A 113,636-nucleotide genomic window follows, 5' to 3' on the forward strand; every position below is an offset into this window, starting at 1 on the left:
ACGGTGAACACGGTGCCGTCGACGGCCCCGAGACCGGTGCGTGCGGCCGCGAGGAGCGCGTCGTCACCGGTGGCGCCCGACGCGGTCGAGGGCGCCGATGACGAGGGGGCGGACGAGGGCGCGGAGGACGGGGCGGACGAGGGAGCGGAGGACGGGCTCGTCGCGGCGGACGAGTCCGAGGTCGAGGCCGCCGGGGCGGCCCCGTCGTCGTCGGAGTCACCACCGCAGGCCACGAGGGCCAGGGCCAGCGGGGCGGTGACGAGGGCGAGCAGGGCGGGGCGGGGGTTCATCGGGGTCTCCGTGACGCTCGTGGGTGTCTCAGTACGCCGTCAGCGTGCGACCACGCCCCTCATGCCCGCGCCAAGCAATGGTCAAGGCGACGCTAAGGCCGCACGGGTCCGACCCGGATCTGATTGGTCCCCGAGCATCCGGTGCCCGTAGCCTGGGGGCCACAGGCGTCCGAGCCGTCATCAGCGGCGAGCCTTCCGGAAGAACGGGTACCGCACGCCGGCGGTGGCCTCACTAGAACCGGAGCCCCAACGAAGCGGTCCGTCGTGAGACGGGCAACCGAGGTGGTACCGCGGTCCCCGACGAGGGGGTCGTCCTCGTGAGACACGAGCTGACGACGTACCGACCGCAGGAGCCCCGATGACCTACCCCCGCAACGATCCCGACCGGCGCGTCCCGTCCAACCCGCGGTTCCCCGACATCGAGAAGCGGGTGCTCGAGTTCTGGCAGCAGGACGGCACCTTCCAGGCCAGCGTCGAGGCCCGCGAGGCCGGCGTCGACGGCAGCAACGAGTTCGTCTTCTACGACGGCCCGCCGTTCGCCAACGGCCTGCCCCACTACGGCCACCTGCTCACCGGCTACGTCAAGGACGTCGTCCCGCGCTACCAGACCATGCGCGGGCGCCGGGTCGAGCGCCGCTTCGGCTGGGACACCCACGGCCTGCCCGCCGAGCTCGAGGCGATGCGCCTGGCCGGCATCAAGACCACCGACGAGATCCTCGAGCTCGGCATCGAGCGGTTCAACGAGCTCTGTCGCGAGTCGGTGATGAAGTACACCGGCGAGTGGCGTGACTACGTCACCCGCCAGGCCCGCTGGGTCGACTTCGACAACGACTACCGCACCATGAACTCCGACTACATGGAGTCGGTCATCTGGGCGTTCAAGCAGCTGCACGACAAGGGCCTGATCTACGAGGGCTTCCGGGTGCTGCCCTACTGCTGGAACGACGAGACGCCGCTGTCCAACCACGAGCTGCGCATGGACGACGACGTCTACCAGAACCGGCAGGACCCCGCCGTCACCGTGGGGCTGCGGCTGACCAGCGGCCCGGCCGAGGGCGCGCTGGCGCTGGTGTGGACCACGACCCCGTGGACCCTGCCGTCCAACCTGGCGATCATGGTCGGCTCCGAGATCGACTACGTGGTCGTCGAGGCGCCGGTCCCCGGAACCGAGAGCACTGCTCGCTACCTGATCGCGGAGGCGCGCCTGGCGTCGTACGCGCGCGAGCTGGGGGTCTCGACAGGCTCGACCACCGACTTCTCGGTCGTGGCCCGCCACACCGGTGCCGACCTGGTCGGCAGCACCTACGTGCCGCCGTTCACCTACTACGCCGACCACGCCAACGCCTTCCGGGTCGTCGCGGCCGACGACGCGGTGACGACCACCGACGGTGTCGGCCTGGTGCACACCGCCGGCGCGTTCGGTGAGGTCGACAAGGAGGTCACCGACCGCGAGGGCATCGAGCCGGTGATGCCGGTGGGCAAGGACGGCAAGTTCACCCACCCCGTCGACGACTACGCCGGCCTGCTCGTCTTCGACGCCAACCTGCAGATCATCGACGATCTCAAGGCCGCGACCCGCGGTGAGGCCGCGGCCGCGGTCAGCCCCGGCACGGTGCTGCTGCGCCGCGAGACCTACGACCACTCCTACCCGCACTGCTGGCGCTGCCGCGAGCCCTTGATCTACAAGGGCGTCTCGTCGTGGTTCGTCGAGGTGACGGCGTTCAAGGACCGGATGGTCGAGCTCAACCAGCAGATCAACTGGGTCCCCGACCACATCCAGGACGGCCAGTTCGGCAAGTGGCTCGAGAACGCCCGCGACTGGTCGATCACCCGCAACCGCTTCTGGGGCAGTCCTGTGCCGGTCTGGGTGAGCGACGACGCGGCGTACCCCCGGGTCGACGTCTACGGCAGCTTCGCCGAGATCGAGCGCGACTTCGGGAGGGTGCCGACCAACCGCGACGGCGAGCCCGACCTGCACCGCCCCTACGTCGACGACCTGACCCGGCCCAACCCCGACGACCCGCGTCCTGAGGGGGAGCGCTCGACGATGCGCCGCGTCGCCGACGTGCTCGACGTGTGGTTCGACTCCGGGTCGATGCCCTACGCCCAGGTGCACTACCCGTTCGAGAACCAGGAGTGGTTCGACGGTGCGGACGGCGACGGGCACTTCCCCGCCGACTTCATCGTCGAGTACATCGGGCAGACCCGCGGCTGGTTCTACACGCTGCACATCCTGTCCTCGGGCATCTTCGACAAGCCGGCCTTCCAGAACTGCATCAGCCACGGCATCGTGCTCGGCTCCGACGGTCTGAAGATGTCGAAGTCGCTGCGCAACTACCCCGACGTCAGCGAGGTCTTCGACCGCGACGGCGCCGACGCGATGCGCTGGTTCCTGATGTCGAGCCCGATCCTGCGCGGCGGCAACCTCGTCGTGACCGAGCAGGGCATCCGCGACTCGGTGCGCCAGGTGATGATCCCGCTCTGGAACAGCTGGTACTTCCTGCAGCTCTACGCCAACGCCGCCGACGGCGGCCGAGGCGTCGAGGTGGCCGGGTCGAGCGACTCGTCGCACCCGCTCGACCGCTACGTGCTCGCCAAGGCCCGCCAGTACGTCGAGCAGGTCACCGTCGCCTTCGACGACTACGCCGTCGCCGAGGCCTGCGACGCCACCCGGTCGTTCCTCGACGTGCTGACCAACTGGTACATCCGGCGTTCGCGCGGTCGCTTCTTCGACGAGGACGCCGACGCCTTCGCCACCCTGCACACGGTGCTCGAGGTCGTCTGCCGCGTCACCGCGCCCCTGCTGCCGCTGACGACCGAGGAGGTCTGGCAGGGCCTGACCGGTGGCCGGTCCGTGCACCTGACCGACTGGCCGACCCTCGACGAGCTGCCCGCCGACGACGACCTGGTCGCCTCGATGGACCTCGTGCGCGAGGTCTGCTCGGCGGCGTCCGCGCTGCGCAAGGCGTCGTCGCTGCGCAACCGGCTGCCGCTGTCGACCCTGACGGTCGTCATCGCCGATCCCGAGTCCCTGCAGGGGTTCGGGTCCCTGGTCGACCTGGTGGCCGACGAGGTCAACGTCAAGGCGGTGCGCCTGCTCGCCGCCGACAGCGACGAGGCGGCGGCGTACGGCGTCGAGCAGAAGCTCACCGTCAACGCGCGGGCCGCGGGGCCGCGGCTGGGTCGTGAGGTCCAGGTCGCCATCAAGGGCTCCAAGTCCGGCAACTGGTCGGTGGCCGACGACGGCACCGTGACCGCGGGCGGGCTGGCGCTGGTCGAGGGGGAGTACGCGCTCGAGACCGTCGCGGGGTCGAGCGACCTCGACGCGGCCGTCGGCGTGCTGCCCGGCGGCGGGTTCGTGGTCCTCGACACCGCGGTCACCCCGGAGCTCGCCGCCGAGGGCCTGGCCCGCGACCTGGTGCGTGCGGTCCAGCAGGCCCGTCGCGACGCCGGTCTCGACGTGTCCGACCGGATCGCTCTGGTCGTGGGCGGCTCCGCGGCCGTGCTGGCCGCCGCCCGGGCCCACCAGGACCTGATCGCCGCCGAGACCCTGGCGACGTCGTACGCCGTGGGCGAGGACGGCCCTGCCAGCCTCGACGGCGCCGCCGCCGTCGACCTGGCCGACGGCGAGACCGCCACGATCGCCGTCACCAAGGCCTGACACCACGCTGACCCGTCGCCCATGGGCGACGGGTCAGCGTCGGATCCGCGGCCACCCGTCGCCCACGGGCGACGGGTCGGCGTCAGGCCGGTGCGGACCGAGGTGAGGTCGGCGGTCTCGAGCTGCAGGCTCTCGCCGGGCATCTCGGTGCAGCGCAGCGAGACGGGCTGGGCGGCGTCCGGGACGGTGATGACCTGCTGCAGCGTGAACTGGGCGTTCTCGCCGCTGGCACCGTTGCCGGCGAGGGTGAAGCGCGCCTCGGCCAGGACGACGCCGCCCTGCACCAGGCCGCAGCGGTTGGTGATCGAGGGCGCCGCGGCGACGAGGTTGTCGATCGTGCCGCTCGCGGTGACGAGCTGCGAGCCGGGCACCACGTTGACCGTGCGGACGGCGGGGCAGTCGGCCAGTCCCGTGTCGGAGCACGACGCGAGGGTGACGCCGCTGTCGGCGGAGGCCGCGACGACCGAGGTGCGCGACTGCGTGCGGACGTCGGCGAGGGTCAGGCTGCCGTTCTTGATGTCGATGCTGGTGATCGTGCTGTCCTTGATCTGGCTGCCGGTGATCAGCGGCGCGGCGGTGGCCGAGCCGACCACCGACAGCAGGACGACGGCCGCGGCCAGGACGAGGGCGGGGAGGAGGCGGACACTGCGGTTCATGACGTTCCTTCGGGGGAGGGGCTGCTCCGGTGCGGCCCGGTGTCTCCAGCGTCGGACCGGGTGGGGGGCCGGGGCATGAGGGATCGACCCCCAGATCGCAGGACAATCGCAGGACAGGGGGCCCTGGATACCCGGCTCACCACCCGAAGTCGTCCGCAACTCCTGCTTCACTGGCGCGATGAGCCTCGTGACCTGGCAGGACCTGTGCCTCGACGCCCTCGACGTGGACGCCCAGGCACGGTTCTGGTCGGCGGCGAGCGGGCTGAGCGTCGCCGACCCGGCTCCGCCGGCGCGCCTGGCCGGACCGACGCCGGGCCACACGTTGTGGGTCAACCCGGTCGACCGCCCCCACGTGGTCAAGAACCGCACCCACCTCGACATCGACTGCGGCTCGGTCGAGGAGCTCGTCGCGCTGGGCGCGCGGGTGCTCGCGCCGGCCGCGGAGACCGGGCTCGGCTGGACGGTGATGGCCGACCCGGAGGACAACGAGTTCTGCGCGTTCGTGCGCACTCCCGAGGCCCTGCCCGCCTACCGCCTGCACGGCATCGGGGTCGACTGCGTCGACCCCGCCGCCCAGGCCCGCTGGTGGGGCGACCTCTTCGGCGTCGACCCGGTCCACGAGGTCGACGGGGGTGACTGGTGGACCCTCGCCGGGGTCGCGGCCGACGACCGGATGACCCTCGACTTCAACACGGTGCCCGAGCCGCGGACCCAGCCCAACCGGCTGCACTGGGACGTCGTCGGACGCGTCGACGAGCTGCTCGCGCGCGGGGCGTCGTACGTCGGGGACCAGCCGGACTGGACCGTGCTCGCCGATCCCGAGGGCAACGAGTTCTGCGTGTTCCCGCCCGAGTGACGCGGTCGGCTCAGTCGTCGACGTCGACGACCTGCCACGTGGCCAGCGGCGCGAAACCCGCCGCGCGGGCCAGGGCCACGGACGGCGCGTTGTCGAGCTGGCAGCGGTACTGCGGCTCGTGGCCGGCGGCGAGGGCGCGGCCGCTCAGGGCCCGGACTGTCCGCCGGGCGAGCCCGCGGCCCTGGTGGTCGGGCAGGGTGAGCACGCCGACATCGGCCAGGGTCGTGCCGGCCCACGGGTAGGCGCTGGCGACCGAGACGAGCCGGTCGTCGACGAACGTGCCGACGACCAGCCAGTGGTCGAGCTCGACGAACGCCTCGTCGAGGTCGGCCGGCGGGGCCGCGGCGGTGAAGCCGGCGAACGCCGCCCCGTCGCCCTCGTCGCCCGCGTCGAGCTGGCGCGTGCCGGAGGGAGGACTCTCGTCGAGCAGCACCGCCTGCTCCTCGAGCGGGAGGTAGAGGAGGTGGTCGGGATCGTGCAGCGCGACCCCGGCCGCGCCGAGCGCCCGGCGTACGTCGTCGGGGTCGACGAGCGCACCGGCCACCAGGCCGGACTGCGTCGCGCGCTGGGGGGTCAGGCTCAGGCAGCCGCCACCGGTGACGAGCTCGAGCAGCATCACCGACCGGTTGTCGGGGAGCGTGTCGTCGACGACCACGCGCAGCCGGTCGTCGTGAGGGTCGCCGTGGACGTCGGCGGTGGCGGGGACCCAGTGGGTGAGGACGGCGGGGGAGAACACCCGCTGATCCTTGGTACGGAGCCGACCTCCACGCAACACGGTTTCGGGCGGGGGCTGCATGGGGGCGGCCCAATCCCTGGGGCACCGGACGACGAGGGTGCTGGTTGACTAGCCGACGTGGAACTCGACCTCACCGCCGACGCCGTCACCCTCACCCGACAGCTGGTCGACATCGAGTCGGTCAGCCAGGACGAGCAGGCGATCGCCGATGCCGTCGAGGCCGCGCTGCGCCCGCTCACCCACCTCACCGTCGTACGACGGGGCAACACCGTCGTGGCCCGCACCGACCTCGGGAGGGCCGAGCGCGTGGTCATCGCCGGCCACCTCGACACCGTGCCCCTCAACGACAACCTGCCGAGTCGCCTCGACACCGACACCGGGCTGCTGCACGGCCTCGGCACCTGCGACATGAAGGGCGGCGACGCGGTCATCCTGCGCCTCGCGGCGACGGTGCCCGCGCCCGATCGCGACGTGACCTACGTGCTCTACGAGTCCGAGGAGATCGACTCGGAGTTCAACGGTCTCAACAAGCTCTCGCAGAGCGACCCGGACCTGCTGGCCGCCGACTTCGCCATCCTCATGGAGCCCTCCGACGCGGTCGTCGAGGCCGGCTGCCAGGGCACGCTGCGGGTGGAGGTCCGCACCACCGGCGAGCGCGCCCACTCGGCCCGCTCGTGGAAGGGCGTCAATGCCATCCACGGCGCGGCCGAGGTGCTCGCCCGGCTCAACGCCTACGAGGCGCGGCGCCCGGTCATCGACGGTCTCGAGTATCACGAGGGGCTCAACGCCGTGGCCATCCACGGCGGGGTGGCCGGCAACGTGATCCCCGACGAGTGCGTCGTCGAGGTCAACTTCCGCTTCGCCCCCGACCGCAGCGAGGCCGACGCCGAGGCCTTCGTCCGCGACTTCTTCGCCGGCTACGACGTGCGCCTGACCGACACCGCCCCCGGCGCGCTCCCCGGGTTGGACCGCCCCGCGGCGAGGCAGTTCGTCGAGGCGGTCGGCGGCGAGGTCAACCCCAAGTTCGGCTGGACCGACGTCGCCCGCTTCACCGTGCTCGGCGTGCCGGCGGTCAACTTCGGGCCGGGTGACCCGATGCTGGCCCACAAGCAGGAGGAGTTCGTGCCGATCGCCCAGATCGAGCACTGCGAGCGCGTGCTCCGCACCTGGTTGGGAGGCGAGGCATGAGGTCGAAGAACAAGGGGCCGGTGGTCCAGCGGCGCGAGCAGGTCGACGGCACCACCACCGACCAGCGGCTGCTCGACAGCCGCGGCCCGACCGACTGGGTGCACGCCGATCCATGGCGCGTGTTGCGGATCCAGGCCGAGTTCGTCGAGGGGTTCGGCTCGTTGGCCGACCTCGGACCCGCCGTGTGCGTCTTCGGCTCGGCCCGCACCCCGGCCGACCACCCGTCGTACGCGCAGGGCGAGGAGCTCGGCCGCAAGCTCGTCGACGCCGGCTTCGCGGTGATGACCGGCGGTGGACCGGGGGCGATGGAGGCCGCCAACAAGGGCGCCTGCGAGGCCGGGGGGCTGAGCGTCGGGCTCGGCATCGAGCTGCCCTTCGAGTCCGGGCTCAACGAGTGGTGCGACGTCGGCATCAACTTCCGCTACTTCTTCGTGCGCAAGACGATGTTCGTCAAGTACAGCCAGGGATTCGTCGTCCTCCCCGGCGGGCTCGGGACCCTCGACGAGCTGTTCGAGGCGCTGACCCTGGTGCAGACGCAGAAGGTCACCGCGTTCCCCGTCGTCCTCATCGGTACGGCGTACTGGTCCGGCCTGCTCGGCTGGCTGCGCGACACCGTCCTGGCCGACGGCAAGATCTCGGCCGCCGACCTCGACCGGCTCGTCGTCACCGACGACGTCGACGAGGCGGTCGCGCTGATGACGGCCGCGCAGGCGGAGGGGTCATGATCTGGTTCTTCGCGATCGTCGTGGTCCTGGCCATGGGCGGCATCGCCCTGGTCGCCTCCGGGCGCGGCGCCCCGATGGCCGACGCCTACGACGACCGCCCCGACGCCCTGGTCCCCGCCGACGGCGACCTCGGTCCGCAGGACCTGCGTCGCGTGCGCTTCTCGCTCGGGTTCCGCGGCTACCGGATGACCGAGGTCGACGCGCTGCTGTCGCGGCTGGCCGCGCAGCTCGAGGCGGACCAGGCCTGGCGGCCCCCCGCCGCGGACCCGGTCGCGGACCCGGTCGTCGAGCGTCCGGTCACCCTCGCCAAGCATCCTGAGCCGGCACCGGCCGACGCCGACCCGGAGCGCCACGGGGGCGTCGTACCTCCCGGGTGAGACACTGCCGCTCGTGTCCCCGGTCATCGTCTACGTGCTCACCGCGCTGGCGGCCGTCGTCGTGGTGCTGACCCGGCTGCGGCTGCGGCGGGACCGGGACGGCGCGGGGCGGGTCGAGATCGCGCGGGTGCCGGTCGGCGTCCACAGCGTCGCCGGCGTGCTGGCGCTGGTCGTCTGGATCGGCTTCCTGGTCTCCAGCGACCAGGTCTCCGAGTCCACCTCCACGCTGCTCGGCCTGGCCGGTCTCGTGCTGTGGTGGATCGTGGCCCTCGCCGGTCTGCTGATCCTCGCCCGCTGGCTGCCGGCCCGCGGGCGGCACGCCTCGGCCGCGGTCGAGGACTCGTGGTCGTCCGGTCCGGGTCTGTCCGTGCTGGGCCACGTCGGCATGCTCGTCGGCGTGGTCGTGTTCACCTATGCCTACCTCGTCAAGGCGGTCTGATGCACTCCCTCTCGGTACGGTTCCTGGCCCTTCTCCTGCTCGTCGTCGCCCTCGTCGTACCCCCGGGCGCGCCGGCGTCCGCCGCCGGTGACCCGGCCGCCTTCGAGAAGCGCATCCTGGGCCGATCGGTCGGCGGGCGGCCGATCGTCGCCTACCACCTCGGCCAGCCCGACCGGCCCGGGGTGAAGAAGGTCGTGCTCTTCTCCACGATGCACGGCAACGAGCGCGACACCCGTCTCGCCCTCGCCGGCCTGGTCAAGGGCCCGACGGTCGCGGGCCTCGACCTGTGGGTCGTGCCGGTCTACAACCCCGACGGGTACGCCGCCGGCAGCCGGCGCAACGCCCGCGGCGTCGACCTCAACCGCAACTTCTCCTACGGCTGGAAGGACCTCGACGGCAACTACGAGTCCGGCAGCGGCCCGGCCTCCGAGCCCGAGACCAAGGCCGCGATGACGTTCCTGCGTCGGGTCGACCCCGACTACGTGCTGAGCTTCCACCAGCCGCTCTACGGCGTCGACATCGACACCAAGACCCCGTCCTTCGCCCGCAAGGTGGCCTCCACCCTCCGCCTGCCCACCCAGAACCTCGACTGCGGCGGCGTCTGTCACGGCACCATGACCGGCTGGTTCAACCGCTACTTCGACGGCACCGCGCTGACCGTCGAGTACGGCACCTACCCCTCGCGCAGCGACATGGAGAAGAACGTCCCCGACCGGATCCTGCGCATCTTCGGCGCGATCCGTGGCGACGTCTCGTTCGGGCCGGTCACGCCCTGACGTCGCACCCACGTCGGCCGAGCCTCGAGACCCCGCCCGCACGTCGGTCGAGGTGTGAGGCGCGCTAGCGCCGAGCCTCGAGACCCCCGCAGCCTCCTGCAATCTCTAGTGACGTCCTCTCCCCGTAGCTCTCTTGTCGTCCTGGTCGAGCGGTGGCGCGGGTAGCAGTCCGCGTCTCGCGCGGTCTGCTCCGGCGCCCACGACCCTGGGGGGCGGTGAGTTGGCGACCGTGTGGTGTCGGGGTTGGGTCGCTAGGTCACCGCGGGCGGGGGAGGGTGGTGAGACAGCGACCTTCTCGTGCCGGCGTTCGGTCGCCATGCCACCGCTCGTGGGACAGCCCGATCCCGAGGGACCTCCGCCTGTGAAGGCGCTGATCCGACGGAATCTCGCTGGAGCCGGCACGTCGCCTGCGGGGGTCTCGAGGCTCAGGCCTGGCGGCCTTCGCACCTCGACCGGCGTGGGGCCTCGAGGCTCAGGCCTGGCGGCCTTCGCACCTCGACCGGCGTGGGGTCTCGAGGCTCAGGCCTGGCGGCCTTCGCACCTCGACCGACGTACGGCGTACGGCTCAACGCCCCTCGAACACCGGCTTTTCCTTGGCCACGAACGCGGCGACGGCGGCGGCGTGGTCGGCGGTGGCGCCGGTCTTGGTCATCATCGCGCTCTCCAGCTCGAGGGCCTCGGCGAGGGTGACACCGGCGGCGTAGGAGACCGAGCGGCGGATGGCGCCCAGGGCGACGGTGGGGCCGGCGGCCAGGCGGGTGGCCAGGGAGGTGACCTCGGCGGCGAACGCGTCGGCGGGGACGACGGTCGTGGCGAGGCCGAGCTCGAGGGCCTCGTCGGCCTTGACGGTGCGGGGGAAGTAGAGGAGCTCCATCGCCTTGGAGCGTCCGACGAGGAGGGGCAGGTGATAGGAGGCGCCGGTGTCGCAGGAGAGCGCGACGTTGGCGAAGGCCAGGTTGAAGCCGGCGGTGTCGGCGAGGATCCGCAGGTCGCAGGCAAAGGCGAGGGACGCGCCGGCGCCGGCCGCCACGCCGTTGACGGCGGCGATCACGGGCTTCTCCATGCCCGCCAGCGCCGTCACGAGCGGGTTGTAGTGCTGGTCGACGGTGGTGAAGAGCTGGTCGCTGCCGCCGTTGTGGAGCAGCTGGACGTGCTCCTTGAGGTCCTGGCCGGTGCAGAACGCGCGCCCGGTGCCGGTCAGTACGACGCACCGCGCGGCCGGGTCCTCGGCGACCCGGACGACCGTCTCGAGCAGCAGCTCCTTGGTCGCGATGTCGAGGCTGTTCATCGCGTCCGGCCGGTTGAGGGTGATCGTGGCGACCCCGTCGGTGAGGTCGAGGAGCACGGGCGCATCGGTCGGGACAGCAGTCATGTCAGCGGAGTCTGCCACCCGGTGCGGGCCTGCCCGACCGACGTACGGCGGCCGGTCGGGAACGCGGTTCGGGAAGGTAGTGATGCGGAGGCCCACCTCGATAGGGGATACTGGTGCACACATAGAGGGGCGACGTCGGTCGCCAGCTCCGAGCACGACATGGAAGAGGTGCCGCATGGCGGCGATGAAGCCGCGGACCGGCGACGGTCCGCTCGAGGTCACCAAGGAAGGCCGCGGCATCGTGATGCGCGTGCCGCTCGAGGGTGGTGGCCGTCTGGTCGTCGAGCTCAACGCCGAGGAGGCCGGCGCCCTGGGCGACGCCCTCAAGAACGTCGTCGGGTGAGCCGGGGCACTGCCTCCTCCACCGTCGGGCCGACCCTGCCGAGCCAGGTCTCGCCGCCTGACGTCGCGCTGACGCGCCAGCCCTTGCACGCCCTCACCGGCGTCGACGTGATCGCCCTGCCCGTGCACCCCGGCGATCTCGAGGACGACGGTGCGCTCGGCGCACCCGTCCTGGGCCCGGGCGCGGCAGAGCTGGCCGACGACCTCGACCTCGACCTGGTCGCGATCGCCGAGGCGGCGCGCGCCACCGGCGCGGTCGGCGACGTCGTCACCGTGCCCGTGCCGCTCGGCGGACCCGACAACGCCGACCTGCGCCTGGTGCTGCTGGTCGGTGTCGGTCAGGCCCGGCCGATCGACCTGCGCCGCGCGGGCGCCGTCGTGGCCCGCGCCACCCGCGACCGTACGGCGGTCGCCACGACCATCGCCGCGCTCGACCCCGAGCACGGCATCGAGTCGTTCGTGGTCGGCGTGATGCTCGGCTCCTTCGGGTTCTCCTGGCGCTCGTCGCCGCCCGAGCACGTGCCCGTCGCCCGGGTCGTGCTCGCCGGGCTGCCCGACTCCGCCGACGTCGTCGACCGCGCTGCGCTCGACCGGGCCGTCGCCCTCGGCGGCGCCGGCTGGCGGGCGCGCCAGCTCGCCACCGTGCCCTCCAACCTCAAGACCCCCGCCTGGCTGGCCGAGCAGGCCGAGCTGCTGGCCGCCGAGGCCGGGCTTACCTGTCGCGTGTGGGACGACGTCCAGCTGCGTGACGAGGGCTTCGGCGGCATCATCGGCGTCGGCCAGGGCTCGGCGTCCCCGCCGCGACTGATCCGACTCGACTACACCCCGGCCAAGGCCCGGCGCGGCACCCCGACCGTGGTGCTCGTCGGCAAGGGCATCACCTTCGACACCGGCGGCATCTCCATCAAGCCCGCCCAGGGCATGGTCGCGATGAAGCGCGACATGACCGGTGGCGCCGTCGTCCTCGCCACCATGGCCGCGCTGGCCGCCGTCGGCTGCCCGGTCAAGGTCGTCGGGCTCGTCCCGGCCGCCGAGAACGCCGTCTCCGGCAGCGCCACCCGCCCCGGCGACGTGCTGCGCCACTACGGCGGCCGCACCAGCGAGGTCACCAACACCGACGCCGAGGGCCGGCTGGTGCTCGCCGACGCCCTCGCGTACGCCGTCGCCGAGCTCCGCCCCGCCGCGATCGTCGACGTCGCCACCCTGACCGGCGGCGTCAAGGTCGCGCTCGGTCAGCAGGTCGGCGGCCTGTTCGCCACCGACGACGTCCTCGCCGAGGCGCTGCTCGAGTCGGGTGAGACCGCGGGCGAGCCGCTGTGGCGCTTCCCGCTCTTCGCCGGCTACGAGGACAAGCTGGCCTCCAAGGTCGCCGACGCCGACAACGGCCCGTCCGGTCCTGCGGCGATCATGGCGGCGCTGTTCCTGCAGCACTTCGTCGCCGACGTCCCGTGGGCCCACCTCGACATCGCGTCGGTCGGCGACGCCCCCGACGACTCCTACGAGTGGACCGCCGGGCCGACCGGCTTCGGCGCGCGGGCCCTGCTCACCTGGCTCGGCTCGCCCGACCCGCTGGCCGGGGTCGGCGCGACCTCGTGAGGTCCCTGACCATCCGCTGGTCGCTCCTCGACGCCCCCGACGGCGTCGAGGAGGAGCTGGCCTCCTACGTCGAGACCACCTCGCACGCACGATTCACCGGCATGGCCGGGCTGCGCTACAAGACGTGGCGGGTCCGACCGGGCGAGTGGTTCGAGGGGCACTACGTGTTCGTCTCCGACCAGGCGCGCGCCGACTTCCAGCGCACCTTCACCGAGGGTGCCGCCGAGGCGCCCGGCACCAAGATCATCGGCAGCGAGCCGATCCTGATCGAGGCCTCCGAGGTCGTCGCCGTCGCCCAGGGCTGGGACGGCTTCGAGCCGGCCGCCCGCGCCTGACCTCGTCTCGACAGGCCGGGGGGTCGGCGCGAGCCGTCGGTCAGCGCGCGGTCTGCAGCTGCGCCATCAGCAGCCCGTCGCCGACGGGCAGCAGCAGCGGCACCAGGTCGTCGTGCTCGAGGACCGCGCGGGTCAGGTCGCGGACCGCGACCGTCTGCTCGTCGCGCTGGGCCGGGTCGGCGACCTTGTCGTGCCACAGGGCGTTGTCGAAGACCACGACGCCGCCGGGACGCAGCAGGCGCAGGGCCTCGGCGAGGTAGGCGGAGTACTCGGTCTTGTCGCCGTCGGCGAAGACGATGTCGTAATGGGCGTCGGTCAGCCGGGGGAGCACGTCGAGCGCCGCGCCGGAGATGGTGCGCACGCGCTGCGCCGGGATCTCGGCCTCGGTGAACGTACGACGCGCCAGACGCTGGTGCTCGGCCTCGAGGTCCACCGTGGTCAGCACGCCGTCGGGACGCATGCCGCGCAGCAGCCACAGACCCGAGACACCGGTGCCGGTGCCGATCTCGACGACCGCCCGGGCGTCGAGCACCGAGGCGAGGAATCGCAGCGCCGCCCCACCTCCGCTGCCGATCGCGGTGACCCCGACCTCGGCGGCGCGCTCGCGCGCGGCGGTCAACAGGTGGTCCTCGGCGACGTACGTCTCGGCGAAGGCCCAGCTCGTCGGGGCGATCGGAGGGGTCGGCGTGCTCGGCGTGCTCGGCATGGATCGCACGCTATCGCTCGCCGCACCCCCGGTCCGGGAACACGGGCCGGGGGTCGCTCGTTGTCCGCACTGGGAGTCGCCGCTCAGGCAACCCTCAGTCGGCGCCTCTACGGTTCGAGGACCCGATGCCGACCCAGCACCGAGAGACCCGAAGGACCACCGTGAGCGATCAGCAGGTGCCACAGCTCGGTGTTCCGTCGTGGGACGAGATCGTCGAGCGCCACTCCGACCGCGTCTACCGCCTGGCCTACCGGCTGACCGGCAACCGTCCCGACGCCGAGGACCTCACCCAGGAGGTCTTCGTCCGGGTGTTCCGGTCGCTGTCGTCCTACACGCCCGGCACCTTCGAGGGCTGGCTGCACCGCATCACCACCAACCTGTTCCTCGACCAGGCGCGCCGCAAGCAGCGGATCCGCTTCGACGCCCTGTCCGACGAGCGCGCCGACCGGCTGTCGAGCCCGTCACCGGCTCCCGAGGCGGCGTACGCCGACCGCACCTTCGACGACGACGTCGAGCGGGCCCTGGCCACCCTGCCGCCCGACTTCCGCGTGGCCGTGGTGCTCTGCGACGTCGAGGGGCTGACCTACGAGGAGATCGCCGGCATCCTCGGCGCCAAGCTCGGCACCGTCCGCTCCCGCATCCACCGTGGGCGCGCGATGCTGCGCACCGCGCTGGCCCACCGCGCCCCGACCGAGGGTCGCGCTCGCTACTCCGGTCCCACGCCCACCCCCGAGACCGTCGGGGAGGGCCGCACCCCGTGAGCATGGTCAACGGTGGCCACCTCGGCCGACGCGTCAGCGACCTCCTCGACGGTCAGCTCCCGACCGCGGAGGCCGACGCGGCCTGGGCGCACGTCCACGTCTGCCACGCCTGTCGCGACGACGTCGAGCGAGAGGGGTGGGTCAAGACGCGGCTGTCCACGCTGTCGTTCGACGACGGTCCGTCGGCGTGCGCGCCCGACCGGCTCAAGGGCGCCCTGCTCGGCATGCCGCCCGGTGGCTGCTTCTCCACCCACGACCTGTCCGACGACCTGACCAACCGGTCGCGCCCGCGGCGCGGTGCCGTCGGCTTCGCCGCCCTCGGCGGCGGGGCGGTCGGCGCGGCCGTGATGGGGGTGCTGGCGCTGGGGGCGGCCCCGCCCGCCGACGTCCCGGTGCCCGAACGCCGTCAACAGCCGGTCTCGCAGGTCACCCCGCTGCAGCCCGCGGGCCCGCGCGCGCCGACCCCGGTGCGCTTCTCGACCACGCCCGACCCCTGACCTCCGGCGGCTCCCGCCTCCGGGGTGACGTCGTCCGCCCGGCGACGAGAGATGATGGTGCCGTGACCGACCACGAGCCCGACCGTGACCACCTGTCGGGACCGATCGACCATCCCCTGGATCAGCCGCCGTCGCAGCCCACCGCTGACCCCACAGCCGGCCCCATCGCCGCCCCCACCCCGGTCCCGCCGACCCGGCCGGTCTGGGCACCCCCGTCGGCAGCGATCCCGCCGACGCCGCTCCACACCTGGTCCGACTACGCCCGGCGTACGACGTGGGACGCGGGACCGACCGCGGTGTTCCCCGGCAGTCCGGCCGGCCCCGTCGGCCCGGCCGGACCCGGCGGACACACCGGCTCGGGCGGTTCCACCAGGTCCGGCCGCCCGGGGGCCTGGGTCTGGCCCGCGGTCGCGCTGCTGGCCCTGGTCGTGGGGCTGCTGGGCGGCGTCGCGGGGAGCGTCGCCTACGACGACGCGTCGAACGACGGTGCCGCCACGCCCTACAGGGGACTCGAGGACGACAAGATCGTCGAGCTCCCGCCGGTCGAGGCCGGCGGTGTCTCGGCGGTGGCCGAGGCGCTGCTGCCGAGCACCGTGCAGATCATCGCCTCCTACGAGGGGCAGGCCGACGGCGCCACCGGGTCCGGCTTCGTGCTCGACACCGACGGTCACGTCATCACCAACAACCACGTGGTCGCCTCGGCGGCGGCCAGCAAGGGCGCGGTGCGCGTCGTCGACCAGGACGGCAACTCCTACGACGCCGAGATCGTCGGGCGCAGCCCCGTCTACGACATCGCCGTGCTGCAGCTGCCCGACGACGCCGACCTCCCCCCGGCCGCGCTGGGTGCCTCCCGCCGGCTGCGCGTCGGCGACGGCGTCGTGGCGATCGGCTCGCCGCTGGGGCTGAGCGCGACGGTCACCTCCGGCATCGTGAGTGCCCTCAACCGGCCGGTCTCGACCGGTCGCACGAGTGACGACACGTCGTACATCAACGCGGTGCAGACCGACGCCGCCATCAACCCGGGCAACTCCGGAGGTCCGCTGGTCAACCTGCGGGGCCAGGTCGTGGGGGTCAACTCGGCGATCGCGACCAACGGCGGGGCGACCAACGACGACGCCGGCAACATCGGCGTGGGCTTCGCGATCCCGGTCGAGCAGGTCCGCATCACCGCCGACCAGATCCTCAAGACCGGCGAGGCCCGCTACCCGGTGATCGGTGCCAAGGTCGGTGGCACCGAGTCCCGGGGGGTCGTCGGAGCCGAGCTGAGCGAGGTCCTCGACGGCACCCCCGCCCAGGACGCCGGCCTCCAGAACGGCGACGTGGTCACCGAGGTCGACGGCCAGCGCGTGGTCGACGGCATCTCGCTGATCGTCAGCATCCGCACCCACCAGCCCAACGAGCGGGTGGAGTTCACCTATGTGCGCGACGGCAAGGAGCGCACCGCCACCCTGCAGCTGGACTCCGAGGTGGGCTGAGCGAGCTTGCTCGCGCAGACCACCTGATGGTGGTCGACCGTCCGGGTCGCCGACCGAGCTTGCGAGGTCGCGAACCGGCGTCGAGACCTGAGGTCATGACTTTCCGGGACCTCGACACCGTCAGTCTGCCTCGACGACGTCGTCGGCGAACGGGTGGTCGTCGACGAACTCCTTGGTCGACTTGTAGGCCTGGGCGATGTAGTCCTCGAGCTTGGTGGCCTCGACCCGCCACTGGCCGCGCCCGCCGATCTTGATCGCCTCGAGCTCGCCGCGGCGCACCATCGCGTAGACCTGGGCGCTGGAGGTGTTGAGCACCTCGGCCACGTCGGCGAGCGTGAGGAAGCGCGGGGTACCGGCCATGGGGCCATCGTCGCACCTCGCCGGTCCCACGCGGCACCGCCGTCCCGTGGCCTGTGGATGGACGGTTTCCTGATCGGCGCCGGGCGTCCATGATGTGCGCGTGGCCAGGAATCTCGGGACTCCCGGCGGCCAGGTGCCGCCCGCGGTCCGTACGTCGTCCCCCGGTTGGCGCGACCCCCGACTGTGGGTGGGCATGGCGATCGTCGCCGGATCGGTGCTCGTGGGGACCCGTGTCCTGGCGGCCGCCGACGACACGGTGCAGGTATGGGCCGTCTCCGCCGACGTGGCGCCCGGCGAGACGCTGAGCGAGGGCGACCTCGAGGCGCGGCGGCTACGGTTCGCCGACGGCGCCGAGCTCGAGCGCTACGTCGAGGTCGGCGCCGACCTGCCCGACGACCTGACGCTCTCGCGGGCGCTGGGCGCCGGCGAGCTGCTGCCCCGCTCGGCGATCGGTAAGACCGACGACGACGAGACGGTGACCGTGTCGCTGGCGGTCAGTCCGCTCCAGGTGCCCAGCGGCGTGCGGGCGGGGTCGGTCGTCGACGTCTACGTCACCGGCGACCGCGACCTCGGCGCCGACCGCGCCGCCGCGGTGGCCCTCGCGCCCGGCGTACCCGTGCTGGAGGACGTGCGGGTCGTCGCCGCCCCGTCCGGTGACGACCTGGGTCCCGGCGGGGACCGCAAGGTCGAGCTGGCCGTCGCCGACTCCGACGTCACGGCGCTCTACGCGCTGCTGGGCAGCCTGACCACGCCGGTGGTCTCCCTGGCCCAGGTGAGCTGATGATCGTCGTCCTCGTGGTCGCCTCCGGCGCCGCCTGGGAGTCCCAGGCCCTGGCGGTGCTCGCCGAGCACCCCGGCACCGTCGTGCTCAAGCGCTGCGTCGACGTCGACGACCTGCTCGCGGCGGCCTCCGCCGGGCAGGCCCAGGCGGCGGTGCTCGGGCTCGAGTCGCGTGGCCTCGACGCCGACGCGGTGGCCCGTCTGGCCGCCCACGGCGTCCGCCCGGTCGCGGTGGTCGCCGACGAGCAGGCCGAGAGCGGGCTCGCCCGTGCCGGCCGGATCGGCATCGCCTCGGTCCTGCCCGTCTCGGCGCTGGTGGGGCTGGCCGACGCGGTCCTGGCGGCCGGCCTCGGCCCGCGCCCCGCGACCCCGCCGCCCGGCCAGGGCGTCGCGGCCGACGACTCCTCGCCCGGCGCGGGGGCGGCCGAGGGCCGGGTGATCGCCGTCTGGGGCCCCGCGGGGGCTCCCGGGCGCAGCACCGTCGCCTCGGCCGTGGCCGCCGAGCTGGGTCGGCGCGGCCGCACCATCCTCGTCGACGCCGACCCCTACGGCGGGTCGATCGGCCAGCAGCTCGGGGTCATGGACGAGGTGTCGGGCCTGCTGTCGGCGGCCCGGCTGGCGACCGCCGGTCAGCTCGAGGAGCGCTTCTCGACCGTGCAGCGCGGCCTCGACCACCGACTGTCGGTCGTCACGGGCCTGCCGCGCCCCGACCGGTGGACGGAGGTCCGCGGCGGCACCATCGAGCACCTCCTCGAGCTGGGTCGGACCCACGGCGACGTCGTGGTCGACACCGGCTTCAGCCTCGAGGGCGATCCCGCGGGCGATCTCGGCGGCCGCCCCGGCCGCAACCAGCTGACCCTCGGCGCCCTCGAGGTCGCCGACGACGTGGTCGTCGTCGGGGCCGCCGACCCGGTCGGCCTGTCCCGGCTCGCGCGCGGCCTGGTCGACCTGCGCGAGGTGCTCGGTGACCGACCGGTCCACGTCGTGGTCAACCGGATGCGTCCCACGCTGGGGTGGTCCGAGAAGGAGGTCGCCGGCATGGTCGCCGGCTTCGCCCGGCTGGCCGGCCTCTCCTTCCTGCCCGACGACCGGACCACGGTCGATCGCGCGCTCGTCGCCGGCCGGACCCTCGTGGAGTCGGGCGAGTCCGCGCTGACCAAGGCGGTCGCGTCCTTGGTGGTCGCGCTGAGGGTCGGGGTGCCGGCCTGACGAGGTGTGTCGCTCACTCTGGACGGCGCTGCTAGGACGTCGAGCGGGTCGACGCCTGGTCCACCGGCGCGCCGCGTGGCTCTGCTCCACAACCGCCTCGGGCGTGCAACACATTGTCGATGGCTCGGCGCGCGGTGACCGCCTTCGAGGCGGCCCTAGAGCTGCCGCTCGAACCTCTGGGCCGTGGTGACCAGAGTGTTGTAGGAGTAGGGCACGGGCGGACCGGCCGGTTGGTAGCCGAGCGACTCCCACCAAGCCTCCACCGCCGTGTTGGTCGCCACGACCGCGAGACGCACGCGGCGCACCTCCGGCCAACCTCGCACCCAGGCAAGGAGCGCCTCGTGAGCAGAGCGCCCGATGCCCTGCCCTTGCAGGTCCCCTCGAACCAACAGCAGCCCCACGTACGCCACCTCGGCCTCGGGGTAGCCGCGCACCAGGTCGACCAGCCCGACGAGCTCGGCCTCTCGCCGGATGCCCAGCACCACCTTGTGCTCCTCGGGCACGTCGGGCGGTCGCATCATCAGCAGGCTCTGCGCGTCCGCAGGGCCAGGTGGCAACCCGGTCACCCGCTCGGCGTAGGCCGCGTCGGACTCGATCACTGCCTGCACGTCAGCGACGTCGCTGGGCAGCACAGGCGAGAGCGAGACACCCATGAGCCGATGCTAAAGCGGGTCGACGGCGTCGAGCAGCTCGACCTCGCGACTGACAGGTCGACGCCGGCTCCCGAACGAGTCGACCATCCTGAGGCGGATGAATTCGGCTACGGAAGACGGGGATATCCAGCGTGCCTGGCCAGAGGGCTAGACAAAGGGAATGCGGAAATGGTCAGAATGATGGCCCGCAATTCGCTACTACAGGAGGTCTAGACCATGAACAAGTCTCGGGTTGTCACCACCATTCTCGGCGCCACGCTCACCGCCGCCACATTCGCTGTCGTGCCCGCGGCGCCGAGCTCGGCGGCGTCCTGGCAGTACTCCTACACGGTCGAGACAGGCAAGACTGCGTCCGACTGCCGAGCAGACCGGGCAGCGTGGACGCCCATCTCCTCGAGCTATCGCCGCGACCCGGCCGGATGCTACGAGATCGACCTCGGCAAGTGGGGTTTCAACGTCCAACGCTTCCACTGAGGCGCCCTCACGGAATGTCTCCCGATCCCGGCGGTGCCAGGCACCGCCCGGGCCGGACGACGCTGGCACCCACCTCTGATCGGGAGACGACGCCCTAGCTGGAGAACAACAGGAACAGGCCACCGCTGGTGAAGCCCACCATGGCGGCGAGCAGGGGCAGCTGCCCGGTGAGCTGGTGGCGCGCGGGGAGGAGCCGCAGGGCGCGGTCGTGGGCGACGATCGCGGCCACGACGTGACCGAGCACCACCGCGCCGACCTTGATGACCGCCAGCAGCGTCGGGTGGTAGGACAGCCAGGTGAAGTCCGCCAGGTCGGCGGTGCCGAGGTAGTCGGACCCGTCGCTGAAGGGGTCGCTGGCCAGTGCCAGGGTGCGCGAGCCGACCTCGAGCAGGAAGCTCAGGTAGTGCGCGGCGACGTAGCCGATCACGATCGGGATGATCGAGTGGGCGAAGGCGTTGGGCAGGTCGCGCCGCCGCTGCTCGGGGCCGGTGCCGGTCAGGACGCAGCCCAGGGCGAAGACGCCCATCGCGCCGAGGCAGAACGTGACCAGGGCCAGGTTGTTGAGCAGGTAGCCGCTGACCTGGGTGCCCTGGAGGAACTTGACCCACGGGGGCGACTCGCCGAAGGAGTCGAAGCCGGTGCTGCCGAACAGCACGCCGGCGACACCGAGCAACCCCGCCACGGGTTGGATGCTGGCGAGGTTGGCCAGCGGCGAGCGGACCAGGAGCACGCCGTCGCGCACGGCCCAGACCGAGGCATGGCCGACGAGGGTCGAGTAGACCTCGAACGGGTCGGCCCGCTCGTAGAAGTGGTTGCCGAACAGGGCGCCGCCCACCAGCATCACCGCGACGTAGACGGCGAACCAGAGTCGCACCGGGCTGAGCTCGGTCGAGTAGGGATAGACGAGCTCGAGCCACACGAAGGCGAGCAGCCCGAACGCGGCCGGCCAGTAGCCGAGCCGCTCCGGGTAGCGGTAGAGACCCTCGCCCGGGTCGCTTCCGGCGACCTTGGCGAAGAGCAGGTTGATCGTGCGGACCGGGCTGATGGCCTTCCAGAACGGGCCGAACAGCAGCGACATCGGCACGATGCCGACCCACAGCCAGACGTAGATGATGCCGAAGAACGGGTTGATGACCTTGTCGACCCCGAAGACCGCGACCATCACGGTGTAGAGGAACAGCACCATGCCGAAGACGCGTGGCACCGCGGTGAAGACCGGGTTGGCCACGAGCCGCGCGAGGAACCGCGGCGCCGGGCGGCCGCTGGTGGCCGCGTCGTACCGCGGCTTGCGCCAGGCGACGGCCAGCACGGTGAACGACACCACGAGGGCGGCGACCGCGCCGGCGACGGCGAGACCGAGAGAGATCGGTAGGTCCTGCTGACCGCCGATGCCGTGGGCGGTGAGGTCTCCCGACGAGCCGACCGCGGCGGCGTACGGCGGGATCACTGCACCAGGAGCTCGACGATGGGGGCGTCGATCGGCTCGTGGAACTCGATCTCGACCTTGCCGGGCCGGTCGAACTGGAGCTTGATCGGGTCGTTGTCGCCGGCCTTGAAGTCGAAGTACTGCCCCGGCGACGAGTGCACGTGGATCTGGCCCGCGCGGTCGGCGGTGATGTCGATGTCGACCGGCTGGTTGACGTCGACGTCGACGCGGTCGCCGGTCGGGGTGGCCTTGTCGCCCTCGAGGTTCACCGTGATCGTCTTGACCTCGGTGCTGCCGCCCCCGTCGTCGCCGCTGCACGCGGTGACGGAGGTCAGGACGGTGAGGAGGACGGTGGCGGCGGCCAGGCGTCGGCGCATGTCGGGCGGCCCTTTCGCAGGTGGGTTCGCGGGTGGGTTCGCAGCTGGGTTCGCTGGAAGTCGACACTCCGGACGGGTGCCGGGCCGGCTCCCGTCCTCTGCGAGAATCCCACGACGGGCCAAGGCGGCCGACGGCGACCTGCCGCAGCCACCCCGGCCCCACCGATCCCACCGTGGGGCGGGCCGGCGTACGGAGGCGAACGGCATGACCGAGCGGCTGCGGGCGCGTGACCTGGCCATCCTGGCGGCCGAGACCGCCACGTCGCCGCGGCACAACGCGACCATCGAGATCTTCGAGCCCGGTCCGTCGGGCTTCGACCACCACCGTCTGCTCGCCCTGGTCTCCGACCGCATCTCCTTCGTGCCCCGCTACCGCCAGCGCCTCGCCGAGGTGCCCGGCGGACTGGCCAACCCCGTCTGGGTCGACGACGACCACTTCGACCTCGACTACCACGTACGCCGTTCCGCGCTGCCGCGGCCGGGCACCGACGACCAGCTCCGCGAGCTGGTGTCGCGCATCGTGTCGCGGCGCCTCGACCGCAGTCGGCCGCTGTGGGAGATCTACGTCGTCGAGGGCCTCGAGGGCGACCGCGTGGCCCTGCTCTACAAGAGCCACCAGGCGCTGGTCGACGGCGTGCACACCGTCGACCTCGGCCAGCTCCTGCTCGACCTGAGCCCCGAGCCCAAGACCCTCGACCCCGACGACGCCTGGGTGCCGCACCCGGCCCCGTCGTCGGCCGGCCTGGTCGCCGGCGCGGTGATCGACTCGGTCACCGCGCCCAGCACCGTCGTCGACACCGTCAGCGTGGCCGCCGGCACCGCGCTGCGGACCGCCGACCGCGTGGGTGGGCGGGTCCGCTCCGTCGCCCAGGCCCTCACCGGGCGCCACCCGAGGCGTCCCGGGCCCGTGGTGGGTCCGCTGTCGCAGCAGCGCCGCGTCGTGACGGTCGAGACCAGCCTCGCCGACCACCGCCGCATCCGCGAGGCCCACGGTGGCACGGTCAACGACGTCATCCTGGCCACCGTCACCGGAGCCCTGCGCGCCTGGTTGATGACCCGCTCGGCGTCGTTCGGCGGGCTGCGCCAGCTGCGTGCCGTCGTCCCCGTCTCGGTCATCGACGACGAGCTCGAGGCCACCTCGCTCGGCAGCCAGATCACCGCCCACTTCGTCGACCTGCCGATCGGCGAGGCCAGCCCGCTCGTGCGTCTGCACCAGGTGAGCTACTCGTTCCAGGCCCACGCCGACACCGGCCGCAGCGTCGCCGCCAACCGCCTGGCCGGCATCGCCGGGTTCGCCCCGACGACCTTCCACGCCATCGGGTCGCGGGTCGCGGCCGACGAGCTGCGCCGCGGCTACCACCTCAGTGTCACCAACGTGCCCGGGCCGCAGTCGCCGCTCTACGCCGCCGGCGCCAGGATGGTCGCGACCTACCCAGTCCCGCCGCTGCTCGAGGGGCACCCGCTCGCGATCGGCGTGACGTCCTACGACGGGCGGGTCTTCTACGGCCTGACCGCCGACCGCGACGCCTTCCCCGACGCCGACCTGCTCGGTACCTGCCTCACCGAGGCGCTCGACGAGCTCCTCGCGACCACGACCGCCACCCGTGCGCCGCGCGGGCGCCGCCGTACGGTCAAGAAGGCCACGAAGGGCGACACATGACCCGGCTCTACCTGCCGACCACCCTCGACCGGCTGCGTGTCGCCTGGGCGGCGGGCTCCTTCGCGCCGCAGGGCGACGTCGTGGTCGCCGAGGGCGACGACGAGGACAGCGAGTACGCCGCCCTGATGACCGCGGCCGACGCCTCGGCCGACCTCCTCGCCGGCGCGGGGCGGCGCGTCGTGGTGGTGGCCGAGGTCGCCGACCTCGAGGGCGCGGGTCGGCCGGTCCCGCTCAAGCGGGTCGTCGCGCTGCACGCCGACCCCGACGACCGCCCCGCGGGGGCCGACCCCGACGACGACCTCGCCTGGTACGCCACCCAGGAGATCCCGGACCTCCTCGGCTGACCCGAGCAGACCGCGAGTCGGCATGGGGGGTAGGCCTCTCGTAGAGTCGCGCGAATGGACGCGATCACCACCCCGCCGGCTCCCGTCAACGAGACGAACCTGACCTACGCGCCGGGCAGCCCCGAACGGGCCGCCCTGGTCGTGGAGATCGACAAACTCGAGCGCCGCCAGCACACCTTCCGGGCCCACATCAACGGCCGCAAGCGCAACGGGGGCGGTGAGGAGATCGCGGTCGTGCAGCCGCACGACCATGCCCACGTGCTCGGCACCCTGAAGAACTCCACGACGAAGGACGCCGAGGCGGCGGTCAAGGCGAGCCTGGACGCGGCCCACGACTGGCGGTCGATGCCGTTCGACGAGCGGTGCGCGATCATCCTGAAGGCTGCCGACCTGCTGGCCGGGCCGTGGCGCCAGCGCCTCAACGCCGCGACGATGCTGGGGCAGTCGAAGACGGCGTTCCAGGCCGAGATCGACGCGGCCTGCGAGCTCATCGACTTCTGGCGCTTCAACGTCCACTACGCCAAGCAGATCCTGCACGACCAGCCGATCGCCAACAGCCCGGGCATCTGGAACCGCACCGACCACCGTCCGCTCGAGGGCTTCGTCTACGCGATCACGCCGTTCAACTTCACCGCGATCGCCGGCAACCTGCCGACCGCCCCGGCGCTGATGGGCAACACCGTCATCTGGAAGCCCAGCCCCACCCAGCAGCTGGCCGCGTCGCTGACGATGGAGCTGCTCGAGGAGGCCGGGATGCCGCCGGGCGTCATCAACATGCTGCCCGGCGACGGCCTCGACGTCTCGAAGGTCGCGCTCACCCACCCCGACCTGGCCGGCATCCACTTCACCGGCTCGACGCCGACGTTCCAGCACCTGTGGGCCACCATCGGCACCAACATCTCGGGCTACCGGTCCTACCCGCGCATTGTCGGCGAGACCGGCGGCAAGGACTTCATCGTCGCCCACCCCTCGGCCGACCCCGACGTGCTCCGGGTCGCGATGATCCGCGGCGCGTTCGAGTACCAGGGCCAGAAGTGCTCGGCCGCCTCGCGCGCCTACGTGCCCAAGAGCCTGTGGACCAAGATCAAGGACCAGCTCGTCGCCGACACCGAGAACCTCTCGATGGGCGACGTCACCGACCTGTCGCACTTCATGGGTGCGGTGATCGACGACCGTGCGTTCGCCAAGCACGAGGCGGCCATCGCCCGCGCCAAGGCCACCCGCGGGCTCGAGATCGTCGCCGGCGGGCAGACCGACGACTCGGTCGGCTACTTCGTGCGCCCCACGATCATCACCGCGACCAACCCGGCCGACGAGATCTTCACGACCGAGTACTTCGGGCCGATCCTCGCCGTCCACGTCTACGACGACGAGCGCTGGGAGCAGGTCGTCCACCAGCTCGAGGGCGTCTCGTCCTACGCGCTCACCGGCGCGGTCATCAGCCAGGACCGCGCTGCGATCGCGTGGGCGCGCAAGACGCTGCGCTTCGCGGCCGGCAACTTCTACATCAACGACAAGCCCACCGGGGCCGTCGTCGGTCAGCAGCCCTTCGGCGGCGGACGCGCCTCGGGCACCAACGACAAGGCCGGCGCCGCGGTCAACCTGCTGCGCTGGACCTCGCCGCGCTCCATCAAGGAGACGTTCGTGCCGCCGACCCAGCACCTCCACCCGCACCAAGGCTGACGGCACGCCCCCGAGGAACGAGGGGGCGCGCCGTGTCAGCCGCAGGTCGAGCGAGCACGGAGCACTCCGAGGAACGAGGAGTGGTCCGAGCACAGCCGAGACCCCCGCAGCGGCACTCCGACCTGACCACGTGGTCGGGTCGGGTGGACGGCTGCGGGGGTCTCGAGGCTCGTCGCTAGCGCTCCTCGCACCTCGACCGACGTGGGGTCGGTCAGTCGTCGAGGGCCGGGTAGTCGGTGTAGCCCTTGGCACCCGGCGTGTAGAACGTGTCGGAGTCGGGCTCGTTGAGCTCGGCGCCGATCTGCCAGCGCTTGGGCAGGTCGGGGTTGGCGATGAACTGGCGACCGACGGCCACCGCGTCGCCGAGGTCGTCGTCGAGGAGCGCCTGGGCGCTCTCGCGGGTGGTCACGTCGCCGAACCCGGTGTTGATGACGAACGCGCCACCGAAGTCCTTGCGGATCCGCGTGACGGCGTCGCTGCGCGGGTCGGCCGCGAGCACGCTCACGTAGGCCAGGCCGAGCGGGGCGATGGCGTCGACCAGGGCGGCGTACGTCGCCTCGACGTCGGCCGGGTCGTCCTCGGTGCAGCCCTGGATGTTGTGGGCGGGGGAGACCCGGATGCCGACGCGGTCGGCGCCGATGGCCTCGACCACCGCGCGGGTCACCTCGATGCCGAAGCGGGCCCGGTTGGCCGGCGAGCCGCCGTACTCGTCGGTGCGCTGGTTGGAGCCGGGCGCGAGGAACTGGTGGATGAGGTAGCCGTTGGCGGCGTGGACCTCGACGCCGTCGAGACCGGCCTCGATCGCGTTGCGCGCGGCCTGCGCGTACTCCTCGACGACGCCGGGGATCTCGTCGAGCTCGAGGGCCCGCGGCACCGGGTGCGGCTGCATGCCGCCCGTCTTGGTGAACATCTCGCCCGGCGCGGCCAGGGCGCTGGGGGCGACGGCGTGCAGGCCGTCCTTGTTGTCGGGGTGCGAGACGCGCCCGGCGTGCATCAGCTGGGCCACGATGCGCCCGCTGCGGGCGTGGACGGCGTCGGCGATCCGGCGCCAGCCCTCGACCTGCTCGGCCGAGTGCAGGCCGGGGGTGTTGCTGTAGCCCTTGCCCACGGCGCTGGGCTGGGTGCCCTCGGTGATGATCAGGCCGGCGCTGGCGCGCTGGGCGTAGTAGTCGACCGCGAGGTCGCCGTGGACGCCGTCGTCGTCGGCGCGGCTGCGGGTGAGGGGAGCCAGGACGATGCGGTTCGGCAGCGTCCACGCTCCGACGGTCAGCTCGTCGTACAGATCGGGCACGGGGATTCCTTCGGTCGGGACGATGGGGGAACCCGAGGTGAACCAGCCCGGGGGTGGGCGATGTTCCGTGAGTGATCTCACCGAGGCACAATCTGAAGGGTGGTCCCGATGCACATGGGTGCGATGCACCCCTACGAACAGCTGCTGACGCTCGTGCTCGCGGTCGGCCCGTTCGTCGTGCTCGGCCTCGTCGTGCTGGTCCGCCGACGTGCCGACGAGCGCGAGGCGGCCGAGGCCGCCCAGGTGGCCACCGTGGCCGAGGCGCCCGAGGTCGCCCCGATCGAGGGTCACCTCGACAGGTAGTCGCGTCCCACCTTGTACTCGGCCTTGAGGGCCTTGAGCAGCAGGTCGGCGATGAGGCCCTCGAGCTTGCCGGCGACGATCGGGATCTTGACCTTGACGGTCAGCTCGACGGTCTCCAGGGTCCCGCCGGCGTCGGTGGGCGCCAGGGTGATCGTGCCGGACATCTCGCCGGGCTTGCCCGGGATGGTGACGGTGATGTCGCCCTGGGTCAGGCTCGACCAGGTCTCCTGCTGCACGATGTTGGTCTCGTCGCCGACGATCTTCTTGGCGAACGACGGCACCCCGGCGGTCGGCTGCATCTGGTCGACCGTGACGGTCTTGGTGTCGCCGGCGACCGCGATCGTCGCGGTGACCTGGGTGACGCCCTGGTAGCGGCAGACGTCCTCGCGGAACGTCGGGTCGGCGAGCATCGCGGCCACGGTCTCGACGGGAGCGTCGTAGGCCATCTCGTAGCGGATCGTCTTCGACATCAGCGCTCCCCGGCGAGCCAGGCGGCGGCGACGGTCTGCTCGACGTCCATGCCGCTCTTGACGCTGTCGGCCATCAGCCGCTCGAGCTTGCCGCCGATCAGCGGCACCTTGACCCTGATCTCGAGCTCGACCGTCTCGACCGTGCCCGCACCCTGCTCGGCCAGGGCGATGGTGCCGGAGGCCGACGTGGGCTTGCCGGGGGCGACGATCTCGAGCGAGCCGCCCGACGCGTCGGGCCACCGCTCGGTGAGCGTGATCTCGGTCGTGTCGCCGACGACCTTCTTGGCGATGGACGGCAGGCCGGCGGTGTTCTGCACCTGGTCCATGTCGAGGTCGAAGCCGCTGCCGGTGGGCGTGAGTCGTACGTCGGCCGACACCACTCCCTGCGCGGTGGCGACCTTCTCGCGGAAGGCCGGGTCGGAGAGCATGGCGAACACCTCGGTGGGCGGCGCGTCGTAGGTCAGCGCGTGACGGAACCTCATGGGCACATCATGCCGGGAGCCCCCATCGTCCGGCTCTCACCCGGCCCTCACCCGGCCTCGCACGCCTGGAGGGCGGCCTCGAACTCGCCCTCGTCGACCGCGTCGGGGTCGGTGGGGTCCAGCGGCAGCTGCCGGTCGTCGGCCGGGGCGCTGATGTCGACCTGCCTGCCCAGGCCGTCCAGCCGGACGTCGATCGTGCTGTCGTCCAGCGCGAGGGCGTCCGCGGGCGGGTCGAGCCCGGCCTGCCGGGCCGACTCGGCCAGGCGCTGGATGGTGGTGCTCCACCCGGTGACGGTGCCGTCGTCGTCGACGTGCAGGTCGATCGGGGTGCGGGCCGTCGAGTCGGCGGTGACGCCGAGCAGCGTCAGGAACTGCGCGCTGAGCATGTGGGCGGCGGTGTAGAGGTCGGTGGTGACCCGGCCGCGCTCGTCGCGCAGGTCGAGCAGCACCCCGATCTCGGGCGCGATGTCGACCACGCTGGCCTCGTCGCGCAGCCAGCAGCGATCCATCTGCATCTCGTCCCCGTTGTCGACCTGGCTGAAGGAGACCCCGTCGATCGAGAGGTAGCGCGTGACCAGGGTGTCGTCGCCCGCCAGGTCGTAGGTGATCTCGGAGGCGCTGGCGGGTCCACTGACCCGGTAGCTGCCGGTGCGGGTGATCGTGGTGCCGTCGACCTCGATCGTGGCGCTGGTCCGGCCGGTGTCGAGGTCGGTGAGCGCCTCGGCGACGCCGGCCCCCGAGGACGCCGTGAGGGCCGGGCGACCGTCGCGGTCCGCGGAGGAGCCCTCGCCGCCGCACCCGGTCAGGGTCGAGGCGGCCACGACCGGGACGAGCAGCACCGACAGGGCCGACAGCACTGATCGACGTACGAGCACGGTCTCTCCTCCCGAGGGCGGGGCAGCCGTGCCCCGCGGCGTCCGAGGTTGCCACAGCCGCGTGGCTCCCGCTGCGGTTCGGCGTGGAAGGGTGGCGTCCGTGACCGACTCCCGACCCGGCTCCCAGGCCGCCCCCCAGGCCGACCCGCACGACGAGCGCTTCGTCTCCTTCGGCGAGCAGGGGGCTCAGCTGACCTACGGCAGCTACCTGCGGCTGCCGGCGCTGCTCGACGCCCAGCACCTGGAGTCCGACCCGCCGGCCCACGACGAGCTGCTGTTCATCACCATCCACCAGGTCTACGAGCTGTGGTTCAAGCAGCTCATCCACGAGGTCATTGCGGCCCGCGACGCCATGCTCGGCCAGGTCGAGGACGACCGGCTCTGGTGGGCCCAGCACCTGCTGGCGCGCGTCCACGTCATCGAGCGGGTCCTGGTGCAGCAGGTCGACGTGCTCGAGACGATGACGCCGCAGGACTTCCTGCAGTTCCGGCAGCAGCTCGCCCCGGCGAGCGGGTTCCAGAGCGTGCAGTTCCGCGAGCTGGAGTTCCTGTCCGGCGCCAAGGACCCCGCCTACCTGGAGCGATTCCGGGGGCTCACCGACGCCGAGCAGCAGCGGTTGGGGCGCCGTCTGGCGGAGCCGACGCTGTGGGACGCGTTCGTCGCCGTGGTCGCCGCGCACGGCCTCCCCGCCGGGGACGACGAGGAGATCGCCATGTCGGTGCGCTCCGCCGCGCACGACCGCTCCCGGTACGCCGCCGTGTGGGCGCTCGCCGAGGCCCTGCTGCAGCACGACGAGCTCGCGGCGAGCTGGCGGGCGCGGCACGTCGTCATGGTCGAGCGGATGATCGGCAGCAAGTCCGGGACCGGCGGGTCGAGCGGCTCGGCCTACCTGCGCGGGCGGCTGCCGCTGCAGTACTACCCCGTGCTGTGGGACGTCCGCAGCCGGCTGTGAGGCCGGGTGGGTCGGGTGGGGTGCCCGTGCGACCGGTGCTGATGACCTGGAACCCCGGCCGCGACGACGCCCGGGTCTACGACCGACGGACGTGGGCGGCCGAGGTGGTCGCGCCCTGCCTGGCGGGGCAGCCGGTGGCGTCCACGTGGGGCGTCGGCCGCCACCGCACCGGCATCGGACCGGGCGTCCCGGCGCTGCTCCACCGCCAGGGCGCGCACGGCCGGGGCATCGTGGCCCGCGGCCGCGTCACCTCCGAGGTGCTGACGGGGGAGCGCGAGCGCACTCCCGGCCGCACCACCAACTACGTCGAGGTGGTGTGGACCCAGGCCGTCCCCGTCGAGCTGCGCCTCGACCTGGTCGAGCTCGAGCAGGTCGCGCCGGACTACGGCTGGCGCACGATCTACTCCTCCGGGAGGCTCCTGCCCGCGGCCGTCGCCGCCCTGGTCCTCGACGAGTGGGACGCCCTCGTCGGCCACGCCGGCACCCGGCGCGAGGCGCTCGCCCTCGTGGCGTCGTACGACGGGTGGCCCGGTCCGGGGCGGGCTACCGCGAGGTAACCCGTGCGGTTGTTGTGGCCCCCCACACCGGGTCATACGGTGGTGGGCGTGTCAACGACGACGCACGATTCCGACAAGTCCGATCTCCTCGACAAGGCCGCCAGACTGGCCCAGCACAGCAAGGGCAGCGGGGGACCTCCGCAGGCCGACGTACGCGAGCTGCTCCAGGCCTACTTCCGCCACGTGGCGCCCGAGGACCTGGTCGACCGCTCGGACGCCGACGCCTACGGCGCGCTGGCCTCCCACTTCAAGCTGGCCGAGCACCGTCCGCAGGGGACCGCCCAGGTCCGGGTGGTGACCCCCGTGCCCGGTGAGCACGGCTGGAGCGCCGGGGGGCACTCGGTCGTCGAGGTCGTCGTCGACGACATGCCGTTCCTCGTCGACAGCCTGACGATGGAGGTCAGCCGCCAGCTCCGCGACGTCCACCTCGTCGTCCACCCCAACTTCGACGTGGTGCGCGACGTGGCGGGTCGGCTGGTGTCGGTCGAGCCGGTCGCCGACGGTGCGAGCCCGCCCGAGGGCGACGCGGTCCGCGAGTCGTGGATGCACGTCGAGATCGACCGGCTGGGCGGCGACGGGTCGAGCGACCCGGCTCGTGTCGTGGACGACGTCCAGCGGGTGCTGCGCGACGTGCGCGAGGCCGTCGAGGACTGGTCGAAGATGAACGAGCGCGTCGCGGCCATCGTCGAGGGCCTGAAGGCCGACCCGCCGCCGCTCGACGGCGAGGAGCTGCGCCAGGCCGGCGAGCTGCTGACGTGGCTGGCCGACGGCCACTTCACCTTCCTCGGCTACCGCGAGTACTCCCTGGACCGGGCAGAGGTCGACGGCGTCGAGGACGACGTGCTGCGGGCGATCCCCGGCACCGGCCTGGGCATCCTGCGTTCGGACCAGCAGATCTCGGAGTCCTTCGGCCGGCTGCCCGACCCGGTCAAGGCCAAGGCCCGTGAGCGCACGCTGCTCGTGCTGGCCAAGGCCAACTCCCGCGCGACCGTGCACCGCCCGGCCTACCTCGACTACGTCGGGGTCAAGACGTTCGGCGCCGACGGCGAGGTCAGCGGCGAGCGCCGGTTCCTCGGGCTGTTCTCGAGCGCGGCCTACACCGAGTCGCTGCTGCGGATCCCGCTGGTGCGCGAGAAGGTGCAGACGGTCCTGCGCGACAGCGGCTTCGACCCCCAGAGCCACGCCGGCAAGGCGCTGCTCGACACCCTCGAGACCTATCCGCGCGACGACCTCTTCCACACCCCCGTCGAGGAGCTCGGCCCGCTGGCCGAGGCCGCGATGCAGGCCCGCGAGCGCCGGGCCGTGCGGATGTTCGTCCGCAAGGACACCTACGGGCGCTACGTCTCGGTCCTCGTCTACCTGCCGCGCGACCGCTACAACACCGGTGTGCGCGAGAAGTTCGTGCAGATCCTCAAGGACCGCCTCGGCGCCGACAACGTCGAGTTCAACGTGCGCATCAACGAGTCGACCACCGCGCGCGTGCACTTCGTCGTCCGGCTGCCGAGCGGCCACTCGATCCCCGACATCGACACCGCCGACCTCGAGCGCCGTCTCACCGACGCGTCCCGGTCGTGGCGCGACGACTTCACCACCGCGGTCGTCGCCGAGTACGGCGAGGAGGTCGGCGCGATCCTGGGCCGGCGCTACCTCGACTCGTTCCCCGAGGCCTACAAGGAGGACTTCACGCCCCGGACGGCGTCGGTCGACCTCGGCCGTCTCGAGAGCATCCGCGGCGACGAGGGCATCGACCACTCGCTCTACCAGGAGCTCGACGCCGGCGCCGGCGAGGCGCGGCTCAAGCTCTACCGCATCGGTCCGCCGCTGTCGCTCAGCCAGATCCTCCCGATGCTCAGCTCGATGGGGGTCGAGGTCGTCGACGAGCGGCCCTACACCCTGGTCGGGCTCGACCGTCCCTCGCACGTCTACGAGTTCGGGCTCCGCTACCCGGGCACGCTGCCCGAGGAGTCCCGGGGCCTGTTCCAGGACGCGCTGCGTGCCGTGTGGGACGGGTTCACCGAGATCGACGGGTTCAACAACCTGGTGCTCGGGGCGCGGCTGACCTGGCGACAGGCCGCGCTGCTGCGCGCCTACGCGAAGTACATGAAGCAGGGCGGCACCCCGTTCGCCCTCGACTACATCGAGGGCGCCCTGGCCGGCAACGTCGCCATCACCCGGCTGCTCGTCGAGCTCTTCGCCGCACGCTTCGACCCCGACCGGGCCCGGGGCGAGGAGGAGGCGATCACCCGGCGCATCATCACCGCGCTCGACGACGTGGTCAGCCTCGACCACGACCGGATCCTGCGCTCCTACCTGACCCACATCACCGCGACGCTGCGCACCAACTACTTCCAGCTCACCAGCGGCCCCGACGCCGACCAGCCGCATCGCTACATCTCGCTCAAGCTGGAGCCGTCGGCCATCCCCGACCTGCCCGAGCCGCGGCCGCAGTACGAGATCTTCGTCTACTCGCCGCGCGTCGAGGGCGTCCACCTGCGCTTCGGCGCGGTGGCCCGCGGCGGCCTGCGCTGGAGTGACCGGCGCGACGACTTCCGCACCGAGGTGCTGGGCCTGGTGAAGGCCCAGATGGTCAAGAACACCGTGATCGTCCCGGTCGGTGCCAAGGGCGGCTTCTTCGCCAAGAACCTCCCCGACCCGGCGGTCGACCGCGACGCGTGGCTGGCCGAGGGCGTGGCGAGCTACAAGACCTTCATCTCCGGCCTGCTCGACGTCACCGACAACCTCGTCGAGGGCGAGACGGTGCCGCCCGAGCGCGTCGTGCGCCACGACGGCGACGACTCCTACCTCGTCGTCGCGGCCGACAAGGGCACCGCGACGTTCTCCGACATCGCCAACGGCGTCGCGAAGGCCTACGGCTTCTGGCTGGGCGACGCCTTCGCCAGCGGCGGCTCGGTCGGCTACGACCACAAGGCCATGGGCATCACCGCACGCGGCGCCTGGGTGTCGGTGCAGCGGCACTTCCGTGAGATGGGCATCGACTGCCAGACGCAGGAGTTCACCTGCGCCGGCATCGGCGACATGTCGGGCGACGTCTTCGGCAACGGGCTGCTGTGCAGCGAGTCCACCCGGCTGGTCGCGGCCTTCGACCACCGCCACATCTTCCTCGACCCCGATCCCGACGCGGCCACGTCGTACGCCGAGCGGCGCCGGCTCTTCGAGCTGCCGCGCTCCAGCTGGCAGGACTACGACACGTCGTTGATCTCCGCCGGCGGTGGGGTGTTCCCGCGCTCGGCCAAGTCGATCCGGCTCACGCCCGAGGTCCGCAGCGCGCTCGGCCTCGGTGACGACGTCGACACGATGACCCCCGCCGAGCTGATGCGCGCCATCCTGCTGGCGCCGGTCGACCTGCTCTGGAACGGCGGCATCGGCACCTACGTCAAGGCCGCCGACGAGAGCCACGCCGACGTCGGCGACAAGGCCAACGACGCGATCCGCGTCGACGGCGGTGACCTGCGCGCCCGCTGCATCGGCGAGGGCGGCAACCTCGGGCTCACCCAGCTCGGCCGCATCGAGTACGCGCGCGGCGGCGGTCGGGTCAACACCGACTTCATCGACAACTCCGCCGGCGTCGACACCTCCGACCACGAGGTCAACATCAAGATCCTGCTCGACCGGGTCGTCGCCGCAGGCGACCTCACCGAGAAGCAGCGCAACACGGTGCTGGCCGAGATGACCGACGAGGTCGCCGAGCTGGTGCTGCGCGACAACTACGAGCAGAACCTCGCCCTGGCCAACGCGGAGTCCAACGCCGCCCCGCTGCTCCACGTCCACGAGTCGTGGATGAAGAAGCTCGAGGCCGACGGACACCTCAACCGCCAGCTGGAGGACCTGCCCACCAGTCGGCAGGTCGCCCGACGCCTCGACCGCGGCCAGGGCCTGAGCACGCCCGAGCTGTCGGTGCTGCTGGCCTGGACCAAGATCGTCCTGGCCGGTGAGCTCATCGCCTCCGACCTGCCCGACGACCCCTATCTCGACCTCGACCTGCGGGCCTACTTCCCCCGGCAGGTCCGCGAGGGGTTCGCCGACCGGATCGCCGACCACCCGCTGCGCCGCGAGATCATCGTGACCCAGGTGGTCAACGACCTGGTCAACGGCGCCGGCATGACCTACTGGCCCCGGCTCGCCGGCGAGACCGGTGCGACCGCCGCCGAGCTCACCCGGGCCAACTTCGTCTCGCGCGAGATCTTCGGGTCGCTGCCGTTGCGCACCGAGCTGGCGACCTACGACAACGTGCTCGCCGCCGAGGTGCAGACCCACATGCGCATCGAGATGCGGACCCTGGTCGAGCGCGGGTCGCGCTGGCTGGTCACCAACCGCAGGCCCCCGCTCGACAGCCAGGGCCTGGTCGACCAGTTCTCGGGACCGGTCCAGGAGGCCATGAAGGGCCTGCCCGAGCTGATGGTCGGGCGTGAGCTGGCCGCCTACGAGGCGCGGCGGGCCCGGCTGGTCGACCACCAGGTGCCCGACGACCTGGCCGCCCGGGTGGCGGTGCTGCCCTCGGCCTACGTGCTGCTCAACGTCGTCGAGATCGCCGGGCGCGAGAGGCTCGAGGTGACCGACGTCGCCCGGGTCTACTTCACGCTCGGGGAGCGGCTCGGCCTGTCCAGCCTGGCGCAGCAGATCGCCAGCCTGCCGCGCGACGACCGGTGGCAGACGATGGCGCGGGCCGCGCTGCGCGACGACCTGCACGCGGTGCACGCCCAGCTGACCTCGCAGGTGCTCGCCACGACCTCGCCGGACGACTCCGCGCCGGCGCGGATCGCGGCCTGGGAGGACGGTGACGCCGTCGTCGTCGCGCGGGCCGCCGAGACCCTCGGCCAGCTGTGCGGCGCCGACCAGGCCGACCTGGCGCGGATGTCGGTGGGCCTGCGGGTCGTCCGGGGGCTCCTGACCTGAGCGGGGCGGGTCAGCTCGGGCTGACGCAGATCACGTAGCCCGTGAGGTCCTGGGCGTCCAGCCCGTGGTGCTGTCCGGTGACCTTCCAGGCGTCGGCGCGGTCGCCGGCCTCGAGAGGGGCGAAGAACTCGCCGACCGCCTTGCCGGGGGAGCTCTCGTTGACGACCGCGTCGACCTCGAGGGCCGACTCGGCCCAGGAGCTGCCGCCGCCGAGGGCGACCTTGCCGGCGGGGCAGAACACGAAGACCGAGGCCTGGCCGTCGGTCGGGACCGACACGGTCTGGGTGACGACCTGGTAGCCCTGGACGGCGGGCTCGTTGAGCTTCTTCCGGGTGCCCGGGGACAGCTCGCCCTCCCCGAGCGAGCCGTTCTTGACGTCCTTGCCGGCAAGGCTGCCGTCCTTGACGTCGGAGCCGGTGAGGCTGCCGTTCTTGACGTCGATGCCGGTGATGGTGCTGTTCTTGATCTGGGCGCCGGTGACCAGGCCGGCCGCGACGGCCGAGCCGGCCGTGGCCGTGCCGATGACGACGGCGGACAGGGCGAGGACGGGCAGGATGCGGGTGGTGGAGCGGTTCATGGCGGTCGTTCTCCTGGTGTACGGCGGCCGCTCGGTGCGGCCTGGTGAGGTGAACACTGGCCCGCCCGGCACCCCCCGGGCATGAGGGATCGACCCCCAACCTCGGCGTACCGATGACGTGAGGGGTGGGGGCGTCGGGCGGGTGTGACGGCCGACCTAAGGTGCCTTAGCCGTTCGCCGGCTTTCGGTGGTCCGACCTAGGGTGGTTGACGATGACAACTGCCCCCACCACCGAGATCGGGCCCGACCCCGACGTGACACCCCCGGCGGGGGTGCACTCGATCTGGCGCATTCGCGGCTACCTGCGCCCGCACGTGCTCTCGGTCGTGATCATGCTCGTCACCTCGCTCGCCGTCGTCGGCACCTCCATCGGCATCCCGCTGGTCACCAGGTCCGTCATCGACGGCCCGATCGCCGACGGCGACATCGCGGCGGTGTGGCCCCTCGGCCTGCTGGCCCTCGGGCTGGGCCTGGTCGAGGCGTTCCTGATCTGGCTGCGCCGCTGGGTGCAGAGCACCACCGTGCTGTCGATGGAGCAGGAGATGCGCCGCGACCTCTACCGGCGGCTGCAGTCGCTGCCGATGTCGTTCCACAGCCGGTGGCCGGCCGGCCAGCTGCTCTCGCGCGCCATCCAGGACCTCAGCTCGATCCGCCGGTTCATGGGCTTCGGGCTGATCTTCCTGGTGGTCAACATCGTCCAGGTCGTCAGCGTCTGCGTGGTGCTGCTCGCGATGTACTGGCCCCTGGGCCTGGTCGTCGCGGCCACCGCGGTGCCGATCATCTGGCTCTGCATGCGCTTCGAGAAGCGCTACGTCGTGATGTCGCGCATCGTGCAGGACCAGCAGGGCGACCTGGCGACCCGGGCCGAGGAGGGCGCCTTCGGCATCCGCGTCATCAAGGCCTTCGGCCGCAGCGAGCACGTCGCCGAGCAGTACGAGGCCGGCGCGCGCGAGCTGCACCGCCGCAGCATGGACAAGGTCAGGCTCTCGTCGCGGTTCTGGACCTTCCTCGAGGTCATCCCCAACCTCGCGGTCTGCGTCGTGCTGCTCCTGGGCGCCATCGGCGTCGGTCGCGGCCAGCTCAGCGTCGGCGAGCTCGTCGCCTTCCTGACCCTGCTCCTCACGCTCGTCTGGCCGGTCTCGGCACTCGGCGTGATCCTGGCGATGGCCCAGGAGGCGATGAGTGCCGCGGCGCGGATCCTCGAGGTCCTCGACACCGAGCCCGCCATCGTCGGCGGCGACGTGCTGATCGGCGAGCCGCGCGGCCACCTGCGCTTCGAGCACGTCGACTTCGCCTTCCCCGACGCCCTCGACGAGCCGGTCCTGCGCGACATCGTGCTCGAGCTCCTGCCCGGCGAGACGATCGCCCTGGTCGGGGCCACCGGCTCCGGCAAGACCGCGCTGACCGCCCTCGTCCCGCGGCTCGAGGACGTCACCGGCGGCCGGGTGACCCTCGACGGCGTCGACCTGCGCGACCTCGACCTCCACCACCTGCGCACGATGGTCGCCACCGCGTTCGAGGACCCCACGCTGTTCTCCATGAGTGCCCGGGAGAACCTCACGCTCGGTCGGGCCGACGCCACCGACGCCGAGGTCGAGGCCGCCCTCGACGTGGCGCAGGCCGGGTTCGTCCGCGACCTGCCGTGGGGTCTCGACACCCGCATCGGCGAGCAGGGCATGGCTCTCTCGGGCGGCCAGCGACAGCGCCTCGCGCTCGCCCGGGCCGTGTTGGCGCGGCCTCAGGTGCTGGTGCTCGACGACACGCTCTCCGCGCTCGACGTCCACACCGAGAAGCTGGTCGAGGACGCCCTGCGCAGTGTCCTGTCGTCGACCACCGGCCTCGTCGTCGCCCACCGGGCCTCGACCGTGCTGCTCGCCGACCGGGTCGCGCTCCTCCAGGACGGCACGATCACCCACGTCGGCGACCACCGCGAGCTGCTCGCCACCGTGCCGGCCTACCGCGAGCTGCTCTCGGCCGACGCCGACCTGCGAGAGGCGGTCTCGTCATGAGCATCGACCAACGCCCCAGTGACGAGCTCGCGACCGACGAGCAGGCCGACCGCTCCTGGCGGGGCATCGCCAAGAACGACGAGACCGACCAGATCCACACCGCTGACCGGGTCCGCTTCGTCGGCGGCTCGCGGCAGCTGCTGGGCGAGATCCTGCGTCCCTACAAGCGCGCCATCTGGTGGCTGGTCGCGGTCGTCGTCCTCGAGAACGCCGCCCGTCTGGCGATCCCCTACCTCGTGTCGGTCGGCATCGACCGGGGCATCCCGCCCATCCGCGAGCGCGACGACCTCCAGCCGCTGCTCGTCGTGGTCGGCCTGGTGCTCGGCGCGACCCTGGTCCAGGCGATCACCCGCCAGCTGTTCCTGCTCCGCTCGGGCCGGATCGGCCAGGACCTGCTCTACCAGCTGCGGCGGCGGGTGTTCCGGCACTTCCAGCGGCTCAGCCCGGCGTTCCACGACGACTACACCTCGGGCCGCGTGATCTCGCGCCAGACCTCCGACATCGACGCGATCTACGAGATGCTCGAGTCCGGGTTCGACGGTCTCGTCACGGCGGCCCTCACCCTGGTCGGCACCGCGGTCATCCTGATGTTCCTCGACGTCAAGCTCGGGCTGGTGGCGCTCGTGTGCGGGCCGTTCCTCTACCTGGTGACGGCCTGGTTCCGACGCGAGTCGGCACGGGCCTACCGGGTCTCGCGCGAGAAGGTCGCGCTGCTGATCGTCCACTTCGTGGAGTCGATGGGCGGCATCCGCGCGGTCCAGGCGTTCCGCCGCGAGCCCCGTGACCTCGAGATCTTCGACGTCGTCAACGACGACAACCGCCAGGCCAACCTGGTCGCGTTCCGTCTGGTCGCCTGGTTCATGCCAGGCGTCAAGCTCATCGGCAACATCACCATCGCCGTGGTCCTCGTCTACGGCGCCTACCTCGCCGCCGACGGCGAGATCACGGTCGGAGTGCTCGCGGCCTTCCTGCTCTACCTGCGCCGGTTCTTCGAGCCGATGATGGAGATCTCGCAGTTCCTCAACACGTTCCAGTCCGCGACCGCGGCCCTCGACAAGCTGGCCGACGTGCTCCGCGAGGAGCCGTCCGTGCCCGAGCCCGATGAGCCGTCGCCGCTCGCCGAGGGGGGCGGCACGCTGACGTTCGACGCCGTCCGGTTCGGCTACCTCGACGACCGTGACGTCATTCCCGGGCTCGACCTGACGGTGCCCGCCGGGCAGACCGTGGCGCTCGTCGGCACCACCGGCGCCGGCAAGACGACACTGGCCAAGCTCTGCACCCGGTTCTACGACCCGACCGCGGGCCGCATCCTGCTCGACGGCGTCGACCTGCGCGACCTGTCCTCCGACGACCTGCGCTCCTCGGTGGTCATGGTCACCCAGGAGAACTACCTCTTCACCGGGTCGGTCGCCGACAACATCCGCTTCGGCCGGCCCAGCGCCTCCGACGCCGAGGTCGAGGCCGCCGCTCGCGCCCTGGGCGCACACGACCTGATCATGGCGCTGCCCGACGGCTACGCGACCCAGGTCGCCAACCGCGGCGGACGGCTCAGCGCCGGCCAGCGCCAGCTGGTGGCGTTCGCCCGGGCCTTCCTGGCCGATCCCGCCGTGCTGATCCTCGACGAGGCGACCTCCTCGCTCGACGTACCGTCCGAGCGCCTGGTGCAGCGCGCGTTGCGCACCGTGCTCGCCGGGCGCACCGCGGTGATCATCGCCCACCGCCTGTCGACCGTCGAGATCGCCGACCGGGTGCTGGTGATGGCCCACGGCGAGGTCGTCGAGGACGGCACCCCCGACGCCCTCGTCGGCTCGGGCGAGGGTCACTTCTCCGACCTGCACCAGGCCTGGCTCGAGTCGCTGGCCTGAGCTCAGGGACGCGGCGGGCCCCCGGGGGCGGTGCCGGGCCCGGCCTCGGGCGCGGGCTCGAGCCCCGCGAGCAGCGTGTCGCCCTGATCGACGAGGGCGGCGCGCTGCTCGGGGTCCAGGGAGTCCCACTCGTCGGAGAACCGCTGCGTGAAGGCGGTGGTCAGGTCGACGAACTCGGCGTCGCCGGCCAGGTCGCGCATGCCCGCCCGCCCGGCCAGCACCGCAGCGAGCCGATCCCCCAGGGGAGTCCCGGCGTAGTGCTCGGCGAGCTGACCGATCCCGTCGCGCAGCGCGACCGCCCCCGCGTCGTCCCCGGCGAACTCGCGGATCGAGTCGACCGGGTCCGTCGGGTCGACCGGGGCGGGCCGGCTCATGGTGCCGTCAGCCGCGCCTCGAGGCCCGACACGAGCGCGTCCACGGTGAGGTCCCCCTCGTCGGGGTCGAAGGAGTGCTCGACGTGCACCGTGCCGGCGCCGCGGTCGATGGTCACCAACCAGACGTTGAGGTCGAGCTCGACCGGGTCCGGGGCGGTGCCGGCCACGGCGTCGAGGATGACGCGCGAACCCGAGGGTCCCTCGTCGCGGAACAGTCGGTCGGTCCAGTCCTGGGTCATCAGAAGTCCTCTCACGGGCTCGGGAACGCGGTGTTGACGACGCCGTCACGCACGTAGACGGTCGGACGCCTCGGCGACCGATCGATGGCCCCGGCCGAAGGCCACGTGCATCATCTGCATGGTCATGGTGATCTCCTCTCGTCGCCCGTCGAGCCTCCGCACGGTCGGCGTGGTTACACCCGAACCACAGCGACCTGGACCGACGGGCCGCCCGGATCTCTTGCGTCGTGCCGCGGGCTGACGGGGCTCTCAGGCCCGCGCGACCAGGGCCAGCGTCGTGTCGTCGCCCCCGACCTGCGCGGGGCCGCGCACGTCGCGAGGGAGCCGGGCGCGGATGGCCGAGAGGCCGCCGTCGCGGGCGGTCACGGCCAGCTCACGCCCGACCTCCGACCACCAGGTCTGGGAGTCCGTGCGGGCCTTGCCGAGGCCGTCGGTGCAGACGTAGGCGAGGCTGATCGGGTCCTTGCGCAGGTCGAGCGTGGCGGTGCGCAGCGACGAGATCGGGTCGTGCTGGCACAGCGAGGCGGTGAGGACGCCGTCGAGGGACGGGTCCTCGGGCAACGGTCGCCACGCCTCGCCCGACGTCCGGACGGCCACGGTGTCACCGTCGCCGATCTGGAGCGCGACCAGGAGGTCGGGCGTCGTCGCGACCGCGAGCAGCGTGGTGCCGTAGGGCACGAGGGGTCCGCGTGGGGCCTCGTCGGAGCGAAAGGGGTGGGCCTCGACGTGCTCCAGCACCGCGCGACGCCAGGCCGTGGCCACGTCGACGGCGACCTCGACGGGGTCGATCGGCTCGGTGCCGCGCAGGGCTGTCTGCAGGGCGTCGAGGGTCAGCGCGGTCGCGAGGTCGGCGCCGACGTCGCTGCGGAAGTGGGCGTGGTGCCCGTGGCCGTCGGCGACGACCACGATCGCCGCCGTGCCGTCACCTGCCGCCCAGGTGCGCACGGAGTCCTGGTTGGGCAGGTGCTCGCGCACGTGGAACGAGCCGATCGTCGTCGCCGACGCGACCCCCCACCCGGCGTTGCTCTCACCCATGGCTCCACCCTGCCAGGCGGTGGGGACATGATCGTCGGGTGAGCCTCCTGCTGCAGACCCCTCGCGCCGCCGTACGCCGGCTGCTCCGCCCGGGGGCCCCGAGCCCGTTGCGCGACCGGGTGGTCCTGGTGACGGGTGCGTCCTCGGGCATCGGCGAGGCGACCTCGCGGCTCGTGGCCGAGCGGGGCGCGACGGTGCTGCTGGTCGCGCGACGCGCCGAGACCATCGGCTCGCTCGCCGACGAGCTCGTCGCCGCGGGCGGCCGCGCCGCGGCGTACCCCTGCGACCTGACCGACGGCGACGCCGTCGACGCCCTGGTGGAGCGGGTGCTCGCCGAGCACGGTGGGGTCGACTACCTGGTCAACAACGCGGGTCGCTCGATCCGCCGCTCGCTGCGCGACAGCCACGACCGGTTCCACGACTTCGAGCGGACCATGGCGATCAACTACTTCGGCCCGGTGCGCCTGACGATGGGGCTGCTGCCGGCGATGCGCGAGCAGCGGTTCGGTCACGTCGTCAACATCGTGTCGTGGGGCGTGCAGCTCAAGGCGCCGCGTTTCGCGGCCTACCTCGCGTCGAAGTCGGCCCTCGACACCTGGGCCCGGGTCGCCGCGCGCGAGACCTGGGACGACAACGTCACCTTCACCAACATGCGCTTCGGCGTGGTGCAGACCCCGATGCTCGCGACGTCGTCGCAGCACTACCGCGGCCTGCCCTCGCTGACGGCCGACCAGGCCGCCGCCCGTGTCGTCCGGGCCCTCGAGGACCGGCCGGTGTCGTGGAACATCGCCGCTGGCCGGGCGGGCGACGTGCTCAACCTGGTGGCGCCGCGACTGGCCGACTACGTGATGAGCCGTTCGGCCCGAGCCGGCCGGACGACGACGTAGGGTGCGATCCATGGACGACACCCGCGTGGCCGCGCCGGCAGTGAGCGCCGACGGCCGCTTCTGGTACGACGGCCGGCGCTGGGTGCCGTTCCCGCAGGTCGGCCCCTCGGCCGGTGCCGTCGCGCGGCGCCTGGTCGACGAGACCGCGCGGTTCCTGGTGGAGCTGCTCGTCGCGGTGTGGGCCGTGCCGCTGGTCATGCTGGTCGCGGCGCTCGGCGTGATGTCCGTGACCCCGGACTCCTACGACGCCGTGGCCGCGATCGCCGTCGTCGTGGTGGTGCTCGGCACCCTCTGGCGGCTCACCCGACCCCGTCGCTGAGGACCGAGCCCAGGTCGAAGCCGTCCGTCGTCCTCCGAGCGGCGCAGGCGACGGCGGGCGACCTCACGACAGGCCGGCCAGTCGGTAGAGCACCAGGCTCCCCGACACCGCGACGTTGAGGCTCGCCCCGCTGCCGACCATCGGGATCTCGACGCACAGGTCGGCGGTCTCGACCAGCTCGTCGGGCACACCGTGGTGCTCGTGACCCAGCAGGACGACGGTCCGGCCACGGGCGGGCTCCAGGCGCGGCAACGGGAGCGAGCCCTCGGCGAGCTCGACGGCGACGACCGTCCAGCCCGCCTCCTGCTGGTCGCGCACCCAGCCGTCCTTGTCGCGGCGTACCCAGTGGACGCAGGGACGTCGCCGACCCAGGGTGTCACCCCTGGTCAGCGCCGCCCGGTAGTGCTCGCTGTCAGGCACCGCGAGGCAGGCACCGACCGCGTCGCAGGTGCGCAGCAGGGTGCCGAGGTTGGCGTCGTACGCCACCCAGAGCGGCGCGAGGACGAGGTGCCCCCAGCAGCGGTGCTGGCGGGGACGCCGGCGGCGCCGCAGGTCGGCGGGCTTCGACTTGACCGGGCTCACCGAAGGGTGGGAGCGGCTCCGGCCGGGCGCAGGGACGAGGACTGAGGGTTCATGCGAGAGCGCCTTTCAGCGGCGGCGCCGGTCCATCGACGAGACGCCCAGAGCGAGCGTCGGGACGAGTCTCCCAGGTGTGCGGAACCAACGCACCCGACATCTCGTCCCAGGCCCGTGACCCACGCCGTGACGCGCCTCCCTCGTCTGCTGCTCGCCCTGCTGGCCACCCTGCTCGCCGTCCCGGTCCTGCTCACCTCCACGGCCGGCCCCGCACACGCCTGCTCGTGCGAGCAGCGCAGCATTCGGGCCTACGCGACCTCGGCTGACGCGGTCTTCGTCGCGACCATGCTCGAACCCATGGCGGAGGGCTCGACCGGTCTCGTGCGGGCGCGCGCGGCGGTCGAGCGGGTGTACGCCGGCGACGTCCTCAGCACCGTCACGCTCGAGACCGGCGGCCAGGGCGCGGCCTGCGCTCTGACCGGGCTGGAGGAAGGTCGGACCCTCCTGTTCTTCGCTTCCGGCCACGGAGCGGCGTTCGGGGTGGGCAGCTGCGACGGGAACAGGGCGGCCGACCGGGCCAGCCTCGCCGAGGTCGAGAAGGTCCTGGGTGCGGGTCGCGCGCCGACCCACCGCGCCAGGACGGACGACGACGCCGGGCAGGTCGACGACACGGAGCCCGGATGGCTGGAGTCCGGGACGACGTACGCCGCCGTGCTGGGTGCGGGGGTGCTGCTGGCAGTCGGAGCCTGGTGGCTGCGACGCCTGCGTGTACCGGGCTAGCTGGCCTTCTTGGCGGCCGTCTTCTTCGTGGCCGTCTTCTTCACAGCGGCCTTCTTGGCCGGGGCCTTCTTGGCGGCCACCTTCTTGGCCGGGGCCTTCTTCGCAGCGCTCTTCCTGGCTGGCTTCTGGTCGGCCTCGCCGTCGTCCTCGTCCGAGCCGTCCGAGTCGTCCGACTCGGCGGCGGCCGGCACCGACTCGCCTCGGGCGGTCTTGGCCGCGGCGACCGAGCGCTGCAGGGCCGCGAGCAGGTCGACGACCTCGCCGCCGGTCTTGGTCGAGGTGGGGGTGCGCTTGATCTCGCCGCCCTCGATCTTGGCCTTGACGACCTCCTTGACCGCGTCGGCGTAGTCGTCCTCGTAGTCGGAGGAATCGAAGTCGCCCGCCAGGGTCTCGACCAGCATGGTGGCCATCTTGACCTCGGAGTCCTTGACCTCACCGGTCTCGATCGAGAAGTCGGGGGTGCGGATCTCGTCGGGCCACATCATCGTCTGGAGCACGATCACGTCGTCGCGCACGCGGAGCACCGCCACGCTGGTGCGCTGGCGCAGCGCGACCGTGACGACGGCCATCCGGTCGGCGTCCAGCAGGGCCTGGCGCAGCAGCGCGTAGGGCTTGGCGCCGGACTTCTCGGGCTCGAGGTAGTAGGACTTCTCGAACAGCATCGGGTCGATCTGGTCGCTCGGCACGAACTTCTCGACCGCGATCTCGCGCGACGACGTCGAGGGCATCGAGGCCATGTCGTCGTCGGTGAGGATGACCATCTCGCCGTCCTCGGTCTCGTAGCCCTTGGCGATCTCGGAGTAGGGCACCTCCTCGCCGTCGATCGAGCAGACGCGCTGGTACTTGATCCGCCCGCCGTCGCTCTCGTGGACCTGTCGGAACGACACGTCGTGGCTCTCGGTCGCGGAGTAGAGCTTCACCGGGACGCTGACCAGCCCGAAGGAGACCGCGCCCTTCCAGATCGCACGCATGGGGCAGTATCTCCCGCTTCTCCGGGGGGTTGTCCACAGGCGTCGGCACGACGGTGGCGGCAGTCGGAGCGAGATCGCAGGCTCTCGTGCATGGCCGAGCCGCGTGCGATGCTGAAGGAGGCGGAAGGATGGTCATGGTCGAGCTCATTCCCGAGAAGGTCGGATCGTGGACCTTCGACGACCTCCAGGCGCTTCCTGACGAGTCCGCCTGGCGCTACGAGATCGTCGACGGGGCCTTGGTCGTGAGCCCCGGGCCGGCACTGCGGCACGAAGTGGTCGGAGAGCTCTTGCGAGGGTGCCTGCGACGAGTACTCCCTGCCCACGTCATCACGATCGGCCCGATGGCGGTGGACCTCGAGCCCACCTACCGTCTGCCCGACCTCGTCGTGGTCGATCTCGAGACGGACGACACCACCAAGCTGGCGCCGGTCGATGTCCACCTGGCGATCGAGGTCGTCTCCTCCAGCTCGCGCACCACCGACCGCGTCACCAAGCCGGCCGAGTACGCCGCACATGGCATCGCGGCCTACTGGTGCGTCGAGACGACGCCCCACGTGTCCATCACCGCCTACGCGCTGCGAGACGGGGTCGACGTCTACACGGAGCTCGGTACGTGGGGTGCGGGGGAGACCCTGGTCGTCTCCGAGCCCTTCGACCTCGAGGTGGTCGTCGACGACCTCACCCCCGGCCGGCCGTAGCCGCGACAGGAGCCGCAACAGGCAGGATGGGCGCATGCGCCCGATGCTCGCCACCCACGGCGACCACGTCCCCCCGGGCGAGGAGTGGGCCCACGAGGTCAAGTGGGACGGCATGCGGATCCTCGCCGACTCGGCGGCGTACGGCGACCGCGGGCGCTACCGGCTGACCAGCCGCAACGAGAACGACGTGACCTCGGCCTGGCCCGACGTCGCCGAGGGCCTGCGCGAGATGCGCGGCCTGCGCCGGCGCGACCTGCTGGTCGACGGAGAGATCATCTCGCTCAACGACGCCGGCCTCCCCGACTTCCGGGTCCTGCAGGAGCGGATGCACGTGCGTCGGGCGACCTCGGTGCAGCGGCTGGTGACCACGGTGCCGGTGACCTTCATGGTCTTCGACCTGCTCCGCCTCGACGGCGACGACCTGACCCGCGAGCCGCTGGCGACCCGACGCGCCCGGCTCGCCGAGGTGCTCGAGGGCTCGCCCTGGCAGGTGCCCGCGTCGTACGACGACGGCGCGATGCTCCTCGAGGCCACCCGGCAGCAGGGCCTCGAGGGCATCGTCAGCAAGCGCCTGTCCTCGCCGTACCGGCCGGGGGAGCGCAGCCCCCACTGGCTCAAGTTCGCGCACCGCTTCCGGGTGTCCTACGTGGTGGGGGGCTGGCGGCCCCAGGAGGGCACGACCGACCGGCTCGCCTCGCTGCTGGTCGGCGAGATGACCTCCGACGGGCCGGTGTTCCGAGGGCGTGTCGGCAGCGGTGTCGGTCCCCGCCAGAGCCGGGCGCTCGCCGAGGCCGTCGCCGGCCTGACCCGCGCCGCCAGCCCGTTCGTCGACGAGGTGCCCCGCGTCGACGCTTCCGGCACCACCTGGATCGAGCCGGTGCTCGTCGTCGACGTCGAGTCACACGGACGGGGGTTGTCGCGCCTGCGCCAGCCGTCGTACCAAGGAGTGCGCACCGATCTGACCCCCGACGACCTCATCCCCCCACGCCCCACCTCGGAGGACCCGTGAAATCCCTAGTCGTGCTCGCCCTCGTCGCCGGCCTGCTGGCCGCGCCCGCCCCGGCACCGGCCGCCACCCCACCGGCCCGGACCGCCCCACCTGCCCAGACCGCCGAGCGGGCCAGCACCGCGCGGACCATCCACCTCGGCGGCGTGGCGGTGACGCTGCACTCGGGGACCACCCAGGTGGTCACGGTCAACCGCAGCAGCGGCCACCTGGCCCGGGTGTCCCTCTACCAGCGGGTGGACGGTCGGTGGCGCCGGCTCACGACCACCACGGACGGCCGGATCGGCTACGGCGGGCTGGTCCAGGGCTCGAAGCGGCGGCAGGGCACCGGCACCACCCCGCTCGGCACCTACGCGCTGCCCTCGACGTTCGGCACCCACCGCCAGCGCTCCGACTGGGACCTCTCCCACCGTCTGATCCGCAGCGGCGACTTCTGGGTCCAGGACAACGCCAGCGACTACTACAACCGCTACCGCAACCAGCGCGACGGCGGGTTCCGCTGGTGGCTGAAGGGGCACCCGGAGTCCTCCGAGCGGCTCACCGACTACGGCAAGCAGTACGAGTACGCGATCGTCACCACCTTCAACCAGAGCCAGGTCCGCCACCGCGGGGCCGGGATCTTCGTGCACGTCAACGGCAAGGGCGCCACGGCCGGGTGCGTGAGCGCGCCGTTGTGGTTCCTGACGTCGCTGTTCGCGCGCCTGGACCCCGAGCGTCGTCCGGTGGTGGCCATCGGCCGATGAGTCACCGATGAGTCACCGATGAGTCCCCGGCGCGAGCCGCACCAGGGGGAGGAGCTGCACGTCGACGTCGAGGGGCGCACGCTCAAGATCTCCAGCCTCGATAAGGTGCTCTATCCCCGGACCGGCACCACCAAGGGCGAGGTGCTCGACTACTACGCCCGCATCTCCCCGGTGATGCTGCCGCACCTGCGCGACCGCGCCGTGACCCGGATCCGGTGGCCGCACGGCGTGCAGGACCTCAGCTTCTTCGAGAAGAACGCCCCCGCCGGCACCCCGTCCTGGGTGCGCACCGTGACGGTCCCGACCACCGGTCGTCGAGCCGGGCGGTACGGCGACGTCGAGAACGACACGCTGACCTTCCCGGTCGTCGACGACCTCGCCACGCTCACCTGGCTGGCCAACCTCGCCGCCCTGGAGCTGCACGTGCACCAGTGGCGGGTCGGGCGCAACGGACGTCCGCGCAACGCCGATCGCATCGTGATCGACCTCGACCCCGGCGACCCCGCGGGCCTCCACGAGTGCTGCCAGGTGGCGCTGCTCGCCCGTGACAAGCTCGCCGAGCGCGATCTCGTCGCCAAGCCCGTGCTGAGCGGCAGCAAGGGCCTGCACCTCTACGCCGACCTGCCCCGGCGGCTGCCCTCCGACGACGCCTCCGACCTCGCCAGGGCGATCGGCGAGGACCTGCAGGCCGAGCACCCGAGGCTCGTCACCGCGGCCATGGCCAAGGCCAAGCGCGGCGGCAAGGTCTTCCTCGACTGGTCGCAGAACGCCGGCTCCAAGACGACCGTGGCGCCCTACTCGCTGCGCGGCAGGGAGCGCCCGTACGCCGCCGCGCCAGTCACCTGGGACGAGGTCGCCGCCGGCGCCGAGGACCCGTTCGGCCTGGAGCAGCAGCGCTTCGACCAGGTGCTGGCCCGGGCCGAGGAGCACGGCGACCTGTTCGCCTGACCCGGGACGGGGCCCGTGTGGGCCGGATCACGGCGCCGGCGAGAGCCGTGGCGCACGGCAACGGCGCCTCGACATGTTGCGACTGTTTAAGACAGTCTCCTGAGAGGACCCGGTCCACCCCCTATGCTCCTGCCCATGGGCCATAGAGTTCTCGTCGTCGAGGACGAGGAGGACATCGCGTTCCCCCTCGTGCGGACGCTCGAGCGCGAGGGCTACGACGTCGGCTGGGTCGACAGTGGCCAGAAGGCGCTCGACGAGCTCGTGGCCCGCACGACCGAGGTGCTCATCCTCGACCTCGGTCTGCCCGACATGGACGGCCTCGAGGTCTGCAAGCAGGCCCGGGCAGCCGGCTACGAGGGCGCCATCATGATCGTGACCGCCCGCGCGGGCGAGCTCGACCGGGTGGTCGGCCTCGACTACGGCGCCGACGACTACCTCGCCAAGCCGTTCGGCCTCGCCGAGCTGCAGGCCCGGGTGCGGGCCCTGCTGCGCCGTACCGGCGCGGGCAGTGGTGCCGGCGGCGACGAGGCCGAGGGCGGCCTGCGCATCGACGTCGGTGCCCGCCGGGTCTACGCCGGCGACACCGAGGTCCCGCTCACGGGCAAGGAGTTCGACGTGCTGTCGATCCTGGCCGCCAACAAGGACAAGGTCGTCAGCCGGGGTCGCCTGATGGCCGACGTGTGGGACGAGAACTGGTACGGCTCGACCAAGACGCTCGACGTGACGATCGGCCGGCTGCGCCAGAAGCTCGAGAGCCAGGGCGTGACCGAGCGCGTGGTCGCGGTGCGCGGGGTCGGGTTCCGGCTCGAGGCCCCGGTCCCCGGGTCCTGACCCCGGTCGTGGCGCCGGTCAGCGCCCGGCGTAGAACCGCAGGTGCGCGGCTGCTGCCGCGTCCCAGCTGAACCCGCGGGCCAGGAGCCGGCCCGGCGCGGGGTCGGGCGGGTCGTCGAGCGCGCGAGCGAGCGCGGCGGCGATGGCGGCGGGGTGGGCGGCGTACGCGACCGCGTCGCCGAGCACCTCGCGCAGCACCGGCAGGTCACGGGCCACCACGGGGGTGCCGGCGGCGAGGGCCTCGAGGGCGGCCAGGCCGAACCCCTCGCGGGTCGAGACGAACGACAGCGCCGCGGCTTCGGCCACCAGGGCGGGGAGCGCGTCGTCGTCGACGACGCCCAGCAGGTCGGGTACGACGCCGAGGTCGGTGGCCCGGGTGTCGAAGGCCGTCCGGTAGTCGCGGTAGTCGAAGAGGGTCTCGCCGCCGGCCAGCACCAGGCGCAGGTCGGGGTGGTCGGCGCGCAGCAGGGCGAAGGCGTCGAGCAGGTCGAGGGTGCCCTTGCGCGGCTCGATGCCACCGACGGCGAGCACGTAGCGGCCCAGTCGCCGGCGCCAGCGCAGCCGTCCGACCTCGTCGAGCTCTCCTGCCTCGAACCGGTCGGCGGCGACCCCGTTGGGGATGACGGTCGGCGTGCGCCCCCACCCCTCCTCGACCTCGGCGGCCACCGCCGCGGAGACGCAGACCAGCGCCGCCGGCTCGACGACGGCGCGCTCGTGGCACGCGACGAGCTCCGGGGTGGTGAAGGTGTCGAGGTGGTGCACCGTGCGCACGGCCGGGCCCGAGCGCAGCGCCGCGTTGGCGCTGAGGCAGTCCTGCGCGTGCACGACGTCGTACGCCGGACGCGCGGGCGCGAAGGCGGCGCCCAGTACCTCGATCGAGCGCGCGATGCGGCTCCCGAACGGCTCGTCGGGCCCCAGGTCGGCGAACGGCACGGCGCGCACGGCCACCCCGTCGTCGACCCGGCGGAAGAAGCCGGTGTCACCGCCCCGGGCCAGGGTCCAGACGTCGACCTCGACGCCCGCCCGGACCAGCGCCTCGGCCAGCGCGAGCGTGTGCACGACCCCGCCGCGGGGCTTGGTCGAGTAGGTCAGCAGCGCGACCCTCACCGGACGGTCACCACCCGATCACCGGTAGGCCGTCGTCTCGAGCTCGGCCAGGTGGTGCAGCACGCGCCGCGAGCGCGCGATCTCGGCCGTGACATCGACGGTCGCGACCGCGAGCCCGCCCTTGGCCGAGGTGCGGGCGAGCACGTCGCCGCCAGGCCCCACCACCTTGGCCTGGCCGAGGAAGCGCAGCGACCCGGTGGTCCCGGTCTGGTTGGAGGAGGCCCAGACGACCTGGTTCTCGGCGGCCCGGGCGCTGTCGTAGAGGTCGAAGAGCCGGGCCTGCCGGTCCTGCGGCAGGCGGTCCGCACGGTCGGTGACCGACGCCGGCCACGCCGAGAGGCAGGCCAGCACCTGGGCGCCGTCGAGGGCGAGCGACCGGGCGGCCTCCGGAAAGGTCTTGTCGTAGTCGATCAGCATTCCCATCCGGCCTGCCGGGGTGTCGAACGCGGTGAACCGATCGCCCGCGGCGTAGGCGCGCGACTCGGCCGCCGGCAGGTGCACCTTGCGGTGCCGGCCGAGCACGCCGTCGCCGGTCAGGCACACCGCGGCGTTGTACGTCGCGCCGCCGGCGCGCTCGGCGTACCCCACGCACACGACGGTCGGGCCGGCCAGCGCGACCAGCCGCCGCAGCTCGGGTGCGTCGTCCTCGAGCGGGGGCGGGAGGTCGTCGAGGTCGGGCTCGCGCAGGTCGGTGAGGTAGCCCCCGAGGGTGGCGTCGGGCAGCACCAGCACGTCGCAGCCGGCCTCGCGGGCGCCGTCGAGGATGCGCTCCACCTTGGCCAGGCCGCGGGTGAGGTCGCGGCCGAAGTGGGCGGCGACGGCGCCGATGGTGAGGGACACGTCTACACGGAGGCCGAGGTGCGGGCCGGCGAGCCTCGGAGCCCCGTGGTCCCCGTGATGCAGGAGGCGACGTGCTCGGCGTCGCGAGCGATGCCGAGGAAGCGGCCCGACCCCCACGTGTGCAGCCAGGGGAGCCCGAGGAAGTAGAGCCCGGGCACCGACGTGACGCCGCGCGTGTGCGTCGGCCGACCGTGCCCGTCGAAGACGCCGACCCCGACCCAGCGGTAGTCCGGCCGGTAGCCGATCGCCCAGACCACGCTGGTGATCCCGGCCCCGGCCAGGTCGAGACCGGTGGGGTCCGTGTCGGGTGTCCACACCGGCTCGTACGTCGACGGCGGCGGCGCCTCGATGCCCTGGCTCTCGATCCAGCGGTCGATGTCACGGCAGATCGAGTTGTACGTCGCGTCCGCCGAGTCGAGCGCGGCCGTCATCGTCGGCTCGAACGTGAGCGTCGACCCGCCCGGGACGTCGAGCCCGGCGAGCATCCCGTAGAGCCGCATCCCGTCGCGGGCGAAGGCGCGCAGGTCGATGTCGCGACCGCCGTCGCGGCCGGTGACGTAGTGGTTGGTCTTCTCACGGGCCGCGAGACCGCCGGGGTACTGCGCGACCACGGTGTCGTAGAGGCCCATGTCGCTCAGCCAGGTCATGCAGTCGCGCCCACGGTAGGTGCGGGCCACGCGCGGGGCGTCGCCGAGCGCGAGGTGGACCTGACGGCCGGCCAGGTGCAGGTCCTCGGCGATCTGGGCGCCGGACTGGCCTGAGCCCACGACCAGCACCGCCCCCTCGGGCAGCTGCTCGGGGTTGCGGTAGTGCGCCGAGTGCAGCTGGTGGACCGCCGGGTCGAGCGCACCGGCCCACGGCGGCACGATCGGGAGGTGGTAGCCACCGGTGGCCAGCACGACGTGGTCGGCCTCGATGGTCTGCTCGCCGTCCGGGCCGGACGTCTCGAGGACGAACCCGCCCCCGTCGCGCTCCACCAGCGACGTGACCCGGGTGTGCTCGCGCAGCGGGGGGCCGAAGGTGGCGACGTACCCGCCGATCCACTCGACCACCTCGTCGCGGGTCATGAACCCGTCGGGGTCCGGGCCGTCGTACTCGTAGCCGGGCAGCCGGCAGTGCCAGTTGGGCGTGACCAGGGTGAAGGTGTCCCACCGGCTGTCGGCCCACTCGTGCGCGGCGGTGCCGGCCTCGAGGACGACGTGGTCGACGCCGTCACGGGTGAGGTACCAGCTGGTCGACAGGCCGGCCTGACCGCCGCCGACGACCGCAACCGATGTCTTCATGATCTCTCCTCGGGTGGCATGGGCGGCCACATCCGCACGACCTCGACCAGCTGGCCGGGGGAGTACGCCGTGGCGGCGCGGGCGATCTGCTCGGTGGTGGCGGCCGCCGAGGTGCAGGCGAACCCATACTTGGCCTTGACCCGGTCGCTGGCGATCTCGAGCGCGTGCGTCGCCCGCCGCACGAAGTCGGCGACGGCGTAGCTCCCGCCCTCGACCAGGTGGTCGTGCATCACCAGGGACGGCGAGTAGCAGTCCTGCTCGCGCCCGTCGGGCCAGCGCACCACGACGCTCATCTCAGGCACGGGAGCACCCCACGTCGGTCGAGGTGCGAGGAGCCGGCGCCACGTCGGTCGAGGTGCGAGGAGCCCCGGCGACGAGCCTCGAGACCCCCGCAGCCGACAGGACCAGCCCACCCCGCACCCGGCTCACACACGGACGGGCTCCAGGTAGAGCTCCGGACGCCGGTCGCCGAGGTGGAACATCGACCGGCGCGCCCCCTCGAGGGTGGCCGCGACGTCGACGTCCGCGTAGGCGACCCCGGCCGTCGTACCCGTGGCGGCGAGCACGTCGCCGCCCGGCCCCACCACCTTGGCCGACCCCACGAAGCGCAGCCTCCCGAACGTGCCGGCCTGGTTGGAGGCGACCCAGACCACCTGGTTCTCCAGGGCGCGTGCCCGGTCGAACAGGTCGAAGCGGTGCGTCCACCGGTCCTCGGCGAGGTCGTCGGCCGACGCCGTGCGGGAGGCCGGCCAGGCCGAGATGCAGGTGATGATCTCGGCGCCGTCGAGCGCCAGCGCCCGGGCCGCCTCCGGGAAGGCCTTGTCGTAGCAGATCAGGGCTCCGACCCGTCCGACAGCGGTGTCGATGGCGGCGAAGCCGTCGCCGGCGGCGTAGTAGAGGCCCTCGCCGAGGGGCTGGTGCACCTTGCGGTGCACGCCGTGCACGCCTTGGCCGCTCACGACCGCCGCGCTGTTGAAGCGCTCGGTGCCGTCGGACTCGCAGAACCCGACGACCACCGTCATGTCGCCGGCGATCTCGGCGACGCGGCGCAGCTCGGGACCGTCGACGTCCATCACGGGCGGCAGGTCCTCGGGAGCGTCGGCGTGGGTGCCGTCACGGCCGGAGCCGAGCACGGAGAGGTAGCCGCCCAGGCAGGCCTCGGGAAAGGCGAGCAGTGCCACGCCACGAGAGCGGGCGTCCGTGACGTGAGCAGCGATCTGATCGAGGTTGTCCTCGACGTCGCGGCCGAAGTTGGCGCTGACGGCGCCGAGTGCGGTGGTGGTCACGATGCTGCTCCCATTCCGGTGACGGTGGAGGTGACGGCCTCGGTGACGACGCCGTCGGGCCAGCGCAGGCCGACGCCTGCGCCGGTGGTGAGCTCGCCGCAGACGGCGGTCGTGACGAAGCCCGGCAGTCCGACGTCGGTGGTCGAGCCACCCTCGGTGGTCGAGCCACCCTCGGTGGTCGAGCTTGTCGAGACCTCGGCCGTCACCATCGCGAAGCCGGGGAAGCACGTCAGCCAGTCGCCGTACGACGCCCCCGCAGGCGCCGGGATCGCGCCGACGTCGAGGACCGCCCGGCAGCCCGAGGCCTCGGCGAGCATGCCGGTCGTGCCGACGAGGCCGCTCATGCTGACGTCCTTGGCCGCGGTCGGCGCCAGGGCGGGCACCACACCGGCGAGGGCTCGAAGCTCCTCACCGGTGCGGTGGCTGGAGGAGTCCCACTGGGCGCCGGTGTAACGCGGGCGCCACCCGCCGCCGAGGTCGGCGGTGACGCGCAGGGACTGGCCGGGAGCGCCGCCCCCGCCGGGGACGGGCCGCGACGTCCGGCCCAGGGCGGTGACGGAGAGCGCGGCGGGCACGCCGAGCTGGGTGTGGCCGCCGACGACGGGCACGCCCCAGGCCTGGCTGGCGTCGGCGACGCCGCGCAGCACCCGGCGGGCGAAGGACGCGTCGCGCGCGCCGAGGGCGTCGAGCAGGGCGACCGGAGCCGCGCCCATCGCCGACAGGTCGTTGAGGTTGACCAGCACCGCGCACCAGCCGGCCCACTCGGGGTCGCGCTCGACCATCGAGGGCAGGATCGCGTCGCAGGCCGCGACCAGGTCGGAGCCCGGCACCGGCGCACCGTCGTCGCCGACGAACCCGGCCGGGACGCCGCCGGTCAGGGTGGACAGCAGGCCGCCGAGCGCCGACTTGGTGGCGTCGACCAGCCGCTGCACGCGGGCGATCGGCCAGTCGACGAGCACGTGCGGGTGCCCGTGCAGGAAGGTGCGCTCACGCGGCACCCAGCCCAGCCGGCGGAAGAGCCTCTCGTTCTGGGCCTGGACGGTGGCGTCGAAGCGCAGTGCGCCGAGCGACTCGGCCTCGGCGCAGGCCGCCCGGACCAGGGCGGCGCCTACGCCCATCAGCATCCGGGCGTCGGGGGCCACGGCGAGGCGCGAGCCGCGCCACCAGCCGAGGTCGGGCCCGGGCAGGGCCGGGTGGATGCGGACGCCGCCGAGCACCTCGCTGTCGTGCGCGCGGGCCACGAGCACCACGGTGCGCGGGTCGTCGTCGACGTCGTCGTGGTCGGATCCGTCGAACAGGCCCTGCTCGCGGACGAAGACCTCGCGACGCAGGGTGCGGTAGGCCGCGACGTCGGCGGGGGAGTCGGCTCGTACGACGACGAAGGAGTCGAGGCTGGGCGCCGTACGGCGCGAGCCGGTGAGGATGACCTCGTCGACGAAGGTGAGGGAGTCGGTCACGACGCGGCCTCGTCGGAGCCGCACGAGCCCAGGGCCGAGCACGCGCCGCACGCGGCACACCCGGCGGCCTGGTCGGCGCCGAGCATCCCGTGCGCCCGCAGGGCTGCGGACACCTGGGCGGTGACCTTGTAGACGTCGCGGGGGTCGGGCGCCGTCGCACCGTCGACGTCGGTGGCGAGCGTGCCGGCCAGCGGCCGGAACGGCACGACGAAGGGGTAGACGCCCATCTCGATCAGCTCGACCGCGCCCCTGACCATCTCGTCGGGGTCCTCGCCGAGACCGACGAGGAGATAGGTCGAGACCTGGTTCCAGCCGAAGACGCGGACGGCCTCGGCCCAGGCTGCTTTGTACTCCGCCATCGGGACCGAGCCCTTGCCGGGCATCCACGCCAGCCGCGCGGCCTCGTCGAGGGACTCGACGTGGATGCCGATCGAGCGGGCGCCGGCGTCGTACAGGTCCTGGATGGTCTGCAGGTCGCCGGGCGGCTCGCACTGCACCTGGATCGGCAGGTCGGGCAGCACCTCGCGCACCGCCCTCACGCAGCGGGCCAGGTGGGTGGCGCCGCGGTCGCGGCCGTTGCTGGTGCCGGTGGTCATCACCATCTGGGTGATCCCGTCCAGCTCGTACGCCGCCTTGGCCACCTCCGCGATCTGCGCGGGCGTCTTGACCGCGACGGTGGCCCCGGCGTTGAGGGACTCCTCGATCGCGCAGAAGCGACAGCGCTCGCTCTCGGCGTACCGGGCACAGGTCTGAACGACCGTGGTGGCCAGGACGCTCGAGGAGTGCAGCCGCGCGATCTTCTCGTAGGAGACGCCGTCGGCGGTCTCGAGGTCGTAGAAGCGCGGCCGCGCCACGGCCTCCACGCCCATGCCGGTGTCGGCTCCGTCGAGGAGCAGCTTGCCGCCGCTGACGGTGTAGGGGCTGCGGGGGTTGAGCGGGATCGCCGCCCCCACACCGTCGAGCAGCACGTGCCCGTCGTCACTGGGGCCGGCGCCCGCGCGGCGCGCGACCGGTGCGTCCAGGAGGCGGATGCCCTGGATCGCGACGTCTACGCGAGTGTCGGCTCCCATGTCGATCAGCCGATCAGAGGTTGTAGACGCTGTTGATGATGGCGCCCTTGTTGGCGAAGTGGATGACCGCGTCCTGCACGTCGAGCGGGTGGCAGGGGATGACGCCCTCGATCAGGTCCTCCTCGCGCTGGCCGTGCAGCGCCATGCCGAAGCGGCAGCACAGCACCGTGCCGCCCTCGGCGATGAACGTCTTGATGGCGTCGTTCATGTTCTGGTTGCCGGGGAAGGCGACGTCGCCGGTGGTCGGGAAGCCGCGGGTGTCGGCACAGGCCAACGCACCGGGGCCGTAGAAGTAGAGGGTGGCGTCGAAGCCCTTGCGCAGCGCCCGGGTCGTCTGCAGCACGGCGACGAACGACACCGAGCTCTCGTGCGGGATGCCGTGGACCAGCGTCAGCCACGCCTGGCCCTCGCTGGCCTGGTAGTCGGGGAAGAGCTTGGTCGAGCCGTAGAGGTTGGTGCCCTTGTCCTGGCTCGGGTGGGGGACCTCGGCCTTGGACTTCTCCATCGCGGCCAGGATCTCGTCGTCGTACACGGACATGCGGTGTCTCCTCGGGTGGGGTGCTGGTCGGGTGTGGAGGGGTCTCAGACGCCGTACAGCGCGTCGAAGTTCTGGTGGAAGAAGGCGTCGGCCAGGGCGCCGTCGCCGGTGGCCGCGCGCAGCCGGGCGTGCTCGCCGGCGAAGTCGCCCCACGGGGCGTCGGTGGCGAAGAGGACTCGGTCGTGGCCGACGCCGCGGCGCTCGATCTCCTGCGCCAGCCAGGCCGGCGCGAAGCCGATCGCCCAGCTGGTGTCGGTGTAGACCTGCTTGCCGGCCTCGATCCAGTCGAAGAACAGCCCGCCGATGAGCTTGAGATGACCGCTCATCCCGCCACCGAGGTGGACCAGGTGGATCTTGGTGTCGTCGCCGTACCTCTCGACGAGGGTGGCGATCCGGTCGATGTCGGACGCCGAGCCGGGGGAGGTGTGGACGTGCACGACCAGGCCCAGGTCGGCGGCCCCGGTGAAGATGCGGTCGAGCTGCTCGGCGCAGTCGGCGTCGTCGGGTGCACCGCCCAGCAGGAAGCTGGTCTTGAGCGCCGCCACCCCGTCCTCGACCGCGAGTGCGAACGCCGTGTCGTTGCGGGCCGCGTCGCTCTGCTTGGGGCTGACCCACAGCCCGCACCGCACCCGGTCGTCCTGCTGGGCGGCCTCGAGGGCCAGGTGGTTGAGGCCGAACGCGACGTCGGGGTCCGGCACGCCGTAGTTGGGCAGCACCAGCGCCCGCTCGGTGCCCTCGTCGTCGAGGACGCTGAAGAGCTCCGCGACCGTCTCGAGCGCGGTCGTGTCAGGGTTGATCGGCGGCCCGCCGTAGAACCCGTACGCCGGCAGCCGCCCGATGTGGCGGTGGGCGTCGCGGTGGGCGAGCGGCCGGCTGGTCATGCCGAGGACTCAACGCCCGCCGTGTTTCCGAATGGTTCCGGCAGGAATTCCGAGTGTGACCTGGACGGTAAGCATCTCGTTACTCCGCCTCCCCGCCGCTCGGGCACCCCCCGGGTCGAGCCAGATCACGGTAGTCACATCGGGTGAGCCGGTCTGCCCACACGGCCGTGTCGCCAGGCCCGTCCGACCGACATGCTCGAACCTCGTCCCAGGCCGCACTCGCCGGGGCGACCCAACCGACCATGGTCCGGTTGTCGGTGAGTCCGGGGGGACCACGTGCAGGTGGCCCCGTACACACCCGGCGCGGACTGCCCCCGCGACACCAGGAGCCCCGTTGCGACTCCCCGCCCCGTCCGTCCTCGACTCCGTGCGTGACTCCGGGCGTCGCCGCCGCGACCAGCGCCGGCTGGAGCGTGTCGCCGCCGACCCCGCGTCGGCGACGGTGGCCGACATCGTCCTGCTGCTCGAGGCCGAGGGCGCCGCCCCCGACCGGGTGGCCTCGACGCTCTACCGCGCTGCCTCGATCGGCGTGCAGCCCGCCATGCTCTGGGAGTGGGTGCGGGCCTTCGACGGCCTCGAGCTGGTCCGGCTGCTGTGCTCGGAGTCGCCGGACTACCTGGTCCTGGGGGCCCTGGTCGACGGCATCACCATCCATCGCGAGTTCAGCGCGATGCTCGACGACTAGGTCGCGGGGCTAGGACGAGGTCTCGTCCGAGGGTTCCGACGCGTCGGACTGCTCCTGCGCGAGCGCGGCTGCGGCCTCGTCGATGATCGCGCGCATCGCGCGCTCGGCCGCCGCCGGCTCCCCGAGGCGTACGGCGCGCGCCACCTCGTCGTGCAGCGCGATCGCCTCGGGGTTGGGACGCCGCGGCATCATGCCGTGGCGGGTGCGTCCGACGAGGACCGCGGTCACGACGTCGCCCAGCGAGCCGAGCATCTCGTTGCCGCTGGCCTCGAGCAGGGTGCGGTGGAAGAGCGAGTCGGCGCGCAGGTAGGCCTCGAGGTCACCGTCGCGTCCGTGCACGACCATGTCGGAGACGGCCGCGGCCAGCGTCCGGCAGTGGTGGGCCGTGGCCCGCTCGGCCGCGAGCGCAGCGGCGGCCGGCTCGACGCCGCGGCGCAGCTCGGAGAGCGAGGCGAGCTGGGCGGTCCGGTCGGCGCCGGCGAGGCGCCAGCGGATCACCTGCGGGTCGAGCACGTTCCAGCAGCTGCGCGGCTGGACGGTCACCCCCACCCGGCGACGCGACGACACCAGCCCCATCGACTCCAGCACCCGGACGGCCTCGCGGGCCACGCTGCGCGAGACACCGTGTCGGACGCCGATGGCCTCGATGGTCAGCACCGTGCCGCACGGGTGCTCGCCCGAGGCGATCCGCGCGCCGAGGGCGTCGAGGACGCCGGCGTGCTGGCCGAGCCCGGGGTCGAGGGTCACGGGAAGATCATCTCATCGGCACCCAACCGGGTGAATGGTCCGACCAAAGTGCGCCAGGGGGTTGCAAAGAGCATATCTTTCGTCGCACGATGTGTCGGTGATCACGGAGAACAGTCGTCCGAGCCTCGTCGTCATGGGAGTCTCCGGCTCCGGCAAGTCCGTCGTCGGGGCGGCGCTCGCGCAGCGGCTCCGGGTGCCGTTCGGCGACGCCGACGACATGCACCCCGAGTCCAACATCGCCAAGATGTCCGCCGGCCACCCGCTCGACGACGCTGACCGGGAGCCGTGGCTGATCGGCATCGGCGAGTGGCTCGCCGCGCGGCCGCAGGGTGCGGTCGTCGCGTGCTCCGCCCTCAAGCACGCCTACCGCGACATCCTGCGCGAGCACGCCCCCGGCGTACGGTTCGTGCACCTCGACGGCAGCCACGAGGTCATCGCCCGTCGTCAGGCCAGCCGCCCCGGCCACTTCATGCCTCCCTCGCTGCTCGGCTCGCAGTTCGCGACGCTCGAGCCGCTGGGACCCGACGAGGACGGCGTCGTCATCGACGTCACCCGCTCCATCGACGAGATCGTCGACGAGGCCGCCACCCGGATCCTCGCCGCCACCCCGTCCGACGCCCACGACTCCGAGGAACGCTCATGACCCAGGACCTCATCGATCCGGTCGCCTCCGGCGGCCAGCTGATCGCCGCCGCGCTGGTCGGCATCGCGCTGATCGTCGTACTGATCACGCTGGCCAAGCTCAACCCGTTCGTCGCGCTGATCCTGGGCGGGCTCACCGTCGGCATCGTCGCCGGCCAGAACGTCAACGACGTCCTGGACTCCTTCACCACCGGCTTCGGCAAGACCGCGTCCGGTGTCGGTGTGCTGATCGCGCTCGGCGCCATGTTCGCCAAGCTGCTCGCCGACTCCGGCGGCGCCGACCAGATCGTCGACACGATCGTGGGCCGTGCGTCCGGACGGGCGCTGCCGTGGGCGATGGCCGCCGTCGGCGCGATCATCGGGCTGCCGATGTTCTTCGAGATCGGCCTGGTCCTGCTGATGCCGGTCATCTACCTCGTGGCGCGTCGCGCCCAGGTCTCGCTGATCACCGTCGGCATCCCCGCCCTGGCCGGCCTCTCCGCGATGCACGGCTTCGTGCCGCCGCACCCCGGCCCGGTCACCGCCATCGACTACCTCGGCGCCGACCTCGGCGTCACCCTGGGCTTCGGCCTCGTCGTCGCCATCCCCACCGTCATCGTCGCCGGCCCGCTCTTCGGGGCGCTGGCCGGCAAGTGGGTCGTCGTCGAGGCCCCCAGCACGTACGACGCCGACACCCGCACCGAGCTCGAGAACCGGCCGTCGTTCCTGGTCACCATCCTCACCGTGCTGCTGCCGGTCGCACTGATGCTCAGCAAGGCCCTGGCCGACATCGTCATCGACGACGAGGACGCCAAGCTGCAGCAGGTCTTCGACGTCGTCGGCAACCCCTTCGTCGCGCTGCTCATCGGCACCTTGGTCGCGATGGTCACCTTCGGGTACGCCGTCGGCATGGACCGCGAGAAGGTCGCCGGGGTCGTGTCGTCGTCGCTGCCCCCGATCGCCGGGATCCTGCTGATCGTCTCGGCCGGCGGCGGGTTCAAGGAGGTGCTGGTCAACACCGGCGTCGGCACGCTGCTGGCCGACTGGGCCACCGACGCCAACGTCTCGGTGCTGCTGCTGGGCTGGGTGCTCGCCGTGCTCATCCGCCTGGCCACCGGCTCGGCCACCATCGCCACGATCACCGCCTCGTCGCTGATGATCCCGCTGACCGTGGGCATGTCCTCTCCGGAGATCTCCCTGCTCGTGCTGGCCGTCGGCGCCGGCTCGGTGTTCTTCTCCCACGTCAACGACGCCGGCTTCTGGCTGGTCAAGGAGTACTTCGGGATGAGCGTGGGCCAGACCCTCAAGACCTGGTCGCTGATGGAGACCGTGCTGTCGGTGACCGGACTGCTGGTCGTGCTGCTGCTCGGGGTGTTCGTCTCTTAGGGCAACCGGCAACCGGCGAGTTGACGGCCTTCGGCCGGGCCAGGGGCAGTGCTGGCGGGACGTCGCCGAGGTAGCCGTCAAGCCGTGGGGTGGTGTGCCAATGGACCAAGGACGAAGTCGCGCGTTCGACGTCCTCGACGGTCTTCCACGGTCGGCCTTCCCGCCGACCTGGGAAACGCCTACGGAGTCGCGAGGCCGAGCAGCGTGGAGATCCCTCGTTCGAATGCTGGTCGGAAGAGCTCGATGTCGGGTCGTTGTGCGCCGTGGGATCGAGCGACGTCTGGCCAGGTGCTGACGGCGTCGGCTACCTGGCGGGCGATGGTGTTGCGCCGGTCGGTCGGGAGTCGGCACTCGCCTGCGAGCGATTCGAGGCCGAGCAGCTCGTCGTCGTGCGAACGCGCGCCGTCGATGCCGGTGACGCGGTCTTTGGCGAGGTCAGGTTCGGGGTTGACGTCGAACAGGGGGGACATGGTCCAGCCGCCTCGTGCTCGCAGGAAGCCGTGGTTACGCATGTGGTCGTCGGTGTTGTGTATGGCGACGGAGAGGGCGACTCGACGCCACAGGGACTCCAGGTCGGCGTCGGGGGAGGCTCCTTCGTCGGTGATGGCGTCGCAGACGTCGAGGTAGTCAGAGGTGTCGTTGTCGCGGCGGTTGAGGAGGGTCATGGCGCTGACGTAGGGGACGCGAGCGCCGTGTTCGCTGCGGTCGAAGCGGTCCAGGATGAGTACGGCGCGACGGTTGAGGTGGGTGAGACGGCGGCTGGGGACGTCGATGCCGGCCGCTTCTGCCAGGTCGAGTGCGGTTGCCTCCCAGACCATGACGTCCCAGTCGTCGTCCTTGTGAGGAAACTTGGCGATCATCAGTTGGTCGCCGTCGCGGATGGATGCCTTCGGTCGGGCTCCTCCGAGGGAGCCCGATCCGGCGTCGAGGAGGTTCTTGAGGGCTGCCTGGTCGTCGGGGTCTCGCTCGATGGCGTCGGCTGCGGCGAGCAGGCGCGGCAGCTCGATGAGCTGGGGGACTGCGGCTTCGGGATCCAGGAAAGGTCCGTCGGTGCCGAAGCGCAGGCGGAGCGCGCCTTGGCGCGTCAGGTCGGCGACGCCAAGGAGGTAGTCGACGTCGGTGAGGTCGCGCGGCTTGTTTGCGTCGCGCAGAGCGAGGGCGCGGAGACGTGTGGTGACGAGGTTGCGTCCCCACCGGTCTGGGGAGCAGTCCTGGAAGCAGCCGGGCAGGCCGGCGACCGTCGTGGACCGTCCGAACAGGGACAGAGCGGGGTCGATCGCGTAGGAGTCGGGTCGCTGCAGCCACGTCTCGTCGTAGGTGAAGGTGGTGCTGACGCCCGCTCGTTTCCGCATGGCGGAGCCGAAGGTCGCGACCCCGACCAGGACGGGCTCGCCTGAGACGTCGACGTAGACGTTCGCGCGGTTGCTCAACGGGGGCCCTTCGGTGTCGTTCGTCGAGTTGTCGGTGGGTCTCCGGGGGGCGGCCCTGGTCGTGGTTGCTTCGCTCAGTGACGGATGCGTTTGGGGAGGGCTTGTCCGGCCCGTGCCTTGCCGAGCTCGGTGTTCAGAGGGTCGACGGCGTCGAGCAACTGGTCGGTGAAGCCGAGTGCTCGTACGACGTCGAGGAGCACGCCGAGGCTGACCCCGGGATCGCCGGATTCGAGCTTCCACAGAGTGGGCTTCGAGACACCTGCCCGCTGGGCGACCTGTTCAGCGGTGAGGTCTTGGAGCTTGCGCCACTCGACGAGCCGTTCGCCGAGAGCCAGGGCGGTACGACGAGTGCGAGCAGACACCGTGCGGGTTGCCATCATGTCCCCTAAGACTAAGTATCGTTTGCGCTAATGCGGTTAAGACTAACGATGCTTAGTCTTAAATGCCAGGTGTCTAGGTGAGGTGCTGGCGGCACCGAGGGTAGGACGCGGCCTTGGCAGGTCCGTTTCGTGGCGGGGTGGGTTGTCCCCGATCGGGCACCTACTGGGCGACGCCCGCCGCGCAACAACCTGGCGCTCGACCTCGTCGGCGACCGCTGAAGCGGTTCGTGTCCTCAGAACCGAAGGGGGAGCCAGCCGGCTTCGAGCAGGTCGAGGACCTTGCGCCCGAACTCGGCCGGGTAGCCCTGTCGTCCCACCTGTACCTCCTGGTCTCAGGAACAGATCCATAAATTCTGACTCCTTCAGACCCGGGACACACCAGTCTCCACTGAACCCGGCAGGCGACACACCATCATCAGGACCGAGGTCGCCGACACCGGTGCCCCCAACGGCTACCGCGGCGTTGACCAATACGAGCTGGACCACGATTGGTACAACCCAGCAGACAGCGCCGACACCTTTGACAACGTCCTTTGGCTCAAGTCCATCCAGCACACCGGACTTGATGGCGACACTTCCGTCGCGACCCCGCCGGTCAGGCTCCTTTACACCGGCGAGACAATGAACAACCGCGTCGACAGCACAGGAGATGCGAAGCCGCCGTTGGCTCGTCCGCGCCTCGGCGAGTTCATCAACGAAGCCGGCGGCATCACCACCATCCAGTACTCACCGCAGCAGTGCGATCCCACGAACCCACCCTCACCGGCCACCAACACTCAGCGGTGCTTCCCGGTCTACTGGGCACCATTCGGCGGAACCCCAGCCATGGACTGGTTCAACAAGTTTGTCGTCACCGGAGTGACACAGAACGACACCACAACCGGCGACCTCATCCAGACCAACTACCAATACGCCGGAACTGCCGCTTGGCGCTACGCGGACGACCCGCAGTTGCCGGACGCATACCGCACCTGGTCGGACTGGCGAGGATACAACCGGGTCGACACCCTCGTCGGACGTAGCGACCAACAACGTTCCATGTCCTCGGAGTTCTACCTGCGAGGCATGGACGGTAACCGGACCGCCTCAGGTAGCACCTCCCACGTGGTTGTCAGCGGCCTGGACGCCCCGAGCATCACCGACAGCAACGAGTTCGCCGGTACGGCCTACGAGAGCGTCCTCTTCAACGGAATGAGTGCAGCGGGCGTAGCCGGTAGCAGGATCTCAGAGTCCATCTCCACTCCATGGAGCAGGCAGACCGCTTCGACGACGCAGGTCGGAGGAACCATCGACGGCAAGACGGCATCCCCCGTCGAACTAACCGCAAGCTATGTCGACACGCAGACAACGGTCGACCGGACCTTCATGTACGGCTCGCCCGTTACCAACGCGACCTCGCGCTCGACCACCCACCAAATCCTGCAGTGGGACTCCTACGGCATGCCCATCCGCTCGGAGTCCTATGCGACCCCTGACGAGGCAACACCGACGACTCACACCGACGCTCAATGCGCCACCATCGCCTACGCACGCAATCCCGCACTGAACCTCGTCGCACTCATCGCGCGCACATTCGTTCAGTCGGTCGCCTGCGCCAGTGCCGACACAGCGACGCTCCCCACCGACAAGACGACGTCGGGGTCCGTCATTAGCGACACCTATGCCACATACGACGGTGCGACGAGCTGGCAAGGACAGGTCCCGACCCTCGGAGATGCGACCGCCACCTACCGCGCAGTTGGGTACAACGACGGCACGCGAGAAGCGACAGCGCTGCAGCAGGTAGCTGACGTCACCTATGACGCCCTCGGCAGGCGAAGGACCAGTACGGATACAAACAGCGGCACCACCACCACGGAATACAACCCCGTTGGCGCGGGTGTTCCGATCTCAACCACAAGCAAGAACGCGAAGGGTCAGCCCACCGTCACGACCTGGGACGGCGCACGCATGTTGCCCCTCACAGTGGTCGACGCCAACCAGAGGACGACCGAGAACACCTATGACGCAATCGGACGGCTGACCGCCGTCTGGGACCCTCGCTACAGTCGCGCGCAAGGCCAGGCGGCTAGTCAAAAGTTCGCCTATTCGATCGGTGGGACCGCTGCTGGAGACGGACATGTAGCCGGAACCTGGATCGCCACCTACGTTCCGAAGGGCCCCACCGGAACGGCCTACAACGTCAGTTATCAGGTCTTCGATGCGCTCCTGCGCGCCCGCCAGACTCAGAAGCCCTCACCGCAGGGTGGTCAAATTCTCACCGACACCACCTATGACGATCTCGGTCGCGTAGCGACCAGTTGGACCGATGCCTGGGACGACCAACACTCGCCGACCGGCACTCGCTACGTCCTCGGCTACGGCGGCGCCGACCAGACCGACAACACGTTCGACGGAGCAGGCCGAATCGTCAAAGCGACTGAGAGCTGGACCGTCCCCACCCCTGGCACGTGCGCCCCCAACTCGACACGCTGCAGCCGCTCCACCACCACCACCTACACCGGTGACGCCACCACCGTCGTGCCCCCACCCGGTGGCCTCGCTACTACGACTGTCGTCGACGCACTCGGCCGCACAACGCAGAACATCACCTACCCAGGAAACGACCCCACTGCGACTGGGGCAGTCAAGAACGTCACGGCATACGACGCTCAGGGTCGCCCCAAGTCCGTGACAGGCCCAGACCAGCTGTCGACGACCGTTGGGTACGACCTCTTCGGGCGAACAGTGTCCAATTCCGACCCTGCCTCCGGTACCTCCACGACGACCTACAACGACAACGACCAGGTCATCGCGACCAAGGACGCACGCGGACAGCAACTCAACTACACCTACGACATCTTGGGTCGCGCAACCGGCCTCTACCAGGGAGCGAGCGCCACCAATGCCAGCGAGCTCGCGTCCTGGTCGTACGACGCAGCCGGACAACTTGGGCAGTTGAGTTCGACAACCAGATACGTCGGCGGGAACGTCGCGTCGGGACGTGCCTACAAGTCAACAGTCAACACCTATGACTCGCTCTACCGGCCAACCAAGACCACGCTCACGCTGCCCGGTAACGACACTCTGGTCACCGGGGCGAACCTGCCCACGACGGTCAGCCACACCGAGTCCTACAACCGGGACGGAACCGTCAACACCCTCGGGGAGCCAGCGATTGCCGGCTTGCCTGCCGAGACAGAAACCTATGGGTACGACAGCACGGGCCTCGGCCTCCCGACCACTCTGAACGGTGCGCAGGGTGTGGTGCTCTCGACCGGCTACACGCCCTTCGGAGATATCTCCACGATGGCCCTCGGTGCTGCAGGGACGAGCAACTCCCAAGTCAACTTCGCCTACGGCTATGACGGTCTCCGCCGCCTGACCAGACTGCAGACCACCGATCCCGCCTCCAGCGGCTCTCACCTCATCAACGCGTCATACGCGTACAACACGGCCGGTCAGCTCACGAGCGTCTTCGACTCAGCCGGCTCCGGAAACACCCAGAACACCTGCTACAGCTACTCGAGTTTCGCTCGGCTTTCAGCCGAGTGGACCCCCAGTTCGGCCAACTGCGCAGCTCCGACCAAGAGCACCATCGCCGGCGCAGCGCCCTACTGGACCAGCTATGGCTTCAACACGACTGGAGCCGGACAGCGAACCACCAAGGTGGACCACTCCTTCACGGGCGGGCCGTCATCTGACACGACTACGACCTATACCTACGGCGGCACGTGCAACTCCAAGACGCAGAGTTCTCGCGTACTCACCAACGTAAGGAAGGTCGTCGGCAGCACGACTGCCAACTATCCGTACTGCGTCGACGCGAGCGGTGGCCAGACGACCTCTGCAACCGTTACAGGAGCGGCCCGCACGATGGCCTGGGACGGGGAGGGACACCTATCGAACCTTGTCCAGGGCAGCGGCACGAGCGCAACCAAGTACACCTACGTCTACAACACCGACGGCAGTCTCCTGGTCAAGAGACCCACCGACCCCGCAGCGGCAGGGACGACCACCCTGTACCTAGGTGACACCGAGGTCGAGGCGACTCTGTCGTCGAACGGCACCTGGGCCCTGAAGGGGACCCGCCACTACACGGCATTCGCAGGAACGGTCGCGGTGCGTACCGCCACCCCGAGCACCACCAGCACTCTGACGTTCCAGGCCGCTGACCCACAAGGCACAACGAATGTCGAATGGTCATCAACCGCCCCCGGTGTCACCCGGGCCAAGCGGTACACCGACGCGTTCGGCGTCCCCGTCAACGTATCCACGTGGGCGGACGCTCGACGTTTCCTGAGCCTGCCCTACGACTCCACCTTGGGGCTGTCACACCTCGGAGCGCGCGAGTACGACCCGCAAACGGGTCGGTTCATGTCAGTGGACCCTGTGCTCAACGCGGCCGACCCGGTCTCCATGGACAGCTACGGCTATTCCGACCACGACCCGGTGAACAGCAGCGACCCCGAAGGCACCATCTGCACCGCCAAACCGGACCCCGACAACGGGTCCTGCCCCGCGAACCAGCCGACGGCCCCGCATACGACGCACCACAGCGGCTCGGCTCCGGCTTCCAACACGCCATCGTCCACGCAGTCCGCGCTTGTCGAGCAAATTGCCCAAGAGAAGGAGTTCATCAAGAACATCAAGATTCTGATCTTCGTCCACCAACAGGACATTCAGCGAGCCACCGCGCGTCTCGAGCAGGACTCTGGCGGTGAACTGAGCAAGTCCGACGTGATCTTGGCGGCGCTTGCCCTCGGCCTCTTCGTGTCAGACGTCGTTGCGCCAGAGCTAATCCCTGTCGAAGCCGGTGGCGAGGCCGAGCTCGCCGAACTAGCAGAGGGCGAAGGCGCAGCCGGCATCGCTGCCGCCGAAGCAATCCCCTTCGAACTTGAGGCGGAGCTGACCGAACTAGAGACCCTCAAGCTCGATGTCACTGCTGAGGAGAGCCTTCTTGCAGACAACCAGGCTGCCCTTAAGGCCCTAGGCGGCGTCGGACCCGTGAACCAGGGCGAGGCTGGTGTGCTGAAGACCATTGCGGACCTTGAGGCCGCCGGGGGTCGCGTGATCCAGCGAGAGGTCACGTTGGACGTGAACGGGGTCCGCACGAGGCCTGACCTCTACGTCGAGTTCCCCAATGGCGAGAAGGGATTCATCGAGGTCAAGACCGGAGAGGGTGCCCGCCTGACGTCGAACCAGACTACGGCGTATCCCGGCATTCGTACTGGTGGCGCTATCCCGAGGGGAAAGAATGCCGAAGAGGCCGGCCTGGAGGTCGGAAGGCCCCTGCCGGCCATGCGCGTGTGGATCGTCAGACAGCCGTGGCCGTAACTGCGGCGGGTTGACTCACCGCAACGGGGGTATCCTCCTGACGATTCCCGTCCTTTCACTAATTTTGAGATCGAGAGAAGCATGTCCACGAGTTCGGTGTTGGCGCAATTCAAGGAGCCACTGACGAATCTTGGATTTAGAAAACGCGCGGGAGCCATATATACGATCGAGTTGGATGAGGGTGTCATCGGCTGGGTGGGCCTGGGAACATCTACGCGATACCAGCAGCCAGGACTCGTGTTGGTCAGTCCGAGAGTTGGGGTGCGCCACCAAGGGGTCCACAAGATCATTGCCGACATTCGAGGTGAAAAGTTCCATCCTTACCTACCTCCGACGGTAAGCATCGGACTCGGCTATGTCATGCCGGATGATTCCTACAAGGATTGGGCTGTGTCAGAGGACCCGGTCAGCCACGCATTCGTTAGCGAGGCCGTCGACGCGATCGAGAGATACGGATTGTCTTTCATGCGGGAGCATTGCGGCCTCGATAGAACAGATTCTGAAGCTGAGCGGCTCTCTGCCAATCCAGAGTACGTTCGACCGGTCCTCAAGTACCTACTTCACGGCCCAGATCCCGCCCTGGAGGAGATCCGCGCCCGCGCTTCGAAGCTCGGTGGCGCGTCCGATCCTGCCTCGCAACTGCTTCGTGAATTCCTCTCCGAATTAAGACGCCGAGTCTTGGATGGCACCATCAGTGAATCGTGACAATAGTGAATCGACTGGCTCCGTCGGCGGTCAGATGGGGTGACGACGACGTAACTCCTCTGCGAGTATCCTGAGCCAATGGCACAGGAGAGCCCGGAAGCCGGGCTGCTGGATCCAGGCACAGTCGACCTGATCGTCGAGGCGTCCGACGGGGTTATTGAACTGCTCATCGTTCAGAGTTATCCGTGGTCGGGCTCAGAGAGCCAGATCAAATCGCTCCAAGACAAGATTCACAACTACGTGGGGTACGCGCTCGATGGACAGATGAACCGAGACGAATCCATGACGGCTGATCGTCCGTGGCGCATCGTCGTGGCCTCGCGTCAGGGCCGCCCTGACGTGCGAACGCAGAAGGTCCTCGACACTCTTGCCGAGGTGCTCCCTCGTTATGGCGGCGGGCTGATCTCCCGGTACGACCGGCGCCCAAAATTCACGCAGCGACCTGCCGGTGGTGCGCTGTGCCGCTGATACTTGTCCACAGATGGCCAGCGGCGGAAAACGCGACCTATAACCGTGGCGCAATCCGAGCGGCTGTCTACCTCCGATCCCGTACAGACGCCCGCAGGGGTGGTACCCCCACCCCAAGGTGTCGCCGGGCGTTGCCGACTGGATTCATCTCGACAAACCAATCCGGAGCATGAAAGTAGGACTTTCCCGCACCCCCTTCCCTGCGGCTCTTCGATCAAGCCTCCAAACGCCGCGTCTGACGCAGGACCCCGGCAGACTAAGTATTCGTAAGACCAGTCATTCAAATTCCCCGAGGAGGACGACTTGCGTCCGCGGAAAGTCGCCGCCGTAGGACATCCGGTTGGGCGAGGAGGTCGAGCATATAGAGCCAAGCCAGCAGCGCGACGTCATGCGGGACTAACCCGTCGTGACGAGCGAGGAGAGTCCGGCTCAACTCGATGGAACCCCGAGTAGGCCCGTGACCGTGTGTGGCATTTCGCAGCATTTTCAAGTATTGAGCGGCCGCAGCTGACGGAGTCTCGGCTCTTCCAGTGGAGGGTTCCACCAGTACGCGACCATCTGGTTCTAGTATGAAGAAACCGCGTTGCAATTCTTCTAGCGCCTCGACGGCGCGCCGCGCACGGGGCAGGAGAATCGGCTTAGCCTCGTCGGGGATTCTGTCTTCGAGAGACTGCAGTCGCTTCCTAGCGAAAACAGAACTGCAGTTAGTTTCGATGCTGCGGCCAGCGAGCTTTTCGACCGTGTCTAGGACTGAGAACAACAGAACCTGTCGAGCGTTGAGATCGTGGTAGTTGACTTGTATCGACGTGACTCGGCGAAAGAGCTGTTCCACGGAGAGGATTGCTTCAAGCTGCGCCGCAGCCTGGTGATCGCCTGCATTGTCGGCGAAGACCGCAGGATCGGAGACTACTGAGAAGAGCTCATTTAGGCGGGAACTCCACCAACTGAGTGCGGAGGGAACCGCGCTCGCAGGAAGGTCAGAGAACTCGGTCGCCGAGTGGGCGCCAGGTGTGCTGATCGTCCGCAGCAAATCCGGAGCCGTTGGAGTGGTGCCGGAAACGGGGCGGCCGAAGGAATAGATGATCGGTCCACGCCCCCGGTGGGCAGCGAAACCCCAAACTCCTGGGCTCAGAGCGCCAAGCAGCGGCCCGATGTAGGCGTCAAGCATGTAATAGCCAGAATGGAGTCCGGCGGCGCTAGCAAATGCCCCACGGGCCGAGTCGGTGTGCTGGCCAAGCACACCGGAAAGGTCACCAGCGGCGAGTTGCGGATCATGCTGTATGCGCAACATGACTGAGACGATCTTGATTCGGTGCAACAGTGCATCATCCCGGCGAATTGCGTAAACCCCGGCGTGCGGGAACGGAGTTTCGCCGTCTTCCGCCGCAGGCATCTCACGGATCTGTTGCCACGTGGCTTCCGCCTGAGCTGGGAAGTGGCTCATCGTAGTTCCCATGGACGCCAGTTGATGAAAGGCAGCAAACGACGCCAGGCTTCCTCCTTCTGCGTCTATCCGCCGGAGTTCTTCGTCGCGCGCAACCTGAGACCGGTCGAGGACATCAGCGTCGATTGAATCCACCGACATCGTCGAGAGCGACGATGCGGCGCCACGTGGAGCCGTAGGACCGAGCGCACGCACCAGTGTTAATAGATCGGGGCGCGACCGGCTATAGCTTTCCTTGGCCCGGACAAGCACTGTCCCGTCTGACTGTTGCCGTGTGATGAGGTGCGCGGCATCGAACAGACCCATTGGGTTTCGTCCCCAAGCCCACTGGGGCACTTGCATGCGGACCCAGCCTTGAGGCGTTGGTCTACCGGCATCAGCCATGGGCTAACACTAGGCGTCTTTGGATCGAATCCGCCCAAATTGACGTCTGAAAAGTTCGTTCGCACGCGTCCCGCCGTCCGGGCTGATTGCGGCGCCGGGGACTGACGGTCATCTCTTGATGACGCCCCAGCATCGTCGCTCGACCAACAGTGCGTCGCCTCAAACCGGAGGTTGACCCGTCGCAACGTCCCTTAGCCAAGACTCGCCGCGCGATGCTGACGGGCCCTTTGGCAGCCAGCTATGGCGTGCCCCCCGGTGCAGTTAACGCTTGATGGAGGCCATTACCTGACAGGGTTCTTGAAGCATTCGAACTGCGAACGCAATTCGTAAGGACTGAGTTGTTGACTCTGCTCAGTCCAGAAATCAATCGTTAATCCCGGACGTAAATCGAGCGATGGACCGGTCGGCCGGTAGTCATGGAGAGTGTGAATCCAGGTATCTTCAGTTCCTCCGTCGCCCTTCCCCAGAACTCGATGCGTTCCAGTGAAGGAAACTCGTCCGAATCGAATCGGTCGATATCGAGGACGCTCGAAAGATCTGTAGTCGAAAGCATTGGAAACTCGATCTCAACCAGTTGAGGCATAGGCCCAATTCGGTTCATCGTCTCAGCAGGTAAGTCGATGCTCACGACGCCGACTCCGCCACTCACTACCTGAAACCGGTCTGCGGGCCCCGAGAGGGTGAGTTCAGTGACGCTGGGTGGCACATGAACCTCGACGGAAGCCGCGTCAGCACCAACGTAAATGCCCAGAGTTTGAAGAGCAGTAGATGAACCGATCGAACTAAAGTCCTGGATACGCGGCGCGTGGGATATTGACAATTGGTTGGCAGCTATGTCGTCGGGCAAGTTCTGAAGAGACCGCCCCCCGATGCGGAGTTCAGTTAATGACATTCCGCTGAGATCGTTCAGGTGAGTGACGCCAGTCCCCCTCAAGTGAACCGATTTCAGATGGTGCAGCGTGGATAAATCAGAGATGTCGACAAGGTTGGGGTTGTGGTCGAGCCAAGCGAGCTGCAGGTCAGTACATGCCGAGATTCCGTCAGTGCTTTCCAGAGTGTTCGTGTCTTCCACGTAACACACCAGGAGTCGCGGAAATTTGTGCAACTCTCGGAAGTCGCGCAGAGAACGTGCTCGGCAGAAGTTTAGGTAGCTGACTCGATCCGAACTAGCGATCTTTGACAGGTCGCCCACGCCTCCCGGCAGGTCGACTCGGATTTGCCTTGCTTTTTGGAGGTAATGGACGTTATCGAGTGCTTCGGTCGAGCTGACGGTGATTGCGCCATAGTCGAGAGGGCTGGACGCCAGCACTTCGCGGGCATATTTCTCTGGGTCGAACTGTCCCCAAGCTCTAATCAGCTGCCGAGCTACCGTGACCCGATTGTCGGATGAGTAAGTCTTGAGTTGCTGGAGGGCCTCCTCAGACCCAATCAAGCTCAGAGCGCGAACACACGCCGCCGCAGTCGTCGCCAACATCTGCCTGGAACGCGCGAGTCGCGGGACTGCGAGTGCGCCTGCGGACGCGACCGCAGTCGCGTCGGTCATGTTTAGGGGAGGTACAACCTTATCCAGGCACTCGTTGATAGCTTCTTGAAGTTCCGGTTTAAGGACCGGCGACGTTTCAAGGCAGGCCACGGCCAAAAGGTACAGAGAGTGACGGTGCTCAATCTCGTTTTGTCCCCGCCTGATCAAGCCCTCTAGGAGTTCATATCGACGGGCTGCGCTGGCGTGGCCAGCGCACATGATGACTACCTCGCGCCAGTCGCCCATGTGAGCCTGGTTGATGACTTTATCAATGGCGTCGTCTTCGATCAGCTGAAAAGCAGCAAGGTATTCCAAGAACGTTCGATGAACGAAATCAACCCGACCTTCAACAGGAGTGCGGAGCACTTCCGAACGGGTAAGCAAGTTGGTTGTGATGTCCCGTGGGTTGCGCGAACTGCTATGTGGCAGTGAGGTGATCTTTCGTCGAACTCGGGTGCCGAGTAATGCTTCCTCCGCGTCGGCGAGACCACTTTCGTGCAGCCAGAGGGCAAAGTCGGCAAGGAGGGCCCGCTTCTCCTGATAGGTAAGACCTTCGCCAATCGACGAGTCGATGCGGCGTTCTTCGTCTCGTTTGGAGACGAGCATCAGCAGAGCAGTTTCATAAAGTTCCATTCGGTTTTGCGGGAGTTTTCCGACGTTCTGGCGGTGCATGGCGCAGACCAGCGCACACAAAAGTGGGGAGGTGCACAGCATCCTGATGGCGTCAGCCTCGCCCAGCGATTGCAGCAGTTGTTCTCGAGCTGCCGCGATTGCTAAGCGCTCGTCATCGTCTTTCGCTCCCTGTGCGGTGGCTTCGTGCCAATGGGTGACAAAGGCTCGGACGTCCGAACGTTGCATTGGCAATAGCTCCGTGTAGCCAAAGTCGTCGATGTCCTCCCATCCGCCTGAGATTGCAAGTGGACGAGCGGTGACAATAAATCTTGCCTGCGGAAAGTTGCCAATGAGGTCGAGCAACCACTGCTTCGCGTCTTCCCGTTGTGTTTCGGGCAACTCATCTAGTCCATCAATTAGGACGACGGCATGACCTGCAGCTAGTACTCGGTGAACCCATCCGGATGGCATCACGCCAGCTAGCGACTTGTGATGTACACCCAAGAATTCCTCAGGAGCTGGCAAGTCACCATTTGCATAGCGCCGCAACGGCAATAGAAATGGAATCGATCCGTTCCACGAAGCAAGTTCACCGGAAAAGCCCGCCTGACTAGCAGTTACGGCGACCCACTGTAGAAGCGTGGTCTTGCCTGACCCTGCCGTTCCGCCAAGAACGATCTTGGACTGTCCATTTAACGCGGCCTCGACGCGGAGGGTGTCGTTTGCGACGTCCCCTGGCGGCTTCATAGTTGCGTCGTCATCGGGCTGCTCGGGAGTTCGGCTTCGGAAGGTGTCCCGTCCGATGCCTTTGGCATTAGTTGTTGGGGCGGTCGCGGTAAGAGATATGTATGCCACAGACAACGAATACGAACTTCGGATGCTTTGGTCTTTAACGCCAAACAGTTGGAGGTGATCGTGCTTTTGCACTACATCTTTCAGGTACTTGCTAGAAAACACGTCATCTGCGGAACCGCCGCCCCACGATTCAGGCATCGTTCGCGGCAAACGTTCTAGCACCTCGGTGGTCAAATCAATGAGGCGGGTGGACCGTGTCAACAGTTGACGTGCAGCGAGAGACGCAAACTCCGGTAATTGGGAAGTTATGGCGACGATGTAATGGCAGCATTCAGTCAGAAGAAGGTCGTACAGGGCTGTTCCGGCGCTACCCAAACGTTCGTCGGCCGCGGCCGTAGGGTGCCACCTGCGCAATCCGGACTCAAGCGTTGTGGCGTCGAGGTCCAGCTCTACGACGTCCAAGCGATGATTGACGAAGCTTCGTTCCAGCGTCGTCACGACCGCCTGTGCGGCTGCGGCACGTTCGCCTTGATCGGCCCCTCGGAATTCTTGTTCGATGAACGGTTCGAGGCGCTCGGCGACGATTTCGGCTACCTCTTCGAACTGCCGACTTGTTCGCCGGCCCTCCGCTCCGTCAAGCACCGAGTCTCGAACGAGGTCAAGAAGATCGGCGGCAGGGTCCGCGAACACCGTGTCCTTGAGCCATGCTCCAAAGATCCACTTGGCAACCATCGTTCCCAGTGCAAGGCCGGTACTCATATACGTCGTTCCTCGGTCTCTTGTTGGCGGTGCAGAGACGGTCTGAGAAGCACGTCTGTGTTCCCGCTTGGTCTAGGGGTTTGTCCATTGTGACGGTGGGTTGCGTTCGGCGTACGGAAACTGGCTGCTTGGGCAGTCTGTGGTCGGGCGGCGGTGGCTCCAGATCTGACCGCAAGAGCCGCTGGGCGCGAACCGACGTGCTTGAGCGACTTTCTTGCAAACGTTGGCACGAGTCTGCAGGCGGTGCGCCACAACTGAACGAATCGAACCCCGCCACCGGGGCACGCGGGCACCGCTGTGCCCGTCGATGATGCCCTTAGTTGGCAGTAGGCGTTCGCATTCTGGCCCGGCTACGTCGGGCTGTCCCTGACCGTGTGACCCACCACCACCCCCACTCTCGGAAGGAACCACCATGGGGAACGTCAACGATCTGCTCGTCCGCCTCTACCTGGTGCTAGTCGTGCCCGATCGCCCCAAGGAGCGCGGCGACGTGCCCGGGTGGGTGCTCATCACGGTGATGAGCGCCGGCATCGTGGCGGTGTTGGGGGTGGCCGCCAAAGAGCAGCTGTCCTCGATGCTGAGCAATGCTCTGTCCAAGGTGCAGTAGTGGGCGGACCGCGCCGCCGCACCCGCTTGCGTGGCGACGAGCGTGGCGCGGCGGTCGTCGACTTCGTGCTGGTGCTGGTTGTGCTGCTGCCGCTGGTGCTGGGCATCTTCCAGCTGGGCCTGGTGCTCCACGTGCGCAACACCCTGGCCTCGGCGGCGGCCGAGGGGGCGCGCTACGCCGCGGCGCAGGGGCGCGGCGAGGCCGACGGCGAGGCGCGCACCCGTGAGCAGGTCGAGGGTGCGGTGTCGGGGAAGTTCGCCGAGGACGTCGTCGTACGCCGGGTGGTGATCGGCGGGGTGCCCACCATCGAGGTCGTCGTGCGAGCCAAGGTCCCCGCGCTCGGGCTCGGCGGCCCGGCGGTGGAGGTCGAGGTCGCGGGCCATGCCGTGCAGGAGCAGCCGTGACCGCCCGCACCCGCGACGAGCGGGGTTCCGCGATCGTCGAGACGGTCTGGCTCGGGATCCTGCTGCTGGTACCGCTGGTCTACGTCGTGCTGTCGGTCTTCGAGGTCCAGCGCGGGGCGTTCGCCACCACGACCGCGGCCCGGTCGGCGGCGCGGGCCTATGCGCTCGCGCCCGACGACGCCTCGGGTACGACGGCTGCCAGGGCCGCTGCTCGCCAGGCCTTCGACGACCAGGGCCTGGAGGGGACCAGCGTGACCGTCCAGGTCACCTGTGCGCCGTACGCCGACTGCCACAGCGGTACCTCGATGATCACCGTGCGCATCGATGCCGACGTCACGCTGCCGCTGCTGCCCGACATGCTGGGTGGCAGTCGGCCGTCGTTCGCGCTGGATGCCACCCACACCGTGCCGATCGGGCAGTACCAGGAGATCACCGGTGCCGCGGTCGCGCCGTGAGCCCAGGAGCCGCGACGAGCGCGGGTCGGTCACCCCGCTGATCATCGGGTTCGCGATCGTGCTGCTGATGGTGATCGCGGTCGTGGTCGATGCCAGCGCCGCCTTCCTGCGCCGCCAGGACCTCGCCACCCTGGCCGAGGGTGCCGCGCTGCAGGGCGCCGACCTCGGTGCGGAGGGGGCCGAGGTCTACGACGGCGGCCTGAGCGAGGAGCCGTTGCGGCTCACCGAGTCGACGGCGCGCGCGGCGGTCGCGGCCTACCTCCGCGACGTCGGCGCCTACCGCGACCACCCCGGCCTGACCTTCACCGTGACGGTCCTCGGCTCCCGCATCGAGGTCCGGGTCACCGCCGAGGCCGAGTTCCCGCTGACCTTCCCGGGCGTGGCCTCGAGTGCCCGGGTCACCGGCACCGGCTCGGCGATCGCCGACCCGGAATAGCGCAACGGGCGCGCCACCTGAGCCGAGCCCAGCCCACCGCCGGCCTCGTCGCCACACGTACTAGCGTCGGTGCATGAGCGAGCCACGCCGCGTCAGCGCGGTCACCGACGACGCCCTCGGCACCCTCGACACGGTGGGGCTCGTGGCGGCGATCCAAGGTGGTGAGGTCGGGGTCCGCGAGGTGGTGGAGGCCGGCGTCGCCCGGGTGCGGTCCGTCGCCGACGACCTCGGGGCGATGGCCTACACGGCCTACGACCGTGCCCTGGTCGAGTCCCGGGACCCGCGCGGCGGGTTCTTCGCCGGCGTGCCCACGGTCGTGAAGGACAACTGCGCGGTGGCGGGGATGCCGACCCGGGAAGGCACCGACGCCTGGGTCCCGCGGGTCGAGCGTGCCGACGGCGACTTCGCCCGGATGTACCTCGCGACGGGGTTGGTGCCGCTCGGCAAGAGCCAGCTGTCCGAGTTCGGCTTCTCGGCCACCGCGGAGCACCCGCGCCTGGGACCGGTCCGCTCGCCGTGGTCGCTCGACCACCCCGCCGGCGCGTCCTCGGCCGGGTCGGCGGCGCTCGTCGCGTCGGGCGCGCTGACCATCGCCCACGCCAACGACGGCGGCGGGTCGATCCGGATCCCGGCCGCCGTCAACGGCCTCGTCGGCCTCAAGCCGACCCGGGGGCGGCTGGCGCAGGACAAGACCCTGCGCGAGATGCCGGTGCGGATCGTCTCCGACGGCGTGATCACCCGCTCGGTCAGGGACACCGCGGCGTTCTTCCGCGAGGCCGAGCACGTCTACCGCGCCCTGTCGCTGCGCCCCGTCGGCGACATCACGCGCCCGGGCCGCAAGCGCTTGCGGATCGCGGTCAACACCACGGGCGCGGGCGTCGGCGCGACCCCCGAGGTGAGTGCCCTGACCCTCGAGACGGCCGCGCTTCTCGAGGACCTCGGCCACCACGTCGAGGAGGTCGCGGCGCCGGTGCCGCCCGGGTTCCGTGACGACTTCCTGCTCTACTGGTCGTCGCTGGCCCTGGTCCTGGTCCGCACCGGACGCCGTCAGCACGGACGCTCGTGGGACCCCTCCCGCCTCGACCACCTCACCCACGGTCTCGCGCGCCACGCCGCGCATCGCCTGCACCGGCTGCCCGGGGCGATCCGACGGCTGCGGCGCTCCACGGCCCTGCTGGCGCAGCACCACGCGTCGTACGACGTCACCCTGACGCCCACGCTCGGCGCGGTCACGCCCCGCCTGGGCCACCTCGACCCCACCCAGTCCTACGAGACGGTGATCGAGCGCCTGGTCGAGTGGGTCTCCTTCACGCCGCTGCAGAACGCCACGGGTGATCCGGCCATCTCGCTGCCGTTGGCGACCTCGGCCGAGGGCCTCCCGGTGGGCATGATGTTCGGGGCCGCGGCGGGTCACGAGGCCGTGCTGCTCGAGCTCGCCTACGAGCTCGAGGAGGCCCGTCCGTTCCCGGTCCTGGGCCGGTGACGACGCCTCCGGAGGCGCCTCGCAGACCTCGCCGGAGGCCGTCCCTGCGCGGTGTGGCGAACCGATTTCACGAACCCTCCGACCCGTGTGTATCGTTCTCCGTCGTTGCCCCTTTAGCTCAGTCGGCAGAGCGTCTCCATGGTAAGGAGAAGGTCTACGGTTCGATTCCGTAAAGGGGCTCTCACCACTCGCACCACGGCGGGGTAGCTCAGGTGGTTAGAGCACACGACTCATAATCGTGGTGTCGCGGGTTCGAGTCCCGCTCCCGCTACCAGCACGATTTCCAGGTCCATCCATCACACCAGTTCGGCAGAGGAACCACCGTGGCCAGCAAGTCCTCAGACGTCCGCCCCAAGATCACGCTCGCCTGCACCGTGTGCAAGGAGCGCAACTACATCACCAAGAAGAACCGCCGCAACGACCCCGACCGGCTCGAGCTGGCCAAGTTCTGCCCGCGCTGCCGCCAGCACCAGGCGCACCGCGAGACGCGCTGATCCCTCGACCCACCGGTCGAGCACCGCTCACGCACCGTCGTCCGACCCGCTGCCCCTCGAGGGCGGCGGGTCGCTCGCTTTTCGGAGCCGTGCCCGGTTGCCGATAGGTTCGACGACATGCCGCTCGACGACCCCGACATCGTGGGCCGCGCCTACCCGCCGGCCCCGCCCCACGAGGTCACCGCCGACGCCGTGCGGGCGTTCGTGGAGGCCACCGGGGCGTCGTACGACGGAGGGCCGGCGCCGGCCACCTTCCCGATCGTCGCGGCGTTCACCGCCATGTCGACGTTCCTCGAGGCCGAGGCGCTCGACCTGTCGCGCATCGTCCACGGCGCCCAGGAGTTCCGGCACGAGCGGCCGGTCGTGCCTGGTGACGTGCTCAGCGTCACGCTGAGGGTCGCGAGCGTCCGCTCGATCGGCGGCAACGACATCATCGGCACCACCAGCGAGGTCACCGACGCCGACGGCGCCCTGGTGGCGACCGGCACCGCCACCCTGGTCCACCGCGGCCCCGAGGGTGGCGCCTGATGGGCACGCAGCTCGAGCCGGTCAGCTACCGGCTGACCCGCGACGACCTCGTCGCGTACGCCGCCGCCAGCGGCGACCACAACCCGATCCACCAGGACCAGGAGATCGCCCTCGCGGTCGGGCTGCCGGGGGTGATCGCCCACGGCATGCTCACCCTCGCGCTGGCCGCGCGCTACGTCGACGAGCACCTCGGCGAGCGCGGTCGCATCGCCACCATCGGGGCCAAGTTCGCCAAGCCGGTCGTCGTGCCGGTCGAGGGCGTCGACGTCGTCGTCTCCGGCACCCGCAAGGACGACGACACGATCGTGCTGGCCGTCACCTGCGAGGGCGTCGACGTCCTGCGCGGCTGCAAGGTGACCCTGCGGGGCGCCGCCGCGTGACCGACCTGCGCCACCACACCACCCTGCGCCTCGGGGGTCCCGCACGACGCTGGGTCACCGCCACCACCGAGGCCGAGCTCGTCGAGGCCGTGTCGGCCGCCGACGCCGCGGGCGAGCCGGTGCTGGTGCTGGGCGGCGGCAGCAACCTCGTCGTCGCCGACGCCGGGTTCGACGGCACCGTCGTCGAGGTCGCGACCCGCGGCATCCTCGCCGACCACGACTCCGACGACCCGACCTGCGGGGGAGTGCTGGTCACCGTCGCCGCCGGCGAGTCGTGGGACGTCCTGGTCGCCCACGCCGTCGCCCACGGCTGGGTCGGGGTCGAGGCGCTGTCCGGCATCCCCGGCTCCGTGGGCGCCACCCCGGTGCAGAACGTCGGCGCCTACGGCCAGGAGGTCTCCCAGACCGTCGCTCGGGTCCGGGTCTGGGACCGCCGGCTGCAGGGCGTGCGCACCTTCGCCGGACCCGACTGCGACTTCGGCTACCGCCACTCGCGGTTCAAGGCCGACCCCGGCCGCCACGTCGTCCTCGACGTCACCTTCCAGCTCGCGGTCGGCACGCTGAGCGCCCCGGTCGGCTACGCCGAGCTGGCCCGCACCCTCGGCGTCGAGCCCGGCGCGCGCGCACCGCTGGCGCAGGTGCGCGAGGCGGTGCTCGGCCTGCGCCGGGGCAAGGGCATGGTCCTCGACCCCGCCGACCACGACACCTGGAGCGCCGGCTCGTTCTTCACCAACCCGGTCCTGCCGGTCGCCGACGTGCCCGACGGCGCGCCGACCTGGCCCGCCGACGACGGGCTCGTCAAGACCAGCGCCGCCTGGCTCATCGAGCACGCCGGGTTCACCAAGGGCTACGCCGTGCACCCCGACGCCGCCGCCCGGCTCTCGAGCAAGCACACGCTGGCCCTCACCAACCGCGGAGACGCGACCACCGACGACCTGCTGGCGCTGGCCCGCGCCGTGCGTGACGGCGTGCGCTCGGCGTACGGCGTGACGCTGGTCAACGAGCCGGTGCTCGTCGGCTGCGAGCTCTAGCCCTCAGGGGCCGGCCACGCTGATGAAGAGGCCGAGCAGCACGATCCCGACCCCGACCACCGCGAGCGCGATCGCCGAGCCGATCAGTCCGGTCACGAACGCCGCCGTCGCGATGCCCGGGTTGGTGTAGCGCCCGGGATCCTGCTCGATCTCCTTGCGGGCCCGGGCCCCGAGAGCGATGGCGAACGGTCCGGTCAGCGACCCGACGATCGAGAAGCAGGTCACCTGGATCAGCAGCGAGGACACCACGCTGACGATCCCGAGCACCAGGGCGGCGATGGCGCCGGCGTGCGGCTGGGCGAACGGGTGGCCCTGCGCGGTCGGTGCGTACGGCGTGTAGCCCGCCGGGGCCGCGGGCGGCGAGACGTAGGGACTCGAGGCCTCGCCGTACGCCGGGGCCTGCTCGCCCGAGGGGGAGGCCGGCTCGGCGAGGGAGTCAGGCGTCTCGTCCGGGGTCCCGGGCTGCTGCGTCACGCCCGGATCATGTCACCGGGAGCCGGGACCGTGCTCCAGCCAGTCGTCGACCGCGGCGAGCGCCGCGACGCGCAGCTCGTCGGGGGCTCGCGAGGCCCGCAGCGACATCCGGGCCAGCTCGGCCAGGGTCGCGTCGTCGAGCTCGTGCGCCGCGCGCATCGTGGCGTACTGCGCCGCGAGCTGCGAGCCGAACAGCAACGGGTCGTCGGCGCCGAGCGCGACGGTGGCCCCGGCCTCCAGCAGCGTCGGCAGCGGCACCGAGGTGAGGTCGGAGTAGACACCGAGCGCGACGTTGGAGACGGGACAGACCTCGAGCGCCACCCCGGCATCGACGATGCGGGCCAGCAGGTCGGGGTCCTCGGCGCAGCGGACCCCGTGACCGAGGCGGTCGGCGTGCAGGGTGTCGAGGCAGGTACGGACGTGGTCGGGTCCGCGCAGCTCGCCGCCGTGCGGCACCAGCGCGAGCCCGGCGCGCTCCGCGATCGCGAACGCGCCCGCGAAGTCGGCGGTGCGGCCGCGGCGCTCGTCGTTGGACAGCCCGAACCCGACGACACCGCGGCCGGCGTACTGCCCCGCGAGCCGGGCCAGGGTGCGTGCGTCGAGCGGGTGTCGGGTGCGGTTGGCCGCCACGACGACCCCGATGCCGAGACCCGTGCGCTCGCTCGCGTCGCGCACGGCGTCGAGCACCAGGTCGGTGAAGGCGGTGATGCCGCCGAACCGGGCGGCGTACCCGCTGGGGTCGACCTGGATCTCGAGCCACCGCCCGCCGTCGCGCACGTCGTCCTCGGCCGTCTCCAGCACCAGTCGGCGTACGTCGGCCTCGGTGCGCAGCACGGAGCGCGCGACGTCGTAGAGGCGCTGGAAGCGGAACCAGCCCTTCTCGTCGGCCGCGCTCAGCTGCGGCGGCCACTCCGAGACCAGCGAGTCGGGCAGGGCGATGCCGTCGCGCTCGGCGAGCTCGAGCAGCGTGCCGTGCCGCATCGACCCGGTGAAGTGCAGGTGCAGGTGCGCCTTCGGCAGTGCCCGCACGTCACGGACGGTCGTCGGGGACGGCGCCCCGGCACCCGTGTCCGGATAACTCACGCAAACAGCTTCTGCAACCGCGTGATGCCTTCCACGATGTCGTCGTCGCCGAGTGCGTAGGACAGTCGCAGGTAGCCGGGGGAGCCGAACGCCTCGCCGGGCACCACCGCGACCTCGCTCTTGTCGAGGATGTAGTCGGCCAGGTCGGCCGACGTCTCGACGACCGTGCCGTCGTGGTCCTTGCCGAGCAGGCCCTTGACCGACGGGTAGGCGTAGAACGCCCCACCCGGCATGGGGCACACGACGCCCTCGATCTCGTTGAGCATCGCGACGATGGTCTTGCGGCGCCGGTCGAAGGCGACCTTCATCTCCGCGACGGCCGTCAGGTCGCCCTCGAGGGCGGCGATCGCGGCACGCTGGGCGACGTTGGAGACGTTGGACGTCGCGTGGCTCTGCAGGTTGGTGGCGGCCTTGACCAGGTCCTTCGGGCCGATCATCCAGCCGACCCGCCAGCCGGTCATCGCGTAGGTCTTGGCGACCCCGTTGACGATGACGCAGTTGTCGACCAGGAACGGGCACAGCACGGGCATCGACCCGGTGTCGATGCCGTCGTAGACGAGGTGCTCGTAGATCTCGTCGGTCAGCACCCACAGCTCGTGGTCCTCGACCCACCGGCCGATCGCGCGGATCTCCTCGGCGGTGTAGACCGCGCCGGTCGGGTTGGACGGCGAGACGAACAGCAGCACCTTGGTCCGCTCGGTGCGGGCGGCCTCGAGCTGCTCGACGGTGACCTTGTAGTCCTGGGTCTCGTCGGCCAGCACCTCGACCGCGACGCCGCCGGCCAGCTGGATCGCCTCGGGGTAGGTCGTCCAGTACGGCGCCGGCACGATCACCTCGTCGCCCGGGTCGAGCATCGCCGCGAAGGCGGCGTAGATGGCCTGCTTGCCGCCGTTGGTGACCAGCACCTGGGCCGGCTCGATCTCGAGACCGCTGTCGCGCCTGGTCTTGTCGGCGATGGCCTTCTTGAGCTCCGGCAGCCCGCCGGCCGGCGTGTAGCGGTGGTTCCTGGGCTCGCGGCAGGCGTCGACGGCGGCCTCGACGATGTAGTCGGGCGTGGGGAAGTCGGGCTCACCAGCACCGAAGCCGATCACCGGGCGGCCCTCGGCCTTGAGGGCCTTCGCCTTGGCGTCGACCTTCAGCGTGGCCGACTCGGCGATGGCGCCGATGCGGGCGGAGACTCGTCTGTCGCGGGGGCTCGAAGTCATGGGGCCATCGTAGGGTGGCGCCGATCGACCCTCGAGGCCGATCTCGGTGCGGTGGACCGGGCGCCGGACCGGGCGCCCCCGCAGTGGCCGGCACCCCCGGGTGCGGGGCTTTCGGGGAGACGTTTGGACGCGGCTCACCATCGAGTCGTAGACTCCCCGACTGGCGGATCTCTCCGATGCTTTGCCGTGCCCGTAGCCGGGCGGGCGCAGCGCGAGGAGTCCGGCGAAGGGCACTAGCTCAACTGGCAGAGCATCGGTCTCCAAAACCGAAGGTTGGGGGTTCAAGTCCCTCGTGCCCTGCAACACGGCAACACAGCAGCAACCAGAGCATCAACGACGTACGGCGAGAGGTGAGTGGCGTGTCGGACAGCAGCGCGGTCCGCGGTTCCCGGGACGACAGGTCCGGTGAGCCTCGCAAGCGCACCAGCATCCCGACGTTCTACCGCCAGGTGGTCGCCGAGCTCCGCAAGGTCGTCTGGCCCACGCAGGACCAGCTGGTCACCTACTTCATCGTGGTGATGGTCTTCGTGCTCGCGATGATGGCGCTCGTCTCGGCCCTCGACCTGGGCTTCGGCAAGCTCGCCTTCGCGATCTTCGACGGCAGCGACGGCGTCTGACCGCCCGCGCGGTCCGACCGCGCCCCGCCGCCACATCCCACAGCAACTGATGGAGCAACACGTGTCCGAGCAGTACGACGAGCCGGCCGCCGATGGCGAGACCGAGCTCGTGACCCCCGAGGCCGCCGACCTGACCCCCGAGACCGTGGAGCCGGGTGAGCAGGTCGACCCGACGCCGGACGACCTCGCCGTCGACGACGACGCCGACCTCCCCCTCGAGGACGCCTCGTTCGACGACGACGTGGCCGAGGCCACCGACGGCGCTGCCGAGGGCACCGCCCCGGTCGACGTCGACAGTGACGACGACGTCGCGGCGCTCGACGACCTGCTCGACGACTCCGAGCCGGTCGCCGACCTGATCGAGGCCGAGGGCGAGGTGGCCGACGACGCCGCTGCGGAGGCCGTCGACGAGACCGTCGACACGCTCGAGGCCGCCGAGGGCGAGGTCGTGCTCGACGAGGAGGCCGAGGTCGTCGACGAGGACCCGCTCGAGGCGTTCCGCCGTGAGCTGTGGGCCAAGCCCGGCGACTGGTTCGTGGTCCACACCTACTCCGGCATGGAGAACCGGGTGAAGTCCAACCTCGAGAACCGCATCGTCTCGCTCAACATGGAGGACTACATCCACGAGATCGTGGTTCCCATGGCCGACATCGTCGAGATCAAGAACGGCCAGCGCCGCACCCGCAAGCGCCCCTCGCACCCCGGCTACGTGCTGGTCCGCATGGACCTCACCGACGAGTCCTGGTCGACCGTGCGTCACACGCCGTCGGTGACCGGGTTCGTCGGCAACAGCCACCAGCCCGTCCCGCTGCTGATGGACGAGGTCGAGAACATGCTGGCCCCCGCCGTCCAGGCGGCCGCCGAGGTCGCCGCCGCTGCGGCCGGCACCACCGTCCCGGGCTCGGCCACCACGGCCAAGAAGCCCATCGAGGTCGCGGACTTCTCGATCTCCGACTCGGTCATGGTCGTCGACGGCCCGTTCGCGACGCTGCACGCCACGATCACCGAGATCAACGCCGAGGCCCAGCGGGTCAAGGCGCTGGTCGAGATCTTCGGTCGCGAGACCCCCGTCGAGCTCAGCTTCAACCAGATTCAGCGCGTCTGAGTCGGGCGGGCCCGCTGTGACGAGCGGGCCGTACCGTCCCGTCAGCGCGATTTCGTCCTGGCGGTACGGCGTACCACACTAGACAGTCGAAACACCCGTGGCAGGGGGCCCCGCGCCCTCGTCATGACCACACGAGAAGGAAGAGAACCATGCCTCCCAAGAAGAAGATCGCCGCACTGGTCAAGGTGCAGCTCCAGGCCGGCGCCGCGACCCCGGCCCCGCCGGTCGGTACCGCCCTGGGTCCCCACGGCGTCAACATCATGGAGTTCTGCAAGGCCTACAACGCCCAGACGGAGTCCATGCGCGGCAACGTCATCCCCGTCGAGATCACCATCTACGAGGACCGGACGTTCACGTTCATCACCAAGACCCCGCCGGCTGCCGAGCTGATCAAGAAGGCTGCTGGTCTGTCGAAGGGCTCGGGCGTCCCGCACAAGGAGAAGGTCGGCAAGCTGACCAAGGACCAGGTGCGCGAGATCGCGACCACCAAGCTCCCCGACCTCAACGCCAACAGCATCGAGGCCGCCATGAAGACGGTCGAGGGCACCGCCCGCTCGATGGGCATCACGACCGAGTAACACCCCGTGGCAGGGCCCTCTCGGGCCCACTCCGACCACACCGCGCGAGAGCGATCGCGCATCCCACAACCGAGAAGAGATTCCGATGCAGCGCAGCAAGACCTACCGCGCGGCCGAAGAGACGTTCGACAAGGACGAGCTCTACGCCCCGCTGACCGCGATCAAGATCGCGAAGACCGCCAGCAAGAAGAAGTTCGACGAGACCCTCGACGTCGTGATGCGTCTCGGCGTCGACCCCCGCAAGGCCGACCAGATGGTGCGCGGCACCGTCAACCTGCCCCACGGCACGGGCAAGACCGCCCGCGTCCTGGTGTTCGCCAACGGTGACAAGGCCGAGGCCGCCACCGCGGCCGGTGCCGACATCGTCGGTGGCGACGAGCTCATCGACAAGGTGGCCGGCGGCTGGCTCGACTTCGACGCCGTCGTCGCCACGCCCGACATGATGGGCAAGGTCGGCCGGCTCGGCCGCGTGCTCGGTCCCCGTGGCCTGATGCCCAACCCCAAGACCGGCACCGTCACGCCCGACCCGGCCAAGGCGGTCACCGACATCAAGGGCGGCAAGATCGAGTTCCGCGTCGACCGGCACGCCAACCTGCACTTCATCATCGGCAAGGCCTCGTTCAGCGAGACCGCCCTGGCCGAGAACTACGCCTCGGCGCTCGAGGAGGTGCTGCGGCTCAAGCCGGCCAGCTCCAAGGGTCGCTACATCAAGAAGGTCACGGTCTCCACGACCATGGGCCCCGGCATCCAGGTCGACCCCAACCGCACGCGCAACGTCGCGTCCGAGGAGGAGGGCGAGGCCTGAGCCTCCCTCCACTCGACGTACGTCGGCCCGTCCAGCTCTGCTGGGCGGGCCGTCGCCGTTCCCGGTGCCACAGATTTGGCCCATCCTCGTGCGCGCCGTACAGTTCGGACCTGAAACCAGAGACCGCCGGTTGTCAGGCTGTGCATGCAGTCAGACCGAAGGTGCCGCAGCGATGCGGACGGCCCGCGCAGGATTCGGAGCAGAAGCCCTCGTTCGAGGTCCACGCCCTGAGCCCCGCGCTCGGGGCGTTCGTCATCTCCGAGGGGCCGGGCGACGGTCTCACCGTCCGGAAGGAGACCCATGGCGCGGGCAGACCGAAACGCCGCCGTCGCGGAGATCGTTGAGTCCTTCAACGATTCCGCCGGTGCCGTGCTGACCGAGTACCGCGGTCTCACCGTCAAGGAGCTGCAGGACCTGCGCCGCTCCCTCGGTGAGAACGCCAGCTACGCCGTGGTCAAGAACACGCTGGCCAAGATCGCCGCCAACAAGGTGGGCATCAGCGGCTTCGACGACCTGCTCACCGGCCCGACCGCCATCGCCTTCATCAGCGGTGACGTGGTCGAGGCGGCCAAGGGTCTGCGTGACTTTGCCAAGGCCAACCCCGCCCTTGTCATCAAGGGTGGAGTCCTCGACGGCAACATCCTCGACGCGAAGGAGATCGCCAAGCTGGCCGATCTCGAGTCGCGCGAGGTGCTCCTGGGCAAGCTCGCGGGCGCCATGCTCGCGTCGCTGTCGCAGGCCGTCTACCTCCTCAACGCGCCTCTCGCCCAGGCCGCCCGTCTCGCGGGTGCGCTGCAGGCCAAGGCCGAGGAGGACCCCTCGATCCTCGCAGGTGGTGCGGGCACGCCCGCCGCCGCCGAGGAGGCCCCGGCCGACGAGGCTGCTGCTGACGAGGCCCCCGCCGAGGAGGTGACCGAGGCTGCTGCAGAGCAGACCGAGGACGCCCCCGCCGCGGAGGCCCCCGAGGCCGCTGCCGAGGAGTCCGAGACCACCGAAGCCTGATCCTCAGGCCGACCACACCACCTGAAACCCCGGTACGCCGCCGCCTGGCGTCGTACCACCGAATGGAAGGAACGCCACCATGGCGAAGCTCAACACCACGGAGCTCCTCGAGGCTTTCAAGGAGATGACGCTGATCGAGCTCTCCGAGTTCGTGAAGCAGTTCGAGGAGACCTTCGGCGTCACCGCCGCTGCTCCGGTCGCCGTCGCCGCCGCGGGCGGTGGCGCTGCCGCCCCCGCCGAGGAGGAGGCCGCGCAGGACGAGTTCGACGTCATCCTCGAGGCTGCCGGCGACAAGAAGATCAACGTCATCAAGGAGGTGCGCGCCCTCACCTCGCTCGGTCTCAAGGAGGCCAAGGAGCTGGTCGAGGCCGCGCCCAAGGCTGTTCTCGAGAAGGCCGACAAGGCCACTGCCGAGAAGGCCAAGGAGACCCTCGAGGGCGCCGGCGCGACCGTCACCCTCAAGTGACCCCTGGCGGGTGACGCTAGGACGACGTCCTAGTCCGATCTCGCTGCACGACCGAGGCGACCACCCCCACGGGGGGTGGTCGCCTCGGCGCATTTGTGGCGCGTTGTCGCAGGTGGGAGCGCGTGTCACGGCTGGGTATCGCTATCCGGGAGAAACGTGACGTCACGCACAAACCCGCGTAACCTCGCCGCGACGAGACCGTTGTTACTCGCGAGTGTGTGTGATGGGAGACATGCCTCGGCTGCGGGTTCCCGACGGCCTCGTCTGCTCCCCGGCGTCACCGCCGAACCAGGTCGAGAGAAGGACTCCATGGGCGTTGAGATCAAGATCGACCATCTCACCAAGTCGTTCGGCAAGCAGATGATCTGGGGCGACGTGACGCTCACGGTCCCGGCCGGCGAGATCAGCGTCATGCTCGGCCCCTCCGGCACCGGCAAGTCGGTGCTGCTCAAGACGATCATCGGTCTGCTCAAGCCCGACAGCGGCTCGGTGATCATCGAGGGGACCGACCTCGCGTCGTGCCCCGAGAAGGAGCTCTACGAGATCCGCAAGCTGTTCGGGGTGCTGTTCCAGGACGGCGCCATGTTCGGCTCGATGAACCTCTACGACAACGTGGCCTTCCCCTTGCGCGAGCACACCAAGAAGTCCGAGTCCGAGGTCCGCGACGTGGTCATGGAGAAGATGGACCTGGTCGGCCTCCTGGGAGCCGAGGACAAGCTGCCCGGCGAGATCTCCGGCGGCATGCGCAAGCGCGCGGGCCTGGCGCGTGCGCTGGTGCTCGACCCCGAGATCGTCTTGTTCGACGAGCCCGACTCGGGCCTCGACCCGGTCCGTACGGCGTTCCTCAACCAGCTCATCATCGACCTCAACGCGCAGATCGACGCGACCTTCCTGATCGTCACCCACGACATCAACACCGCGCGCACGGTGCCCGACAACATCGGGCTGCTCTACCACCGGCACCTGGCGATGTTCGGGCCGCGCGAGATGCTGCTGGCCTCCGAGGAGCCGGTCGTGCGCCAGTTCCTCAACGCCCAGCGGGTCGGTCCGATCGGCATGTCGGAGGAGAAGGACGCCGACGAGCTGGCGGCCGAGTCCGGCCAGGAGCTGCCGCCGCTGCCGCCGATCCCCATGCAGCTCGAGCCCTCCAACGGCATCCCGCGCCGCAGCCAGCGCGAGCCGGGTGCCTGGTGCAGGGACAACGGGGTCACGGCCCCGCCGGGCTCCTTCCAGAGTGCCGAGGCCGGCCTCACCCCCGGGACCTGATCGCCCGATGTCATCGATCACGTCGGCGCGCGTCCTGCGCCCCGTCGGCACCGCGGGCAAGCTCTTCGCCTTCGGTCTCGACGTGGGTCGTGGGCTCTTCCGCCGCCCCTTCCAGCTGAGGGAGTTCCTTCAGCAGGCCTGGTTCATCGCCTCGGTGACGATCGTGCCGACCGCGCTCGTGGCCATCCCGTTCGGCGCGGTCATCGCCCTGCAGGTCGGTGGTCTGATCCGGCAGTTCGGCGCCCAGTCGTTCACCGGCTCGGCGTCCGTGCTCGCCGTGATCCAGCAGGCGGGGCCGATCGCCACCGCGCTGCTGATCGCGGGCGCCGGCGGGTCGGCGATCGCGGCCGATCTCGGTGCCCGCAAGATCCGCGAAGAGCTCGACGCGATGATGGTGCTCGGCATCGACCCCATCCAGCGGCTCGTCGTGCCCCGGGTGCTCGCCTGCATGTTGGTGGCGTTCTTCCTCAACGGCCTGGTCAGCGTGGTCGGTGTCGCGGGCGGCTACGTCTTCAACGTCATCCTGCAAGACGGCACCCCCGGCGCCTACATCGCCAGCTTCACCGCGCTGGCGCAGCTCCCCGACCTCTACATCGGGCTCATCAAGTCGTTGATCTTCGGGCTGATCGCCGCGGTCGTGGCCTCCTACAAGGGCATGAACGCCGGCGGGGGACCCAAGGGCGTGGGTGACGCGGTCAACGAGTCCGTCGTCATCACGTTCCTGCTGCTGTTCGTCGTCAACTTCGTCCTCAGCACGATCTACCTCCAGCTCGTGCCACCGAAGGGCGGTTGACGTGGCCAACCTCAAGGCGGTCTACCAGAAGCCGCTCACCTCGATCGACGACCTCGGTGGTCAGCTCGCGTTCTACCTGCGTGCCCTGGCGGCGACGCCGCGCTCGATCGTGCGCTACCCCAAGGAGATCATGCGGATCCTGGCCGAGGTCACCCTCGGCTCGGGCTCGCTGGCCGTGATCGGCGGCACCGTCGGGGTCATCCTCGGCATGACCTTCTTCACCGGCGCCCAGGTCGGTCTGTCCGGCTACGCCGCGCTCGACCAGCTCGGGACCTCCGTCTACGCCGGGTTCGTCTCGGCCTACTTCAACACCCGCGAGATCGCCCCGCTCGTCTCCGGCATCGCGCTCGCGGCGACGGTGGGCTGCGGCTTCACCGCCCAGCTCGGTGCCATGCGCATCTCCGAGGAGGTCGACGCCCTCGAGGTGATGGCCATCCCGTCGATGCAGTTCCTGGTCACCACCCGCATCGTGGGTGGCCTCATCGCGATCGTGCCGCTCTACGTGGTGGGCCTGCTGTCGTCCTACGTCGCGAGCCGGCTGGTCGTCACCCAGTTCTACGGCCAGAGCTCCGGCGCCTACGACCACTACTTCAACGTCTTCCTGCCACCCGGCGACGTCCTGTGGTCCTTCGGCAAGGTCCTCGTCTTCGCGGTGGTCGTGATCCTCATCCACTGCTACTACGGCTACACGGCCTCCGGCGGTCCGGCCGGCGTCGGGGTGGCCGTGGGTCGCGCCGTCCGCTCCAGCATCGTGGCCGTCAACGTGCTCGACCTGTTCCTGTCGATGGCCATCTGGGGCACCACGACCACCGTCAGATTGGCAGGGTGACCCGGTGAAGCGCGTCCTGCTCAACGCCCGTCTGCTCGGCATCGTCTTCCTGGCGATGCTGGTCGGGGGCGTCTACCTCACCTTCGCGATCTTCACCAAGCAGTTCACCGACTACGACGAGGTCACCCTCGAGACCTCCTCGATCGGGCTCCAGCTCCCCAAGCGCGCCGACATCAAGGTCCGCGGCGTGCAGGTCGGCGAGGTCCTCGACTACGACGCGACGTCCTCGGGCGCGACGGTCACCCTCGGCATCTACCCCGACAAGATCGACCAGATCCCGCGCAACGTCACCGGCTCGATCGTCCCCAAGACGCTGTTCGGCGAGAAGTACGTGTCGCTGGTCATCCCGGAGGACCGGGCCGCCACCCCTCTGGCCGATCACGACGTCATCAAGAAGACGCAGGTCTCGACCGAGGTCGAAGCGGTGCTGTCCGACCTCTACCCCCTGCTCGAGGCCGTCCGGCCGGCCGACATCAACACCACGTTGACCGCCCTCGCGACCGCGCTGGAGGGTCGCGGCGACCAGCTCGGCGACAGTCTCGAGACCCTCGACGCCTATCTCAAGCGCCTCAACCCGCGCATCCCCGAGCTCGTCGAGGACCTCCGGCTGACCTCCGACACCGCCGACATCTACGACGAGATCCTGCCCGAGGTGGGTGAGGTCCTCGAGAACACTGTCACGACGACCGGCACCCTCGAGGACCGCGCGGTCCAGCTCAAGGCGCTGTTCAACGACGTCGCCGACTTCTCCGACACCGCGCGCACGTTCCTGGTCGACAACGAGGACAACCTCGTGCGGCTGGGCGATCTCAACGCCCGTTACCTCAACGTCCTGGCGCGCTACTCCACCGAGTTCCCCTGCCTGACCGCGGGCATCGTCAACGCCGGCAAGCTGCAGGCCGAGGCGTTCCGCGACTTCGAGCTGCACATCGTGCTCGAGCCCCTGCCACGCCAGCCCCGCCGCTACACGGCCGCCGACGTGCCCCGGATCAAGGAGAACCGAGGGCCTGCCTGCCTGAGCCTGCCCAACCCGCCCTGGTCGCAGACCAACCCGGTCAAGCGGGTCCCCGACTTCGACGACGGGGTCGACGAGCCCACCGGCAAGGGCACCCAGCGGGCGGCGACGGGCTACGTCATCCGCGACGGTCGGAGCTCGCAGGGCACCGCCGGCGAGTACGACGTCTACCGCCGGCTCATCGCGCCCAGCCTCGGGGTCACCCCGGCGCAGGTCCCCGACCTCGGCCCGTTGCTGCTGGCGCCGATGGCGCGCGGCTCGAAGGTGAGCACCCGATGAAGCTCCTCGACAAGAAGACCGCGACCGACGCCACCAAGCTGGGCGTCTTCATGTTGGTCACGATCATGGCGACCGGCCTGCTCGTCATCGTGATCGGCAACATCGGGTTCAAGGGCAGTCAGGACTACAAGGCCGTCTTCTCCGACGCCACCGGCGTCGTCAAGGGTGACGACGTCCGGATCGCCGGCGTCAAGGTCGGCACCGTCAAGGACATCAAGGTGATCGACAACGACGACCGCCGCGACGACACCCGCGCGCCGCTCAAGCTGGCCGAGGTCTCCTTCTCCGTCGAGAACGGCACCGAGCTGACGCAGTCGACGTACGCCGCGCTGCGCTACCGCAACCTCGTCGGGCAGCGCTACGTCTCGCTGACGCAGGGCGAGGGCGAGCCCGGGCTGCTCGAGGCGGGAGGCACCATCCCCACGTCGCGCACCGAGGAGGCCCTCGACCTCACCACGCTCTTCAACGGGTTCAAGCCGTTGTTCCGCGCCCTGAACCCCGACGACGTCAACAAGCTCTCCTACGAGGTGATCCAGGTCTTCCAGGGCGAGGGTGGCACCCTCGAGGGCCTCCTCGCCAGCACCGCCTCGGTCACCGACACGCTGGCCGACCGGGATGCCGTCATCGGCCAGCTGCTCGACAACCTCGACTTCGTCCTGGATCACCTGGCCGACCGCGACACCCAGCTCTCGGCGCTGATCGTCAACTTCCGCAAGCTCGTCTCGGGTCTCAAGAGCGACCGGAGCGCCATCCTCGACTCCTTCGACCAGATCACCCGGCTCTCGGTCGAGACCGCCGACCTCGTCAAGGGTGTCCGCCCGGCGTTCGTCGAGGACATCAAGCAGCTGCGCCGCCTGACCAAGAACATCGCGGACAACAAGCAGGAGCTCGACCGCGCGTTGCAGGTGCTGCCGATCAAGCTCAACAAGGTCGGACGCACCGCCGCCTACGGCTCGTTCTTCAACTTCTACCTCTGCGACTTCAAGGGCTCGGTCACTGCTCCCGGACTCGGTACGAAGGCGCTCAAGGTGCCCGACGGCCTCATCGGCGGAGAAAGGTGCACCCTCCAGTGAAGCCCTTCCGTGAACGCAACCCCGTGATCATCGGCGCGCTCAGCCTGTCCCTCATCCTGATGCTGCTGCTCGCGGCCTTCCGGGCCCAGGACCTGCCGCTCATCGGCGGCGGCGACACCTACTACGCCGTGTTCAAGGACACCGGCGGCCTGCAGGCCAAGGACGAGGTCCGGATGGCCGGCGTCCGGATCGGCGTCGTCAAGGACGTCGAGCTCGACGGCGGTCAGGTCAAGGTCACCTTCAAGATCACCGAGGACGAGCAGTTCGGCGACAAGACCGAGGCCAACATCAAGGTCAAGACCCTGCTCGGGTCGATGTACCTCGACCTCGTTCCCGCCGGCGACGGGCAGCTCGACACCGAGTCGACCATCCCCCAGGAGCGCACGAAGGAGCCGTTCGACGTCATCGACGCCTTCAGCGGCCTCGCCGACACGATCGGCGACGGGTCCGACACCTCGAGTCCCGACGCCGACATCGACACCAAGCAGCTGACCGAGTCGCTCTCGGTGCTGGCCGACCTCACCCGCAACACCCCGGAGGAGTTCGGCGACGCCCTCGACGGGCTGTCCCGGCTCTCGGCCAACCTGGCCGACCGCGACGGACAGATCAACTCGCTGCTCAAGAACCTCAAGCGGGTCTCCAGCGTGCTCGACGACCGCGACCAGGACATCGTCAAGCTGATGGCCGACGCCGACACGCTGTTCGAGGCGCTGCTCCAGCGTCGCGAGCAGCTCCACGAGCTGCTCGTCTCGACCCGGACCCTGTCGAAGGAGCTGACGGCCCTGATCCGCCAGTCGCGTGCCGACCTCAAGCCCGCGCTCACCCAGCTCGACACCGTGCTCGACGTGATCAACAAGAACGAGGACAACCTCGACAACAGCCTCCGGCTGATGGCGCCGTTCTACCGCGTGTTCGCCAACACCCTGGGCACCGGCCCGTGGTTCGACACCTTCATCGAGAACCTGCCCCCGGTGCCGAGCCTCCCGACGCTTCCGACCCGGAGCAACTGATGGACGCGAAACGGGCCGTGGCCCCCCTCATCTTCCTGGTCCTCGTCGGGGTCGCCGGGTTCACGCTCCTGCGCGGTGGCGACGAGCCCCATCGGCTCACGGCCTACTTCCCCCGCACCGTCTCGCTCTACGAGGGCAGCGAGGTCCGGGTGCTGGGCGTCCCGGTCGGAAAGGTCGACAAGATCACGCCCGACGGCACCCGGGTCAAGGTCGAGATGACCTACGCCGACGACGTGCGGCTCCCCAAGGGCGCCAAGGCCATGATCATCTCGCCGGCCATCGTGGGCGACCGCTACGTCCAGGTCACTCCTGCCTACACCGGCGGTCCCGAGCTGCCCGCCAACGCCGTCCTCGAGTCCAGCAGCGAGGTCCCGATCGAGCTCGACGAGATCTACTCCAACCTCGACCGGCTCACCGTGGCGCTGGGTCCCGACGGCGCCAACTCCCAGGGCGCGCTCAGCGACCTGCTCAAGGTGACGGCCCGCAACTTCGGCGGCCAGGGCAACCAGTTCAACAAGACCATCGAGAACTTCGGACGACTCAGCTCCACGCTCGACGACAACAAGGACGAGCTGTTCGGTGCCGCCGCCGAGCTGCAGAAGTTCATCACCACCCTGGCCGACAACGACAAGACGGTGCGCGACTTCAACGACTCCCTCGGCCGGGTCTCCACGCTCCTGGCCGACGAGCGCCAGGAGCTGGCCGGCTCGCTGAAGAACCTCGCGGTCGCCCTCGACGAGGTCGGGCAGTTCGTCCGGGACAACCGCGACGTCCTCAAGACCGACATCAAGGGTCTCAACCGGGTCGCCAAGGTCCTGGTCAAGCAGCGGGACGCGCTCAGCGAGACCCTGCGGACCGCTCCGCTGGCCCTGAACAACCTGGCGCTGACCTACAACCCCGACACCGGCACCCTCGACACCAACGCCAACGTGGGGAGCCTGCTCGGCAACCTCACGAGCGACCCCACCCGGGTGCTGTGCGCCCTGGTGAGCGGCAACGACAACGAGGGCAAGCTCTGCGACCTCATCAAGAGCCTCCCGCTGCCACGAGCCGCCCCGTTCGGCCCGGGCACCGGCTCGCTCTACACCTCCAAGTCCGACCCCACCCTGGGCGGCCTCGTCCCGGCCGCGGCCACGACCGGAGACGCCCGATGAGCCGCCTGGTCCGCGCGCTGGTCGCCCTGGTCGTCGGCAGCGTCGTGCTGTCCGGCTGCGACTTCGACGTCTACGAGCTGCCCCTGCCCGGCGGAGCCGACGTCGGCGACAACGCGATGACGGTCACGGTCGAGTTCGACAACGTCCTCGACCTCGTGCCCCAGTCGAGCGTCAAGGTCAGCGACGTCACCGTCGGCAAGGTCAGGTCGATCGACGTCGAGGAGAAGGACGGTGCCGACGGCAAGCTCGGCTACATCGCGCTCGTCGAGCTCGAGGTCCGCGGCGACACCGAGCTCCCTGCCAACGCCACTGCCACCATCCGCCAGACCAGCCTGCTCGGCGAGAAGTTCGTCTCGCTCTCGGCCCCCGCCACCGGAGCCAGCGGCAAGCTCGCCGACGGCGACAAGATCCCGGTCGAGCGCACCGGCAAGAACCCCGAGGTCGAGGAGGTGCTCGGCGCGCTGAGCCTGCTCCTCAACGGAGGCGGGCTCGACAAGGTCCGCACGATCACCACCGAGGTCAACGCGGCCCTGGCGGGTCGCGAGGACTCGGTGCGGTCGCTGCTCACGCAGGTCGCCACCTTCATGGGACAGCTCGACGACAACAAGAAGGACATCGTCGATGCCATCGAGTCCCTCAACAAGCTGGCCAAGGGCGTCAAGCGCCAGCAGCCCAAGATCGACCTCGCGCTCGAGGAGCTGCCCAGCGCGCTGACCTCGATCGACCGCCAGCGCGACGACCTCGTCCGGATGCTCAAGGCGCTCGACAACCTCGGCGACGTGGGCGTCCGCGTGATCCGCAAGACCAAGGCCGACACCATCACCACCGTCGAGCAGCTGCGACCCACGTTGACCCAGCTCGCCAACGCCGGCGACGACCTCGTCAACTCGTTCAACGTGATCCTGACCTACCCGTTCGTCGACGAGGTCGTGGGACGCGACCCCCAGGTGGCCCGCAACCTGCACATGGGCGACTACGTCAACCTCTCGGTCGAGCTCAACCTCGACCTCGGCAACCTCCAGCTGCCCGGCATCTCGTGCTACGAGCTCGACGCCCTCCCCGCCACCGGTGTTCTGCCGCCGTTCTCAAAGCTCTGCGAGGACGCCCAGGACGCGCTCGCCGACTGCCTCAAGGACTTCACCCGCTCCTGCATCTCCGGCGTCGTCGACGCCGTCTGCGACAACCTGCCCGACCCGACCGACCCGCTCTGCGACGTCGTCGACGGACTCATCGGCAGCCTCAACGGGCTGCTCGGCGGCGGCGGTGGCGGTGGCGGCGGTGGCGGCGGTGGCGGCGGTGGCGGCGGTGGCGGCGGCGGTGGCGGCGGTGGCATCCCCGGCCTTCCGGACCTGCCCGGCCTGCCCGGTCTGGGCGACCTGGGCGGCCTGACCAACCGGCCGGCGGTCGGATCCGACCCCCAGGCCCGGGACCGCGGTCCGACGATGGGTCAGCTCATGGCCGCCTACGACCCGGCTCTCGTGAGCCTGCTGACCCCCGGAATGGTGCTGCGATGATCACCCGTCGGACCAAGGTGCAGCTGATGATCTTCGTGATCATCACGCTGCTCGGTGTCTCCTACGTCGGGGCGCGCTACGCGCGGCTCGACGAGAAGGTCCGCGACACCAGCTACGAGGTCGAGGCCGACTTCGCCGAGTCCGGCGGCATCTTCGCCGGCGCCGAGGTGACCTACCGCGGCGTCGGCATCGGGACCGTCGACCGGATGGAGCTCACCGAGGACGGCGTCAAGGTCGTGCTCAAGATCGACGACAAGTGGGACGACATCCCGGCCGACACCCTCGCCGCCGTCGGCAACCGCTCCGCGGTCGGCGAGCAGTTCGTCGACCTCCAGCCCAAGGTCGACGGCGGTCCCCGGCTCCAGGACGGCTCGGTCATCGACGTGGCCGACACCCGCACCCCGATCGCCACCGAGAAGCTGCTGTCCGACCTCGTCACGACGGTCGACTCGGTCGACCAGGACGCGCTACGCACCACGGTCTCCGAGCTAGGGAAGGCGTTCAACGGCACCGGCGACGACCTGCAGACGATCATCGACACGGGCAGCTCGTTCATCGAGGCCGCCGACGACAACTTCGACATCACCACCAAGCTGATCGAGGACGGCAACACCGTCCTGAACACCCAGATCGACTCGGGCTCCGACCTGCGGACCTTCGCCGACCAGCTGTCGCTGTTCAGTGCCACCCTCGCCAAGGCCGACCCCGACCTGCGCGGCGTCATCGACAACGGGTCCTTCGCGGCCAACCAGCTCGAGAGCCTGATCAAGGACAACCGGGTCGAGCTCGGCTCCCTGCTCAACAACCTGGTGACGACCGGCAAGATCCTGGTCAAGAACATCCCGGGGCTCGAGCAGGTCCTGGTCATCTATCCCTACATCGTCGAGGCCGGCTACACCGTCGTGGCCAAGAGCCCCGACACCCAGATGTACGACGCCCACTTCGGCCTGATCCTCGCCACCACCTCACCCTGCAAGAACGGCTACCAGGGCACCCAGATCCGAGCCCCGCAGGAGCGGTTCGGCAACCCGGCGATGAACGACGACGCACGATGCGTCGACCCACCGAGCGTCTCCAACCCGCGCGGCGCGCAGAACCTCCCGCGGGTCGGTACCTCGCAGCGTCCCGACGCGTTCTTCGACCCCGGGACCGGCAAGGTCACCTACACCGACCCCGCCGTCGCCGACCCCGTCGCGCCGTGGGCCTCGGGCGGTACCGTTGCGCCTCGAACGCTCGGAAAGGAGTCGTGGAAGTGGCTCTACCTCCAGCCCATGACGGGCAAGTAGGTCCCCGCTCCACCTCCGCGTCCACCTCCGCCGCCCCGTCGGGCTCCGCGGCGAGCCCGGCCGTCGTGACCGCTCTCACGGCGGTCCTCGCGGTGGTCTGCGTGGCGTGCCTGGTGGTGCTCGGGCTGCGCTACGCCGACACGAGCGGATCCGTCGGCGACCGTGCCGGGCAGGTCTTCGGACTCGGCGACGACGACGGCGGTGCCGGGTCGGCAGACGACACCCGAACCCGCGAGCTCGTGCTGAGCCAGGCCAACCAGTTCATCATCCGGATCAACACCTACGGCCCCAGCGAGCTCGACAAGCAGTCGAAGATGCCCGGCTACGTCAAGCGCGTCAAGGAGGTCATCACCCCCAAGCTCGACGTCGAGTTCGAGAAGTCGGTGACCCTCGCCGAGCAGACCGTCGCCCAGTCCGGGCTCGAGCGCAGCGCCCAGCTCTACGCCTCGGGGGCCGAGTCGATCGGTGCCGACACGGCCACGGCGCTGGTCACCGGGGTCATCACCCAGTCCTACCCCGACCCCGAGAAGGAGGGCCGGATCGAGTACGAGCCCGAGCTCTTCCGCTACGAGGTCACCCTGGTGCGCAGCGGCGACCAGTGGCTCGCCGACGACTTCGCGCCCGTCGTCGGCGAGGTCGAGGGCGAGCCCACCGAGGGCGCCTCGGCGGATCCCACGACCGGTGCGTCCGGTGCGGCCTCGCCGTCCCTGCAGCGCTACGTCCGTCTCGTGACCGGGCGCCAGGGCGACGTCGTCGCCGCCGCCACCGCCCTCGAGGCCTGCGGGTTGCCGGCGGCGGTCAAGGCCGGCGACACCGCGTGCCCGGCCGCCGCCTCCGACCTCGCGACGGCCGCCCGAGCGCTGTCCGTGGCGTTGCGCGACGCGAGCGACCCCGACGCCGAGGGCTACGTCGGCAAGCCGCCCGCCGCGATCGTCGACCTCGTCAAGGCCACCGCGGCCGTCGCCGACGACGCCGTCTCAGCGGCGCGGGCCCTGCGCCCGTCCTGCCTGGCCGGTGACTCCAGCGCCTGCGCCTCGCAACGCAGCGCCGTCACCGAGTCGGCCGGCAACCTCGCCGCCGCGCTCGAGGGCTGGGCGGGGATCGGATGATCCCGAGCTGGTACGACGTCCTCGGCCTCGACGACGACGCCACGACCGACGAGGTCCGGGCCGCCTGGCAGCAGGCGGTCGCCGGCCTCGATCCCACCGACCGCCGCTTCAAGCAGCGCAACCGCGCCGCCGAGGTGCTCCTGGACCCCGACCGCCGCGCCGCCCACGACCGAGAGCTGGCCGCGCAGGAGGACCGCGAGGACGACTGGGTCGACGACCCGGCGGCGGTCGCACCCGCCGCCGAGACCGCGGAGACCACCGAGACCGATCAGTCCGCCGAGACCGCCGAGACCGCCGAGACGGGCGAGACGGGCGAGACGGGCGAGACGGGCGAGACCGCCGAGGCCGCCGAGGCCGCCGAGGCCGCCGAGGCCGCCGAGACCGTCAGCGACGACACCGGCGTCACGGACGCGCCCGCCGCTGTCTCGCTCGACAAGCGCGTCGACGCGGACCCGCCCGCGGCCGAGCCGGCGCGACCGCGCACCGGCCGGGTCCGCGTCCTGCTGGGGCTCGGGGTGGTCGCCCTGGTGCTGCTGCTCGCGACCCTCGCCGCGTTGATCGCCGGGGGAGGGGGCGAGGAGTCCGCGTCCGGCAGCGACCTGCCCGACACCCGGCAGGTCGAGGCCGCCCGCAAGGCCGCCGAGACCGCGGTCGGCCCGGTGCTGTCCTACGACTACCGCGACCTCGACAAGAGCTTCGCTGCCGCCAAGGCGTTCATGACGCCCCGTTACCAGGGCGTCTACGACCAGAACGTCGCCGGCTACGTCAAGGAGAACGCACCCACCACCAAGACGATCGTCACCGCCGAGGTCGTCAGCTCCGGCATCGTCCGTACCGGCAAGGACCGGGTCGACGTCCTGGTCTTCATCAACCGGCCGACCCGCAACGCCACCCGCGACGAGGTATCGCGCGACCAGGTGACCGTGCGGATGCTCGACGTCGACGACAGCTGGCTCGTCGACTGCCTGATCACGGAGCCGGGCGGAACCTGCTGACGGCCGCCCAGCCCGGTCCCATCCGGGTCGGCGAAACCCGGGCCTGGTGCTTGACCCGGGCCGTCGCCGGGAGTCATCATCGACCCACGCTCGTCGACGCGGCGCATGCTGCCATTGTGGCGCGCCCGCGACTCGTGTATCGTGGCTCCTTGCGCCTGCCCTCAAATACGCATCTGCCTTCCCGGTGGCGATGTTGTGGTGGTCCGGCGCCACTCATCGCGACTGACGTCGAAGGATCTCTCTTGGCCGCGCGCAGCACTTCTGGTTCCAGCACCACCCGCAACAACACCGGCAATCCCCGCCGCATCTCGTTCGCGAAGATCGATGAGCCTCTCGAGGTTCCGAAGCTTCTCTCCCTGCAGACCGACGCCTTCGACTGGCTCGTCGGCAACGCCAACTGGGACGCCGTCGTCGAGCGTCGTCTCGCGGCCGGCGAGGACACCTCGCGCAAGTCGGGCCTGACCGAGATCTTCGAGGAGATCTCGCCGATCGAGGACTTCTCCGAGACGATGTCGCTCTCGTTCGAGAACCCCGTCTTCTACGACCCCAAGTACTCCGTCGACGAGTGCAAGGAGAAGGACTTCACCTACTCCGCCCCGCTCTACGTCTCCGCCGAGTTCACCAACAACGACACCGGCGAGATCAAGGGCCAGACGGTCTTCATGGGTGACTTCCCCCTGATGACTCCCAAGGGCACCTTCGTCATCAACGGCACCGAGCGGGTCGTCGTCTCGCAGCTCGTCCGCAGCCCTGGCGTCTACTTCGAGCGGCAGGCCGACAAGACGTCCGACAAGGACATCTACACCGCTCGCCTGATCCCCTCGCGCGGCGCCTGGCTCGAGTTCGAGATCGACAAGCGCGACCTGGTCGGCGTCCGCCTCGACCGCAAGCGCAAGCAGAACATCACCGTGCTGCTCAAGGCCCTCCAGGCCGTCGCCGAGGACACCGGCGAGGCCTACGACTACGAGGCCGTCATGGAGGAGCTGCGTCAGTACGAGTCGATCCAGCTCACCGAGGAGAAGGACCACACCCAGGGTCCCGACGACGCGCTGCTCGACATCTACCGCAAGCTCCGTCCGGGCGAGCCGCCCACGCGTGAGGCTGCGCTGACCCTGTTGAAGAACTACTACTTCAACCCCAAGCGCTACGACCTGGCCAAGGTCGGTCGCTACAAGATCAACAAGAAGCTCGGCCTGGTCGAGGCCTTCGACAAGCAGACCCTGACCATCTCCGACGTCGTCAACGCGATCAAGTACATCGTCGCGCTGCACGACGGCCGCGAGCAGGTCGAGGCGCCGGGCGGCACCATCGAGGTCGGCCCCGACGACATCGACCACTTCGGCAACCGCCGGATGCGCACGGTCGGCGAGCTGATCCAGAACCAGCTCCGCACGGGTCTGGCCCGCATGGAGCGCGTCGTCCGCGAGCGGATGACCACCCAGGACGTCGAGGCCATCACGCCGCAGTCCCTGATCAACATCCGCCCGGTCGTCGCGGCGCTGAAGGAGTTCTTCGGAACCTCCCAGCTCTCGCAGTTCATGGACCAGACCAACCCGATCGCCGGCCTGACGCACAAGCGCCGCCTCTCGGCGCTGGGCCCCGGTGGTCTGTCCCGCGACCGCGCCGGCATGGAGGTCCGTGACGTCCACCCGTCGCACTACGGCCGGATGTGCCCGATCGAGACCCCCGAGGGTCCCAACATCGGCCTCATCGGCTCGCTGGCCTCCTACGGCCGGATCAACCCGTTCGGCTTCGTCGAGACGCCCTACCGCAAGGTCGAGAACGGCTCGGTCACCGACCAGATCGACTACCTGACCGCCGACGACGAGGACCGCTACGTCATCGCGCAGGCCAACCAGATCCTCGACGCCCAGGGCAAGTTCGTCGAGGAGCGCGTGCTGGTCCGTCAGCGCGACGGTGAGGTCTCCGAGATCCTCGCCGCCGAGGTCGACTACATGGACGTCTCGCCGCGCCAGATGGTGTCGGTCGCGACCGCGCTCATCCCGTTCCTCGAGCACGACGACGCCAACCGCGCGCTCATGGGCGCCAACATGCAGCGTCAGGCCGTCCCGCTGATCACCAGCGACAGCCCGCTCGTCGGCACCGGCATCGAGTACCGCGCCGCCGTCGACGCCGGTGACGTCGTCGTGGCCGATGCCGCCGGTGTCATCAAGGAGGTCTCCGCCGACCTGGTCGAGACGATCAACGACGACGGCACCTACTCGACCTACAAGCTGGCCAAGTTCCGCCGGTCCAACCAGGGCACCTGCATCAACCAGCGCCCGCTGGTCGCCGAGGGCGACCGGGTCGAGGTCGGCTCGCCGATCGCCGACGGTCCGTGCACCGACAACGCCGAGATGGCGCTGGGCACCAACCTGCTGGTCGCGTTCATGCCGTGGCAGGGCCACAACTACGAGGACGCGATCATCCTCAGCCAGCGCCTGGTGCAGGAGGACGTCCTCACCTCGATCCACATCGAGGAGCACGAGGTCGACGCCCGCGACACCAAGCTCGGGCCGGAGGAGATCACCCGCGACATCCCCAACGTCTCCGAGGAGATGCTGGCCGACCTCGACGAGCGCGGCATCATCCGCATCGGCGCCGAGGTCACCACGGGTGACATCCTCGTCGGCAAGGTCACGCCCAAGGGCGAGACCGAGCTCACCCCCGAGGAGCGGCTGCTCCGCGCGATCTTCGGCGAGAAGGCGCGCGAGGTGCGCGACACCTCGATGAAGGTCCCGCACGGTGAGTCCGGCACGGTCATCGGTGTGCGCGTCTTCGACCGCGAGGACGGCGACGAGCTGCCCCCGGGCGTCAACCAGCTGGTCCGCGTCTACGTCGCCCAGAAGCGCAAGATCTCGGTCGGTGACAAGCTCGCCGGTCGCCACGGCAACAAGGGCGTCATCGCCAAGATCCTCCCGATCGAGGACATGCCCTTCATGGAGGACGGCACCGCGGTCGACGTGGTGCTCAACCCGCTCGGTGTGCCGCGCCGGATGAACATCGGCCAGATCCTCGAGCTCCACCTCGGCTGGCTCGCCAAGCAGGGCTGGGACCTCGACCTGAGCGACCAGCCGGGCAAGGCCGACTGGAAGCAGCGCCTGATCGACATCAACGCCGACAAGGCCCGCCCCGGCACCAAGGTCGCCACGCCCGTCTTCGACGGCGCCCGCGAGGACGAGATCATCGGCCTGCTGGGCTCGACGATCCCCAACCGCGACGGCGTCCGGATGATCGACGGCACCGGCAAGGCCAACCTGTTCGACGGCCGCTCCGGCGAGCCCTTCGCCGACCCCGTGTCGGTGGGCTACATGTACATCCTCAAGCTCCACCACCTCGTCGACGACAAGATCCACGCTCGTTCGACGGGCCCCTACTCGATGATCACGCAGCAGCCCCTGGGCGGTAAGGCCCAGTTCGGTGGCCAGCGGTTCGGCGAGATGGAGGTCTGGGCGATGGAGGCGTACGGCGCCGCCTACGCGCTGCAGGAGCTGCTGACGATCAAGTCCGACGACGTGCCCGGTCGCGTCAAGGTCTACGAGGCTATCGTCAAGGGCGAGAACATCCCCGACTCCGGCATCCCGGAGTCGTTCAAGGTGCTCGTCAAGGAGATGCAGTCGCTGTGTCTCAACGTCGAGGTGCTCAGCCAGGACGGCTCGCAGATCGAGCTCCGTGACGCGGAGGAGGACGTCTTCCGCGCCGCCGAGGAGCTCGGCATCGACCTGTCCCGCCGCGAGCCCAGCTCGGTCGAAGAGGTGTGATGCGCCGGCGGGCGGTCCCTGACCGCCCGCCGGCCTCCGCCCCCCACCAACTTCCTTACTTAAAGAACTACGAAGGGTTGCAGCCATCGTGCTCGACGTGAACTTCTTCGACCAGCTCAAGATCGGCCTGGCCACCGCGGACGACATCCGTACGTGGAGCCACGGCGAGGTCAAGAAGCCGGAGACCATCAACTACCGCACGCTCAAGCCGGAGCGTGACGGCCTCTTCTGCGAGAAGATCTTCGGTCCCACCCGGGACTGGGAGTGCTACTGCGGCAAGTACAAGCGCGTGCGCTTCAAGGGCATCATCTGCGAGCGCTGCGGCGTCGAGGTGACCCGCTCCAAGGTGCGTCGTGAGCGGATGGGCCACATCGAGCTCGCCGCCCCCGTCACCCACATCTGGTACTTCAAGGGCGTCCCGTCGCGGCTGGGCTACCTGCTCGACCTGGCTCCCAAGGACCTCGAGAAGGTCATCTACTTCGCGGCCTACATGATCACCTCCGTCGACGAGGACGCCCGCCACCGCGACCTGTCCTCGCTGGAGGCCAAGGTCCAGCAGCAGCGCGAGATGCTCGAGAAGCGTCGCGACTCCGCGCTCGACGACCGGGCCAAGAAGGAGGAGGACGACCTCGCCGCCCTCGAGGCCGAGGGTGCCAAGGCCGACCAGAAGCGCAAGGTCCGCGACGGTGCCGAGCGCGAGAAGACCCAGCTGCGCAAGCGCTCCGAGATCGAGATCGACCGGCTCAACGCCGTGTGGGACACGTTCAAGTCGCTCAAGGTCCAGGACCTGATGGGTGACGAGCTGCTCTACCGCGAGATGAAGAACTGGTTCGGCAAGTACTTCGAGGGCCACATGGGCGCCGCGGCGATCCAGAAGCGCCTGGAGAACTTCGACATCGAGGCCGAGGTCGAGTCGCTGCGCGACACGATCGCCAACGGCAAGGGCCAGAAGAAGGTCCGCGCCCTCAAGCGCCTCAAGGTCGTCGACGCGTTCCGCAAGACCGGCAACGAGCCCCGCGGCATGGTCCTGGACGCCGTCCCGGTCATCCCGCCGGACCTGCGCCCGATGGTCCAGCTCGACGGTGGCCGCTTCGCCACCTCCGACCTCAACGACCTCTACCGGCGCGTCATCAACCGCAACAACCGCCTCAAGCGGCTGCTCGACCTCGGTGCGCCCGAGATCATCGTCAACAACGAGAAGCGGATGCTCCAGGAGGCCGTCGACTCGCTGTTCGACAACGGCCGTCGTGGGCGCCCCGTCACCGGCCCGGGCAACCGGCCGCTGAAGTCGCTGTCCGACATGCTCAAGGGCAAGCAGGGGCGCTTCCGCCAGAACCTGCTCGGCAAGCGCGTCGACTACTCCGGCCGTTCGGTCATCGTCTCGGGCCCGCAGCTCAAGCTCCACCAGTGCGGTCTGCCCAAGAACATGGCGATCGAGCTGTTCAAGCCGTTCGTGATGAAGCGACTGGTCGACCTCAGCCACGCGCAGAACATCAAGTCCGCCAAGCGGATGGTCGAGCGCGCCGTACGCCCCGAGGTCTGGGACGTGCTCGAGGAGGTCATCGCCGAGCACCCGGTGCTGCTCAACCGGGCACCCACGCTCCACCGCCTCGGCATCCAGGCCTTCGAGCCCCAGCTGATCGAGGGCAAGGCCATCCAGATCCACCCGCTCGTCTGCACGGCGTTCAACGCCGACTTCGACGGTGACCAGATGGCGGTGCACCTGCCGTTGTCGGCCGAGGCCCAGGCCGAGGCGCGGATCCTGATGCTGTCGACCAACAACATCCTCAAGCCGTCCGACGGCCGACCGGTCACCATGCCTACCCAGGACATGATCATCGGGCTGTTCTTCATGACCTCCGACCGCCCCGGCGGCGGTGGCGAGGGTCGCGGCTTCTCCTCGGTGGCCGAGGCGATCATGGCCTACGACCGCAAGGAGATCGCGCTGCAGAGCGTGATCAAGATCCGGTCCGTCGACGTCGTCCCGCCCATGGAGCACCCCGAGTTCGACGGCACGCTCAAGACGCTGACGCTCGAGACGACGCTGGGCCGCGCGCTCTTCAACGAGACGCTCCCGGTCGACTACCCCTACGTCAACTACGAGGTGGGCAAGAAGGCCCTCGGCGCGATCGTCAACGACCTCGCCGAGCGCTACACCAAGGTCGAGGTCGCCGCCTCGCTCGACGCCCTCAAGGAGGCCGGCTTCTACTGGGCCACGCACTCCGGTGTCACGGTCTCGATCGACGACGTGGTCACGCCCGACAACAAGGTCGAGATCCTGGCCGAGTTCGAGGTCAAGGCCGCCAAGATCCAGAAGCAGTTCGAGCGTGGTCTGGTCACCGACGAGGAGCGCCGCCAGGAGCTCATCGAGATCTGGACCGAGGCCTCCAACATGGTCGGCAAGGCCATGGAGGTGAACTTCGAGGACAACAACCGGACCAACCCCATCTTCGTGATGGTCAGCTCCGGTGCCTCGGGCAACATGAACCAGATCCGCCAGGTCGCGGCCATGCGTGGTCTCGTGGCCAACCCCAAGGGCGAGATCATCCCGCGGCCGATCAAGTCCAACTTCCGCGAGGGCCTGACCGTTCTCGAGTACTTCATCGCCACCCACGGTGCCCGCAAGGGTCTGGCCGACACGGCGCTGCGTACGGCCGACTCGGGCTACCTGACCCGTCGTCTGGTCGACGTGTCGCAGGACGTCATCATCCGTGAGGACGACTGCGGCACCGAGCGCGGTCTGCCCAAGGTCATCGGCGTGCGCGGCGACGACGGCGTGGTCCGCAAGGACGAGAACGCCGAGACCGCCGCCTACGCCCGGTCCGCGGCCACCGAGGTCACCCACCCCGACTCCGGCGAGGTCCTCGTCGAGGCGGGCGGCGACCTGGGCGACGTCAAGATCGGCGAGCTCATCGCGGCCGGCATCGAGACGGTCAAGGTCCGCTCCGTGCTGACCTGCGACGCCAAGACCGGCACGTGCGCCAAGTGCTACGGCCGCTCGCTGGCCACCGGCAAGCTCGTCGACATCGGTGAGGCGGTCGGCATCATCGCCGCCCAGTCGATCGGTGAGCCCGGCACGCAGCTCACGATGCGTACCTTCCACACCGGTGGCTCAGCCTCGGCCGACGACATCACGCAGGGTCTGCCCCGCGTGGTCGAGCTCTTCGAGGCCCGGGTGCCCAAGGGTCTCTCGCCCATCGCCGAGGCCGCTGGCCGCGTCGAGATCGACGAGACCGACAAGGCGCGCAAGATCCTGATCACGCCCGACGACGGTTCCGAGGTCCAGGAGTACCCCGTCAGCAAGCGCTCGCGCCTGCTGGTCGCCGACGGCGAGCACATCGAGGTCGGTCAGAAGCTGATCGTCGGCACCGAGTCCCCGCAGGACGTGCTGCGCATCCTCGGTGTCCGCAAGGCCCAGGAGCACCTGGTCGACGAGGTCCAGCGCGTCTACCGCTCGCAGGGCGTGGCGATCCACGACAAGCACATCGAGATCATCGTGCGGCAGATGCTGCGCCGGGTCACGGTCATCGAGTCGGGCGAGACCAACCTGCTCCCGTCCGACCTGGTCGACCGGGTCAAGTTCGAGGAGGAGAACCGCCGCGTGGTCTCCGAGGGCAGCAAGCCGGCCTCCGGTCGACCGGTCCTCATGGGCATCACCAAGGCCTCGCTCGCCACGGAGTCGTGGCTCTCGGCGGCCTCCTTCCAGGAGACCACCCGGGTGCTCACCGACGCCGCGATCCACGGTCGCTCCGACAGCCTGCGTGGCCTGAAGGAGAACGTGATCATCGGCAAGCTCATCCCGGCCGGTACCGGCCTGGAGCGCTACCGCAACATCCGGGTCGAGCCGACCGAGGAGGCCCGCGCCGCGGCGTACTCCGTCACCGGCTACGACTCCTACGACTACGAGTTCGGCAACGCCGGCTCCGGTCAGGCCGTGGCGCTCGACGACTTCGACTTCGGTTCCTACCAGAACTGAGCGCGCCGAGAGGGCCGAGCTTGCTCGGCCCTCTCGGACCACGCGCGAAGGTTGAGGAGAGCTCGGCCGGACGCGAGCTTGCTCGCGGCCGGCGACTCGTCTCGAAACCACGCTCGTAGCCGTCTTCACGGTGACCCGTCGCCCATGGGCGACGGGTCACCGTCGTTTTTCGGCTCTTCTCAGGTTCGGGCGGCAACTCCGGTGGCCCGATGTCGGTCTCATCCTGTGTGGCCCCGACGGGGCCGAGGAGGAGGAACCGAGACATGAACATCCTGACCAAGATCTCGACCACGACGGCCGCCCTGGCGATCGCTGCGACCGGCACGGTCGTCGGCACGTCCGGTGCCGCGCAGGCGCAGACCCCCGAGTGCGGGAACAGCGACGTCCGGGCGTCGTACCACGCGACCGACGCCGGGGCCGGTCACCGCTACGGCGAGATCCGGCTGACGGCGAAGGCCGGGCACACGTGCTCGGTGCGCGGCTACGGCGGCCTGTCGTACGTCGGCCACGGCAACGGCACGCAGGTCGGGCGGAGCGCGCAGCGCGACCCCGGCACGGTGCGCACCATCGTGCTGCGCCCCGGCCAGAGCGCGGTGAGCACGGTCGACGAGACCGTGGCCGCCAACTACCCGCGCAGCACCTGCAAGCCCACGGCGGTCGACGGGTTCCGGGTCTACGTGCCCGACTCCCGCGTCTCGCAGTACGTCGTGCACCGCACCACCGGGTGCGCCGGCAGCGGCGTGCAGCTGCTGGGCCACCAGCCGTTCGCGCGCGCCAGCTGATCGGCCCGCCTGCCGGGTCGGCGCATCGATGCGCCGACTCGGCGGGGTGAGGCGGCGCCTGAGATGATGTCGGGGTGAGCAGCCAGCCGGCCAGGGCGCGACTAGAGACCGACGTGTTGGTGGTCGGGGCCGGACCCGCCGGGTCCGCGGCCGCGGCCTGGGCCGCCCGGGCCGGGCTCGACACGGTGCTGACCGACGCCGCGGTCTTCCCCCGCGACAAGACCTGCGGCGACGGGCTCACCCCTCGCGCGATCGGCGAGCTGTCCCGGCTCGGTCTCGAGGACTGGCTGCGGGCCCGCACGGTCAACCAGGGCCTGCGCGCCCACGGGTTCGGTCAGACCCTGCTGCTGCCGTGGCCGGGCGGCACCCTGCCCGACTGGGGGAGCGCGGTGCCCCGCACCGAGCTCGACGACCACCTGCGCACCACCGCGATCAAGAGCGGCGCGACGGCCCTCGACGGCGCCCGCGCGGTCGACGTACGACGGGACGGGGCGCGGGTCGCCGCCGTCGTGTTCAAGCAGGGCGACGAGACCTTCGAGATCGGCTGCCGGCGCCTGGTCGTGGCCGACGGGGTCCGCTCGCCGCTGGGCAAGGTGCTCGGGCGCGAGTGGCATCGCGAGACCGTCTACGGCGTCGCCGGGCGCTCCTACGTCGCCAGCGGCCAGTCCGACGACCCGTGGATCAGCAGCCACCTCGAGCTGCGCGGCGAGGACGGCAAGATCCTGTCCGGCTACGGCTGGATCTTCCCGCTGGGCAACGGCGAGATCAACCTCGGCGTCGGCACGCTGGCCACCGCCAAGCGACCGGCCGACATCGCCATCAAGCCGCTGATGGACTTCTATGCCGAGCAGCGTCGCGAGGAGTTCGAGATCGAGGGCTCCCTGCGCGACCGTACGTCGGCCCTGCTGCCGATGGGCGGTGCCGTCAGCAACGTCGCCGGCCGCAACTGGGCGCTGATCGGCGACGCCGCCGGGTGCGTCAACCCGCTCAACGGCGAGGGCATCGACTACGGCCTCGAGACCGGTCGCCTGCTCGTCGAGATGATGCAGGAGCGCGACGAGCTCGACCTGGCCTGGCCGGCGCTGCTGCGCGACCACTACGGCGAGGCGTTCTCGATCGCCCGCCGGCTCGCGGGTCTGGTCACGGTGCCCCGGCTGCTGCCGGCGCTCGGCCCGGCCGGGATGCGCTCCGACTGGCTGATGACGCTCGCCCTGCGCTGGATGGGCAACCTGGTCACCGACGAGGACCGCGACCGCGCGGCCCGGGTCTGGCGCTGGGCCGGGCGCCGCTCGCTCGCGGTCGACCACCGCCCGCCCTTCGCGTGACCCACGACCTGACCTACCGCGCGGCGATCGCGGTCGGCAAGGTCGCGTTGCGCGGCCTCGACCTGCGGGTCCGCTCGGCCGGCGTCGAGCACCTGCCCGCCCACGGCCCGGTCGTGCTGGCCTGCAACCACGTGTCGTTCCCCGACTTCGTCTACGTCGGTCAGGCGCTGCTCGGCACCGGGCGCCTGGTGCGCTTCCTGTGCCGCGCCGACATCTGGGACTCGCCGGTGGGCCGCCTGATGGACTCGATGCGTCACGTGCCGGTGGACCGGGAGACGCCGGCTGCGGCCTACCTGCGGGCCCGCAGCCTGCTGGGCGACGGCGAGGTCGTGTGCGTGTTCCCGGAGGCCGGGATCTCGGCGGCCTACGCCGTGCGCGCCATGATGCCCGGCGCGGTCGCGCTGGCGCGCGAGACGGGCGCGCCGCTGGTGCCGGTCACGGTGTGGGGCGGCCAGCGGCTGTGGGGGCAGAAGCGGGCCCTCGACGCCCCCTTCCCGCGGCCCGAGGTCGTGCGTGGGCGCACGGTCGACGTGCGGCTGGGTGCGCCCCGGGTCGTGGCTCCGGACGCCGACCTGGTCGAGACGACCCGACGCCTGGGGACGACTCTCCAGGCGACCCTCGACGAGCTCCAGCGACTGCCCGAGCACCGGCCCCGCCCCGGGGAGTGGGCCCCGTGGCACCCCGCGCACCTGGGCGGCCACGCGCTGGCCCGCGGGGCGTCGTACGAGCTCGACGGGATGCCACGTTCGGCTGTCGCTCCCACGTGGGACCCGGCGACTGCATAGGGTTGGGGCATGGCTGGGAACCGGGTACAGAGGGTGGCGGCGTACGCCGTCGTCGTCCGTGACGGCCAGATCCTGCTGAGCCGGCTGGCCCCGCGGGTCTCGCGCGCCGAGCTGTGGACGCTCCCCGGCGGCGGCCTCGACCACGGTGAGGACCCGCGCGACGCCGTGGTCCGCGAGGTCCACGAGGAGACCGGGCTCGCGGTGACCATCGGCGAGACGGCCCGCACGTTCTCGCTGCACCTGCCCGACACCTGGCGCCGCGGACGACGCGTCGACGCCCACTCGCTGCGCATCGTCTACGACGGCTGGGTCCCGCTCGACTCGCCGGAGCCGCAGGTCGTCGAGGTCGACGGCTCGACCATCGAGGCCGCGTGGCGTCCGATCAGCGGGGTGCTCGACGGCTCGGTGCCGACCGTCGCCATGGTCAAGGAGGCGCTCGACGCCTACCGGCCGCACCGCTGGCAGCGGGTGGCGGCCTACGCGCTCGTCACCCGCGGCGAGCCCGGCCACCCCGACCACGCCGTGCTGCTGACCCGGGTGTCGCCGCGCGGCTTCCACACCGGCCAGTGGTCGCTGCCCGGGGGCGGGGTCGACTTCGACGAGGACCCCGCCGCGGCCGTCGTACGCGAGGTCGCCGAGGAGACGGGCGCGACCTGCGTCGTCGGCGACCTGCTGACCACCACGTCCGAGACGGTGCACGGCGCCGCGCCCCACGGACGCGACGAGGAGGTGCAGACCGTCGGACTCGTGTACGCCGCCACGATCGCCCCCGACGCCGTGCTCACCGTCGAGACCGACGGGACGACCGACGCGGTCGAGTGGGTACGGGTCGCCGACATCGAGTCCGGGGTCGTGCCGGTGGTCGCGGCCGTGCGTCAGGTGGTCGGGTCGGTCTGAGGCTGCGGTGGTCTCGAGGCTCAGGCCTAGCGGCCTTCACACCTCGACCGACGTGGGGTCTCGAGGCTCGTCGCTAGCGCTCCTCGCACCTCGACCGGCGTCGGGTGCGGAGGGTCAGCGGGTATAGGTGCCCGCTGCGACCTCGCACAGGTTGCGGTCCGGGCCGTGGCGGTCGTTGGTGACGCGGTAGGCCGACAGCAGGATCCAGCGCTTCACCGCGCCGTTGGTGGCCAGCATCCGCAGGGAGCCGTTGGTGGGCAGGGGGTAGGGGCCCAGGCGTCCGGTCGTGGCGTCGTAGCCGAGGCTCGTCGTGGTCCGCTGGGTGGTGACGGCCCCCTCGCCCCGGACGTCCTCGACGTAGAGGCCGGCGTCGGTGGTCGTGGGCTCGACCCAGACCTGCGCGGGGTCCTGGGGGGTGGGGTCGGTGGGGCACGACACGGTGAGCCGCCCCACGCCCGGGACCGAGGTGGTGCGGGTCGTGCGCGGCTCGGCCTGCCAGCCCCGCCAGGTCAGCACCGAGCGCTGGTAGGCGGGCAGTGCGGTCGTGAACGTGGCGTCGATGCTGCAGGAGCGGTACTTCTGCGGGTGGTCGAAGCCGTTCCAGCTCCAGTCGAGCTCGAACGTGGTCACCGGCAGGGGCGCGGTGACCTGGCCGCCGGCAGCCGCGCGACTGGACTGCTGGCTGACGACGCCGTACATGAAGCCACCGGTCGAGCGGTTCTCGACCGACGGCGACTGGTTGAGCCCCTCGTGGGCGTAGTAGCCGGTGCCACCACGGCCGTCGTCGTCGGCGTGGGCGTAGCGGTAGATCCGGGCGGTCTTGACCGCGACGACCCGCTTGCCCTTCTTGATCTCGTACTTCTGCATCCACAGCTGGGTCTCGCGGTCGCGCCGGTCGGTGTAGAGGCGGATCCGGGTGTCGTGGGGCTTGCAGATCAGGTCGAGGGTGCCGATGCCGGGGATGGTCGCGGTCTGGACGTAGTCGGGGCTGCGCTGGGTGCCCTTCCAGCTCACGCGCACGTGCTGCACCTGGGTGTCCGAGGCACGCGCGGCCGCCGTCGCGGGGGCGGCGTACGACGCGCCGCCGGGCAGCGCGGTCATCACGGCCAGGACGGCGAGCACGGTGAGCACGGCGGTGAGCACGGCCGCCACGAGACGACGTCGGGGAGAGGTCATCGCGGGAACTGGGCCATCGAGATCTCGCAGGTGTTGCGCCACGAGGCCGCGTCGTTGAGCTTCTGGTAGGACGACATGACGAACGGCGTGGTGACCTTGTCGACCTCGAGGAAGATCCGCATCATGCCGTTGGTGGGCAGGGGAAGCGGGCCGAGGCGGCCGGTGGCGCGGTCGGTGACCAGGTTGCGGGTCTCCACCTGGTCCTCCACGCGGCCCTCGCCCTCGACGGTCTCGACGTAGGCCTTCGCGCGCTCGTCGTCGGGGACCAGGGTGACGGTCTGGCGGC

General features: G+C 70.3%; 109 protein-coding genes and 3 tRNA genes (2 of these 112 only partly in view). 75 read left to right on the top strand and 37 right to left on the bottom strand.

Features of this window, described 5'->3' with window-relative positions; translation table 11 throughout:
- Window positions 1-290, bottom strand: partial view of a PepSY domain-containing protein gene (locus FJQ56_RS20250; protein WP_140011439.1) — the 5' end (the start) only. Its footprint begins 367 nt before the window's first position; 290 of the gene's 657 nt are visible here — the first part of the coding sequence; the start codon lies at window positions 288-290; its stop codon lies off the left edge, out of view.
- A 358-nt stretch (window positions 291-648) separates the two neighbouring features.
- On the opposite strand from FJQ56_RS20250, the gene ileS reads away from it, so the two are divergent.
- The 3 genes from ileS to FJQ56_RS20265 all read left to right on the top strand — a co-directional run bounded on the left by ileS (window position 649) and on the right by FJQ56_RS20265 (window position 5,463).
- Entirely contained in the window at window positions 649-3,951 is a 3,303-nt protein-coding gene (ileS, locus tag FJQ56_RS20255) for an isoleucine--tRNA ligase (protein WP_140011440.1), read from the top strand.
- Between the two features lie 336 nt (window positions 3,952-4,287).
- Entirely contained in the window at window positions 4,288-4,686 is a 399-nt protein-coding gene (locus FJQ56_RS20260) for a hypothetical protein (RefSeq protein ID WP_140011441.1), read from the top strand.
- Window positions 4,687-4,785: 99 nt separating this feature from the next.
- Window positions 4,786-5,463, top strand: a complete 678-nt coding sequence (locus tag FJQ56_RS20265) for a VOC family protein (RefSeq protein ID WP_140011442.1) — start codon at window positions 4,786-4,788, stop codon at window positions 5,461-5,463.
- Window positions 5,464-5,473: 10 nt separating this feature from the next.
- On the opposite strand, the gene FJQ56_RS20270 is transcribed toward FJQ56_RS20265, so the two are convergent.
- Window positions 5,474-6,199, bottom strand: a complete 726-nt coding sequence (locus FJQ56_RS20270; protein ID WP_211351279.1) for a GNAT family N-acetyltransferase — start codon at window positions 6,197-6,199, stop codon at window positions 5,474-5,476.
- 117 nt (window positions 6,200-6,316) lie between these two features.
- On the opposite strand from FJQ56_RS20270, the gene dapE reads away from it, so the two are divergent.
- The 5 genes from dapE to FJQ56_RS20295 are packed head-to-tail and all read left to right on the top strand — an operon-like array spanning window position 6,317 to window position 9,704.
- Window positions 6,317-7,387 carry a succinyl-diaminopimelate desuccinylase gene (dapE, locus tag FJQ56_RS20275; protein WP_140011443.1) on the top strand — a complete coding sequence of 357 codons (1,071 nt, stop codon included), beginning with the start codon at window positions 6,317-6,319 and terminating at the stop codon, window positions 7,385-7,387.
- Window positions 7,384-8,112: an LOG family protein gene (locus FJQ56_RS20280; protein WP_140011444.1), complete on the top strand. Its 729-nt coding sequence runs from the start codon at window positions 7,384-7,386 to the stop codon at window positions 8,110-8,112. The genes dapE and FJQ56_RS20280 overlap by 4 nt, the downstream gene beginning before the upstream one ends.
- The gene (locus FJQ56_RS20285; protein ID WP_246084278.1) at window positions 8,109-8,489 is read left to right on the top strand and encodes a DivIVA domain-containing protein; all 381 of its coding nucleotides are present in this window, start codon (window positions 8,109-8,111) and stop codon (window positions 8,487-8,489) included. Before FJQ56_RS20280 ends, FJQ56_RS20285 begins: the two co-directional genes overlap by 4 nt.
- Before the next feature lie 13 nt (window positions 8,490-8,502).
- Window positions 8,503-8,928 (top strand): hypothetical protein, encoded by a 426-nt coding sequence (locus FJQ56_RS20290; protein WP_140011445.1) that lies wholly within the window; start codon window positions 8,503-8,505, stop codon window positions 8,926-8,928.
- The gene (locus FJQ56_RS20295) at window positions 8,928-9,704 is read left to right on the top strand and encodes a M14 family zinc carboxypeptidase (RefSeq protein WP_140011446.1); all 777 of its coding nucleotides are present in this window, start codon (window positions 8,928-8,930) and stop codon (window positions 9,702-9,704) included. The genes FJQ56_RS20290 and FJQ56_RS20295 overlap by 1 nt, the downstream gene beginning before the upstream one ends.
- A 565-nt stretch (window positions 9,705-10,269) precedes the next feature.
- On the opposite strand, the gene FJQ56_RS20300 is transcribed toward FJQ56_RS20295, so the two are convergent.
- Window positions 10,270-11,076 carry an enoyl-CoA hydratase/isomerase family protein gene (locus FJQ56_RS20300; RefSeq protein WP_140011447.1) on the bottom strand — a complete coding sequence of 269 codons (807 nt, stop codon included), beginning with the start codon at window positions 11,074-11,076 and terminating at the stop codon, window positions 10,270-10,272.
- A gap of 175 nt (window positions 11,077-11,251) precedes the next feature.
- Here FJQ56_RS20300 and FJQ56_RS20305 point away from each other — a divergent pair, with 175 nt between their 5' ends.
- The 3 genes from FJQ56_RS20305 to FJQ56_RS20315 are packed head-to-tail and all read left to right on the top strand — an operon-like array spanning window position 11,252 to window position 13,349.
- On the top strand, window positions 11,252-11,419 hold the full coding sequence (locus tag FJQ56_RS20305; protein ID WP_091024313.1) for a DUF3117 domain-containing protein: 168 nt from the start codon (window positions 11,252-11,254) through the stop codon (window positions 11,417-11,419).
- A complete protein-coding gene (locus FJQ56_RS20310; RefSeq protein WP_246084279.1) occupies window positions 11,416-13,014 on the top strand; it encodes a leucyl aminopeptidase family protein in 1,599 nt (532 codons plus the stop codon). Before FJQ56_RS20305 ends, FJQ56_RS20310 begins: the two co-directional genes overlap by 4 nt.
- Window positions 13,011-13,349, top strand: coding sequence for a hypothetical protein (locus FJQ56_RS20315; protein WP_140011448.1), 339 nt, complete (start codon window positions 13,011-13,013; stop codon window positions 13,347-13,349). Before FJQ56_RS20310 ends, FJQ56_RS20315 begins: the two co-directional genes overlap by 4 nt.
- 40 nt (window positions 13,350-13,389) lie before the next feature.
- Here FJQ56_RS20315 and FJQ56_RS20320 read toward each other — a convergent pair whose 3' ends face one another.
- Window positions 13,390-14,055, bottom strand: coding sequence for an O-methyltransferase (locus FJQ56_RS20320; protein WP_140011449.1), 666 nt, complete (start codon window positions 14,053-14,055; stop codon window positions 13,390-13,392).
- Window positions 14,056-14,180: 125 nt separating this feature from the next.
- On the opposite strand from FJQ56_RS20320, the gene sigE reads away from it, so the two are divergent.
- From sigE to FJQ56_RS20335, 3 genes are all read left to right on the top strand, one after another.
- Window positions 14,181-14,816, top strand: coding sequence for an RNA polymerase sigma factor SigE (sigE, locus tag FJQ56_RS20325; RefSeq protein ID WP_140011450.1), 636 nt, complete (start codon window positions 14,181-14,183; stop codon window positions 14,814-14,816).
- Complete coding sequence (locus FJQ56_RS20330) at window positions 14,813-15,313, top strand: hypothetical protein (protein WP_140011451.1); 501 nt, start codon at window positions 14,813-14,815, stop codon at window positions 15,311-15,313. Before sigE ends, FJQ56_RS20330 begins: the two co-directional genes overlap by 4 nt.
- Window positions 15,314-15,375: 62 nt before the next feature.
- Window positions 15,376-16,788, top strand: a complete 1,413-nt coding sequence (locus FJQ56_RS20335; protein ID WP_140011452.1) for a S1C family serine protease — start codon at window positions 15,376-15,378, stop codon at window positions 16,786-16,788.
- Between the two features lie 120 nt (window positions 16,789-16,908).
- Here FJQ56_RS20335 and FJQ56_RS20340 read toward each other — a convergent pair whose 3' ends face one another.
- Window positions 16,909-17,148 carry a helix-turn-helix domain-containing protein gene (locus FJQ56_RS20340; RefSeq protein WP_140011453.1) on the bottom strand — a complete coding sequence of 80 codons (240 nt, stop codon included), beginning with the start codon at window positions 17,146-17,148 and terminating at the stop codon, window positions 16,909-16,911.
- Between the two features lie 100 nt (window positions 17,149-17,248).
- Between FJQ56_RS20340 and FJQ56_RS20345 the strand changes: the two genes are divergently transcribed.
- Window positions 17,249-17,929: a CpaB family protein gene (locus FJQ56_RS20345; RefSeq protein WP_140011454.1), complete on the top strand. Its 681-nt coding sequence runs from the start codon at window positions 17,249-17,251 to the stop codon at window positions 17,927-17,929.
- Window positions 17,929-19,137, top strand: coding sequence for a CpaE/TadZ family protein (locus tag FJQ56_RS20350; RefSeq protein ID WP_140011455.1), 1,209 nt, complete (start codon window positions 17,929-17,931; stop codon window positions 19,135-19,137). Before FJQ56_RS20345 ends, FJQ56_RS20350 begins: the two co-directional genes overlap by 1 nt.
- Window positions 19,138-19,292: 155 nt before the next feature.
- On the opposite strand, the gene FJQ56_RS20355 is transcribed toward FJQ56_RS20350, so the two are convergent.
- Window positions 19,293-19,790 (bottom strand): GNAT family N-acetyltransferase, encoded by a 498-nt coding sequence (locus tag FJQ56_RS20355; protein ID WP_140011456.1) that lies wholly within the window; start codon window positions 19,788-19,790, stop codon window positions 19,293-19,295.
- A gap of 282 nt (window positions 19,791-20,072) precedes the next feature.
- On the opposite strand from FJQ56_RS20355, the gene FJQ56_RS20360 reads away from it, so the two are divergent.
- The gene (locus tag FJQ56_RS20360; protein ID WP_140011457.1) at window positions 20,073-20,264 is read left to right on the top strand and encodes a hypothetical protein; all 192 of its coding nucleotides are present in this window, start codon (window positions 20,073-20,075) and stop codon (window positions 20,262-20,264) included.
- A gap of 94 nt (window positions 20,265-20,358) precedes the next feature.
- Here the strand turns inward: FJQ56_RS20360 and FJQ56_RS20365 are convergent, their stop codons facing one another.
- Together FJQ56_RS20365 and FJQ56_RS20370 are read right to left on the bottom strand one after the other, a co-directional pair.
- Window positions 20,359-21,711, bottom strand: a complete 1,353-nt coding sequence (locus FJQ56_RS20365) for a hypothetical protein (RefSeq protein ID WP_246084281.1) — start codon at window positions 21,709-21,711, stop codon at window positions 20,359-20,361.
- Complete coding sequence (locus FJQ56_RS20370; protein WP_140011458.1) at window positions 21,708-22,067, bottom strand: hypothetical protein; 360 nt, start codon at window positions 22,065-22,067, stop codon at window positions 21,708-21,710. The genes FJQ56_RS20365 and FJQ56_RS20370 overlap by 4 nt, the downstream gene beginning before the upstream one ends.
- A gap of 205 nt (window positions 22,068-22,272) precedes the next feature.
- Here FJQ56_RS20370 and FJQ56_RS20375 point away from each other — a divergent pair, with 205 nt between their 5' ends.
- From FJQ56_RS20375 to pruA, 3 genes are read left to right on the top strand one after another with little or no spacing between them, the layout of a single operon-like run.
- Window positions 22,273-23,727 carry a WS/DGAT/MGAT family O-acyltransferase gene (locus tag FJQ56_RS20375; protein ID WP_140011459.1) on the top strand — a complete coding sequence of 485 codons (1,455 nt, stop codon included), beginning with the start codon at window positions 22,273-22,275 and terminating at the stop codon, window positions 23,725-23,727.
- Window positions 23,724-24,071, top strand: a complete 348-nt coding sequence (locus FJQ56_RS20380) for a DUF6912 family protein (RefSeq protein ID WP_140011460.1) — start codon at window positions 23,724-23,726, stop codon at window positions 24,069-24,071. The genes FJQ56_RS20375 and FJQ56_RS20380 overlap by 4 nt, the downstream gene beginning before the upstream one ends.
- A gap of 54 nt (window positions 24,072-24,125) precedes the next feature.
- On the top strand, window positions 24,126-25,754 hold the full coding sequence (gene pruA, locus FJQ56_RS20385) for an L-glutamate gamma-semialdehyde dehydrogenase (RefSeq protein WP_140011461.1): 1,629 nt from the start codon (window positions 24,126-24,128) through the stop codon (window positions 25,752-25,754).
- Window positions 25,755-25,965: 211 nt separating this feature from the next.
- Here pruA and FJQ56_RS20390 read toward each other — a convergent pair whose 3' ends face one another.
- Complete coding sequence (locus FJQ56_RS20390; protein WP_140011462.1) at window positions 25,966-27,045, bottom strand: alkene reductase; 1,080 nt, start codon at window positions 27,043-27,045, stop codon at window positions 25,966-25,968.
- A gap of 99 nt (window positions 27,046-27,144) precedes the next feature.
- On the opposite strand from FJQ56_RS20390, the gene FJQ56_RS20395 reads away from it, so the two are divergent.
- Complete coding sequence (locus FJQ56_RS20395; RefSeq protein ID WP_140011463.1) at window positions 27,145-27,348, top strand: hypothetical protein; 204 nt, start codon at window positions 27,145-27,147, stop codon at window positions 27,346-27,348.
- Here FJQ56_RS20395 and FJQ56_RS20400 read toward each other — a convergent pair.
- From FJQ56_RS20400 to FJQ56_RS20410, 3 genes are read right to left on the bottom strand one after another with little or no spacing between them, the layout of a single operon-like run.
- Entirely contained in the window at window positions 27,333-27,818 is a 486-nt protein-coding gene (locus FJQ56_RS20400; protein WP_140011464.1) for a DUF2505 domain-containing protein, read from the bottom strand. The genes FJQ56_RS20395 and FJQ56_RS20400 overlap by 16 nt on opposite strands.
- Window positions 27,818-28,300, bottom strand: a complete 483-nt coding sequence (locus tag FJQ56_RS20405; protein ID WP_140011465.1) for a DUF2505 domain-containing protein — start codon at window positions 28,298-28,300, stop codon at window positions 27,818-27,820. The genes FJQ56_RS20400 and FJQ56_RS20405 overlap by 1 nt, the downstream gene beginning before the upstream one ends.
- 47 nt (window positions 28,301-28,347) lie before the next feature.
- A complete protein-coding gene (locus FJQ56_RS20410) occupies window positions 28,348-29,175 on the bottom strand; it encodes a hypothetical protein (protein WP_140011466.1) in 828 nt (275 codons plus the stop codon).
- A 100-nt stretch (window positions 29,176-29,275) separates the two neighbouring features.
- Between FJQ56_RS20410 and FJQ56_RS20415 the strand changes: the two genes are divergently transcribed.
- The 3 genes from FJQ56_RS20415 to FJQ56_RS20425 are packed head-to-tail and all read left to right on the top strand — an operon-like array spanning window position 29,276 to window position 35,598.
- Window positions 29,276-30,127: a tryptophan 2,3-dioxygenase family protein gene (locus tag FJQ56_RS20415; protein ID WP_140011467.1), complete on the top strand. Its 852-nt coding sequence runs from the start codon at window positions 29,276-29,278 to the stop codon at window positions 30,125-30,127.
- Between the two features lie 20 nt (window positions 30,128-30,147).
- Complete coding sequence (locus FJQ56_RS20420; protein WP_140011468.1) at window positions 30,148-30,684, top strand: hypothetical protein; 537 nt, start codon at window positions 30,148-30,150, stop codon at window positions 30,682-30,684.
- 48 nt (window positions 30,685-30,732) lie between these two features.
- Window positions 30,733-35,598 (top strand): NAD-glutamate dehydrogenase, encoded by a 4,866-nt coding sequence (locus FJQ56_RS20425; protein WP_140011469.1) that lies wholly within the window; start codon window positions 30,733-30,735, stop codon window positions 35,596-35,598.
- A gap of 10 nt (window positions 35,599-35,608) precedes the next feature.
- Here the strand turns inward: FJQ56_RS20425 and FJQ56_RS20430 are convergent, their stop codons facing one another.
- Window positions 35,609-36,175, bottom strand: coding sequence for a hypothetical protein (locus FJQ56_RS20430; protein ID WP_140011470.1), 567 nt, complete (start codon window positions 36,173-36,175; stop codon window positions 35,609-35,611).
- 212 nt (window positions 36,176-36,387) lie between these two features.
- Between FJQ56_RS20430 and FJQ56_RS20435 the strand changes: the two genes are divergently transcribed.
- A complete protein-coding gene (locus tag FJQ56_RS20435; protein ID WP_140011471.1) occupies window positions 36,388-38,184 on the top strand; it encodes an ABC transporter ATP-binding protein in 1,797 nt (598 codons plus the stop codon).
- Complete coding sequence (locus FJQ56_RS20440) at window positions 38,181-40,049, top strand: ABC transporter ATP-binding protein (protein WP_140011472.1); 1,869 nt, start codon at window positions 38,181-38,183, stop codon at window positions 40,047-40,049. The genes FJQ56_RS20435 and FJQ56_RS20440 overlap by 4 nt, the downstream gene beginning before the upstream one ends.
- 2 nt (window positions 40,050-40,051) lie before the next feature.
- On the opposite strand, the gene FJQ56_RS20445 is transcribed toward FJQ56_RS20440, so the two are convergent.
- From FJQ56_RS20445 to FJQ56_RS20455, 3 genes are all read right to left on the bottom strand, one after another.
- Window positions 40,052-40,423 carry a hypothetical protein gene (locus FJQ56_RS20445; protein ID WP_140011473.1) on the bottom strand — a complete coding sequence of 124 codons (372 nt, stop codon included), beginning with the start codon at window positions 40,421-40,423 and terminating at the stop codon, window positions 40,052-40,054.
- Entirely contained in the window at window positions 40,420-40,662 is a 243-nt protein-coding gene (locus tag FJQ56_RS20450; protein ID WP_140011474.1) for a hypothetical protein, read from the bottom strand. The genes FJQ56_RS20445 and FJQ56_RS20450 overlap by 4 nt, the downstream gene beginning before the upstream one ends.
- Window positions 40,663-40,911: 249 nt before the next feature.
- Window positions 40,912-41,697, bottom strand: a complete 786-nt coding sequence (locus FJQ56_RS20455; protein ID WP_140011475.1) for a protein phosphatase 2C domain-containing protein — start codon at window positions 41,695-41,697, stop codon at window positions 40,912-40,914.
- A 38-nt stretch (window positions 41,698-41,735) separates the two neighbouring features.
- On the opposite strand from FJQ56_RS20455, the gene FJQ56_RS20460 reads away from it, so the two are divergent.
- Together FJQ56_RS20460 and FJQ56_RS20465 are read left to right on the top strand one after the other, a co-directional pair.
- Window positions 41,736-42,584 (top strand): SDR family NAD(P)-dependent oxidoreductase, encoded by an 849-nt coding sequence (locus FJQ56_RS20460; RefSeq protein WP_211351284.1) that lies wholly within the window; start codon window positions 41,736-41,738, stop codon window positions 42,582-42,584.
- Between the two features lie 10 nt (window positions 42,585-42,594).
- Window positions 42,595-42,903, top strand: a complete 309-nt coding sequence (locus FJQ56_RS20465) for a hypothetical protein (RefSeq protein ID WP_140011476.1) — start codon at window positions 42,595-42,597, stop codon at window positions 42,901-42,903.
- A 63-nt stretch (window positions 42,904-42,966) separates the two neighbouring features.
- Here FJQ56_RS20465 and FJQ56_RS20470 read toward each other — a convergent pair whose 3' ends face one another.
- Window positions 42,967-43,485 carry a TrmH family RNA methyltransferase gene (locus tag FJQ56_RS20470; RefSeq protein WP_140011477.1) on the bottom strand — a complete coding sequence of 173 codons (519 nt, stop codon included), beginning with the start codon at window positions 43,483-43,485 and terminating at the stop codon, window positions 42,967-42,969.
- Between the two features lie 180 nt (window positions 43,486-43,665).
- Between FJQ56_RS20470 and FJQ56_RS20475 the strand changes: the two genes are divergently transcribed.
- Window positions 43,666-44,259: a hypothetical protein gene (locus tag FJQ56_RS20475; protein ID WP_140011478.1), complete on the top strand. Its 594-nt coding sequence runs from the start codon at window positions 43,666-43,668 to the stop codon at window positions 44,257-44,259.
- On the opposite strand, the gene ku is transcribed toward FJQ56_RS20475, so the two are convergent.
- On the bottom strand, window positions 44,256-45,230 hold the full coding sequence (gene ku, locus FJQ56_RS20480; protein ID WP_140011479.1) for a non-homologous end joining protein Ku: 975 nt from the start codon (window positions 45,228-45,230) through the stop codon (window positions 44,256-44,258). The genes FJQ56_RS20475 and ku overlap by 4 nt on opposite strands.
- A gap of 134 nt (window positions 45,231-45,364) precedes the next feature.
- Here ku and FJQ56_RS20485 point away from each other — a divergent pair, with 134 nt between their 5' ends.
- The 5 genes from FJQ56_RS20485 (at window position 45,365) to FJQ56_RS20505 (ending at window position 49,456) form a co-directional block, all read left to right on the top strand.
- Entirely contained in the window at window positions 45,365-45,928 is a 564-nt protein-coding gene (locus tag FJQ56_RS20485; RefSeq protein ID WP_170215485.1) for a Uma2 family endonuclease, read from the top strand.
- A 34-nt stretch (window positions 45,929-45,962) separates the two neighbouring features.
- Window positions 45,963-46,937, top strand: coding sequence for a non-homologous end-joining DNA ligase (gene ligD / locus FJQ56_RS20490; RefSeq protein WP_140011481.1), 975 nt, complete (start codon window positions 45,963-45,965; stop codon window positions 46,935-46,937).
- On the top strand, window positions 46,934-47,677 hold the full coding sequence (locus FJQ56_RS20495) for a hypothetical protein (RefSeq protein WP_140011482.1): 744 nt from the start codon (window positions 46,934-46,936) through the stop codon (window positions 47,675-47,677). Before ligD (FJQ56_RS20490) ends, FJQ56_RS20495 begins: the two co-directional genes overlap by 4 nt.
- A gap of 18 nt (window positions 47,678-47,695) precedes the next feature.
- Entirely contained in the window at window positions 47,696-48,625 is a 930-nt protein-coding gene (ligD, locus tag FJQ56_RS20500; RefSeq protein WP_140011483.1) for a non-homologous end-joining DNA ligase, read from the top strand.
- 135 nt (window positions 48,626-48,760) lie between these two features.
- The gene (locus tag FJQ56_RS20505; protein ID WP_246084282.1) at window positions 48,761-49,456 is read left to right on the top strand and encodes a response regulator transcription factor; all 696 of its coding nucleotides are present in this window, start codon (window positions 48,761-48,763) and stop codon (window positions 49,454-49,456) included.
- Window positions 49,457-49,474: 18 nt separating this feature from the next.
- Here the strand turns inward: FJQ56_RS20505 and FJQ56_RS20510 are convergent, their stop codons facing one another.
- From FJQ56_RS20510 to FJQ56_RS20550, 9 genes are all read right to left on the bottom strand, one after another.
- A complete protein-coding gene (locus FJQ56_RS20510; RefSeq protein ID WP_140011485.1) occupies window positions 49,475-50,563 on the bottom strand; it encodes an MSMEG_0565 family glycosyltransferase in 1,089 nt (362 codons plus the stop codon).
- Window positions 50,564-50,581: 18 nt separating this feature from the next.
- The gene (locus FJQ56_RS20515; RefSeq protein WP_140011486.1) at window positions 50,582-51,403 is read right to left on the bottom strand and encodes a carbon-nitrogen hydrolase family protein; all 822 of its coding nucleotides are present in this window, start codon (window positions 51,401-51,403) and stop codon (window positions 50,582-50,584) included.
- Between the two features lie 2 nt (window positions 51,404-51,405).
- A complete protein-coding gene (locus tag FJQ56_RS20520) occupies window positions 51,406-52,686 on the bottom strand; it encodes an MSMEG_0569 family flavin-dependent oxidoreductase (protein ID WP_140011487.1) in 1,281 nt (426 codons plus the stop codon).
- Complete coding sequence (locus tag FJQ56_RS20525) at window positions 52,683-52,979, bottom strand: MSMEG_0570 family nitrogen starvation response protein (protein WP_246084297.1); 297 nt, start codon at window positions 52,977-52,979, stop codon at window positions 52,683-52,685. Before FJQ56_RS20525 ends, FJQ56_RS20520 begins: the two co-directional genes overlap by 4 nt.
- Before the next feature lie 132 nt (window positions 52,980-53,111).
- Complete coding sequence (locus tag FJQ56_RS20530; protein WP_140011489.1) at window positions 53,112-53,972, bottom strand: carbon-nitrogen hydrolase family protein; 861 nt, start codon at window positions 53,970-53,972, stop codon at window positions 53,112-53,114.
- Window positions 53,969-55,429, bottom strand: coding sequence for an MSMEG_0567/sll0787 family protein (locus tag FJQ56_RS20535; RefSeq protein ID WP_140011490.1), 1,461 nt, complete (start codon window positions 55,427-55,429; stop codon window positions 53,969-53,971). Before FJQ56_RS20535 ends, FJQ56_RS20530 begins: the two co-directional genes overlap by 4 nt.
- A complete protein-coding gene (locus tag FJQ56_RS20540; RefSeq protein ID WP_140011491.1) occupies window positions 55,426-56,499 on the bottom strand; it encodes an MSMEG_0568 family radical SAM protein in 1,074 nt (357 codons plus the stop codon). Before FJQ56_RS20540 ends, FJQ56_RS20535 begins: the two co-directional genes overlap by 4 nt.
- Before the next feature lie 13 nt (window positions 56,500-56,512).
- Complete coding sequence (locus FJQ56_RS20545) at window positions 56,513-57,037, bottom strand: MSMEG_0572/Sll0783 family nitrogen starvation response protein (protein ID WP_140011492.1); 525 nt, start codon at window positions 57,035-57,037, stop codon at window positions 56,513-56,515.
- A 44-nt stretch (window positions 57,038-57,081) separates the two neighbouring features.
- Window positions 57,082-57,918: an amidohydrolase family protein gene (locus tag FJQ56_RS20550; protein ID WP_140011493.1), complete on the bottom strand. Its 837-nt coding sequence runs from the start codon at window positions 57,916-57,918 to the stop codon at window positions 57,082-57,084.
- A 334-nt stretch (window positions 57,919-58,252) separates the two neighbouring features.
- Between FJQ56_RS20550 and FJQ56_RS20555 the strand changes: the two genes are divergently transcribed.
- Window positions 58,253-58,603, top strand: coding sequence for a hypothetical protein (locus tag FJQ56_RS20555; protein WP_140011494.1), 351 nt, complete (start codon window positions 58,253-58,255; stop codon window positions 58,601-58,603).
- Between the two features lie 9 nt (window positions 58,604-58,612).
- Here FJQ56_RS20555 and FJQ56_RS20560 read toward each other — a convergent pair whose 3' ends face one another.
- Window positions 58,613-59,350 carry a FadR/GntR family transcriptional regulator gene (locus tag FJQ56_RS20560; protein ID WP_140011495.1) on the bottom strand — a complete coding sequence of 246 codons (738 nt, stop codon included), beginning with the start codon at window positions 59,348-59,350 and terminating at the stop codon, window positions 58,613-58,615.
- 133 nt (window positions 59,351-59,483) lie between these two features.
- Between FJQ56_RS20560 and FJQ56_RS20565 the strand changes: the two genes are divergently transcribed.
- Together FJQ56_RS20565 and FJQ56_RS20570 are read left to right on the top strand one after the other, a co-directional pair.
- Window positions 59,484-59,993, top strand: coding sequence for a gluconokinase (locus FJQ56_RS20565; RefSeq protein WP_140011496.1), 510 nt, complete (start codon window positions 59,484-59,486; stop codon window positions 59,991-59,993).
- Entirely contained in the window at window positions 59,990-61,357 is a 1,368-nt protein-coding gene (locus FJQ56_RS20570) for a GntP family permease (protein ID WP_140011497.1), read from the top strand. Before FJQ56_RS20565 ends, FJQ56_RS20570 begins: the two co-directional genes overlap by 4 nt.
- Before the next feature lie 179 nt (window positions 61,358-61,536).
- Here FJQ56_RS20570 and FJQ56_RS20575 read toward each other — a convergent pair whose 3' ends face one another.
- Complete coding sequence (locus FJQ56_RS20575) at window positions 61,537-62,787, bottom strand: type II toxin-antitoxin system HipA family toxin (RefSeq protein ID WP_140011498.1); 1,251 nt, start codon at window positions 62,785-62,787, stop codon at window positions 61,537-61,539.
- Window positions 62,788-62,861: 74 nt separating this feature from the next.
- Window positions 62,862-63,167 (bottom strand): helix-turn-helix domain-containing protein, encoded by a 306-nt coding sequence (locus tag FJQ56_RS20580; RefSeq protein ID WP_246084283.1) that lies wholly within the window; start codon window positions 63,165-63,167, stop codon window positions 62,862-62,864.
- Window positions 63,168-63,788: 621 nt separating this feature from the next.
- On the opposite strand from FJQ56_RS20580, the gene FJQ56_RS20585 reads away from it, so the two are divergent.
- The 3 genes from FJQ56_RS20585 (at window position 63,789) to FJQ56_RS20595 (ending at window position 69,656) form a co-directional block, all read left to right on the top strand.
- Entirely contained in the window at window positions 63,789-68,483 is a 4,695-nt protein-coding gene (locus FJQ56_RS20585) for an RHS repeat protein (protein ID WP_140011499.1), read from the top strand.
- Between the two features lie 81 nt (window positions 68,484-68,564).
- Window positions 68,565-69,188, top strand: a complete 624-nt coding sequence (locus FJQ56_RS20590) for a hypothetical protein (protein ID WP_140011500.1) — start codon at window positions 68,565-68,567, stop codon at window positions 69,186-69,188.
- A 78-nt stretch (window positions 69,189-69,266) separates the two neighbouring features.
- Window positions 69,267-69,656 (top strand): DUF6572 domain-containing protein, encoded by a 390-nt coding sequence (locus FJQ56_RS20595; protein ID WP_140011501.1) that lies wholly within the window; start codon window positions 69,267-69,269, stop codon window positions 69,654-69,656.
- 280 nt (window positions 69,657-69,936) lie between these two features.
- Here FJQ56_RS20595 and FJQ56_RS20600 read toward each other — a convergent pair whose 3' ends face one another.
- Together FJQ56_RS20600 and FJQ56_RS20605 are read right to left on the bottom strand one after the other, a co-directional pair.
- Entirely contained in the window at window positions 69,937-71,406 is a 1,470-nt protein-coding gene (locus FJQ56_RS20600) for a hypothetical protein (RefSeq protein ID WP_140011502.1), read from the bottom strand.
- A gap of 448 nt (window positions 71,407-71,854) precedes the next feature.
- Complete coding sequence (locus FJQ56_RS20605; RefSeq protein WP_140011503.1) at window positions 71,855-75,172, bottom strand: NACHT domain-containing protein; 3,318 nt, start codon at window positions 75,170-75,172, stop codon at window positions 71,855-71,857.
- A gap of 412 nt (window positions 75,173-75,584) precedes the next feature.
- On the opposite strand from FJQ56_RS20605, the gene FJQ56_RS20610 reads away from it, so the two are divergent.
- The 11 genes from FJQ56_RS20610 to FJQ56_RS20660 all read left to right on the top strand — a co-directional run bounded on the left by FJQ56_RS20610 (window position 75,585) and on the right by FJQ56_RS20660 (window position 80,990).
- Window positions 75,585-75,779 carry a hypothetical protein gene (locus tag FJQ56_RS20610; protein WP_140011504.1) on the top strand — a complete coding sequence of 65 codons (195 nt, stop codon included), beginning with the start codon at window positions 75,585-75,587 and terminating at the stop codon, window positions 75,777-75,779.
- Window positions 75,779-76,183, top strand: coding sequence for a TadE/TadG family type IV pilus assembly protein (locus tag FJQ56_RS20615; RefSeq protein ID WP_246084284.1), 405 nt, complete (start codon window positions 75,779-75,781; stop codon window positions 76,181-76,183). Before FJQ56_RS20610 ends, FJQ56_RS20615 begins: the two co-directional genes overlap by 1 nt.
- Window positions 76,180-76,638 carry a hypothetical protein gene (locus FJQ56_RS20620; protein ID WP_140011505.1) on the top strand — a complete coding sequence of 153 codons (459 nt, stop codon included), beginning with the start codon at window positions 76,180-76,182 and terminating at the stop codon, window positions 76,636-76,638. The genes FJQ56_RS20615 and FJQ56_RS20620 overlap by 4 nt, the downstream gene beginning before the upstream one ends.
- Window positions 76,619-77,074, top strand: a complete 456-nt coding sequence (locus FJQ56_RS20625; RefSeq protein ID WP_246084285.1) for a pilus assembly protein TadG-related protein — start codon at window positions 76,619-76,621, stop codon at window positions 77,072-77,074. The genes FJQ56_RS20620 and FJQ56_RS20625 overlap by 20 nt, the downstream gene beginning before the upstream one ends.
- Window positions 77,075-77,147: 73 nt before the next feature.
- Window positions 77,148-78,557 carry an amidase gene (locus tag FJQ56_RS20630; RefSeq protein WP_140011507.1) on the top strand — a complete coding sequence of 470 codons (1,410 nt, stop codon included), beginning with the start codon at window positions 77,148-77,150 and terminating at the stop codon, window positions 78,555-78,557.
- A gap of 107 nt (window positions 78,558-78,664) precedes the next feature.
- Window positions 78,665-78,737, top strand: a tRNA-Thr gene (locus tag FJQ56_RS20635).
- Between the two features lie 17 nt (window positions 78,738-78,754).
- Window positions 78,755-78,831 (top strand) — tRNA-Met (locus FJQ56_RS20640).
- A gap of 49 nt (window positions 78,832-78,880) precedes the next feature.
- Window positions 78,881-79,051, top strand: a complete 171-nt coding sequence (gene rpmG / locus FJQ56_RS20645; RefSeq protein WP_140011508.1) for a 50S ribosomal protein L33 — start codon at window positions 78,881-78,883, stop codon at window positions 79,049-79,051.
- 117 nt (window positions 79,052-79,168) lie between these two features.
- On the top strand, window positions 79,169-79,579 hold the full coding sequence (locus FJQ56_RS20650; protein ID WP_140011509.1) for an FAS1-like dehydratase domain-containing protein: 411 nt from the start codon (window positions 79,169-79,171) through the stop codon (window positions 79,577-79,579).
- Window positions 79,579-79,959 carry a MaoC/PaaZ C-terminal domain-containing protein gene (locus tag FJQ56_RS20655; protein ID WP_140011510.1) on the top strand — a complete coding sequence of 127 codons (381 nt, stop codon included), beginning with the start codon at window positions 79,579-79,581 and terminating at the stop codon, window positions 79,957-79,959. The genes FJQ56_RS20650 and FJQ56_RS20655 overlap by 1 nt, the downstream gene beginning before the upstream one ends.
- Window positions 79,956-80,990, top strand: a complete 1,035-nt coding sequence (locus tag FJQ56_RS20660; protein WP_140011511.1) for a UDP-N-acetylmuramate dehydrogenase — start codon at window positions 79,956-79,958, stop codon at window positions 80,988-80,990. The genes FJQ56_RS20655 and FJQ56_RS20660 overlap by 4 nt, the downstream gene beginning before the upstream one ends.
- A gap of 3 nt (window positions 80,991-80,993) precedes the next feature.
- Here FJQ56_RS20660 and FJQ56_RS20665 read toward each other — a convergent pair whose 3' ends face one another.
- The 3 genes from FJQ56_RS20665 to FJQ56_RS20675 are packed head-to-tail and all read right to left on the bottom strand — an operon-like array spanning window position 80,994 to window position 83,752.
- A complete protein-coding gene (locus FJQ56_RS20665) occupies window positions 80,994-81,464 on the bottom strand; it encodes a DUF4190 domain-containing protein (protein ID WP_140011512.1) in 471 nt (156 codons plus the stop codon).
- Between the two features lie 12 nt (window positions 81,465-81,476).
- Window positions 81,477-82,547 carry an adenosine deaminase gene (locus FJQ56_RS20670; RefSeq protein ID WP_140011513.1) on the bottom strand — a complete coding sequence of 357 codons (1,071 nt, stop codon included), beginning with the start codon at window positions 82,545-82,547 and terminating at the stop codon, window positions 81,477-81,479.
- Entirely contained in the window at window positions 82,544-83,752 is a 1,209-nt protein-coding gene (locus FJQ56_RS20675; protein ID WP_140011514.1) for a pyridoxal phosphate-dependent aminotransferase, read from the bottom strand. The genes FJQ56_RS20670 and FJQ56_RS20675 overlap by 4 nt, the downstream gene beginning before the upstream one ends.
- 227 nt (window positions 83,753-83,979) lie before the next feature.
- On the opposite strand from FJQ56_RS20675, the gene FJQ56_RS20680 reads away from it, so the two are divergent.
- The 24 genes from FJQ56_RS20680 (at window position 83,980) to FJQ56_RS20800 (ending at window position 112,174) form a co-directional block, all read left to right on the top strand.
- Window positions 83,980-84,052, top strand: a tRNA-Trp gene (locus tag FJQ56_RS20680).
- A 59-nt stretch (window positions 84,053-84,111) separates the two neighbouring features.
- Window positions 84,112-84,369, top strand: coding sequence for a preprotein translocase subunit SecE (gene secE / locus FJQ56_RS20685; protein ID WP_170215486.1), 258 nt, complete (start codon window positions 84,112-84,114; stop codon window positions 84,367-84,369).
- A gap of 49 nt (window positions 84,370-84,418) precedes the next feature.
- Entirely contained in the window at window positions 84,419-85,474 is a 1,056-nt protein-coding gene (gene nusG / locus FJQ56_RS20690) for a transcription termination/antitermination protein NusG (RefSeq protein WP_140011516.1), read from the top strand.
- Window positions 85,475-85,623: 149 nt separating this feature from the next.
- The gene (rplK, locus tag FJQ56_RS20695; protein ID WP_140011517.1) at window positions 85,624-86,052 is read left to right on the top strand and encodes a 50S ribosomal protein L11; all 429 of its coding nucleotides are present in this window, start codon (window positions 85,624-85,626) and stop codon (window positions 86,050-86,052) included.
- Between the two features lie 85 nt (window positions 86,053-86,137).
- A complete protein-coding gene (rplA, locus tag FJQ56_RS20700; RefSeq protein WP_140011518.1) occupies window positions 86,138-86,857 on the top strand; it encodes a 50S ribosomal protein L1 in 720 nt (239 codons plus the stop codon).
- Window positions 86,858-87,157: 300 nt separating this feature from the next.
- Window positions 87,158-87,859, top strand: a complete 702-nt coding sequence (gene rplJ / locus FJQ56_RS20705) for a 50S ribosomal protein L10 (protein ID WP_140011519.1) — start codon at window positions 87,158-87,160, stop codon at window positions 87,857-87,859.
- A 79-nt stretch (window positions 87,860-87,938) separates the two neighbouring features.
- Complete coding sequence (gene rplL / locus FJQ56_RS20710; protein ID WP_140011520.1) at window positions 87,939-88,325, top strand: 50S ribosomal protein L7/L12; 387 nt, start codon at window positions 87,939-87,941, stop codon at window positions 88,323-88,325.
- Window positions 88,326-88,634: 309 nt separating this feature from the next.
- Entirely contained in the window at window positions 88,635-89,591 is a 957-nt protein-coding gene (locus tag FJQ56_RS20715) for an ABC transporter ATP-binding protein (protein ID WP_140011521.1), read from the top strand.
- 7 nt (window positions 89,592-89,598) lie between these two features.
- The gene (locus tag FJQ56_RS20720; protein WP_140011522.1) at window positions 89,599-90,384 is read left to right on the top strand and encodes an MlaE family ABC transporter permease; all 786 of its coding nucleotides are present in this window, start codon (window positions 89,599-89,601) and stop codon (window positions 90,382-90,384) included.
- A 1-nt stretch (window position 90,385) separates the two neighbouring features.
- A complete protein-coding gene (locus FJQ56_RS20725) occupies window positions 90,386-91,213 on the top strand; it encodes an MlaE family ABC transporter permease (RefSeq protein WP_140011523.1) in 828 nt (275 codons plus the stop codon).
- Between the two features lie 4 nt (window positions 91,214-91,217).
- Entirely contained in the window at window positions 91,218-92,507 is a 1,290-nt protein-coding gene (locus FJQ56_RS20730) for an MCE family protein (RefSeq protein WP_246084286.1), read from the top strand.
- A complete protein-coding gene (locus FJQ56_RS20735) occupies window positions 92,504-93,580 on the top strand; it encodes an MCE family protein (protein WP_140011524.1) in 1,077 nt (358 codons plus the stop codon). Before FJQ56_RS20730 ends, FJQ56_RS20735 begins: the two co-directional genes overlap by 4 nt.
- Window positions 93,577-94,590, top strand: coding sequence for an MCE family protein (locus FJQ56_RS20740; protein WP_140011525.1), 1,014 nt, complete (start codon window positions 93,577-93,579; stop codon window positions 94,588-94,590). The genes FJQ56_RS20735 and FJQ56_RS20740 overlap by 4 nt, the downstream gene beginning before the upstream one ends.
- The gene (locus FJQ56_RS20745) at window positions 94,590-95,744 is read left to right on the top strand and encodes an MCE family protein (RefSeq protein ID WP_140011526.1); all 1,155 of its coding nucleotides are present in this window, start codon (window positions 94,590-94,592) and stop codon (window positions 95,742-95,744) included. The genes FJQ56_RS20740 and FJQ56_RS20745 overlap by 1 nt, the downstream gene beginning before the upstream one ends.
- Complete coding sequence (locus FJQ56_RS22520) at window positions 95,741-97,258, top strand: MCE family protein (RefSeq protein ID WP_140011527.1); 1,518 nt, start codon at window positions 95,741-95,743, stop codon at window positions 97,256-97,258. The genes FJQ56_RS20745 and FJQ56_RS22520 overlap by 4 nt, the downstream gene beginning before the upstream one ends.
- The gene (locus FJQ56_RS20755; protein WP_140011528.1) at window positions 97,255-98,544 is read left to right on the top strand and encodes an MCE family protein; all 1,290 of its coding nucleotides are present in this window, start codon (window positions 97,255-97,257) and stop codon (window positions 98,542-98,544) included. Before FJQ56_RS22520 ends, FJQ56_RS20755 begins: the two co-directional genes overlap by 4 nt.
- Window positions 98,545-98,609: 65 nt before the next feature.
- Entirely contained in the window at window positions 98,610-99,653 is a 1,044-nt protein-coding gene (locus FJQ56_RS20760) for a hypothetical protein (protein ID WP_140011529.1), read from the top strand.
- On the top strand, window positions 99,650-100,648 hold the full coding sequence (locus tag FJQ56_RS22295) for a J domain-containing protein (protein ID WP_170215472.1): 999 nt from the start codon (window positions 99,650-99,652) through the stop codon (window positions 100,646-100,648). The genes FJQ56_RS20760 and FJQ56_RS22295 overlap by 4 nt, the downstream gene beginning before the upstream one ends.
- Before the next feature lie 242 nt (window positions 100,649-100,890).
- Complete coding sequence (rpoB, locus tag FJQ56_RS20775; RefSeq protein ID WP_140011531.1) at window positions 100,891-104,409, top strand: DNA-directed RNA polymerase subunit beta; 3,519 nt, start codon at window positions 100,891-100,893, stop codon at window positions 104,407-104,409.
- Window positions 104,410-104,497: 88 nt separating this feature from the next.
- Window positions 104,498-108,385 (top strand): DNA-directed RNA polymerase subunit beta', encoded by a 3,888-nt coding sequence (locus FJQ56_RS20780; protein ID WP_140011532.1) that lies wholly within the window; start codon window positions 104,498-104,500, stop codon window positions 108,383-108,385.
- Window positions 108,386-108,648: 263 nt separating this feature from the next.
- Window positions 108,649-109,167: a DUF4232 domain-containing protein gene (locus tag FJQ56_RS20785; RefSeq protein WP_170215487.1), complete on the top strand. Its 519-nt coding sequence runs from the start codon at window positions 108,649-108,651 to the stop codon at window positions 109,165-109,167.
- A gap of 74 nt (window positions 109,168-109,241) precedes the next feature.
- The gene (locus FJQ56_RS20790; RefSeq protein ID WP_140011534.1) at window positions 109,242-110,492 is read left to right on the top strand and encodes a geranylgeranyl reductase family protein; all 1,251 of its coding nucleotides are present in this window, start codon (window positions 109,242-109,244) and stop codon (window positions 110,490-110,492) included.
- Window positions 110,489-111,277 carry a lysophospholipid acyltransferase family protein gene (locus FJQ56_RS20795; RefSeq protein ID WP_170215488.1) on the top strand — a complete coding sequence of 263 codons (789 nt, stop codon included), beginning with the start codon at window positions 110,489-110,491 and terminating at the stop codon, window positions 111,275-111,277. Before FJQ56_RS20790 ends, FJQ56_RS20795 begins: the two co-directional genes overlap by 4 nt.
- A 9-nt stretch (window positions 111,278-111,286) precedes the next feature.
- On the top strand, window positions 111,287-112,174 hold the full coding sequence (locus FJQ56_RS20800; protein WP_140011536.1) for an NUDIX hydrolase: 888 nt from the start codon (window positions 111,287-111,289) through the stop codon (window positions 112,172-112,174).
- 114 nt (window positions 112,175-112,288) lie between these two features.
- Here FJQ56_RS20800 and FJQ56_RS20805 read toward each other — a convergent pair whose 3' ends face one another.
- Both FJQ56_RS20805 and FJQ56_RS20810 read right to left on the bottom strand, forming a co-directional pair.
- Window positions 112,289-113,350 (bottom strand): hypothetical protein, encoded by a 1,062-nt coding sequence (locus FJQ56_RS20805; RefSeq protein ID WP_140011537.1) that lies wholly within the window; start codon window positions 113,348-113,350, stop codon window positions 112,289-112,291.
- Window positions 113,347-113,636, bottom strand: the 3' end of a protein-coding gene (locus FJQ56_RS20810; RefSeq protein ID WP_140011538.1) for a hypothetical protein. It continues 781 nt past the right edge of the window; only the last 290 of its 1,071 coding nucleotides appear in the window; its start codon lies beyond the right edge, outside the window; its stop codon occupies window positions 113,347-113,349. The genes FJQ56_RS20805 and FJQ56_RS20810 overlap by 4 nt, the downstream gene beginning before the upstream one ends.

This window comes from Nocardioides plantarum (assembly GCF_006346395.1).
Taxonomy (GTDB): Bacteria; Actinomycetota; Actinomycetes; order Propionibacteriales; family Nocardioidaceae; genus Nocardioides; species Nocardioides plantarum.

What these genes read in the sequence shown, in the direction of transcription:
- ileS (WP_140011440.1), top strand. Translation starts at nt 649, where the DNA reads ATGACCTACCCCCGCAACGATCCCGACCGGCGCGTCCCGTCCAACCCG.
- FJQ56_RS20265 (WP_140011442.1), top strand. Translation starts at nt 4,786, where the DNA reads ATGAGCCTCGTGACCTGGCAGGACCTGTGCCTCGACGCCCTCGACGTG.
- FJQ56_RS20280 (WP_140011444.1), top strand. Translation starts at nt 7,384, where the DNA reads ATGAGGTCGAAGAACAAGGGGCCGGTGGTCCAGCGGCGCGAGCAGGTC.
- FJQ56_RS20285 (WP_246084278.1), top strand. Translation starts at nt 8,109, where the DNA reads ATGATCTGGTTCTTCGCGATCGTCGTGGTCCTGGCCATGGGCGGCATC.
- FJQ56_RS20295 (WP_140011446.1), top strand. Translation starts at nt 8,928, where the DNA reads ATGCACTCCCTCTCGGTACGGTTCCTGGCCCTTCTCCTGCTCGTCGTC.
- FJQ56_RS20300 (WP_140011447.1), bottom strand. Translation starts at nt 11,076, where the DNA reads ATGACTGCTGTCCCGACCGATGCGCCCGTGCTCCTCGACCTCACCGAC.
- FJQ56_RS20305 (WP_091024313.1), top strand. Translation starts at nt 11,252, where the DNA reads ATGGCGGCGATGAAGCCGCGGACCGGCGACGGTCCGCTCGAGGTCACC.
- FJQ56_RS20320 (WP_140011449.1), bottom strand. Translation starts at nt 14,055, where the DNA reads ATGCCGAGCACGCCGAGCACGCCGACCCCTCCGATCGCCCCGACGAGC.
- sigE (WP_140011450.1), top strand. Translation starts at nt 14,181, where the DNA reads ATGCCGACCCAGCACCGAGAGACCCGAAGGACCACCGTGAGCGATCAG.
- FJQ56_RS20340 (WP_140011453.1), bottom strand. Translation starts at nt 17,148, where the DNA reads ATGGCCGGTACCCCGCGCTTCCTCACGCTCGCCGACGTGGCCGAGGTG.
- FJQ56_RS20350 (WP_140011455.1), top strand. Translation starts at nt 17,929, where the DNA reads ATGATCGTCGTCCTCGTGGTCGCCTCCGGCGCCGCCTGGGAGTCCCAG.
- FJQ56_RS20355 (WP_140011456.1), bottom strand. Translation starts at nt 19,790, where the DNA reads ATGGGTGTCTCGCTCTCGCCTGTGCTGCCCAGCGACGTCGCTGACGTG.
- FJQ56_RS20370 (WP_140011458.1), bottom strand. Translation starts at nt 22,067, where the DNA reads ATGCGCCGACGCCTGGCCGCCGCCACCGTCCTCCTCACCGTCCTGACC.
- FJQ56_RS20375 (WP_140011459.1), top strand. Translation starts at nt 22,273, where the DNA reads ATGACCGAGCGGCTGCGGGCGCGTGACCTGGCCATCCTGGCGGCCGAG.
- FJQ56_RS20380 (WP_140011460.1), top strand. Translation starts at nt 23,724, where the DNA reads ATGACCCGGCTCTACCTGCCGACCACCCTCGACCGGCTGCGTGTCGCC.
- pruA (WP_140011461.1), top strand. Translation starts at nt 24,126, where the DNA reads ATGGACGCGATCACCACCCCGCCGGCTCCCGTCAACGAGACGAACCTG.
- FJQ56_RS20400 (WP_140011464.1), bottom strand. Translation starts at nt 27,818, where the DNA reads ATGTCGAAGACGATCCGCTACGAGATGGCCTACGACGCTCCCGTCGAG.
- FJQ56_RS20405 (WP_140011465.1), bottom strand. Translation starts at nt 28,300, where the DNA reads ATGAGGTTCCGTCACGCGCTGACCTACGACGCGCCGCCCACCGAGGTG.
- FJQ56_RS20430 (WP_140011470.1), bottom strand. Translation starts at nt 36,175, where the DNA reads ATGAACCGCTCCACCACCCGCATCCTGCCCGTCCTCGCCCTGTCCGCC.
- FJQ56_RS20435 (WP_140011471.1), top strand. Translation starts at nt 36,388, where the DNA reads ATGACAACTGCCCCCACCACCGAGATCGGGCCCGACCCCGACGTGACA.
- FJQ56_RS20440 (WP_140011472.1), top strand. Translation starts at nt 38,181, where the DNA reads ATGAGCATCGACCAACGCCCCAGTGACGAGCTCGCGACCGACGAGCAG.
- FJQ56_RS20445 (WP_140011473.1), bottom strand. Translation starts at nt 40,423, where the DNA reads ATGAGCCGGCCCGCCCCGGTCGACCCGACGGACCCGGTCGACTCGATC.
- FJQ56_RS20450 (WP_140011474.1), bottom strand. Translation starts at nt 40,662, where the DNA reads ATGACCCAGGACTGGACCGACCGACTGTTCCGCGACGAGGGACCCTCG.
- FJQ56_RS20455 (WP_140011475.1), bottom strand. Translation starts at nt 41,697, where the DNA reads ATGGGTGAGAGCAACGCCGGGTGGGGGGTCGCGTCGGCGACGACGATC.
- FJQ56_RS20465 (WP_140011476.1), top strand. Translation starts at nt 42,595, where the DNA reads ATGGACGACACCCGCGTGGCCGCGCCGGCAGTGAGCGCCGACGGCCGC.
- ku (WP_140011479.1), bottom strand. Translation starts at nt 45,230, where the DNA reads ATGCGTGCGATCTGGAAGGGCGCGGTCTCCTTCGGGCTGGTCAGCGTC.
- FJQ56_RS20485 (WP_170215485.1), top strand. Translation starts at nt 45,365, where the DNA reads ATGGTCGAGCTCATTCCCGAGAAGGTCGGATCGTGGACCTTCGACGAC.
- ligD (WP_140011481.1), top strand. Translation starts at nt 45,963, where the DNA reads ATGCGCCCGATGCTCGCCACCCACGGCGACCACGTCCCCCCGGGCGAG.
- ligD (WP_140011483.1), top strand. Translation starts at nt 47,696, where the DNA reads ATGAGTCCCCGGCGCGAGCCGCACCAGGGGGAGGAGCTGCACGTCGAC.
- FJQ56_RS20505 (WP_246084282.1), top strand. Translation starts at nt 48,761, where the DNA reads ATGGGCCATAGAGTTCTCGTCGTCGAGGACGAGGAGGACATCGCGTTC.
- FJQ56_RS20520 (WP_140011487.1), bottom strand. Translation starts at nt 52,686, where the DNA reads ATGAAGACATCGGTTGCGGTCGTCGGCGGCGGTCAGGCCGGCCTGTCG.
- FJQ56_RS20525 (WP_246084297.1), bottom strand. Translation starts at nt 52,979, where the DNA reads ATGAGCGTCGTGGTGCGCTGGCCCGACGGGCGCGAGCAGGACTGCTAC.
- FJQ56_RS20540 (WP_140011491.1), bottom strand. Translation starts at nt 56,499, where the DNA reads ATGGGAGCCGACACTCGCGTAGACGTCGCGATCCAGGGCATCCGCCTC.
- FJQ56_RS20545 (WP_140011492.1), bottom strand. Translation starts at nt 57,037, where the DNA reads ATGTCCGTGTACGACGACGAGATCCTGGCCGCGATGGAGAAGTCCAAG.
- FJQ56_RS20550 (WP_140011493.1), bottom strand. Translation starts at nt 57,918, where the DNA reads ATGACCAGCCGGCCGCTCGCCCACCGCGACGCCCACCGCCACATCGGG.
- FJQ56_RS20565 (WP_140011496.1), top strand. Translation starts at nt 59,484, where the DNA reads ATGGGAGTCTCCGGCTCCGGCAAGTCCGTCGTCGGGGCGGCGCTCGCG.
- FJQ56_RS20570 (WP_140011497.1), top strand. Translation starts at nt 59,990, where the DNA reads ATGACCCAGGACCTCATCGATCCGGTCGCCTCCGGCGGCCAGCTGATC.
- FJQ56_RS20580 (WP_246084283.1), bottom strand. Translation starts at nt 63,167, where the DNA reads ATGATGGCAACCCGCACGGTGTCTGCTCGCACTCGTCGTACCGCCCTG.
- FJQ56_RS20585 (WP_140011499.1), top strand. Translation starts at nt 63,789, where the DNA reads ATGAACAACCGCGTCGACAGCACAGGAGATGCGAAGCCGCCGTTGGCT.
- FJQ56_RS20590 (WP_140011500.1), top strand. Translation starts at nt 68,565, where the DNA reads ATGTCCACGAGTTCGGTGTTGGCGCAATTCAAGGAGCCACTGACGAAT.
- FJQ56_RS20595 (WP_140011501.1), top strand. Translation starts at nt 69,267, where the DNA reads ATGGCACAGGAGAGCCCGGAAGCCGGGCTGCTGGATCCAGGCACAGTC.
- FJQ56_RS20600 (WP_140011502.1), bottom strand. Translation starts at nt 71,406, where the DNA reads ATGGGTCTGTTCGATGCCGCGCACCTCATCACACGGCAACAGTCAGAC.
- FJQ56_RS20605 (WP_140011503.1), bottom strand. Translation starts at nt 75,172, where the DNA reads ATGAGTACCGGCCTTGCACTGGGAACGATGGTTGCCAAGTGGATCTTT.
- FJQ56_RS20610 (WP_140011504.1), top strand. Translation starts at nt 75,585, where the DNA reads ATGGGGAACGTCAACGATCTGCTCGTCCGCCTCTACCTGGTGCTAGTC.
- FJQ56_RS20630 (WP_140011507.1), top strand. Translation starts at nt 77,148, where the DNA reads ATGAGCGAGCCACGCCGCGTCAGCGCGGTCACCGACGACGCCCTCGGC.
- FJQ56_RS20650 (WP_140011509.1), top strand. Translation starts at nt 79,169, where the DNA reads ATGCCGCTCGACGACCCCGACATCGTGGGCCGCGCCTACCCGCCGGCC.
- FJQ56_RS20655 (WP_140011510.1), top strand. Translation starts at nt 79,579, where the DNA reads ATGGGCACGCAGCTCGAGCCGGTCAGCTACCGGCTGACCCGCGACGAC.
- FJQ56_RS20675 (WP_140011514.1), bottom strand. Translation starts at nt 83,752, where the DNA reads ATGACTTCGAGCCCCCGCGACAGACGAGTCTCCGCCCGCATCGGCGCC.
- nusG (WP_140011516.1), top strand. Translation starts at nt 84,419, where the DNA reads ATGGAGCAACACGTGTCCGAGCAGTACGACGAGCCGGCCGCCGATGGC.
- rplK (WP_140011517.1), top strand. Translation starts at nt 85,624, where the DNA reads ATGCCTCCCAAGAAGAAGATCGCCGCACTGGTCAAGGTGCAGCTCCAG.
- rplA (WP_140011518.1), top strand. Translation starts at nt 86,138, where the DNA reads ATGCAGCGCAGCAAGACCTACCGCGCGGCCGAAGAGACGTTCGACAAG.
- rplJ (WP_140011519.1), top strand. Translation starts at nt 87,158, where the DNA reads ATGGCGCGGGCAGACCGAAACGCCGCCGTCGCGGAGATCGTTGAGTCC.
- rplL (WP_140011520.1), top strand. Translation starts at nt 87,939, where the DNA reads ATGGCGAAGCTCAACACCACGGAGCTCCTCGAGGCTTTCAAGGAGATG.
- FJQ56_RS20715 (WP_140011521.1), top strand. Translation starts at nt 88,635, where the DNA reads ATGGGCGTTGAGATCAAGATCGACCATCTCACCAAGTCGTTCGGCAAG.
- FJQ56_RS20720 (WP_140011522.1), top strand. Translation starts at nt 89,599, where the DNA reads ATGTCATCGATCACGTCGGCGCGCGTCCTGCGCCCCGTCGGCACCGCG.
- FJQ56_RS20735 (WP_140011524.1), top strand. Translation starts at nt 92,504, where the DNA reads ATGAAGCTCCTCGACAAGAAGACCGCGACCGACGCCACCAAGCTGGGC.
- FJQ56_RS20745 (WP_140011526.1), top strand. Translation starts at nt 94,590, where the DNA reads ATGGACGCGAAACGGGCCGTGGCCCCCCTCATCTTCCTGGTCCTCGTC.
- FJQ56_RS22520 (WP_140011527.1), top strand. Translation starts at nt 95,741, where the DNA reads ATGAGCCGCCTGGTCCGCGCGCTGGTCGCCCTGGTCGTCGGCAGCGTC.
- FJQ56_RS20755 (WP_140011528.1), top strand. Translation starts at nt 97,255, where the DNA reads ATGATCACCCGTCGGACCAAGGTGCAGCTGATGATCTTCGTGATCATC.
- FJQ56_RS22295 (WP_170215472.1), top strand. Translation starts at nt 99,650, where the DNA reads ATGATCCCGAGCTGGTACGACGTCCTCGGCCTCGACGACGACGCCACG.
- FJQ56_RS20785 (WP_170215487.1), top strand. Translation starts at nt 108,649, where the DNA reads ATGAACATCCTGACCAAGATCTCGACCACGACGGCCGCCCTGGCGATC.
- FJQ56_RS20800 (WP_140011536.1), top strand. Translation starts at nt 111,287, where the DNA reads ATGGCTGGGAACCGGGTACAGAGGGTGGCGGCGTACGCCGTCGTCGTC.
- FJQ56_RS20805 (WP_140011537.1), bottom strand. Translation starts at nt 113,350, where the DNA reads ATGACCTCTCCCCGACGTCGTCTCGTGGCGGCCGTGCTCACCGCCGTG.